We start from the raw sequence: 108,917 nt of genomic DNA on the forward strand, positions 1-108,917 counted from the left end.
AGGGGAGGCGTGGCCCAGCCATAGCCGCCCGGTGTCCGCGTCAGCACCTGCCCCGGCGTGCCGCCCGAAGGCAGCCCGACGCCAGAGCCGTCCCCAGTCAGGTGCGCGGTCAGCGGGTTGCTCTCCGTCCCGTCCCCGGTGATGGTGGTGCCGTCGGTGCTGACCGCGTTTTGCAGGCCGATGGTGATGTTCTTGATGGTCATGTTCAGTTCTCCTTCGTGTAGGTGATGCTCAGCTTCGGGTTGCCACCTGCCGCCACGGCCTTCAGCGTCCGCAGGTCCGGCCCGCTGACCTGCCACACGCTCCCGTCCCCCCACCGCTCGCCGTCCGCCGGGGTCGGGTCCGGTGCGGCGGTCGCAATCCGAGCCACGCCCCCTTCCACGCCGATGCGCGCGCCCGTCGCCTCGGCAGGGATGTTGGGGAGGGCCTGGGCCTGGCCGGTCAGGACGAGGGTGGTGCGGGAGAGGGAGGTGGTCTGGGTGGGGGCGCCGGTGCCGCCTCCGCCCAGTTGCCCGCTTTTCACTGGGACCATCTTCCCCGCCGCCTGGTCGAACACGTACAGCGCGACGGGCGCTACCTTCTCGTAGTCCACGCTGTCGGGGTCGCGGTTCTCCGGGATACCGTTGCTGCGAACGTTCGTCATCTCTCACCTCAATCAGCCAAAGCGAGCGCCCCCACGCGCGGGCTGAAGCGCGGGCGGGGGCGGGATTGGGGTCGCTACGGAATCACGCCAGCTTGAAGGCCGTGAAGGTGGTGATCTGCGCGGTCCCGCCGTAGAGCTGGCGAGAGACGTTGGTGGTTTCGAGGCGCACGTCTACCTTGTCCCCGGTGTTCAGCCGGATGATGGTGCCACCGATCAGCGTGGCGGAGACACCAGTGGCGTTGATTTTCGCCACGTGCTCACCGACTTTTCCGGCCTCCACGTTGTTGACGAAAAACGACGCATTCAGCACGTCGCCATCGGTCAGGTTGACGCACACCAGCGAGGAGCGCAGGTCGTAGATACCCGTTGAGGGTACGGTGAACACGGTCCCGTTGAAGGTGGCCGCACCATCGGTGATGGTGTCGAAGTTGACGATGGCCTTGCCCGGCGAGGTTGCCCGGTAGGCACTCGAATACGCCCGGACAAACACGACGCTCCCCCCGCCCGTGGTTGCCCCGAGCTGGTAGATGTTCCCCGCACTGTCCATCGCCCAGAACTTCCCGCTGCGGGCATACGTCACCACCCGCCCGGCTGGCGGTTTTGTCGGGTCGGCGGCGAGTTCGCGCCACTCCGCCCCGCCCGAGGCCCGGAGCAACAGATTGATGTTCCCCCGGTTCGAGCCGGATTTGCTGTCGTAGAAGGCAATATCGAGGTTGGGGAAAAACTCCTGCCGCGCGTAGCTCCAGAAGTTCCCGCCGTAGTTGCCGGTCTGGACGATCATCATGCCCTGAAGCGGTTTGCTCTGGTCACGGACATTCGTGCGGTCGATGAACCGGCTGGCCTCCCAGTAGGCCATGTCGTCCCACAGTGCCGTGCCGCCTGCCGTGGGGTTCTGGTAGCCGATAGCGGCGCGTTCCAACCCGTTTTTATCCAGAAACCGGACGGCACTGGGGGCATCGTCGGCCAGGTTCTGCACGCTCACCACGTTGTTCAGCGGGAAGTTCGCCACGAAATGGTGTTCTGTGGCTTCCCCCTTCACCACGATGCCGCCCTTCACGCTCAGGGCCGCCGCTTCCCCCTGGCCGGGGGCATCGTAGCCCGCGCGGTATGCCCCGCTGCCACCCACCTGAAGGCTGTTCACGGCGGGGTCGAGGCCACCGGTCCCGGCTGCGCCCTGCTGCGCGATCACCTCCCAATTGGTGCTGTCCCCGCTGGGGGCGGTGGCGGTCTTCCCGGCCACCTTGCGGCGGTAACTGGAGCCGCTGTAGGTCACGGCATCGTTGACCGCGTAGGTGGTCGCGGCGGCCCACGCTCCCCGCCACGTGAGGCCAGCCGGACCAGCGGGCAGGGTCAGATTCAGCGTCTGGTTCGGGGCCGCGCCTGTCAGGCTGGCGCTGGCCGCGCTACCCGCCGCGCCCGTCGTCACGGTTCCGATGCTCAGCGTGCTGGCTGGCCCCGGTTCCCCTTTCGCCGTGTTGGCAAGGCTCTCCGCACGCTGCGCCTGCGCCTTGGCGTAGTCCCCCTGGGCCTGCGCGTAGTCTCCCTGCGTGCCCGCATAGCTCGCCGCGTCATTGGCGGCCCCCATCGCCGCATACGCGTCCTGAGCACCCGCATATGCATCCTGCGCGGCAGCGTAGGCGTCCTGCGCGTTGGTTTGCGCCTGAGCCGTCGCCGTCAGCAGGTTCGTGATCTGCGCCTCGGTCGCCAGGACCGCGCCGCTGGCCCCGAGGGCGGACCCGTCCCACTTCCCGCCTCCAGTGTCGCGGGGGTGGCCGACCGCTGCATCCCAGGGAACACCCCGCACCCCTGGCCCGCGTGGCACTATTCGGACCCTCACCAGCGGCGGCACGGGGTCGCCTATCTCGCCGCCGTAGACCATCAGGGGGCCGTTTCCGGCCTTGTTGAGCAGGGAGGCAAACCCGCCCGTGACCGCTCCCACCTGCCCCTCGAACTGCCCGCCCGCCGCCTGCGCGGCCACCATGTAGGACCGCTCATACTCCACAACGACCGGACTGCCCGTCATGCCCGGCTGCGCCTGCACTTTCAAACTGACTTCGAGTAACTTTGCCATGTCTCTCCTACCAGAAAAATGAATCCGTGCTGTCGGGGTCCGGCACGCTCGCCAGAATCAGCGTCACCGTCAGCGCCGCCCGCCCACTGTGGCTGCCCGCAGGCACCGCCAGCAGGGAACTGGAGGCCAGCGCCACCTCGCCCCGCCCGTCCCGGTCTATGGCCGTGGCCGCCCGGAGCGCCTGTTGCAACTCGCGCAGGGAGAGGCTGAGTTCCGCCTCCGTTTTGAACCGCACCTCACCCGTCAGGGTCAGCGGCACGGGGTCCGGGAGGCCGTCGCTGAGGTCCGTCACGTCCCGGTAGCCCCGTCCCCGCACGAGGTTGTGACTGACCGCCGTGAGGGAGAGCGCGGAAGGCGTCAGCGTGCCGGGCAGGGGAATGCGCCCATTGGGGGTCGTGAGCCAGTAGCGTTCCCTCATGTCCGCCCCCGCGTCTGACCCCGATAGGGCAGCGCCGCCGTGAGAATGCGGGTACTCGCTTCACTCCGGTTCCACGTCACGACCGCACCCGCCGCGTACTGCGAGACGCCGCCGGGCAGGCCGTCCACCCGGAACGGCGGCACATGCACGCCGGGCAGGTTGAACTCATAGGTCGGCCCCACCGCGTAGGGCATGTTCCAGCCGCGCGGCATGGTGAGCGTGCGGGCGCGTTCATACTCGCGGGTGATGACGCTGCGGGCCGAAATCAGCTTGAACGTGTTGCGGTCGCTCTCTGGGCCACTGCTGGGCACGTCCCCGCTGACCGTGATGTACACGTCGGTCAGCGCCGTATTTGCCAGGATGGCGGCGTAGCCCCAGAGTTCGGCAGGCACCTCGAAATCCTGCGTGAACACGCCGCTGAGCCGTATTGACATGGCCCCCAGGACGGCAGGCTGCAAGCCTCCCCGGTTCATCCGCACCGTCAGCGTGATGGGGTAGGGCGAGTTGATCGCCACCTCGTACTGGAGGCGGAGAATCAACTTCCGCACGATGCCGAGGTCCACCGGGCGCTGCCCTGCCGCGCGGTAGGCCTGTGCGTCCATCACCCAGAGCGTGGTGTTCCCCGCCCCGGTCATCTGGTAGGCCTGCCCCACCCCGCTGTTGCTGATATTGCCCGTCGCCAGCTCGTCCACCGTCTCCGTCATCGGGTCCGGCGTAATGGTGGCGAAGCGGCGCGGCGCGAACGGCGGCACGTCCGGGCGGCTGTAGGTCCGCACCGGGAAGTCCGGCCCCGCCTGATAGGTCGCGTCGGTCAGATAGTCCGTGACCGTCCAGCCGAGGGAGCGCAGGCCATAGGCGCGGCTGTCGAGGGTATAGACGCCGGGCGTGGCGCTCTCGGGCCGCCCGATCACCCCCGTCAGGTCCGCCGTCACCCCCGCCTCGCTGTTCGGGTACGGCTCCAGGGCGTCGTCCACGGCCTGCTGGCGCGTTTTGCTGCTGTCCGGCGCGGGCATGGTCACGCCGTAGGCTTTGGCCCCCCCCGGCGTGAGGCCCGCCCCGTTCAGCGCGGCGCTGCTGTCCCCCGGACGGCCCAGATACGTGGTTTCCAGACCGACCAGGGGAATGCCGCTCAGCTCGCCCCGTTGCACGATGGCGGCCTCCGCGATGCCCGCCGCGATGAAGCCGGTGCCTAGCTCGCTTTCCAGCCGCACGCGAATCATGCGCGGCCATGCGCGGCCTTCCCAGGCGCTCGGCACGCTGGACAGGCCGATATTGCCCGAACGCAACGTGCCCAGGGGGCCATAGCTGAGCTGCACAGTGATGGCCGCCGCGCTGAACGTCTCATCCGGCGTGCCGAATGGCGGCGCGTCGTGCGCCTCGAATGACATGCGGGTCGGCTTCCATGCCGACCCGCCTTTGCCTGCGGTGATGTTGATGTTCCACCTCCTAGCGGAGTGCGCCCCAATCGAGTTCTTTGCGTCCCAGCAGCCGGTCCAGACGGTCAGCCACCGCCGCAAAGACGCCGACTCCGCCCACAAATGCCTGCGTCCCCGCCGTAAATTGCGGGAGGGCCTGCGCGAGCGTCAGGACGTTGCTGCTGAGCGTGCTGAGCACGTCGAAGTTGATAGAGCTGGTGATGCTCGCGGGCATCTCCACCTTGATGGCTTTGGTGTCCACCAGACCGGGCACCGTTTCCGGCTGCCCCTGCATGACGGCGATGCGCCCCTGAAGCGCCTCGATCTGTCCCTTGAGCCGGTCGCGTTCCGCCTGCGTGGTCGCGTTGTTGTAGCGGTCCTGCAACGTGCCGAGCTGCTGCTGCAACTCGGTGATGCTGCCCTGGGCCGCCGCTTTCTCCCCGTTCAGGCGAGTCAGTTCCTTCTCTCTGGCCTCAATCTCGGCCCGGATACGGTCCCGTTCGGCGTCGGTGGTGGCGAGGCTGAGTTTCTGTTGCAGGTCGCTGATTTCGGCCTGAAGAGCGGCGATGGAGCCGGACGGGGGGGCTTTTGGCTGCCCCTGCCCGAAGCCCGGCAGGGTCGGGGCCACCTGCTGCCAGGTGTCGGTGATGCCCTGATACCCGGCCCGGATGCCCCCCATCAGGCGGTCGAGTTCGGCCTGTTCCTCAGCGGAGATGCCGTCCTTTTCCAGCGCCTTTGCGCGGGCATCGGTGTACGCCTTGATCTGTTCTTCCAGGCCGCTGCTCATGACGATGGCCTTCAGCGCCATTTTCGCCACGAGCGAATTCATGGACTTCTCGAAGGCTTCCTGGGTGCCCGTGAAGTCCCCCATCTCGAAGGCGTTCATGAGGCTGGAATCCAGCAGGCTGCTGAGGGTCTGCCCCAGTTCTCCGAAAATCTCAGCCGCCGTGATTTGGAGCTTGGCGGCGGCGTCGCTCATGACCTGGGGGCCAGTGCCCGTCAGGCCCCACCACAGGCGGGTGAAAAAGTTGCTGTTTGCCAGTTTCTCGCGTGCGGCGGCGTCGGCCTTCAGGGCATCGGCGTAGAGGTTTTTGAACATGCCCACGCCGTCCTGCGCCACTTTCTTTTCCGCTTCCGCCACTTCCAGCAGGCTCTTCTTCCACGCCCGGATGCCGGGGTCGAGGTTGTCGATGGCCTGCCCGAGGTTCATCACGGCGTCCAGGGTCGCCATGATGCCGCCCACAATGTCACCGCTGCTGAACTTGGCGAACGCCTCCACCCCGCTCACGGCGGCGCTGGTCAGTTGCCCGATGCCCTGCACGACCTCGTTGTCAGCCCCGAACAGGGCGAAGGTCTTCTGAACCACCGCCCCGACCTGCTGGATTTGGGTTTTGAGCTTGTCAAATTTATCGGTGGCCGTCACCGTGACCGGCAGCATGTTCCGCAGATTCGCGGCCAGATCGCGGTAAGAGGCGGACAGCTTTGCGCCCTCCTCGCCATTGCCCTGCACGGCGACGGCCATGCGCTCCATCTGCTCCGAGAGCGGCCCGGCCTGATTGGCGAAGGCTTCCAGGCTGATCTTGCCCGTCTCGTAGCTCTTGACCAGCTCATCGCCCTGCTTCACCACGTCTTCAAACTGCTTTTCGGCGTCAGACTGGAACGGCTCAAGCGGCTCAGCGTTGATGCTGCTGATGATGGATTTCAGGATGCCCAGTTCTGTACTCGTGAGCTTCCCGGCGGTGTAGGCGGCGTCCAGGTCCTTGACGATGCCGTCCAGCCGCAGGGGGTCTTTCAGCTTGTCCCCCATATCCCAGAGCTGCTTGCTCCACTCGGTGAAGTAGTTCGCCGCCTGCCCGCCCGGCATCATCATGTTCTGCGAATCCGGCGCATTCAGGCCATTGCCGCCCGGCAGCTTAAGATTCTCAAAGTTGCCCGGCTTGAGGCCCTGATAGAAATCCCGCTGAATCTGGGTCAGGCGGCCTATCAGCAGCGCTTTGAGCGGTGCCCACTCCTCATCGTCCCCGATGGCGGCGATGAACCCCCGGATGGCCTCTTCCCCGAGGGGGGCAAAATCGGCGGAATCCAACTTGCCCAGCTCTGCCCGGAAGCGGTCACGGCCTTCCGCGCCCAGTTCGGTCCAGAACCGCTCCCCGAAGAAGCTGTTCGCCTCGCCCCCCAGGAAGCCCAGCAGGGACGCCGCGCCCGCCTTGCCCATGCCGCGCACGGTGTCCCGGTCGGCAAAATCCTTGTCGTCGGCGGCCTGATCGGCCATGACGGCCAGCGCATCGGCGGCCTGATCGGCGCGGCCCCGGATGACCTCCAGAAACCGCGCCGCCTGCTCCAGTGCCCCCCGGTCCAGAGCGGCATTCAGACGGTCGATCTCACCCGTGAGGAGGCTGACCGCTTCGCCCACGACTGCCCCGCGCCCTGCCGCCTCCATCACGGCGTCCAGAGCGGCATTCAGGACGCCCATAGCCCCTTCCCGGTCCCCGAGGTCGTCCAGATCACCCGCGAGGGCAATGGCCTGCCCGGCGGCGGCCTGCTGGGCCTGGGCGCTGGCCTCCAACTGGTCATCAAGGTCTGAGAGGCCCTGACGGTAGTGCTCGGCGGCGTCCCCGGCCTGGACGGTCGCCCAGGCGGATTTCCGCGCCCCTTCGATGTAGGTGTTTTGCGAGAGGCCCGCCTCCTCGGCTTTGCGGCCCAGCGCGTTGAAGCTCTTCAGAGCCGCCTGCTGGGCTTCCTCATCGAAGGTCCCCGCCTTGACCTTCTCGCGGATGCCTTCGGCCAGCTTGCTGTATTCCTCCCGCAGCGTGCGGATGCTGCTGGTCGTGGCCTTCGCCGCGCCGTCGATGGCCTGATTCCGCGTGGCGAGGGCGGCGGCGGCGGCAGTGTCATAGGCGGCGTTCGCAGCGTCGATTTCCGCCTGCTTGTTCGGCCCTTTGGCGGCGGCCACACGGCGGTCCCGCTTCATGTCGGCCAGCTTCAGGGCCGTCTGGTATTCCTCTTCCGCGTATTTCTCGATCAGGGCCTGCTGCTTGACGAGGTTGCCCTCATTGGCCCGGATTTCCGCATCGTGGATGGTTTTCAGGCGGGCGGCGGTCGCTTCCGCCTTCTCCACCTTCAGGCCGGAAAGTTCCTGCTGAAGCTGTTTTTCCTCCTGCTGGCGCTGGGCGCTGACCTGCTGCACGGCCTGGAGCTGCTCGCGCTGCGCCCGGAGGTTCGCTTGCCGTTCGTTCTCGCGGTTCACCCCGAGGCGGCGGGCGGCCTCAGCATCGGCGGCGACCGTGCCGAGCGCCTTCGCTTCCGCGCTCTTGCGCCACACGGCCACCTGCTCATCGGCCTGACGCTTGATTTCCGCGTTCAGCGCGTAGGTAGCCGACAGAATGCGGGGGTTCGTCTCTTTGGCGATGCGCTCGCGGTCAGCGGCGGTCTTGCCTTCCAGCGTGAGGCGGGCCGCCTGCTGGTCCTTGAGGTCGGCCAGGGCGTCCTGGGCGCGTTTCACGTCCTGCTGACGGACAGCCTGCTGGACGGCGGTGTAGGCGGCGGCGGCGCGTTGGGTGTGCTGCTCACGCTCGCGGGCAGCCTTGTCCTGGTCCTGTTCGGCCTGCTTCGCGTTCTGCTGGCGGACACGGTAGGCGGCTCCTTCCGCGTCGAATACGGCTTTCTTGGCCTTGCTCTCCCCTATCCAGGCGTCCACATTGGCCTGCGCGGCGCGTTTGGCCTCGCTGCTGCCCGTCGCCTGCGCGGCCTCAAGCGCCTTGAACAGCTTCAGCGCGTCGGAACCGTAATTTTTCAGGTCGGAAGCGGTCGCCTGATACGTGCCGCTGGTCTTGGCCCCTTCCTTCTGAATGGCCTTCAGGGCTTCCGCGTTGCCACTGCTGGCCTTCTGGAACTTCTCCAGCTCGCGCGTGGCAGTGATGACCGCTTGCGTGAGAGGGACACTCTTGGGGTCTTTCTTGAGGGCCGCCTGTGCCGCTTCCAGCGCGGCGGTGAGCTGCTGGGCACGGACGATCTGGGCGGCGGTAACGGGGGATTCCTTGGCGCTGGCGGGGTTGGGGGTGTTGTCCCTGGCAAAGGGTGAGGTGGGGGCGCGGTAAAAGGTAGCTTGCCCCAGATCACTTCCGATGCCGCGCACGCGGGTGATGCCGTCACGCCCGTTCTTCTGTGTGCCGGGATTGTCAACGACCTGAATCTGGCCGTCCTTGACCCCTGCCACGACGCCCGCGTGCATCCCGCTCCCTGCACCATAAGAGACGCCATTGCCCGTCTTAAAGATGATGAGGTCGCCGGGTCGCGCCTGATCGGCTTTGACCTGCACGAACCCCGATGCCTGAGCGTTCTTCTCTAACGAGGGAACCCAGGCATTCTGAACCGCTGTCCCCTTCACCTTCACGCCCAGCTTGTTCAAGATTTCGTAGGCGATGATGGCGCAATCAGAGGCAACACGGGAATCGTTTTTGAAGGTGTCCTTGAGCGACGAAATGAAGTCATAGGAGAACTTGGCCGCGCCCTCTGTGGTGTTCGGCGTGTCTTGCCACCAATTCTTAGACGATTCCCGAATGCGGGTGCTAGCAGCATTAGCGGCGGCGGCGGCGTCAGTTGTGGCGCTTCCGAAGGCGACAATATCCGCCCACCCTGCCTTCACCGATTCCACGCCCCAGGCCGACCCCTGCTGAACGCCATTCACGATGTTGCCGGGGGCGCTCCGCATGGCCTCAAGGTTGTTCCCTACTGCCTTGCCTACTGTTTCCCACGCGCCGCTAAAGTCACCTGACTTGAACTGCCCCCAAGCTTTCTGGAGGGCAAGCAAGCTATCCATAGATGTGCTGAACAGCCGCTTGATTTCTGTCAGGGCGGCGTCAATCCCGCCCACCAAACCTCCGCCCACGGCCAGACCGAACCCAACAAGGACGGTGGCGATACCGCCCGCTGCCTTGCCCACATCGGTCATGAGGCCCAGCATCACGCGCAGAGCGCCCGTGGCGTCCACAACAGCAACCGCGACGGCAGTAATAGCAGGCTTGAGGGTGTCCTTATTCGTTTGTGCCCAATCCAACGCAGACTTCAGCGCCCGCGTCTGTTCATCCATCAGGGCAGAGACGGCGGGGAGGAGTTGTGCGCCTATCTCGTTTCGGAGTTCCTGCTTTGCTCTGAGATTGTCATTTTCACTTTTGGTCAGGCCGCGTAGATAAATATCCTGATCTGCAACCTCAGACTTTGTTTCCTTCAGGATGGCATTCAGGCCAGCCGTGATACGTTCTTGGTCGGTTAGTTCACGGCTCGTTGCCTTGATTTCTTTTTTGTACTTGTCATAAACAGGCCCGAAATTAGTAATCAGTCCATAATTTTCTACCAATTCCGAACGCCCTGTAACTAGAGCAGTCGAGACGGCATCCCACGCTTCTCCAATGTTCTTACCTTCACGGGCGGCACTTGCGCCCACAGCAATAAATGCTTGCTGTACCTGCTGAAGGCTTGCGCCATTGCGAAGAAGTGTTTCGGCAGATTTCATGGCCGTGGCGTCTGCAACGCCGTATTTGTCGGCCAGCCCCTGAATGATGCCGCTTGCGGCTGCCACGCTCTGCCCGCTGCGCTGCACACTGCGCTCAAAAGCTGTCTGTGCATTCTCGGCAGCCTGGCTCTCTTTGGCGAGCGTCACAAGCTGCTGAATCATCTGATTGCCCGTCCAGGCAGCGGCGGCGGCAGTGGCAGCGCCTATGGCCCCTCGCAGGGCCACAAACTGCGCTCCCAGCCCCGCCGTGCCTGCTGTAGCCTGCTGGGCGTTTGTCTGGAAGTTGCGGTCAAAAGCGCGGGCGGCCTCCCGGCCAGCTTCTGCACCGGCTTGCTGCCCCTGTTTGCCAAACTCGCCATTCTCGAACAGTTTTCCTTGATTCTGCCGCTTGAAGGCGTCCCCAAACGCTTTAGAAGCTTCCTGGCCCGCCCGCTCAGTCTCTTGTGTGGCCGTGCGCAGGTCGCGGCGTAGAGCGTCTAGCTCACCAGTCAGCTTTACGACCAGAGTATCCAAGATTTCCGACATATCGCCTCCTTTCAGGGGCATGAAAAAAACCGCCCGGAGGCGGTCTGTTAGCCCCGTGCGGGGCGCTAAGGGTTGTGATTCTGGTTCAGGATGGCTTGCCCTGCTGGAGTGCTCAGCGGAACCGTCTGTGGGTTCCCGCAGGCCGCGCACACCTCACGGCGGGCGCTCAAGCGCCACAGGCTGTAAATCACGCCGGGGATGATGAAGAACAGCCATAGGACAAGCTCAATCAGAAAAGAGCCGGGAGTGACGCGGCGGGGCGGGCCGACATAGCGGCAGACGGGGCAGGCGACAGCTTGTTGCATGGGGCACAGCTTAAACCGCCCCGAAGGGCGGCGTTGGCTAGTCTACGGCTTGTTGCTCAGTGAAAGGCGTGGGGGTGCCCGCAATGTTCGCAGGGGCCAGTCAGCGCGGGAACTTCTGGGGACTTGCCGTCATAATGGTGCATGAACGCACCTCCTAAGGGTGAGTCCTGAATAGCCCCCACGGTCCCCGCAAGAGATGGCGGGGGCTTTTCAGGTGTTCTCACCCTATCCCCGTTAACAAGTGTTGTCAAGAGTTTACGGGGAGGGTATGATGCCTCCATGACCGCTTACCCTTTGCCTATGCCACCAAAGCCCACCAAAAGCCCTATGACAACTGAGCGCCCCCACGTGGTAGGGGTCAGGCTCAGCAAGGAGGAGTATCGAGCCGTTGCCGCTCGTGCTGAGGCGGAGGGGCTGAGGCCCGGAACCTATGTCCGCCGCCTTGTCCTGCTCAGTCTCAAGGATGATTTGCCTGAGAAGGAATAGGGCACGCTGAGCGTGCTCAATTCCACTAGACCCGCTCCCAGCGGGCTTTTTTTGTTGCCGCCATTCAGGGCATGGAACGTGGCAACGTGAACCGCCTGCTACAAGGCAAGAGCGGGAAGGTGCCGGAAGCATGGAACGAAATCTTCAGTGCTCTCGGACTCAAACTTGTTGCTATCTCTGAACCAGAGCCACATAAGCCCCAGCCCTAGCCCGCCCCCCCAAATCTTCGCCCCGGCCAGCGTGCCGGGGCTTACCTTTGGCGGGAAGGGAGGTGAACTATGGATATACCGAATGGGATGTTCTCCCTGCTGATTCACGTCGCCCGGCTGACCGCGCAGGTCGCCGTGCTGGAAGGCAAGGAGAAAGAAGTGGCCGTCCAGCGTGCAATGACGGAGTTTGATGGGCTGGCACAGGACATGCAGCTTTCAATACCTGATGCAAGACGCGCCCAACTGGAGAGGATGATTCGGGACTTCGTGGCCTAGCGGGAGAGGGGCCAAACTTGCTCTTTGTCGTCTAGCAGTTTTCCCATCCGCTCAGCCGACGACGTAAGTGATGTTCCCCATTCATCCTGGCCGATGATTTCGCGGAACTGAACTGAGCTTACCGCGCCCTGCACCACCTGTAACAAGGTGGTCAGGGCGTTTGCGTCATCGGCTCCGGGGATTTCCAAAGCAAGCCGCACGGCCATGCCGTCCTTGGTGCTGAGGTTCATTTCTGCTTTCATGCTCCATCTCCTCTCAAACTTGAAAACTCAGGCGCTGAACAGATTCAGCAGGCGTTGACTCACCACGCCCAGCCGGAGGCCCAGCCTCATAGCCTCGGCCTGTTTCCCGGCCAGCGTGAGGCGCACTTCCCCGCCCTTGCCTGTCTCGGTCAGGCGTGCGAAGCCCAGCAGGTAATCCCCCAGCTCTGTATTCTTCGCCCCACCCATCGTTGCGCCGATCACCTGCGCCAGCAGCGCCGTATGGGCGTGTCTGCGAAACTCAATCATGCTGAGGCGGTTCAGCAGGCCGGACACAATCGGCCAGGGCATGTAGGGGATGCGCTCAGGGTCCACGGCGGGATAATTGGCGCACAGCAGGGCCGTGACGGTGGTCAGGTCTAGCTCTTGCTCTTCCTGCCCGGTTTTCCCTCTGCCCCGCCTTCCGCCTCATTCTCACGGGTAGCGGCAAAGAGGCGGGAAACGGCGGTGGCAATCGCACTGATTTCGTCCTGTTCAAGCGGGGCATTCGCCAGTTGCTCGAACGCCACATGATCCACAGGCTCGCAGCGCCACTGGGTGAACACGCTGAAGGCCCGCAGGATGAACAGGGGCGAGGCAGGGTCGCCCTCCAGGCTGGCGAAGGTCAGCTTCTCAGCCGTGGTGAGGTAGGGATACACAGGGATGGTGATGCCTACAGCCTCCACGGTTTCAGAGGTCTTAGGCGCGAGGGCAACAGCATTTTTAAGGATTAGAGGCATTCACGATCTCCAGTTCCACGGCTTCATACATGGCGTCCTGAAGCTCAGGCAGCCGCACCGTCAAAAGGGTTTCTTTGTTGTCGGCATCAAAAAAGCGGGCGGGGGCGTCCTGCGCGGGGATTGCCCCATCACACAGGAGCAACCCCACACGGAGAACGCCGCCCGCCCGCACGCAGTCCAGGCCGATCACGCGGCAAGACCCGCGCTCAGTAGGGAGGGCGGCCAGCAACATCAGGGCGTGACGGTGGGCGTGGTGAAGGTGGCGACACCCTGAATCACGAACGTCACGGCCACCTGCGCCACGTTGTCCATGTTCAGCGTCACATTGAACTGCGAGAGCTGCACCGCGTACTTCAGCGTGTGGCCGGTGGGGGTCGCCAGCTCGTCCAGTGCCTCGATGAACAGGTAGCCGTAGCTGTTCGCCTCGTAGGCGTCATGCAGAGCGTCATAGCCGGGGTCACTGGGGACCATGTTGATGGTCAGGGACACCGTACCACTGCGGCCCTCGGCCCAGGTCATGTCGAAATCGCCATAATCCGTTCCGAACTCACGGAGGGTCTGCGTCTGCCGGGTGTCGTTAATGCTGACGTTGCCGCTGATGTGGTCCTTGATAGTGGTGAAGGTGCCGGGTGCGCCCGCAGCCTCGGGGGCATACAGGACGCGAACGCCTTTGCGGCGCACATAAGCGGTAGGACGGCGGTTAGCCATGTGAATCTCCTTTGCCCTCTCAGGGCATGAAAAAGCCCCCCGTGCTGGGGGGTTGAATGGGGCTTGGTTGCTGCTACGTCAGGCGGCGAAAATCCATGCTGGCGCGGTGCCACACACGGCCCTGGGCGTCCCGCTCTCCCTCGAACGAAAGGGGCGGGGCACCCGAAGGCACGCGCTGCCACCCGGCCCCCTCAAGGGCGAGGCGGGCGGTGTCCGCAGGCAGCGCCGCAGCCGAGGCGACGGCGGACAGCGCCCACACGTCGAGCTGCACCCGCGTATCGGCGGCCCACTCCCCGCCCCAGTCAGCCTCGGGCGGTGCGCTGATGACCGTGACGACCCCGTAAGGGCCAGCCCCGGAGGGCGCGGCCTCATCAGGAAAGACGGTCGGAAGGCCAGCAGCTTTGAGGGTCGCCTTCACGTCAGCGCGGGCTTGCAGGACGGCTTTCATGGCCTGCCTTTGTGCCGCTTCTTAAACGCGTCCAGCGTCGGCCTCACGAATGGGCGGGCGGCCACCCGCCTGGAGCCGAACTCCAGATAGGTGGCGATTTTACCCACCTCCTCCCCAGACGCGGGGTGCTTGATTTTGCCCGCCACGCCGACCGCCCAGGTGAGTGGGTCGAGTTGCACGGCCTGAATACTATTTCTCAGCGTGCCACTCTGTACGGCGGGCGGGTCGCCCGGCGCGGAGGCGCGGTGCTTGCCATACTGCCTGCCCTGACCGGGAGCGGAAAGCGTCTCGCGCAGGTCGCCGTGGTATTCCAGCGCCAGCGCCGCCACCCGCTGAGACGCCTTCTTCTCTATCCGAGCAAGGGCACTCTCTACGCTCATCCCGACCTCCGGCACAGCGCGTCTATCCGGTCCACGCCGCTCACCTGCGTGACCGTCAGGGCCAGGGCGTCCCCGGTGGGAAGCGTGACCGTGAGGGTGGACTCAGGCGTAATCGGCGCGGGCTGGTCAACCACGACCCGCCATGTATCGGAGGAGGAGCCTAGCCCCGCCTTCACCGCGTCTTCCGCGCTGATGCGGGCGGCGTAGCAGGGATAGACCGGGCCGGGCGTGGGCGTTCCCGGCAACGTCTGACCCCACTCATCCTCCACCGGCTCCCCAGGCGTGCCCGGAAGCTGGCAGAGCGCGTCATGGGGCATGAGCCGCTTGAGCTGGTGCCCGGCGCGGCGGATGTTCTCGCGGATGGACATCGTTCACCCCTCGACCACGATCTTCACGCTCCCACTCCCGCGCACCGCCCCTCTGGGCGTGTCAGGCGTGGTCAGGCGCGCGAACTCGGCACGGGCGGCATCGCGGTCTGCGGTCACGCGGGCGAGGCGGGCAGACACGTCCGAGTAGCTGAAGCTGCCCTCAGCGCCGCTTCCCCCCGAAAGCTGCCGCGAGATGAAGGCAGCCTCCAACCCGTACAGCTCCCCCAGCGCCCACGCCCGCCGCGCCGCCGCGTTCTCTGTCACAGAAACGGCCTCGTCCAGCAGGCTATCCAGCAGCGCCGCGTGTTGCGCCGCGCTCAGGCCCAGGGCATCGGCGGGGACGCGCAGGGCCAGATACTCAGCGGGTTCCACTGGCCCTCACCCGCCTTATTCCTTCTCGGTCGGCTTGCGGGTGCGCGGCTTGGCGGTGCCTTCGCCTTCCTGCTCAGGCTCGGGGTTTTCCTGCTCAACGGGACCGAGGTCTTTGCCGAGGGCATCAACGTAACGGCCATCCACGATGTACTTAATCTCTTTAGCCATAGGGAATACTCCTTTTCCGCGTCTGGGACGTGGTAAAATCCAATAGTTAAGCCCCCGCGCTGCTTGCGACAGCCGAGGGCGTGACACCAGAACATTGGAGGTTCTGATGCAACCCAATACTACATGCCAGCACTGCGGCACGTCCTTCTACGTCAAGCCCTTCAGGTTGCGCGAGGGGAACGGTAAATACTGCGGACGCGCCTGCTATAACGCGGCCCGTAACGCCGATAACCCGGTCCTGACATGCGGATGGTGCGAGCGGGGATACCGTTTGCCGCCTTGCCGCAAAGCCACAAGCACGAATACGCGCTTTTGCTCAAGTGCCTGCTATCAGGCCCATAAGCAGGAGAACGTGCGCCCGGTTGAGGAACGTTTCTGGGAGAAGGTGAATCAGCCTGCCCCAGACGCCTGCTGGGAATGGCAAGGGTCAAAGGACGCGAAGGGATATGGGCGCTTTGGATACCGAGGCGGGGGGATTGCCGCTCATCGCTATTCCATGCGTCTGCACTTGCATCAGAACACCCGGCATATGGTGGTCTGCCACCGTTGCGATAACCCCGCCTGTGTCAATCCTGCCCACCTGTACGTCGGCTCTCAAGCTGAGAACATGCGGGACATGCACCGCAAGGGGCGCGGGGGGCGGGCGAAACTTACCTTTGAGCAGGCAGAGGAAATCAGGCAGCGCTATAGCACTGGAGAAAGTTCTATCGCCCTTGCCGCCGCATACGGGGTGGGACGCAATTACATCACTCGCATTGCGCGACGGGAAGTTTGGATTTAACCAAGGGTGGGGGCAGAGTAGACTGTGCTGCCCTTGCCGAACTGCAACACTGCCGCCGCCGTGCGGTTATATGCCCCCAGCCCGTAAGCCGCGTGCATGTATTGGGCCTGCAGGGGGAACGTGGTGATCGCGCCCTTCAGGTACAGACCGACAGGCCCAACGACCGCCGTGGGGTTACGCATCATCAGCGGCTTGTCCGCCGCATTCACGTTCACGGCCAGCGCGTAGCCCTGAGGCACCCACGGCTTCGTCCACAGTTCCGCGTCCCCAAGCATCCCCACGGCCCGGTTGTCGGTGCGGGTAATGTCGCGTGTGGTCTGCGGGATGCCGTCCGCGCCGGGGTAGAACACCAGGCCGGGGCGCTGGTATTCCTTGAAGCTGCCCACCCCTTCAAAGGTGGTGAGGTCGCCCCGGTTGATGTAGATGCGAATCACGTTGTTGTTCTGGTGTTCCGCGATCTCGCTGATGAGGTAGTTGTCTACCTCCACGGCGGTGGGCACACCGGCCACGGCGTTGTAGTGCGTGTGGGCGGCGGGGTCGAAGCTCTCCCCGTTCGGGCCAGTGATGATGGGCTGGCCGTCGCCGTTCGCCAGGGCGCGGATGGTGAGTTCCTTGCGGTCCACCAGTCGGTCCCGGAAAACGTAGTCGGCAGGGCTGAAAATGGCGTTACGGATGCCGCGCGTCAGGCCGTTGATGTGGGCCTTCTGCGCCTGCTGGGCACGGACAGCGATCTGGGCGGGCGTGGCGCGGCGCAGGAAGTCCGCCTCAAAGCCCACCGCGAACTGATGGTCGCGCAGGGGGAAGGCCACGCTTCCCGGCTCGCCCATGCCCTGCGTGGCGCTGCGGGCGCGGCTGTCCACTTCCACCATTTCACCGTCGACCGCGCCGCCGCTCGCCATTTCGCGCTCGGTGGTGACGCCCGCGAAATCGGCCACGATGTCCTGAAGCACGGCGTTGTGGGCGTCAAGGTCGGCCTGAACAGCGGAGGCCACATCCTCAATGCCAAAGTTCATGGCCGTGGTGTCGGTCACGCGCAGCAGGTCTTCCAGCGTGTGCGTATGGGTGTACTTCTGAGTCATGTCAATTCACCTCTAGGCGAGCTTCCCGACGCGAATCACGATGGCGTCGTACTTGGTGACGGCGAGGAGTGCGCCCTGGGCGTCAGCGGCAGTCGCGGCGTCCGCATAACCGCCCGTGGCATTCAGGAAGTAGTTCGCGCCGGGCGTCAGCTCGCCCTCGCTGAGCTTGAAGCGCACGCTCAGGCCGTACACGGTCAGGGGCTCGCCCGCCTTGACGCTCTCCGGGGCAAGGCCGACGAAGGGGCGGGAACCGTCATAGAGGCGGTAGCCGCCAGCGGCGCTAATCATGAGCGCCTGCCCGGCTTTCGTGTCCACCTCGGTCTTGAGGCCACTAATCTGGCCTGCGAACAGGGCCGTGCTGGTGTCGTAGCCCGCACGCGGGCTGAGGGTCTTGTCTGCCATATCAGGTCATCTCCTTAGATGGTGTACTCGGGGCGGCTGCGCTTCTCCGAGGCGATGTCTTCCGCCGTCTTGGGCTTGGGCGTTCCCCCCCGTTGCCCCGTAGGCAGCGGCGCGGGCGCGGGCTTGTCCGGCTGCACACTGGCGATGGCTTGCAGGCCGGGCACGGCGGTCAGCGGCTTGAACTTCTCACCCTCCCCGATGCCCCATTCCTCGCGCTCAGAGCCGTCTTCCGCCTTCACGGTGCGGCGGCCCCAGGTCTTGCCTTCGAGGTAATCCGCCAGGGCCTCTACGGGCTTGCCAGCGAACGCGGCAGCGTCCTGAAGGTCAGCACGGGTCGCGCGGTCCTGAAGCGCGGTCAGCGGCGCGAACGCCTCGTCGATGCGGGCGGTCACGTCGTCGTCAGTCGCACTCTCGGGCAGGCCGTCCAGCAGGGCGGGCAGGTCAATGCCGGTGGCGTCGGCGTAGGTTTCGATGATGGCTTGCAGGGCGTCAATGACGGCCTCCGTCTCCTCATCGGCGGCGGGCTGTCCCAGGCTGTCCAGGGCGCGGGCGGCGAGCGTCTGCGCTTCCTGCTCGCTGTCGGTGTCCACGTCTTGAGGGAGCTTCAGGGACTCGATCAGGGGCGAGTAGGCGCGTTTGAAGGCGCGGGCGGCGGTGTTCTGCGATTCGCGTTGCGCCACGTCGCGCACGGCGGCCTTCAGGGCCTCTTCAGCGTTGCCTTCGTGGGTGTCCAGGTACTGCTGGTAATTGCGAGCCATTGGCTCCTCCTCTCGCTCTCACTGGAGCGGCAGAAACGAAAAAACCCGCCTCAGTGGGCGGGGATGGGCTTGGCATGGGACTTATATCGCGCTCCAGTGGAGGGACCGCCCACGCCTGCTACTCTAGTTTAGGTTAGGTGTTGACAATACCTAACCGGGGGAGTACTCTCTAGCCATCGGGGAACTCCACAACTCCCAGCCCCCGACAGGAGAACGAACATGACGAACATCACCGATCTCGCCCGCAACTTCGCCGCCCAGACCGTCCGTGACGCCAGCATCACCCGCCAGATGGCGGCCCTCGCCCGCAGCGAGTACGGTGCAGACGCCGCCAGCGCCCTGGAGGGCCTGCGCGACGAGGCCACCCGCCGCGCGGACGGCTACCAGCGGGCCAGCGAGTATGTCGGGCGGGTCGAAGCCGATGCCGCGCAGGGACGACCCGAAACCGGGTGGGCACCCCGGCAGGACGAGCCGGAAACCGAGTGGGCCGAGGAGGGCACCCCGGACGCCGCCGCGCAGTGGACGGACGAGCGTTACCTGACCGCCGCCTGCGAGCTGGCCCGCGACTTCTACCGCCTTCAGGCCGTCGCCTACGCGGAAGCGCTCAGCCTCCTGCTGGCCGTGCCCGCCGCGCTCTAACCCAAACGAGTTGAGGCCGGGGACTCCACGCCCCGGCCTCACTGTTCATCCCCGAGAGGACAACGAACATGACACAGGATAGCGGCTGGAACGATCTGCCCACCCTCCCCGAGGACCGCCCCGCCCCGCTGAACCTGGGCAACGCCCGCGCCAGCCGCCAGCAGCGGTTTCGGCGCTACCGCGACCACGTCTATGCCGAGGCGATGGCGGACGTGGAAGAGCGGCAGAAATGGCAGGAACGCAACCTGCGGCACGGCGGGCCGGATGGCGTGCAGTGGACCGGGGAGGAGCTGGGCGCGGTGTCCCGGCGCGTTGACGAGCGCCTGGGGTCCGGGCTGGCCTTCTATGAGGGGCACATCCTCCCTGCGTGGTCGGCCCTGCGGCGGGCGCGTGAGGCGGGAGACGCGCCCGCATGGGACGCGGCCATGCTGCACGCCGAATCCCTGCTGCCCGAGGGCTGGGACGCCCGCACCGTGGCGAGCCGGGAGAACGGAAAACAGGGTGGGAAACCGCGTGGTGAACGCGCCCTCAGCGAGCGGTTCAACATCCGGCTCTATGACGATCAGCGGGAACGGCTGGAGGCGCTGGGCGTGAACGTCTCGGAATGGATACGGGACGCGGTGGACGAACGGCTCAAGAGGTGACGGAAGGCCCAGGGTTCAACCTGGGCTTTTCGCTTTCCCCTTGCCCGTCAGCCCCAGCCGTTTCAGCTCTTTTTTGAACGATGCGGTCAGAGCACTGGAGGTCAGACCGTTCCGCCCCGCCCTGCGCCCCCTGATTCTGTCGGCAATGCCGATTTGAGGGGTGCGGGACTCGCCCCGCACGTTGAATTGAATACGCGCCGCCTCTGCTGCTGCCCGCCGGACTTCGCCCGTTCGTGTCGGGGCGGGCTTTGTCCAGTTGATCGAGCGGCGCAAGGAAAGCGAGCCGGGCCGTGAGTACGCGGTTCTGTCGGCGTAGTAGATGCGTTCACCAGCCCCGAACGGCTTACCCGTGTCGGCGTACTTGCCGGGGAACTTCGCGCTCATCTCCTTCCGCCCCGCGTTGTTTTTCTGGCGAATGATGCTCCCCTGTTGACCGATGAACGTCTCTAGCCTGCGGTTGCCGAGCGTGATGCGCTCCCCCCGCGTCAACTCACCCACCCGGCCATTGAGGGAGCCGCGAAAGCGCCCCGCCCTGCCAGGGAGGGTGCCCTGACGGATGTTCCGGCTGCTGCCCGTGCTTTTGCTAAAGCCGCGCGCGGGGGAGTAGACGCGCTGGCCCGCATTCCCCGCATAGCTCACGGGTGAGCCGCCGTATCCTGACGGCTTGTCCCCATGCCCGACATACAGGGCATTCCTGTGCTGGGCAGTGAGGGCACGGGCCTTCTTCGTTGCCCCTTGTGGGGGACGCCCACCTGCTCCACTCCGCAGGTGGGCCGCTTTCTCCCCGAACACATGCCTGCCGCTGGCATTCGTGCGGCTGGCTCCCCGGCGACTGTTGACCTTGACGCCACGCCTTCCGAGGCGATGAACCGCAGCGGCGCGGTCCCGGTCATAGGTGGTCTTGCGGTTCTTCCCTTTGCCCGAAGAGCGCAGAATCTTTTTCGCATGAAGAAACCGGAGTTGTCTTGCTGTCAGATGCCTTTTTGCCATGCTTCAACCTCCCTTCTCGTCATCCAGCACGCGAAGCGGCATGTGGGCACGAAAAAGCCCCGCACAATGGCGGGGGTACGGACATTCGCGGGGCTTAAACTCGCACTCAGTGAGGGGCGGCCCACGAATCAGGGGTTAGAACAACGAGCCGCTGTAGAGGCTGTTGCGGCGTTTCTTGAACGCCTCATATGTGGCGCGGCCAGCAGCGATGCGCTGACTGCGGTTTTTGAGGGCCTTCAGCGCCCCGTCGCGGCCTAGCGTTTCTTCCATCGCCCGGAACTTTTGCACCTTCGGATTGCGGCCTGCTGCCTGACGAGCGGCACGGATGCGGTTGCCCCGCGCTTCCTGCTTAGCCTGCTTCTTTTCCGCCTGCACCATCCGGGCGGCGGCCTTAGTGGACTTCATGCCGTCCGCACGGCGGCGAGCACTGCTCTGAACAGAAAGCGTGTAGCCCTGATCTGCAAGGGCACGGGCCTGGGCGCTCCGATTCTGCCGGAAGGCGGCCTTCCGAACGCCGTAGGCGGCCATTGCTCGACCCGCTTCAATCCGCGCCGCCCGCGTCTTATCCCGCTCCGCCTTGCTGGGCACCTTGCGGCCATTCCCGTCCTTGCTGTAGCTCACCTTGCGGTCCTTGCCCTTGCCAGAGGCCCGGAGGCGTCCAGTTGCAAACAGCCACCGAATCTGGCGGGCCGTCAGCTTTCTCTTTCCTGCCATTAGTCACCTCCTTTCACTCGAACGGCCAAACTGCACCGGCACCTGACCACCTCAGCCGCAGGTGCTCCCGGCATGTGGGGCCGCGTGAGTCCGTTGCTGAACTTCTTGCCGTAGGGCACCCGCTCCCGGTCCACCCGACGATGTGACGGGCGTGTACGCGAGTCGCGGGCGGCCAGCCATTCCGCCTCTAGCTCTAGGCCGAGGTCATCCCGTGCCCGGTCGAACACCTGAGCCTGACCATCGGAGAGCGCGGCCTGTGTCTCTGTGACGGCGATCATCTGCGCTCTGGCCCGGCTGACCTGTAGAGCCTTCTGAAGCTCTGCCCTAACCGGATATCTGCCCCCCGCGCTCAGCGCCTGTGTCATCACCCGGCCCACCCGCGCGGCGTGGTCTGCCCGTGCGTCCCCCCAGATAGCCGTGAGCCGGGCAGGAATGGCCCCCACAGCCGCCTCCACAGCCGGGGCCGCGATGGTCAGCGCAGCCGGGGCACCGCTCGCGGCCAGCATCCCGGCCCCCACGTCCCCGCCGAGGCGTACAGCATCCTGTACGGCCAGCAGGAGAGGCGGGGGGAGGTCGGGCCAGAGCGCCGCCGCCATGCGGGTCAGGCGCTCTTTGGCGGCAAAGCGGTCTGCCGGGTTCTGGAGGAGCATCAGGCTTACCAACTCTCGCAGCAGGGCCGCCGCTTCCCGGTCAGTCGCCTTGAATGCCCTCAGCAGCGTCCGCACGGCTTGCGTTTCAAGCTTGCGCGAGTCCTGTTCCAGCAGCTTGAGGAGCTGGACGAGGGTGGGCGTCTGCTTCATAGCTCACCCCCTCTGGCTTGCTCATCGCACTTGAGGCTCAGAGGTCGCCGTCGCCTTCTCAGCCGCTAGACGAATCGCATTCGCCGCCTCAAAACTCGGAATCTCACAGATCGTGACCGTGTACTTGGGGGATTCCTCGGCTTCTTCCTCTTCCGTCGCCTCTTCTTCCACCTCGCTTACCTCCAGAAAGAGGATGTTCCGCCCCGGCACAGTCACCGTTCCGCCGTGCATCTCGGTCGTGTAGAGGGAAAGTGGATTCGTCATCACCTCACCTAGCTGCGTGAGGGCGGCATCGAGGTCATCATCTGAAACGGCAAGGTCAATGGTGCTGTTGTTGGTAAGTCTCAATTTGACGGTGTTCATGGCATATCTCCTTAACCCAGCACCTGCACAACGGCTTCCCCGATCAGTACGCCGATCAGTACGCCCCGCGTGAAGCGCAGCGCCTCCACCGCGCTCACGACAGCACCCGCACATGCCCCATCTCCATCTCCTCACACGGCGCGAACGCCTCGGCAATCTCGTCGGCGTCGGTGAGAGCGAGTTGGAGGTCTGCGGTGTCAGAATCTGTCAGCTTGATGCCCATTCCCGCCCGTTGTTCCAGGCGCATGGCCCGGAGTTCAGAGCGGATGCCTTGCAGGCTGGCGGCAATGGCGGTCAGCACGTCGGTCAGGTCTACAGTGTCATCCATGCGGCATCACTCGCTTTCCTGAACACGTCTTCGAGGAGGGGCTTGCAACTCGGCCAGCGTGAGCACAGCGGCAGCAAGAGACTGAAGCACGCCAAAGTCAATCGGCGTGGAAGGCAAGCCAAGCGGTAGCAATACCTTTTGTCCGGTCATTCGCGGGCCTGCCAGAGGGTGCAGCCGAAATCGGGGCAGGTGGATAGATAGGCAAATTGCTCATTGCCCTCTACATTGGTAGAGGTGATGTGCGTGGCATCTAACTCAAAGGTTGAGTCAATCCGGTTGCAAGACCCGAGTTGAGGAAGCGTGCCATCCCCGTATACGTGCCGCTCCCACCATCGGCATCCCTCACACCGGGGCATTCCCGCCGTCCCCTGCCTGCTGTCCGTCATCCTGTCCCCCCATGTCCACCGCGCCCACCGCGTCCAGCTCCTCAGCGGCGGCAATGGCCTGTGCGTCGATCTGATACCCGGCGGCCTGCGCGATTCGCAGCACCGTGGCTTTGGGCAGCGTGCCGAGGCCGAACAGGGCGGCGGCCTGCTGGATGTTGCTGGCGCGTTCGTTCTGGAGCTTCTTCAACTCGGCTTGCACGTCCTGAACCCCAGGCGTCGCCTCCAGCAGCGTCTCCAGGCTCAGCTTGCCCGCCGTGTGCATGAGGTCGAGCTGTTGGAGCGTGGTGAGTTCGACCTTGTCGGTGTCGAGAAAGAGGCGGGGCGTCACGTTCAGCCATTCCAGCGTGTCGCTGCCCTGTACCCACTGGGCGTAAGCGTCTGCCGTCTCTACCGCCCACCGGAGGGCGGCCTGAGCGGGCTGCGCTTCGTCGGGCAGGCTCTTCAGGAAGGCCGCGCGGCTCTGGCGCTTGCTTTCCCCACTGACCTGCCCTTCCCCGTCCCGCGTCCAGAGCTGGTTGAAGCGGCTCAGCAGCTTGCTTTCCAGCCAGTCCGCATCCTCGCGCATGAACTGGCTGTTCACGGGGTCGAACGTGCCCACGCTCGCCCTGAGCATCACCGGCAGATTGTCCAGGCCGGGGACGGGGTTGCCCTCCGCGTCCCGCAGGTAGTCAGACTGCACGTCCACGACGCGGGCGGGACCGAACGTGTAGGCGGTTTTCTCGCCCGTCACGCTGTCGCGGGGCTGCGCAGCGTCCAGGGTGTAGTACTGCCGCCAGCCGCCCAGGTTGTTGTTGCGGATGACGTTGCCCGCCGTGGTGTTCACGCCGTTCTGAAGATCGAGGTCCGATTGCTGCACCTGCGGCCCCGCCTCGCGCTTCATCTCATGGATCAGGGCGCGGAAACGCAGGGGCCGTTCAGGGTCATACAGGGGATTGGGACGCGGGTTCAGGCCGACGCCCGGGGCGGGGGCCAGCTTGCCGCTCTGATCGGCGTAGACGGTGATCTCGGTGCGGGTGTGGACCTCCACCCGGTTCTGGGGTTTCCCATCCTCCCCCGTGACGCTGTAGGCCCGCCAGTAGGCGAGCTTCACGCCGTCCTGCTCCACCGCCCCGGCTTGCGTGGCGTCCAGCGCGTCCAGTTGGATGAGTTCCAGCGCGTCCGCCTGCGTCTGCGCGTCCCGGCTCAGCTCGTCCTTGCCGAGGATGACGCGGTACACGTCGGGGACGTACATGTGCAGGTAGGCCACGCCCGCCCAGCGCATGTACTCGTCACCCCGTTTCAGTTCCGCATGGACCCTGCCGCTGCCCGTATGCCATGTGGCGAGGCTGCTCACCCGCTCATCCTCCGGCTCCAGGGCCACCGTGTCTGCGCTGGCCGTCCATTCGGGGTCACGTCCGAGGATGTGGGAGGTAAAGCGGTTCAGGATGGGGCCGATCAGGGCGATGACGATCAGACGCTTTTTCAGGGCCTCTTTCTCTGCCGGGTCATCGGGCACCAGGCCGGGGTAATACTCCAGGTTGGGGCCGATCTGCTCACCCTGGGCGAAGTCGCGCAGCTTCTGGAGCGGAATGGGGGACTTGCGCGGGTCGGTGGCCGTCGCCGTCGCCGCTTTGATGGCCGCTTGAACCGCTGCCAACAGCTTCTCAGGTTCCATGTCTCACCTCGCGCGTGTGTAGTTGGTGCCGCTGCGGTCAGCGACGGGGGCGACGTACTTAGGCGGCGCAAAGGCGTACATCACCGCCTCGGCAATGTCCGGGGACACGCTGCCATTGCCCAGCTTGTTGACGCGGATTTTGTCGGCCTGCCCATACTTCTCATAGGTGGGCTGGCTCAGTTGTGCTCTCGCGGTGTTGGCAAGCGGGTGTCCCTCCAGTTCCGCGAGGCTGATGCACTCGTCATCCGGGTGGGGGATGCCTTGCGTGACACGCTCATGGGTGGCCTTGAAACGCAGGCGCAACCTCCACCACATCTCAGCGGCGAGATTCATAAAGCGTTCGTCTGCTGGGGCTTCCGCATCCGGGTACTTCGTGCGGCTGGGCGTCTCGCTGTTGGCAATGCCGCGCACCTTGAAGGGCAGCCCCTCTTGCTTGGCGAGAGTGGCCGTAATGCTGGCTCCCACGCCCAGACGGTCATAGTTCAGGACACTCACCCGATCAGCGCGGGCAGTGGCTTCCAGCTCGGAGGCGATGTGCAGCCCCTTGAACTGCCGCAGAGAGGGCAGCACCACAGCGCCAGCGCGGGCAGCGTAGGCACTCTTATCCGCGCCCTCCTCGGCCACGTCTGCCCCGGCTGCACGGGTAGAGCCGTGAGGCAAGCGCAGTTGGAAGGCCGCCTCTACCCACTTGGCAGGGATGACCACGCCCTCAGCGGAAGCGGCGTAGTCAATGTCCACTTCCTGCGCCAGCACGATAGGGTCAAGTTCGGCCCGCTGCTTTTCGTACCAGGGGTGGATACTCCGCCCCTTCCATTCCGCTGCCCAGTTCTTATCCGGGTTCTCCCGCCAGGGCATCGTGAAGACGGGGTATTTGCCGCTGAAGCGGTCATTGTAGAAGCGGTCCCCGATGCCGTTAGGCGTGCTGCCCTTGATGCGAACATTCGTGTTCTGACTGATCGCCGCGTCTACCGCTTCCTGATTCGCGTGATAGGCCCACTCGTCGAGCAGGTACATGGACGTGCGCCCGCCGCGCCCGATGTTGTCCCCGGCTTCCCCGGTCAGGCTGGCCCCATTGACGGGGTTCACCACCCGCATGAAGTTGTCATGCTCTTTGCGGCTGAAGCCTTCCGGCTGCATCCACTCGGGCAGCTTGTAGAACATGTCGCGGAACTTGTGGAAGAGCGTCTTGGGGTCGCCCTTCTTATCCACGTACTCCTCTTTGCGGCTGCCCACGCCTGCCGCGAAACCTTCCACGAACAGCCAGTGGTGCAGGAAGAAGCCGAGGATGACATAACTCATACCCTCATCCCGGCTCTTTTCGATCAGGCCGGAGGTCTGCGTGCGCTCCCGCTCTTCCAGCCAGCGGACTAGCTCAATCTGTTTGGGACGCAGCACGAACGGCAGATTGGCGGGGAGGCCCAGCGTCATCCCGCGCGGGGCATACGTCCAGACCCAGTGATTAAACCAATGCACCGGGTTACGGCGGCACTTCTCCAGTTCATGCGCCATGCGTTCTGGGGAGCGTTCAACATTGGCCCGATACCAGTAGCGCCGCCTGATCTCCTCCTCCACTTCAGGGAGGCGGACGGTGCGTGTCCAGCGGTGAATGAGCGGCGTCAGCTCCTCAACCGTGAGGGCGGTCAAGGCTTGCCCCCGAAGTACAGGCGGGCGAGGGCCTGAGCATCTAGCCCTTCCAGATCATCCGGGGATAGAGCGGCGCTTACGGTGGCGGTGCGGACGGGGCCGCCACCTTCCCCGGTGAGTTCAGTGGCCTGCCGCTCTTTGTAGAGGTCGGGGCGCAGGGCCTTGAGGCGGAACATCAGCAGCGTGTCACTGAACTGCTTCTCCTCGCCTACCTGCTCTCCCTTGTACCAGACGCCCTTCACGGTGCCCTCAAAGGCGCGGCGGTCAGCTTCTCCTTCCAGCAGGTCAGCCCATTCCTGCAAGGCATTGTCCCAGGCTTCAGAGAAGATGGGGTCTTCAGCTTTCACTTCATAGGCGTACTGGCGGCGAATGCCAATGGCGCGGGCGGCGCGGGTCACGTTGCCGTGCTGCTCCAACTCAATCAGGAAATCCTCTCTCTTTTTCTGTGTCAGCTTTGTCCGGTTCGCCATTGGCATCACCTCCTCTCTCTCGCCTCTAGCCCAGGCGCGGGCGTATGGGTGGCGGGGCGCGGCTGCTCTGCCGCTTCCTGCCATGCGGGGGCACGGTGGCCCCCTGTCGGTTGGGTGTGATCGTCTTTTCTCAGCCTCTCGGCTTCCCGGCGCGTCTCATTCCGGCTGCATCGGCCACAGCTCCCCGTCCCCATCACCCGGCAACGCCGCCGCATACCACGCCTCTCCATCCCCCGCAGGCAGCACGCCCAGGCGCACGAGTTCTGCCGCGTACCAGTCGGTCAGCATCTGCGCCTCACGGGTCGGGCGTCCGGTCCAGTTGATCGGCCTGCTCTCACACCTGGGCATGGGCGGTCCTCCGGGTTTCTGTGACAGAGAGTTCTAGGGCCTGCCCCGCCTGCTGCCCTTCTGCCGGGCTTCCATGCGCCTGCCCGTAACGCCGCCGTTGTGCCGGGTCCGGTGCAGCGCGCGCCACATGGCCTTTCTCTCCCTCAGGGAGCGTCCGTTCAAAACACTCCCAGCGCGTTCAGCAGGGCAAACTGGTCGCCTTCGTTGAGGATGGGCACAGGGTTGATCCTTGCCAATTCCCAATCCTCCGCACTGGGCGAGGGGGATTGGTCATAGGTCGCTGCCAGATATTCCTCAGCGGCCATTTCGCTGCCACAGTCCGGGCAATCATAGATGAAGGGCGTACCGTGCTGGCAGGCTGAGCGGCTCACACGTCCCGCCGCTGGATCGTGGCTTTCGTACCGCACTTACTCCGCTTGAGGCGGTACTCACTGCGGGGCAGAACTTGCGTGCTGACGTAAGAGCGGTCCTGATGGTCCTGATTGGCCTGCCACTTGCTCAGGGCGTCAGCGGCGGGCTTACTGGCGGCTTCCAGGGCGGCTTTCGCGGCGGGGAGGTCGGGCGTCTCTACCGTCTCAAGGTCAGTCCACATGAACACCTCAAAAGAAAATCCCCCGCTCCTCAGGGGAAACGGGGGGACTCTAGCGAGATTCTAGCTTGACGCACCCACTTTGACAAGGTGGTCTGGTAATTCTTCGTGCTTACACCACTTCCACAGGTCAGTCATCAGGGCGCGGTCATCGTCGGTGGCCTTCGGGCTGGGGCGATAGCGGGCGCGTTCTTTGCGGTACCAGTAGGGCAGGGCGTCCCTTCCCCCCAGCAGGTAGGCACTGAGGCGGGCGTGCAGGGCGGTGGGCAGGGTGCGGGTGTCCAACGTGTACCGCTCCGGCGCATAGGTGGCCTCCAGATACCCGGTGACGCCCAGAGCCTCCACCCGCACCGCGTACAGGTAGGGCAGGCCAGCGGGCGCAGCGCGGCGGGTGTCAATCTCTGACAGGTCACGGGCCAGCGCCCTCATGCGGGATTCGAGCCGGTCAATGTCCCGATTCGCCTGCTGAATGTCCGCCACCGTCCCGGCGCGGATGGCCTTCATCAGCCGCCAGTAACGGGTTTCAAGGGCCTGCCGGGCGTCCATGAGGCGCTGGTACTCGGTTCCGCCTGCTACGGGCGTGTGCGGCGTGGCGTGGGGGGCAGGTTGCTGGGCGCGTTCGGGCATAACGGTGTGGGAGCCGTTGAGACTGACGGCAAGGGCGTTCAGGCGGTGAGAGTGGCGCTGCTGGGCGAGGTCGGGGAGGTCGCGAACACGGAGGGGCAGGGGTTCAGGCATTCAGTCTCCTAATCGGCGGCGTCCGCCAGCATCCCGCGCTCCCGGTCCCGCATCGCCTTCAGGTAGGCGTCCTTGAGCGGTTCGGCGTCCCGGCCCACCTCGCGCAGCAGGGCGGATTCATCGGGGCAGGCGCGGTAGCGGTCGGCGCGGGTGATGCGGGAGGTGGGGCGCTTCATCCGTACCGCCAGCGCAGTTCGGAGGGCGTCATGCCACTGCGAATCAGGCAGGCCGCCACCGTCTCCACGCCGTACAGGTGCGCGTCGGCCAGCACGTTCATGTCAGTGGCGAGGGTGTGGACCTGCCAAGGGGGAAGGAGCGTGCCGGTCGAGAGGGCGACGGTCAATGCCCGGCTCAGCTCCAACAGGTTTGGCTTAGGGGGCTTGCGATTCTCGCGGGGGGCGTCAGCGGGCAAGCCCAGCTTGCGGAGGCGGGTACGGCGCTTCATGGCAGCGCCCCGTGTGAGGCGTGGTAGGTCAGCAGATACAAAAAGCATGAACCCGCGATCAGGCCGAGAAAGCTCGCAGCACTCCACCACGGCACGGGATTTTCCGCCATATCTGCGGCCATCAGGGCGGCAAATATGCCGAGCACGGCGAGCATGCCTGCAACAATCAAAAAGTCGGTCATGCCCTCCCCTCCAACGGCAGCTCAGCCACGCTCTTCACCACGTCAAGCGGGCCGTACAGGTGTTCATAGAACTTGCGCTTGATGCGGAACCTCACAGAAGCCTGCCTATCCACTCAGTTGGCAGCTTCGGTCCTTTTTGCTGATTACAATCACGGCAGGAAATGCAGATGTTCTCTGGACCGTTGGAACCGCCACGAGAGAGGGGGACGATATGATCTACGTGATAAGCGCACCCAACCGTCTTTCTGCACCACCAACAAAGCCCCTTCTGCATTTCAAATCGACGCTCTATGTCAGCCCTCGTATGTTTTCCCTCGGCGGCCCGCTCTCTCGCTCTACGGCGCGCCGCACAGACGCGACCTTGAAGCTTGACTTTTTCCGGGTTAGCTCTTGCCCATGCTCGAACACGATCACGATTAGCTTGAGGATTGGCTTGATTGCGAAGTCTATCAAGCTCACGCCCCCTGGTGACGCGATATTCACGCTTTCTTTCGCGCTCATGCTCCTCGTTTTTCGCGGCCCAATCACGCTTGTAGCTCGCCACCTTCTCCGGATTGGCATCCGAAAAAGCCTTTGAAGCTTTGACTTTACAAGACTTGCATTGCGCTGAGAGGCCATCCGCGTAAGGACTCTTATAAAAGTTCTCCAAATTGGCCTCCTTTAGAACGCCACACTTGGTACACCTTTTTTCTGCTAGAGTTTTCATGTCGGAACCTCCATTCCGGCCACGGCTCAGGGTGTTGGTAGCACCGCTGGGCCATAACTATTTGCATTTTAGCTTGACTGCCTCCCTTCAAGCGGCATCTGACTTACTTTCTTGACTACATCTATTTCATAACTGTATTTCTCTTCAAATAATTTTTGCTTTATTCGGAAAACCGCAGTGATGACTCCTTTTGTGTCAATTACACGAGGAAGCCCCGTGACGTAATGAACCAAAAAATCCCCGACATATGACACGCCCGCCCCCAGGTCGAACACGGGCTGAGGCTCCCAGTCCAGCACGAGGCCGCCTTGCTTCATGAGGTCCAGTTGGGCAGCGGCGTCCGCTTCGAGCTTGCTGTCATAGGTGACGCCTGCGTAGGTCGTGCGGCGGGCGTTGTACTTCCCGTTCCGGGCAGGCTTAGGCGCGTCCACACCAGCGCGGGCGAGGGCTTCAGGGGTGATGCCAGCAGAAAAGCGGGCCATTACCAACTCACCGTGTAGTAGGCCGCACTGCCGGTATCACGCTGATCTGGCGTGTAGTACGTGACCTTGTAGCCCTTGCGCCCTAGCGCCGCCTTGACACCCGTTTCCAGCGTATCCACCCGGATAGCGCTCTGCCCTGACTCGGTGGCACGGGCAATCTCCTGGGCAAGCCGCTCAATTTGCATGCGGGCGGCGGTGGTGCTGGCCGCCTGCAACTTGGCCCTCATGCTGCTGGCCTCGGGAAGAACGGCATCCAACTTGAGTGTTCCAATCAGGTCAAACTCCATATATTCCTCCAATGGAATAAGCAAGCGCCCCCACCGCTCAGGCAGGGGCGCGTCTCTGTGACAGAGAGATTCAGGCGAGCGGACAGCCCTCATGGTGCCCGCCCCCGCACCCGCACAGGCGGCAGGGTTCGGTAGGAGCAAACTCAAAGCCGCGCATGAGGTCGCCCAGCAGCGCGGCGAAGGGCGCAATAGCCCGCTCCATGTCGCGGAAGGCTTGCGTCAGCGGGTGGGGTGGGCGCGGGTATAGCTCAGCCAGCACGCGGCGGGTCATCTGATCGGGCGTCTCGTCGGGCATGGGAAACCTCAGCGGCCCCAGTGAGGGGCGAGAGCGGGTCAGGCGGCTTTTTGTTGCGACAGAACCTGTTGAGAGAGCCAGCGCCCCGTGCGGCGCTTCCGGGGGTCGCGGCAGGCCAGGAGCCACGCGGCCACTTCCTCCACGCGGTAGCAGTACCCGCCGCTGCGAGTGCGGATATGGGGACAGCCGAGCTTGGCCCACTGGCACAGCGCCTCCGTGGTCCGGCCAGTCATCCCGGCAAGCTCCCCCGCCCCGACATAGCCACGGGGCGGGGACTTTGGACCAATCGGGGGGGCGACCCTGGCCGCGTCCCGCTCGTCATACAGATAGAGCAGGCCGCCCGCGCTGCTGTCTCTCAGGCGGCGAAACGGCAGACCCTTCAGCCGTTCCTGCACCCGGCTCTGGGCCATGTTCCAGCGGCGCATCAGTTCATGCTGAGTGACCATGCCGGGGGGTCGCTCCCTGAGGACCGGATTGGCCTCCTGTTCAGCCAGGAGCGCCCGCGCTGCGGCGCGTGTGATGCACGGGCAACGGGTGCCCACAGGTTTGATTGGGATACCCCGGTGCGTGAGATGCGCCTTGAGTGCAGCGAAGTCCGCAAAGGCCAGCGGTGCCCACAGTTCCGCGACAGGCACCAGATGGGCCGGTATCTCATTCAGGTTGTGCGTCTCGATGCCGTAAAGCAGTTCCGAACGGCTCATCCCGAGCGCCCGGTAAATCATTTCATGGCTCTCACCTTTCAGGAGGCGGATGCGTACACGGCGGCACGTTTCAGGTGTCCACTGCACCCGCCCGCCAGAACTGCGGGGGACCGGTTCAATGTGGGACTGGCGTCTTACCTTTCCCATCCCTGCCTCCCTCCCCGGCAGTGGCTCACGTACCGGTAGGCGCGTTCCAGGCGGTCCAGTGCCCAGGTCAGCGGGGCATCCCGGCGCAGGGGCACGGGGACCGTGGAGAGCGAGGCCGCGCCGCGCAGCCGCCACCGGTGGGCGAGGGCGGCGCGCTGTTCGGAGACAGTCGCCTCACGCCACAGCAGGGTCACGTCCACGGCCTCCTCCCGGTGGGGGTAGAGCCTCCAGTCCTCTGAGGTGGGGCGCAGGGTGTTGGCATCGGTATAGGCGGGGCGGCTCATCCGCGCCTCGTGGGGAAGCCAGCGGTTTCCAGAAGAGTTCGCAGGGTGTAGGTGCGCTCGGGATAGGGCCGGGGCGGGGGGGCGGTATCGGCGCTCAGGCGGGCGAGGAAGGCGCGGCGCTGGCGTTCCAGCTCTACGGCCCGCAGTTCGTCCCGCTCCCGCCTCAGCGTGGCTGTGGTGAGGCGCAGGCGGGCATTCTCGCGGCGGGCGGCGTGGAGTTGGCAGGCGGCGTAGGCGGCGAGAGCAGCGGTCAGCAGGATGAGGGTCCGGTTCATTCGCACCTCAAAGGCGAGCGCCCCGGCCTGGGGAGGCGGGGCGCTGGGGCGGGTTTTTGTGACAGATAGGGGGCTAAAGGCCGATGACGATGCGCTTTCCTGCAGGGATGAGATTCATAATCTCTTCAAAGGTGGGGGCGGGGCGCTCTCCCCACAGCTCACTGTGGATGCCCTCCCAGTTCAGGCCAAGCTCATGCGTCCAGACGGAGCGCCCCAGGGTCTTTTCAAGCGCCTCATGGAACACGTCAAACGGCATACTCAGCTCTTTCACCGTCATCTGAAACTCTGCCCGCTCCCGGCAGGTCATGCTCTCCCAATAGTGAGACCCGGCCAGCGCGATAGCTCTCTCTTTGCCAATGCTGATCTGTTGGGGCTTCATGTGCTCTCCTTTTCAACCAAAGTACAGCGTCCATCCCAGCGCACGCCTGCCGTGAAGCGCAGGCCGCAGCGGGCGCAGGTGAAGGTGACCTGGGGGCGGAAGGCGTAGGCGGTGACGGGTCGCCAGTCATGGCGGGTCATCTGCACACCTCAATCAGCGCATCCGGGTATTCCCGGCAGGCGGTCAAGTACCGCTGAAGCCAGGGCAGGAGGTGGATATAGAGGCCCCATCCATTCGGGCTGTCAAACGCCTTGAACCGCTCCGGGTCGGCCTCCATCTCCGCTATGCCGCGCTCCAGAACCGGGATGATCTGATGGGCGTGGGTATAGCCGTGCTCATCAGGCCGCCACACGGCTTCATAGAGGCCCGCTTCAGAGGCCATGCGGTTGAGGTTGTGAGTGATGTTCGCGTCAAATACCGTCTCTGTCTCTTGTCCGCGTCCACAGCAGGGGCAGCGGTTCCCAACGGTGCGAATCAGGGTTACGTCAAGGCTCATGCTCTCTCCCCTTTCGGGCGGGCCGCACCAATCGCCTGCTGGTAGAGGTTCAGGCAGCGGACGGTGTAGTAGATGACCCGTTCCAACTTCTCCGGGTCACTGCGGACGGCCCCGAGGCGGCTGTGAACGGTCAGCGGGCCTCCCGGCTCGGGGCGGTGGCAGCGGGGGCAGATGAAGGCCCACACGGGCGGCGTGCCGTCATTCGGGCGGGCTTCATGATCGCCAATAGGCAGGTGATGCGCCTCGTGGGGGAATCCGCTCTCAGCGGGCGTGCGTCCGCACCAGTAGCAGGGCGCGTTCAGCTTGCCGAACGTCACGTAATCCACCGGCGCGGCGGCGGGCTTCACGGGTGCGTTAGGCCGGGCCTCCTCCGCTTCCACGATGTAGGTGCGGGTCGGGTCAATGTCGCCGTTGCCCAGCCTCAGCAGGAAGTCTTTCACCTGCTCACTGCTGTTCGCCCAGGCTTTCGGGAGGATGGCCCGCACCTCCAGGTCACTCAGGCCCTCCGTGTTCAGGGTGGTGCGGGCACGCTGGGCAGCATCGTCCAGCACGTCCTTCGTCTCTGCTGTCACCCGCACGGTGGTCGTGGGGGCGCGGTGGCCCGCTACCACTTCCGCGAGGTTCCCGGCTTCGATGTGGGCGCGTACCACGTCAGGGGAGAGGTTCAGGCGGTCCAGCGCCTTGCCGATCAGCTCCCCTTCGGTGAGGCTGGCAGGGGTAAAACCGCCCTCCAGAGCGCAGCCCGTGAAGAGGTAGGGCCAGAACCCCTGAACGGTGCGGCCTTTCGTGCTGCCCCGGCGCTGCATCTCCCCTAGGACACGGGAGAGAAAGGCGTGCATGGTGATGTTCTCGCGCTTCTTCACTTCCTCCCAGCCCAGCCACAGATTCCGGCTGAGAGCCTGTTGCATGGGCCAGGTGGCGAGGTCGTAGGCGAGGAACTGCTCAGCCAGGGATGTTTCTGTGACAGAGAGAATCGGGGGTGCGGTCACGCCTCCCCTTTCAGGGAAGTGAGCGTCCACCAGTCCCCATACCGCGCAGGCTCCTCCGGGCGGCGGGCAATGGCCTCGGCCAGCGCGTCCCGGCACACGTCAGACAGGCCGTGATCGGTCAGCAGGGCCAGACACAGCCGCACGTTCTCCGGGGTGCAGGCGAACACGTGCTCAGGGCCGCCGAACTCGTGGGTGAGGATGTACCACGTGAGCGGGGGAAGCGGGGCGGGGATGGGCTGCGGGCGGGGACGGACGAAGAAGCCGCGCAAGCGGGAAGCGAGCGCGGCGAGGGGGAGCGGGGTGGTCATGTTCTCTCCAGTTGCACCCGTTCCCACCCCGCCCACCCCCGCAGCAGCGTTTCGGTGGCGAGGAGGCGGGCGGCGCGGCGGCTCAGGCCGTGGCTCTCCAGCCACAGCGTCAGGTGGTGGGGGCAGGCGGTGGTCAGGGTGTGGGTGCCGCAGCCGGTGAGGCGGTAGTGGGCGGGGGTCAACTCACCCACAGCCAACCGTCACGGGTTTCCAGGGGGCCGTCCGGGCCGCCGATGTTCTGTTCGGCGGCCCGGAGAATGCCCAGCACCAGGCCGGGGACCAGGTTCAACTCCCGCGCGATCTGCTCAATGGGCCGGGGTTCGGCGGTCAGCGCCGCCAGCACGCGGTCCCGGACAGGGTGGAGGCGGGCCGTCACCGCGCCGCCTTCTGCCGGGCCTTCGCGCAGCAGGTAAACGGCGGCGTCCAAATCTGGAGAACGTAGCCCTTGCGCGGCGTCACCGCCTCAATCAGCTTCGCCTCCCCCCCGCAGTGGGGGCAGCGCAGCTTCTCCGGGTTGCCGATCACCGCACCGCCGTTGCGGGTCAGCAGCTCCCCGAGGGTGGCGGGGCGGTTCAGGCGGCCATCAGGACGCATCGGGGAGCGCCTGCCTTCTGGGGCCAGCGGTCAGGACGGGCGTGGCAGCCTGCGCCTGCTGGGTGAGGTGTTCGGCGTAGCGTTCCAGAAACTCGCGCTTGAGCCAGGGGAGGCGGTCGGCGTCCACTTCCCCGAGCGGCTTGCCGTTCGTGACACGGTTCATCAGGGTGCGCGTGTAGGTGCCGGGCAGGGTGGCCGCCTCGCCCCGCGTGGCGCGGTCTACGGCGGCGTCCCACTCGCTGAGCGCCTGCGCCTTGAAACTGGGGCGGGCGTAGTCAATCAGCTTTTGCACGCTGGGGAAGAAGTCATCAAAGCGCACCGAGGCGGCGATGGCCTGCGCCCACTCATCAGCGGTCAGGCCCGCGCCCCGGATGGTCAGGGCATAGAGGCGCGTCAGGGGCGCGGAAGGCGTCTGTTTGTGCCGCTCGCACAGCAGCTCCCAGTAGGCGGTGAACTCCAGTTCAGTCATCGAATACCCCCGTGACGGCCTGCCGGGTGTCTTCCATGCGGGCCGCGAAGCGCTCGTTTGCCTGGGTTTGGGTTTGCGGGCGGGTCGCCGCCGCACCCTTGAGCGGGAACAGGCCCGCCCAGCCGTTCGTGATGCTCTGCTCCATCACGGCCAGCGGGTCGGGCTGCGCGGCCAACATCTTGAGCTGACGGCCCAGCGTCTCAGGCAGGCAGGAAAGCCGCCGCTTGCGCCGGTAGGCCAGCCAGTCCGCCCACGCCTCCGCAAAGCCTTGTAGGGCCGTTAGCGGGGCGGGAAGGGGCACGTCCTCGGGCCGGGCCGCCGCATCGCCGCCCGGAACTTTTTCAAGGGCTGTGGGTGGGTGGGTGATTCCCGCCTTCTGCCTTGCCTGACCCGGATTCCCGACAGGGGGAAGGGAGGTGTCAGATTCTGCCGGGATAGGGGTGGGCTGCTCCGCGCGGCGGGGTTCCGCGCCATCTTTTTTCTTTGTCCTGTCAGTCTTCGTAGAGTCAGTATTTGTAGTTACGGGTTTCCCGTCAGACGGTTTTCCCGTCTGACGGTTTTCCCGTTCATCGGTGACTTCGTAGGCCCAACCCGAGAGCCTGCCGTTTTCATCCTGCGCGGCCTTCCGGGAGATATACCCGGCGGCGATCAGTTCTTTCATCGCGTTCTGATGGGCTTCTCTGCCGTCGCTGCTTAGTGTTTCGAGCTGGCGCATGTAGTAGCGCCAGTCATCGGGAAAGCTGAGCATCACGCCCAGCAGCCCCTTTGCCTTGAGACTCAGCGCCGGGTCGCGCAGCATGGCGTTTGCCAGCATCGTGAAGGGCGCGGTGCGCCGGTTGCGGAACCCCGCGCCCCGTTCCTGCGTATCATGTTGGGAAGTCATAGAACCTCAAGCCGCCCGCGTCTCGTCCACGCGGGCGGCTCCGTTTTGAGAAGGGATTAGGTCAGCAGCGGCTCGGCTTCCAGCGTGATGACGTGGCCGCCTCTGGCGTTGGTCGGCTCAACTTCCAGCCAGTCATTCAGCAGGTCGCGCAGCTCGCGGGCAAGGCGGTAAATCCCCATCTGCTGCGCGTAGGACGTGGCGAGGATGGCCGGGGCCTCCCGCTCGAACTCCAGAACGCGGCTCAGGGCGCGGCTCAGGGCGTCAGCCTGCTCTGAATGGCCTGCCTGCTGTAGCGCGTCCTGTAGCACCGTGTAAGGGGTGTCGCTCGGCAACGTGCGGCGACCCGCGTCATAGACCTCATTGGGGATGCGCTCGGGGAGGTCGAACGGCGGTGCAGCGGCCAGCACCTCGCCCGTTTCTGGGTCGTGGGGCGGCGGCCAGGGCGCAGGTTCGGTAGGCGGCGCGACTGGGACGGGTTGGAAGCTGGGCGGGTTGGCGGGTGTGGGGCGCTTGCCGATGTTGGCGGTGTTCTGCGTGTAGGTGGTGCCGTTGCGCTCAACGGTGCGGCTATCATTAAACGGTTTAAAGATGTCCAACTCACGCCGCATGTTGCCGACGAACATGCTGCTTACGCCGCACTGCCGCGCAATCTTGGTGTCCACCCAGCCCTGCCACTCCGCATCTCGCAACAGCGTCTCCACCGCCCGCCGCTTGTCCGCATTCGTGCGCCGGAGGCCGTGGGTGCTGTTCGCCCCCACGCTGTAGAGAATCGCGTCCCGGCGCGTGCCCTGCCGTACATCGGCGTCAATCTCGCGCCACTCGATCTGCTCATGCGCCCGGTAGCGGTGGAAACCGTCGGCCAGCCAATACTCGGAGCCGTCATAGAACACGGTGACGGGGGGCAGGACCACGTCGCTCAGCAGCGCGTCGGCGTATTCCTGAATGGCCGGAAGGCTGACTTCAGCGCGGGTCTGCGTGCCGCCGTCCGTGCGAATCTGCGCGAGTTTAAGCCTTTGCATCGCCGTCCCCGTCCTTCAGGTCTTTGGGAATGTCAAAGAGGGGCAGCATCAGCGGGTCTTTCTGCTCACCGTACACGCGGGCCTGCTCGGCGTACATGCTCGCCCGCTTCGCCCATTTCACGACCGCCCGCATGGCCTCGCCATACTTCCGGGCCACGTCCTTATCCGTCCCCAGTCGCCACGTGCCGTCATTGTCAAAGAAGCCGACGTGAATGCCGTAGATATCGTAGATTTCCTGCTCTGCCCGCAGACAGGCGGCCTTCGCGGTGTCGGGCGTCACGCCCAGCGCAGCGGCAATCTCCCGGTAGTGCATCCCCTGGTAAAGTCCCTTCGATTCCAGCAGTTCCAGCGCCTTAATCCATGAGGTCTTTTCGGTGAGCTTCGCCAGCTTGTGTTCGCGGATGGTGGCGGCCAGCTTGCCTGAGTACATCAGGGTCAGGGTGTTCATGAGGCTGACGCGGGCGCGGGGGTTGTCCGGGCTGAGCTTCTTGTACAGGCTCAGCGGGACCTTGCTGGCCCGTTCGGGCGCGTCGAACAGTCGAATCATCTGCTACACTCCTTCTTGACTTGGTGAGGCCCCCGCGCATCTGCGGGGGCTTTGTCTTGCTTCCGAACCGCCGCGCTGCGGCCACCGTCCCGACTCGCACGGGCTGGGGGCTGTCCCCCGGTGACGTGAAAACCCCCGCGCTGGGCGGGGGCTGCGGTGGTGTTCGGGTGCTGTTCAGGCGGCTTCGAGCTTCGGTTCCCGCTCTGCCGCGTCCTGAAGTTTTTTCGCCTCAGCCACTGTGAGGTCCGTGAAGCTGCCGACCCTGAACCCCAGCACCTCGGCGGCAAAGTCCTTGTCTGCGCCGTCCCACTTCGTCCCCGCGAGGATGGCCCCGAGGCGGGCATGTAGCTGCTGCGCCTGCCCGGAGGTCAGAACGGGGCCGGTAGGCGGCTGCGCGGGCCGGGTGGGTGTCTGGGTGCGGGGCGGGGCCTGCTGCGCCTTCTGGGGGCCTCTGGGGGCGCTGGCGGCGTGTCCGTCGTCGTCGTCATCGGCCACGATGCCGAGAGCCGCGCTCAGGGAGTACCGACGCAAATACGTCAGGCCCGACCCCGCGCCCTGCGGATCGTCTTTTTGCAGCTTTACGCGGGCACGGCTGCTGATGTATTCCCCGGAGGCGTGCAGCAGCATCGTTTCCAGGGCGATGTACCCCGGCTCATCGGTCACGGGCATTTGAACCACACTCAGCCCGTTCTCTGCCAGGGCATCCCGGCAGGCGTCAAATACGCTGCCCAGATCGGCATATTTCGACTTGAGATGCCCGTTCTCAGAGGTCTTGAGCGCGGGACGAATAAGGCCCTGCACTTTAGACAGGGCCTTGGCGAGTTCAGACAGTGTGTTGCTTTTTTCCACGTCGTTCTCCGAAAAACACGCCGCGCTTTATTGCGCTGACGGTAGGTTGCGAAACTCCAAACCTCGCTGCTATGTCTACCTGCCGCCCCTCGGCAAGTCGTATCTGCTCTGCTGTATCCAGGGAGACCTTTCGCAGGGTTTCAACAACTTCGCCTCCAAGCTCTACATGCGTGACACCGCGCTTTACTGCGCTGATTGTGGCTCCACTGACCCCGAAATGGCGGGCAAGCGCTGTAGTCGATTCCTGACTGTTCCGAATCTCAACCACATCAAGCGGCGAAAGCTTTGCAGTGTTGACGCGTCCCTTGGCGGCGCAGTCGCGCATATTCGCCGCGTTGTCTCCCAAAAACAAATGCTCTGGGTTCACGCAAGAGGGGTTATCGCATCTGTGGCATACGGTTGAATTTTCAGGCAGCTCCCCTTTGAAGAGCATGTACGCGGCTCTATGAGCGGTCATTGATTGCGCGTCTTTAGATCGAAAAGCCTTTGGCACGAAGAACACGCCGTACCCTTTGGGGAGCTTGCTACCCTGCCAAATCCAACAGTCCCCAACTACGACGGTTTTCGACATGAAACGCGCTTTTACGTCCTCAAGGCTCGGCTTCTTAGGCATGCCTTATTGTATCACGATTTTAAGCGTAATACGCTATAAGCCTTTATCTTTCACGGCGACCTTGACGGCGGCCTGCGCTTTGCTGAGGGCGGCTCCGATGTTGGCGAGCGATTCACTGTGATTCATGCAGTAACCTCGACTTTCTCTGCGGTAGAAACTTCGGCCTCAACCTCTCCCCCGATGTGGCTCAGCGCCAGCGCGTGCCGGTGCTGGGCCGCGAGGTACGCCGCGTCATATGCGCCCGACGCGGCCAGCAGAGCGGCGCAGGCGGCGCGGTAGCGGTCCAGGCGGGTGAGGTGGTCGTGGCCGGGGGTGGGCAGGGCGTGGGGGGTCATATGGTCCTCCAGATATGGCGGGGAAGCACAATCTGCGGGGGAAGCTCCCCGGTTATGTCGCGCCACGCTTCCGCTTCCCGGATCGCCCGCCCGATGACCGCCGCCTGCTGAGGTACGACGCTAAGCATTCCGCGCCACGAACAAGTCATAGGCTTCTTTGGCGTCTTCTACGGTTTTAAAACGTCCTATCAAATAATCTTTGCCGTCAATCCGCGTGGCCGCCTGCCACTTGCCCTTCTCTGTGTTGAAGGAAACCCCGGTGTAACCTGAGCGATTGCGCGAAGACATGCCCGTATTGCGGCGGTTGACGCTGGGCGTGACACAGCGCAGATTTGAACGTTGATTGTTTAATTTGTTCCTGTCAATGTGGTCAACTTGCAGCCCCTCGCTCGGCTTTGCAAGTTCCCGATGCATAAGGATTTTTTTCTTCCAGCCGGTGCGGGCGGCATACCCACTGTTCAGGCGATGCCACTTCCACTGGCTCAGATATTCAAAGTCGGCGTCATCCACGAGCGCAACGCCACCATTGCTCAACACGATTTCTTTCATTTTCCTCTCCGCAGCAGGCCGCCATCACGAACGAACTCAAAGTGTTCCCTTTTGATGATTCGATCAGGCATATGACCGAACTTTTTCAGGTGCGCCTCCGCTTCCTTGATTGCGAGGCCGACAACCGCCGCCTGCTGAGGTACAACTCCGTTGCCCAGTCGGGTAAGGCGGTCCACCCGCAGGGGAACCCCATCAGCCATTCCACGAACTCCGGGTTTAAGGGTGGGGGTCGGCTGTCCCCACTCTCCGCCTGCCCAAGAGGGGACTCTTCCCAGCGCATCACCGCGCCCGGCACCGTGTTCCGCCCTCGCTGCGAGGGCGGGAGCGTGCTGTTCTTCCCGTCCTGGGCGGTGGGGGTGGGCCACATCTGCACCGCTGTCCTGAGGTTGGGCGAGCCTCTCTTGCTGGCAGGATGCCCCGCCCCAGTCCCCTCTCGGCTGGTCGGTGTGGGCCACAGATGCGGCGGTTTCGCGGCCACTGTCGCCGGCCCGTCCCCGCTCGTGGGGCTGGCCCCCTTGCGGGTGTGGTTGCCGCTGACTGTGGGCGTGGGCCACCAAGAAGATCCGTTCTCGCCTGTGGTGGGCACCAAGGGCGGAAGCCGGGAAACAGTGCCACTCCGCATCAAACCCCATTTCGGCCAGGTCCCGCAGAACTCGTCCGAAAAACCCTCCGGGGTGATCTCGGAAAAAAGCGGGGTCGGCGCTGCTGAGGACGCCGGGGACGTTCTCTCCCACCACCCAGCGCGGCCTAAGCTCGCCAATAACACGGGCGAACTCTCCCCAGAGGTCGCGTTCATCTGCGCTCGCCAGTCGTTTTCCGGCGACGGAGTGCGGCTGACAGGGCCATCCTCCGCAAATAAGGTCAACAGGAGCAAGGTTGTGTTTTCCGACATGCCGCACGTCCTGGTGTCTCTCCGCCTCCGGCCAGTGCTGGTCCAAGATCAAGCGGGCGTGTTCCTCGCATTCGACCTGCCAAAGCGTTTGGGCGCTGCCCAGGCCCATCTCAAGGCCGAGTTCTAGGCCCCCCATGCCGGAGAACAGGCCGCCCACGCTCAGCTTCACCACAGCCACCCCACGATCAGCAACGGCAGCCCGAAAAACACGGCCAGAAACGCGAGAGCCTGGAGGAAGGCCCCCAGGCTCAGGTCCGGTGCCCCGTCATGCTCATTCATCGTCTCCCCCCACGGCGCAGCACGCCCAGATCAGCAGGAACACCGGCACGGCCAGCAGCAGCCACACGAACAGGACGGTTTTCATTTGCCCCCCCTCATCCGGTAGTGCCGCGTTCCCAGCCGGTTCAGCTCCTGCGTCCGCAACCGCGCCCGCACGTCCTCGCGGTGCCTGCGGTTCTGACGGTCCTCCCAGGCGTTCCACGCGGCGGTCCCGGCCAGCGCGATCAGCACGGCGGCGACCATCACGCAGACGGCGACCAGCACGACCAGCCCATCTCTGCTACTCTCCATACATCCTCCTGGCCCCCGCGTTTGCCCGTCCCGGCTGCGGGGGCTGGCCTTTTCAGGCCGAAAGCGGCGTTTCCCGGCAGAGTCGCGTGAGGCCCGGAGCTACAGGCAAAACATGCTCCGGGCCTCCTCTGCATCGTTTGTGCGCGTGTAGGGCCGCGCGTACCCGCAAGAAGACGCCCCGGCCAGCAACGGAACGGGGCGTCAGGTCGCCCGTGACGTGGGCGAGGCGCGAGAATGTCTCTGTGACAGAAAGAACGCCGCCTCACGGGGAAGCGGTGTCGGGGGCGTTAGCTGAGTGCGCCTGCGGCGATGGCAGCGGCGAGAGAGGGGTAGGCGTAGGTGTCCATCTCGTCGAGGTTGCCGACCTCCCCAGGCGTGCCCGTGAGATAGCAGCTCAGCCGGTCGCCGTCCTCGTCGGTGCTATCCGTCACCAGAAACAGGTCGCCGTCCTCATCCCGCCACACCTCGCCCGGCTTCGGCTCCTGCTTTTCTGCTGCCTCCTGCGCGGACGTCAGGGTCATGCTGCCGTCCGGGTGGACGACGGCGGTATAGGTGCCGGGCTGGATGGTGACGGGCGTGGTGGAGGTGATGAGTTGCAGGTCCGCACTCCCGTAGTAGCCGCCTTCCCCATTGGGGTATCTGACCCATAAGTTGAGATCGTCGTCGTCCAGGGTTCCGATGATTTCCCCCACCCAGCCGCCTTCTTTTGCCCTTTCATGGCCCCTAGACCGGTTGCTGATGCTCCGCACCCTGTCCCCCACTTTGAACGCGGCGGGCGTGAGGTCACGGGCGGGGACGTACCACCAATGCCTGACGCGGGGGGAAAAGCACGCATACTCATTGGCCGAGTCAGGCCCGAAACGCACCTCCAGTTCCTCGCCCAGCTCAAAGCCCTTGGTATATGGCCTCCCTGCCTCCGACTTCCCCACCAGCTTGACCCTCTGCCCCTTGCTAAACTGCTCCATGTACCACCTCACCGCCTCCGCCCAGACGGAGGCTTTTTGCTGCCCGACCTTCCCGGTTTGACCGACGCGCGGCACCGTGCCCGCGAGGTGGGGTACTGAGACACGGCGCTGCTCTTAAAGCAGCGCCGTGTCTGGAGGGGGTTAGATGATGGTTCTCAGCAAGCCGTCTCTTGGATGGGGCAGCGGCCCGGTGTACTTCCGCCGCAGGGTACTCACGTCCGACGTGACGCCCTGAACGGTGCCCACGATGCCGTCATGCCCGAACACCTCGCCCTGTTGAAGGGCGGCAATCTCCAACTCCTCGGCAACCGCCATGAGGGACAATTCCAGGTTGCTGAAGCTCTCCCGCGTTTCCTTGACCTTCCGCATGGCTTTCAGGTCGGAGGCGACGTGCCCAGTGACGGCCAGGTTATTCATGTTCGCCACCTGCGCCGCCGTCTGCTGGCTTCCGCCCCGGCTGAAAATCTGTGCGTTTACACCCTTGTTCGTGCGCTTGGTGCGGGCGCGAAGCTCAACCCGTTTGAGGGCTTCCGGGTCTTCGATGCGTTCCAGCGTGCGCGTGTTCAGCGCCTCCGGATCATCGAAGAACTGGTCAACCATCTCATTGACGGCTGCGCGGTACTGCTTGCCCAGCACGCCGGGGAGAACGGTGAGGATGCGCCGCCAGCCCCCTACATCCGTCACGGGAGTGGCAAGGTTCCCCTTTTTGCCGTCCCGGCGCGGCATTTTCACACTGTCCACGGCATGGACAGTTTCGGGGTACTTCTCCCGCAGGTATTCCCAAGTGCGGCGGGGCGACTTGCTGCCCGCCGCCTTGAGGAGGTCGAAGACGGATGCACGTCCGTCCTGCGTGCGACGGATACCCGCCGCGTCCTGTAACATGAGGTCGTTCAAGCGACCCCCCTTTGCCCCCCGTTCCAGCGGGGGTCTTTTCGTGTCCCGACCCTTCCGGTTCGACCGGACGCTCAGCGACGCGCTAGCGGGGTGGGGTAAAGATGTGAGGTTTTCCACATCTGACTCACCCAATTGAGAAACGTTCTGCTACTCCGAGACGTACAAGGGTGGTGAGTCTGGCAACTCGCACCACCCTGTGCGCTCGTCCTGCTACTCCCGGCAGGGCGGCGTGCTTTTTTGCGTGTGCAATGCGCGGGGCGGCACTTCGCCCCCGCCCACGCCCAGCGCCGTATCCGGTCGCCAGAGCGGGCCTGCGTATGGGGTTGTCATGCAGCACGCCTCGGGAGGCAATGGGGCCGTGTTTCACGCCAGCGGCCATCGGCGCGGAGAGGCGTTACTTGCTGGGCTTGACGTTCCGGGCGAACCAGGCGCGGGCGCGGTCTGCGCGGGTCTGCGCGGGCTGGGGCGTGCTGCTGCGGGGAGTCGGGGTCATGCGGCACCTACCTTGAGCGGCTTGTTTAGAGTTGAATCAGGTATCAACTCAGCGACAGATGTATTGAGGAATGGGGCAATTTTGCGAAGGCTCTCAAGTGAAGGTATCACCTTCCCCTTCTCCCAGCAGGTGATTTGCCGGGCATTGCTTTCCCCGCCCAGAGCGAGTTTTGCGAGTCTCCGAACGGACAGGTCAGCCCTTTCTCGGGCCTCTTTGATCCGCTGTCCTACGGTATCGGTGGGCATGGAGTGATGATACAGGTATCAACAAAGGGAAATCAAGCACCCCTTGATACCAGATTCAAGTCTACTTCCCCCTGTTGAAACTTATATCTACAGTGGCGCGTATCGGGGTGCATGTTGATACCAGTCTCCACACTCCGACAGGTGCCCCTCATGCCCCAGACGCCACTGCCGGACAAAAAAACACTTGGAGATCGCCTGCGCGAGTTCATCCAGGCCTCCACGAAAACCCAGGCCAAAGTTGCCGAGGAGGCCAGGATGGACCCGACCTATCTTTCCCAGATGGTCAACGGAAAGGTGAACTGGGTCAACAGCAGCTATTTTCCCGCCCTCGTCACGGCCTTAGGGCTGAAGGCTGAGCAGGTGAGAGAGCTTAAACCCGGAGTATTCATCGAGATACCCGCCCCCACTTCCACCCGCCCCGGCTCCCCCGCCTCCACGGCCCACCCTCTCTCTGCCGGTGCCCAGGGCTACCGCGCGCCCCCCGCTGAGCCGCCCATTCCGGACGCGCTGCGGGAGGCGGTTGAGACGTTCGGCCAGCAACCGGAATTCGCCCCACTGCGTGAACCTCGCTGGGTGAGGTATCTGGCAAACATCCCCTTCCGCCGCACTCCGGCCACGCCGGGTGAGTGGCTGGCGGTGTATGTGAGCCGCCGGGATGAGGTGGACCCGCCGGAGTCGGAGCGTGATTGACGACGTTATCCACAGCCTGCTGCGCTATACGGAGGCCCGTTGCGCTGAGGCCGCCCCCAGCACCGATATGGCCGCACTTGCAGACGGACTGGGTTATGAGCTGGCCCCCCATGAGCGCAGCTTTTTCGACCCCCTGACCAGCACGGCCTATATCCGTCGCACCCGCGACTCCTGGCAGGCCAACAGCGATGCCGGGCATGAACTCGCGCATGCCCTGGCCCTGGAAGCGGCCCCCGGCCACCCGAGCTACCGAGATGTCATGCGCCATTACCACGCACAGGCCCCCGATCTCCTCGCGCACGAGGAGCGTCTAACTGATCACGCAGGCGACCTGCTGACCATGCCGTCTGAGCTGGTGCAGGTCACCCTCAACATCTGTGGTCGAAATGCAATGGCCGTCTGGGTGTTGCACCAAGCGGCCCAGGTTCCGCTGCATGAGGCGCTGAGGCGCGTGGTGCATTTTGACTTCGATGGACGGGCCGGGGGATTCATCGGGCAGGGCGGGAGAATCATCCACGCCAACTCGTACCGCTATCGTCTGCCCCCCTGGGTGGGCGACCCTGTGCCAGACGAGGATGAGTTTCAGGGGCCGGGCGTTTCGCTGTTTCAGGTTCCCGGACGCCGGAACACTGTCATCGGACTGGTCGTGATCGAGGAGTGATGCTGTGACCGCCCGCCTCTACAGCCGCGTTTCCTCCCGGACTCAGGTCACGGACGGCTTTTCCCTCCCGGCGCAGCGGGCCAAGCTGCAAGCCTGGGCGGACTATCAGGGGCTAACGCCCGTGCAGCACTACGAGGATGCCGGGCTGAGTGGCAAACGGGATGACCGCCCCGGTCTGGCCGCCTTGCTGCTGGACCTGCAACCCGGCGATGTGGTCGCCACCTATTCCCTCTCCCGCCTCGCCCGGGGCGGCGCGGTGCAGCTCCTGGGCATCGTGCGGGACATCCGGGACCGGGGGGCGCGGCTGGTGTTCCTCGCAGAGAGCATAGACACGGATACGCCCACCGGACGCCTGATGCTGACCATTCTGGCGGCGCTGGCTGAGCTGGAAATTGAGCAGACCCGCGAGCGGACCGAGATGGGGCGCACCGAGGCCGCCAGTCAGGGCATCTACCCGCATGGCCGCGTTGGTCTGCCGACAGGCTGGACAAAGGACGAGGCGGGGCGGCTCGTGGAAGAACCGGCTGAGAGTGCCGTGGTTCGGCTGGCCCTCGCCCAGGGACAGCAGGCGTACCACCTGACGGCCACGCAGTTCAACGACCAGGGGATTAAGACCCGCTGGGGTGGCAAATGGAGCGCCACCCAGATTCGGCGCATCGTGCAATTCGAGGGCTACTGGACGGGGGAACTGGTCTACCGCGCGGCCAGCCGGCCCGATGAACCTGAGCAGCACGTCACCATCCCCGCCCCGGCCCTGGTGTCCCGCGAGGTGTGGGAGGCGGCGCAGCGGGACCGCACGCACAACCATCCCCACCGCCAGCCCGACCAGTTCCCCCTGACCGGGCATCTGCGCTGTGGCTGCGGGGCGCGGCTGACCGGCAAGAGCAATCAGGCGGCGGGCTATCAGCGCCGCCCCATCTACCTCTGCCATCCCACCCTGCGGAAGACGCCCAAGTGCGGCACGAACAGCAAGGCCAGTCGGCATTACGGTCCCGCCGAGGAACTGAACCACAACGCCCGCGCCGCCCTGGCCGCCCACCTGTGCAGCCCGAACGACCCGGCCCGGATTGCCGACCTCTACCGTGCCGCGCCCGCTGCTGACCCCCACGCGGCAGAACGTCAGGACATCACGCGGAAGCTGGAAGCGTTGGTTGACCTCTACCTCGAACAGATGATCGACCGCGCCACCTACGAGGCCCGCCGCGCCACCCTGACGGCCCGCCTCGCCCAACTTCAGCCGGTTCCGCCCGCCCCGCCTGCCGAGATGCCCGATCTGGCGGCGGTGGCCGAGGCTATCCTGACCGTCCCCAACGCGGAGCTGGCTGAGCTGCTCGACATCTATCAGGTGGAGTTTCTGGCGCTGGGCGGGACTGAAGTGCGCGTGGTGGGGCTGACGCCACCCTGAAGCACTGGAATGACAGTGACTAAACATGCGGTCAAGGGCTTTACGGACGGCCTGCGGATGGAGCTGGAGCATGACGGCGCGCCGATCTCGGTCACGCTGATCAAACCCGGTCCTATCGACACGCCCTTTCCCCTGAACGCCCGCAACTATCTGGACGCCGAGCCGCAGCACGTGCCCCCCGTCTACGCCCCGGAAACCGTCGCGCGGGCCGTGCTGCACGCTGCCGCCACCCCCACCCGCGAGCTGTACGTGGGCGGGGGGGCCAAGGGCATCGCGGCCTCGGGCGACTTCGCGCCGCAGGCCACCGAACAGACGCTGGCAGCGGTGGCGATCCCGCGTACCCTGAGCGACAAGCCGCCGTTGCCGCGTGAACGCCACATCCTCTATCACCCCACCGAGCGGCTGGAGGAGCGCGGCGACTATCCCGGCGTGGTGCAGCCCGTGAGCCTCTACACCGAGGCCGCCACCCACCGCAAACTGCTGGGTGTGGGGCTGATCGGGGCTGGCCTGGCCGCCGCACTCTGGCGCAGCTCCCGGCGGGGCTGACACAGGCAGGGCCGAATGCGCGCCGAGGGGTCAGCTTTCCGGGCTGGCCCCTTCCCTTAATTTTCTATTTAACGATGAGAGCTGACCTGCTGTTCAGTTCTTTGGGGACGTAGCATCCTGGGAAGGCCCAGCGTGAACCCAGATTCTTTCCTGCCCACCCGCCCCGATCCCCTGGCCCTCCTCGACGGTCTTCTGGACCCGTTTTTCGCGGTGGACGGCCAGTGGCGGCTGACCTATCTCAATCGGCACGCCGCCGCCAGCGTGGGGATGACGCCGGAAGAGCTGCTCGGGCGGGAATTCTGGTCCTGCTTCCCGGAGGCGCTCGAAACGGCCCTGAACACCGAGTACCGCTTCGTCATGGAGGCTCGGCAGGGGCGGCAATTCGACCTGTTCTCCCCGTCACTCGGCGTCTGGGTGGAGGTGCGCGCCTTTCCCCACGAGGACGGGATCGCCGTGCATTTCCGGGACATCACCGAACGCCGGCATACGGAGGACTGCCGCGAGGCGCTGCTGGCCGTCACGCGGGCGCTCGTCTCGGCCAGCAGCACCGAGACGGCGATCCGCACGGCCCTGGCGCTGGGCCGGGAGGCGTTGGGGGCTGCGGGTGGCGCGCTCTGGCGACTCTCCAGGGACCAGACGCGGCTGGACCTCTGGCAGCGCGTCGGTACGGGAACAGGGCCAGAGACATCGCTGCCGGTAGAGGGGCCGTCGCCAGTCACGGCCGCCCTGCATCAGCCGGACGGGGTGTTCGTGGGGGCGCGGGGGGGCCACACGTCTTCGGGCGTCCTGGCCGCGTGCCGCCTGGGGGACTCCGGGGTGCTGGCCCTGCACTTCGGCCGCGAGCGGCGCCTGAGCGAGTCGGAGCGGGACTTTGTCCGGTCGCTGGCGGCCCAGCTCCGGCAGACGCTGGAGCGGCTTCAGGCCGCCGAGGTCCATGAGCAGGCGCTGGCCGCGCTGCACCAGGAGCGCACGCGCCTCGCGGCGATCCTCGACCAGTTGCCCGCCGCCGTGTGGATCGCGGAGATGCCGGGGGGCCGCATCACGGCCGGTAACCGGGCCATTGAGCGCATCCTGCGTCACCCCTACCGCCCCAGCGCCGATATCGGCCAGTACTCCGAGTACGTGGGGTTTCACCCGGATGGCCGGCGTTACCAGGGCCACGAGTGGCCGCTGGCCCGGACCGTCCTGACCGGAGAGCGCGTCGAGAACGAGGAGATCGAGATGGAACGCGGGGACGGGTCGCGCGGCTTCGTGCAGTATTCCTCGGCGCTGATCCAGGAAGGGCTGAACCCTGCCGGGCCGGGCCTGGCGGTGGTGACCGGGGTCGACGTGTCGGAGCTGCGGGAGCTGAGCGCCACCCTGGAGCAGCGGGTTGAGACGCGCACCCACGAGCTGCGGCGGCGCAACGAGGAGCTGGCGGCGGAAACGGCGGCCCTCCAGACCTTTGCCCGCTTTACCGAGCTGGTCAGCCGCGAGACGGACCTGAACGTGCTCACGCAGGCTGCCGCCGGGGTGCTTCACCGCGCGCTGGGTGAGGGCAGCACCGGGTATTACGAACGGCACGGCGACCTCTGGAAACAGGGTCCCTGGGACGGCGACATGGACCCCGGCACGCTGACGGCGGCCCAGGCGGGCTTTCCGGCGGACCTGCCCCTGTTCGCCGGGCCGGCCACGTCACGCGAACCCCTGTTCGTGGATGAGTGGCGGGCCTCCGACCACCTGCTGGCCCCACACACGCCGGAATATGGGGCCATCGCGGTGTATCCGGTCACGGTGCAGGGGCGGACCGCCGGCCTGCTGGCGGCGGGCCTGCGCGAGAAGACCGGCTGGAACGAACGCGACCGGGCCGTGTTCCGCGCGGTGGGCCGTGCCCTGAGCCTCGCCGCCGAGCGGGCGGACCTCACGCGGGCGCTGAGCGTGCAGAAAGAAGAACTCGCGGCGCGCAACCGGGCGCTGGAGACGTTCGCGGAACTCGGGCGCGACCCCGGCCTCTGCGCCGACCCGCTGGAGCTGGTGCGCCGGGCACTGGCCCTCCTGCTGACCCAGTTGCCGGCCGGCTACGCACTCTACGGTGAACCTGAGGACGGCCTCTGGCGCTGCAAGGCGCAGGCAGGCGTCCTCCCGAGCGCGGAAAGCCAGGCCGCCATGGATGCCGGACTGCCCTTCGAGGCCACACCCCTTCTCTTTCTCCCCTGGCAGACGCGGCAGCCGCTCTACCCGGAGGGGCCGGATTCCGGGGTTCCGGAGGGGCCGCTCACCCCGGGAACCCGGGCGGCCACGCTGCCGGTGCTGGTGGGGGGCACGCCATGTGGGGTACTGGTCGTGGCGCTGCCCGAACCGGGCGGGGAGCAGAGGGCGTGGACGGGTACCGAGCGGGTGATTCTGGAAACGGCGGTGCAGCAACTGGGGCTGGCGCTGGAGCGGTGGAGGGGCGAGCAGGCACTGGCGGCCAAGCAGCGGCAACTGGAACAGGCCAACCACGACCTGGAAGCCTTCGCCTCCAGCGTTTCCCACGATCTGCGTGCCCCGGTGCGGCATCTGGGCAGCTTCGCGGGGCTGCTGCGCCGGGCCGTGCCGGACAATCCCCGCGCCCTGAAATATCTGGACGTGATTGAGCAGAGCGCCGCGCGCATGAACGCGCTGATCGACGGCCTGCTGACCTTCGCGCGCCTGGGGTCGGGCGAGGTGCGGAAATCGGACGTGGCGCTCGGTGAGCTGATGGACGCCGTCCGGGCCGAACTCGCCCCCCAGGTCGGAGAGCGGCAGATCGACTGGCGGGTGGGCGAACTGCCCGTGGTCCGGGGAGACGTGACCCTGCTGCGGCAGGTTATCCAGAATCTGCTGGGCAATGCCGTGAAGTACACGGGCACCCGCGACCGGGCCGTGATCGAGATCTGGGCCGAGACCGCCGGACACGAACAGGTCATTCACGTGCGGGACAACGGCGTGGGCTTCGATCCGGCCTACCGCGACAGACTGTTCGAGGTCTTCAAGCGCCTGCACAGCGCCCAGGAGTTCGAGGGTGAGGGGGTGGGCCTCGCCAGTGTGGAGCGGATCGTGACCCGGCACGGCGGGCGGGTCCGGGCCGAGGGCCAGGTGGAGGGGGGCGCGACCTTCACCTTCACGCTGCCGGTTCAGGGCTGAAGCTCTCCGGCCAAGAGCACCGCATACGAACTCGGCTTGAATCGTTGATGGAGTGATTCAAGCCGAGCGGACGCGAGAAGGAGAAACGACGGGTTCCGGGACAGCGCCGGAAGTCCAGCCATCTCCCGGAACCCGTATCAGCCGCCCAGCGCGGACCGCGCCAGATTCCGGAACCGGAGGAGTTCCTTGCTGGCCGGGTCCGTCTTCAGTGCGCGCTGGGTCAGGTCGAGCGTCTTGCGGTGCTGCCCGGCCTGCGTCCAGGCCTCGAACGCCTCCTGGCGGTACAGGAAGTACAGCGTCGGCACCCCCAGCGCCACCGCCCGGTCGAAATTGGCCGCCGCCGCTTTGACGTTGCCCAGCCGCAGGTTCGCCTTACCCAGCCCCCACCAGTTGTAGGGATCGTTCGGCCTGGCCCGGACGTTGCTTTCCCCGATGCGCCTGAGCCGTTGCCAGTTGGCGGCGGCCCGGAAGTCCTCGCCCAGCACGGCCCGCACGTCTCCCTCACGGGCGGGCGGATAGGCCACCAGATACTCACCGTTGTAAAAGTGCCACAGGTCCATCAGCTCGGCCTCGCTCAGCCACAGGCGGGCACCTCGCAGCGGGTCGCTCACCAGAAACGCCCGGCCCCGGTAGCCGTACACCGTGCGGAAGTGGGCCACGTTGCTGCCCGCCCGCAACCGCTGCTGCAAGACGACGGGCACGCCATGGGCCAGCAGCTCACGCAAAAGTCCGGGCGTCCCCGCATAACGGATCACGCTCCGCAGCCCGAAGCGGCCCAGATAGCCCGCGAGTTCCAAGCTGGTCACCTGCGGGTCGCCTGGTGAGTCCTTCAGGGCGCGGGCCGCCTGCGCCTGGGTGACCTGTGTTCCGTAGTACCCCAGAACGGTCAGGGCCGTGACCGGCGCGCAGTTGTCCGGCCCCTGAAGTTCGTGGCGGATCTTGCCGAGAGTCACGCTGGACGGCAGGGCAGTGGCGGGACCTGTCAGGAACAGGGCGAGCGGCAAAACCGCCCGGACGAAAGCACGCGGAACCATAAACCATCATGCCCCCCACCCCAGCACTTGAGAAGAGAGGCAGCGGCCATTCATCAGGGCCGCCTCTCCCCAGGGCAGCATCATGGGGACAAACGTTCTAGGCCAGTTCCGCCTTCAGCCACGCCGCCGCCTGGTCGAGCAGGGCCGCGGCGGCGGGCGAGAGGGCCGTCACGTTGGCGAAGCCGTGAATCATGCCGGGGCCGGGCTGATGCGTGGCCCGCCCTCCTGCGGCATTCAGGGCCTCGGCATAGGCGACGCCCTCGTCGCGCAGCGGGTCGAACTCGGCGGTCAGGACCAGGGCGGGCGGCAGGCCCGTGAGGTCGGCGGCGTGCAGCGGCGAGACGTGCGGGTGCGCGGCGTGGGCCGGGTCCGAGAGGTACATCTGACCGAAGAACTGCATGCGCTCCTCGGTCAGGAAGTACCCGGAAGCGTTCTCGCGGCGGCTGGGGTAGCGGTCCAGATTCACGAAGTCGGTGGCGGGGTAGACCAGCAGTTGTGCCCGGATAGCCGGGCCACCCTCGTCGCGGGCGCGCAGGGTGCAGGCGATACTCAGGCTGGCCCCCGCGCTGTCCCCGGCCACGGCCAGGCGGGAGGCGTCCGCGCCCAGATCCTCACCGTGGGCAGAGGCCCAGACCAGGGCGGCGTAGGCATCGTCCACGCCCGCCGGGAAGCGGTGTTCGGGAGCCAGGCGGTAGTCCACGCTCAGGACGGCGGCGCCCGCCCCCGCGCACAGCTCGCGGCACACGCTGTCATGCGTTTCGATGTTGTAGGCAACAAACCCGCCGCCGTGAAAGAAGACCGTCAGCGGGAAGGGTCCCTCTCCTTCCGGCGTGTAGAGGCGGGCGGGCAGGTCAGAGGCCGGGCCGGGAATCGTCAGGTCGCGCGTCCCGGCAATGGTCACGGGGCGCTGGGGCAGCCGCGCCGAGTTGGCAATGACGGCGGCGCGCATCTCCTCCAGGCTGCCGGGTTCGGGGGCGGCGGCCATCTGGAGCAGGACTTCTTTCAGGTGGGGATCGAGGGGCATGCTGTCTCCTTTAGCGCCAGGACGAGAGTTCTTCTGGCAGGTGGGCCGTTTCGTTGAAGCTGTCGAGGCTGGCGCGCCCGCCGCCGTAGGTGAGGCGGGTCAGGCTGGCGTTTTTCACGCGCCAGTTCAGCGTGAGGGCGGAAGCGTCGGGAGCGCGCAGCACGGCGGCCACCGTCACCCCGATCACGCCGCCCGAGGTAAAGGCCAGCACGATCCGCCCGGACGGCCCGGCCAGCAGCTCGCGCAGGAAGCCGTGGATGCGGGCGCGGAAGTCGGCCCAGGGTTCCACCTCGGCGTGGGTCAGCTCGCCGCGCAGGTAGGCGGCGGTCAGAGGTTCGAGCATCCGCTGGAGGTGCCGGTTGCGCTGCGGCCCCTGCCGCTCCTGTTCGGAGGCGCGCAGCAGGACGCCGAAATCGGGGTCACGGGCGGCCAGCAGCGGCGCGAGGATGCGCGTCAGGCCGTCGCCGTCGTACTCGGCCAGACGGGGGTCGATGCGGGGGTCGGGCCAGCCGCCGCACGCCGCCTCCGCCGCCAGACGGGCACTCTCGCGCTGGCGGACGAGTGAGCCGCTGATCACGTCGGTCGGCTCCAGTCCGGTCTCCGCCAGATACGCGCCCACCGCGCGGGCCTGCGCCTCCCCCAGAGGCGAGAGGCGGTCGGTGTCGGACTCGAAGGGGGTGGCCTGCCCGTGCCGGACGAGAATCAGCTCGCTCATGCGCCCTCGGCCTGAATCCGCCGCCACGCCTCCCCGATCAGCCATGCCGCCTGCTGGCCCAGCGGGGCGAAACGGGGGTCACGGGTCTGCCCCGCGCGGTAGCGGGCGTAGATCTGCTGCACGATCACCGCCAGCTTGAAGTGGCCCAGCACCTCGTACCAGGCCACGCCCCGCACGTCCCGACCACTGCGGGCGGCGTAGCGTTCGAGGAAGTCCCCGCGCGACAGGAAGCCCGGCGCGTTGGCCCCCACCCGGTTCGCCGCGCCGCCCGGCTGTTCCGGCATCGTCCAGTAGGTCAGCGTCAGGCCCAGGTCTGCCAGCGGGTCCCCGACGGTAGTCATCTCCCAGTCGAGCAACGCGACCACCCGCGAGGGGTCCTGCGGGTCCAGCATCAGGTTGTCGAGCTTGAAGTCGTTGTGGACCAGGGTATGGGCGGATTCGGCGGGCGTGTGGGCCAGCAGCCAGGCGATCACGTCCTCGTCGTGCAGGTCCCCCGGCGGGGGCAGGTCATCGGTGCGGGCGCGCCGCCACCGCCCCGCCCAGCCCTCCACCTGCCGGGCGTTGAAGCCCTCGGGTTTGCCGAGGTCGCGCAGGCCCGCCGCGTCAATATCGACGGCGTGCAGGTCCGCCAGGGTGTCCGCCAGCGCCTCCGAGAGCTGGCGGGGGGCGCCAGGCAACTCGGCGTATTCCGGCGGGAGCTTCGTGCGGACCACCGTGCCCCGCCGCCGTTCCATCAGGTAGAAGGGCGCACCGATCACCGAGGCGTCCTCGACGAGCAGCACCGGTTCGGGCGCGACGGGCAGCACCGGATGCACCTTTTCCAGCAGCCGGTACTCACGCGGCATGTCGTGCGCCTTGGCCGCCACCGGGCCGAGCGGCGCGCGGCGCAGGACGTACTCACGCCTCTCCTCCCCCTCGCCCAGCCGCACGAGGTAGGTCAGGTTGGAAAAGCCGCCGGGGAACTGCTCGACAGTGAGCTGGTCCACGTCGCCCGCCACCTTTCCGCGGAGTGCCTCGCGCAGCGCGTCCAGCGGCAGTTCCTCGCCGGGACGGACGGGGGCGGTGTCGGGACGGGTCACGGATGACCCTCGGTGCGGGGGGCCTCGCCCTCCGGGAAGACTTTCTGCTGCCCCTCCAGCAGCGCCATTGCCCTGCCGCGCAGTTTTGTCATCTTGCCGATCCAGGTGCCGTAGTCCTGCCCCTTGAGCTGAAAGCCCGCCAGCGTGGTGGGGTGCGTGGTGATGAGAAAACGCTCCTCGCGCAGTGCCTGCAAGGTCACGTCCACCAGTTCGTCCGTGCTGATGGCGGTCTGCTGGAGGATGGGCGCGTTCTGGATCATCGGCGTCTGGACGCCCTCGGGGCAGAGGGCCGAAACCTTGATGCCCCGGTCGGCGTAGGTGATCGCCAGCCACTCCGCGAAGGCGAGTGCCCCATGCTTGGTGACGGCGTAGGGGGCCGAGTGAAGCTCGGTGAGCAGACCCGCCGCCGACGCCGTGTTGAGAAAGTACCCCTCGCCGCGCTCCAGGTAATGCGGGAGCAGGTGCCGCGCCGCCCAGACGTGGCTCAGCACGTTCACGCGGTAGATCAGGTCCCAGACGCGGTTCTCGGTGTCCGGCCCCGCGCCCACGGCAATCCCGGCGTTCGAGCAGAAGAGGTCGATGCGGCCCTCGCGGCCCAGCACGTCCGCGATCAGGTTCACCACGCCTTCTTCCTGCGACACGTCCGCCGGAACGAAGCGCGCGCCGATCTGCGCCGCCTGCGCCTCGCCCCCCTCCACATTGCGGTCGGAGGCGATCACAGTCGCGCCCTCCTGCACGAAGCGCGTGGCAAGGGCGAGGCCGATGCCGGAAGCGGCGCCGGTAACGACGATGACTTTGTTCTGGAAGTCCATCAGGTTTCTCCTTCAGGTGCCATCAAGTGAAAGACTGTACGTTTCGCAGTTCCGGCATCGGAACAGGTGCAGGGTCATGGTGCCCCGCACAGCACAGTCCAGAAGGTCCTCTGCTGTCCACGTCGCAGAGATCGAGCGGGCCAGATCGCGGGCTTCCCACTGAATGCTTTCCTGTGCGGCCAGCTGCGGCTGGGCTGACGGGTCAAGCGTTCCCAGATAGGTGCAGCATTCTCCGCAGTGGTCCGGCCAATGAACGGGATTCCACAGCACGACGCGGGGCGTACGCTCCAGAACGGCGCTTCTGCTCTCCGTACTCGCCGTCTCAGAGAAATAGACATCCTGAAAAGTGCCTTCGAACCTTGCTGCCGCGCTGCCGTCTGCCACACACCAGGGACAAAGGCTGTCAGGCTCGTTCGCGGCATACAGACCACCTGTATAAGCCCATTCACGTCGTTGTTCGCAGACCTCGCAGGTGATGGCTTCCTGCTTAAAGCAGCCGTCTGCCAACGGATCAGCGTAGTAAGGGAAATCAAGCAAGCCCTGAGCAGACATTTCTAGTTCTCCTGGGGCAGATAGACGCTGACGATTTGAAGGACTGTTACGCCTCGCTGAGCCGTTGCAGAAGCTCGCGCTTCTCGTTAAAGAGCCTGGCTTTCGCCTGTGTGAAAGTCATCTGGCGGCAGGCCGGGGGGAGAAGCAGAACGCGGCACCTGCCCAGGACAGTCAGACGCTCAGGCATGGTGGCTGCCTCCTGACCCCCGCCTCACGCCCGCTTCACCCGCACGTCCACGCCCCGGCGCCGCAATTCCTCCTTTGCCACCGTTTCGACATGCACGATGTCGGGGCCGTCGGCGAGGCGCAGGGTGCGGGCCTGAGCGTACATCATGGCGAGCGGCGTGTCCTGGCTGACGCCCGCACCGCCAAAGACCTGAATGGCACGGTCGATGACCCGCAGGGCGACGTTCGGCGCGACCACCTTGATGGCGGCGATCTGCCCGCGCGCGGCCTTGTTGCCCACCGTGTCCATCATGTGCGCGGCTTGCAGGGTCAGGAGGCGGGCCTGGTCGATTTCCATGCGACTCTGCGCGATCAGTTCGCGGATGTGCTGGTGCCCGGCGAGCGGTTTACCGAAGGCGACCCGCTGGCCGCTGCGCTCCACCATCAGTTCCAGCGCGCGCTCGGCCTGCCCGATCAGGCGCATGCAGTGGTGGATGCGGCCCGGTCCCAGACGGCCCTGCGCGATCTCGAAGCCCCGGCCCTCGCCCAGCAGCATGTTGGCGGCGGGCACGCGGACATTCTCGAAGGTCATCTCGGCGTGGCCGTGCGGCGCGTCGTCGTAGCCGAAAACGGTCAACATGCGGTCAATGGTCGCGCCCGGCGTGTCCATCGGAATCAGGATCATGGACTGCTGGAGGTGACGCGGCGCATCCGGGTCGGTCTTGCCCATGAAGATGCTGATCTTGCAGCGGGGGTCGCCCGCCCCGCTGGTCCACCACTTGCGCCCGTTGATGACGTACTCGTCGCCGTCACGGACAATGCTGGACTCGATATTGGTGGCGTCGCTGCTCGCCACCTCCGGCTCGGTCATGGAGAAGGCGGAACGGATCTCGCCGTTCAGGAGGGGCACGAGCCACTGCTCCTGCTGTTCGGGGGTGCCGTAGCGGGCCAGCACCTCCATGTTGCCGGTGTCCGGCGCGTTGCAGTTGAAGATTTCGGGTGCCCACCACACCCGGCCCATCACCTCGCACAGCGGGGCGTATTCCAGATTGGTGAGGCCAGGGCCGAAGTTGCCCTGGGGATCGCTGGCCGGCGGCAGGAAGAGATTCCAGAGGCCCTGCTCCCGCGCCCTGGGCTTGAGGTCCTCGATCAACTGGACGTGTTCCCAGCGGTTCCCCTCGTTCACCTGGCGGTGAAACTCGGCCTCGTTGGGGGAGATGTACTCGGCCATGAATGCCGTCAGGCGGGCGTGCAGGTCGCGGGTGCGCGGCGAAACGTCGAACAGGGTCATAGAAAGTCCTCCTCGGGACTCAGCGGGCGAAAAGAGGCCACGTCGCCCTCGATGCCCAGCAGCACGCGCACGGGTGGGCCGCCCTGCTCCGGGCGCACGGTGAGGCCCAGCGCCAGGATGCGCTCCAGCAGCGCCTCGGCGCGGGTCAGCAGGGCCGGGTCGAGGTCGTGGACAAGCTGCTCGGTCAGGGTGGCCTCCTCGTCAAAGAGGGCGCGGTAGGGGGTGAAGGCTCCCGTCGGCTGAAAGTCGCAGTGAATGGCGAAAGGTTCAGCGCTCCGCAGTGGCAGCCGCGCCAGCAGCACGTCGCCGCGTTCCAGCAGGTAGACGGTGGCCTCACTCACGCCGGATCCCACACCTGCGCCACGGGCACGCGGGCGAGGGTCTGCCCGTGCAGTGAACTCAGAATCAGGGCGTCACCGACCGGCAGCACCTGGGTGATGTACCCGTAGCTGTCCGGGCCACTGCCCTGCGCGAAGGCGGTCGGGCGGCCATTCAGGTCGAGGGCGACGAGCATGGACTCCTCCGGCAGCGGCAGGTGGGCACGCTCGGCTATCCGGGCCACCACACGCCGCAGCCAGGGCTGACGGGCGCCAGCGTCCAGCAGCGGCGAGCGGCGGCTCGGCAGCGCCACCCAGAAGGTACCGGTGCCGTCGAAGCGCACGTTGTCGGGATAGCCGGGGAGGTTGGCCGCGAAGACCTCCAGTGTCCCCACCCGCTCGCCCGCCAGCCAGAGGCGGTGAACCCGTGCCGCTCCCGTCTCGGTGACGAGCAAAAAGGCGTCCTCCGGGCCGAGCGTCACGCCGTTGGGAAAGTTCAGGTCCCGTGCCAGCACGACCGTCTCGCCGGTCTGGAGGTCATGGCGCAGCACCCGCCCATGCCCGCCGTGTTCGAGCAGGTCGAGCAGTTCGTGCGGCCAGCCATACTTGCTCGACGCATCGGTGAAGTAGACGAAGCGGCCCGCCCGGTCCACGTCCAGGTCATCGGTGAAGCGGAAGGGGATACCCTCCGCCCCCGTGGCAAGCACCTGCACGGAGCCTTCCGGCCCCACGCGGAGCAGGCCGCGCAGCGCGTCGGCGATCAGCAGGCTGCCGTCCGGATGAAAGCGCAGGCCCAGCGGACGGCCACCCGTGTTGGCGAAGACTTCCGGCGCGGTGCCGTCCGGCCCGAAGCGCACCACCGCGCCGCCCTCAAAGCCGCTGTAGAGGCGGCCCTGGGCGTCTGCGGCGACGGATTCGGGAGCATTCAGACCGAGCACCGGGGCGAGAAGCTGAGCCGTATTCAGCCGCCCGTTGTCGGCGTAGGGGCCGCCCGTGCGTGAGGGGGTCAGCCCCGGCCCTTCCCAGGCCACCGGGCGCACCCGCGTGGGCGCGAACAGCAGCCAGCCCAGGCCCGCGCCGAGGGACAGGCCGAGCAGGCGGCGGGGCCTCACGCGCCGCCGCCCGCCGGGGGCACATCCGCCGTGACGATGGTGCCCAGGGCGGTCGCCACCAGCTTTTCCTCGCCCGCCTGCACGGCGTAGATGTCGCAGCGGGTCACGGCCTGCCGCCGCCCGGCGCTGATGACGCTGCCGCGCGCGACCAGCGCCTCGCCCAGGCCGGGCCGCACGAAGTTGATCTTGAACTCGCTGGTCAGCACGCTCGGCCCCAGCGCCGCCGCCCCCATGAAGGTGAGGGCGATGTCGGCCAGCGCCGCCTGCACGCCTCCATGTGCGAAGCCGTGGTGCTGCGTGAGGTCCCGGCGGAAAGGCACGCGGACCACCACGCCTGCCGGCGACATCGCCTCCACTTTCGCGCCGACGAGGACGCTGAAGGGCTGCGAATCCAGCACGCTCTGCGCGAAGGCCACCGCCTCGGCCCCGTCCAGCGCGGTCACAGGTACACCCGCATCACCGTTTCGGCGGTCGCGGCGGGCTTCTGTGCCCCCTCCAGTTCGATGGTGTTGCCCACGGTCAGTTGCGCGTGGCCGGGGCCATCCTCGACGCCCAGCAGCACGGCACGGTTTCGCAGGCGACTTCCGACCGGCACGGGGGCGATGAAGCGCACGCGGTTCAGGCCGTAGTTCACCACCATGCGCGCACCTTCGAGCCGGGGAGCGCCGCCCGCCGTCAGGAAGTGTCCCGCCAGCAGCGAAAGTGTCAGGAAGCCGTGCGCGATGGGGCCGCCGAAGGGCGTCTGGGCAGCCCGCTCCGGGTCCACGTGGATGAACTGCCAGTCGCCGGTGGCGTCCGCGAACTGCTGCACCATCTCCTGCGTGACCGTCACCCAGCCGGACAGGGCGATTTCTTCGCCCACGCGGGCGCGGAGGTCAGGGAGGGAAGTCAGGGTCATGCTGCTCCTTTCGGGGAGTGAGCTTCGAGCCGTCGGGGAAGGCGGACGGCTCAAAGCTGACCGCTCTCAAATCGCCGTGATGCCGCCGTCCACCGCGATGTTCTGCCCGGTCATGTAGGCGCTGGCGTCGCTGGCGAGCAGCAGCGCGAGGCCCTTGAGGTCTTCGGGGCCGCCCAGACGGCCCAGCGGCGTGGCGGCCACGATCAGTTCCTCACCGTAGGCCAGGGTCCCCTTCGTCATCTTGGTGGGAAAGTAGCCGGGGCAGATGGAGTTGACGGTGATGCCGTACTTGGCCCACTCGGAGGCGAGCGCGCGGGTAAAGTTCACGTCCGCGCCCTTGGAGGTGTTGTAGGCCAGGGTTCCCGCCATACGGGGATTGTTGCCCTTGAGACCCGCGACGGAGGCGACGTTGATGATGCGGCCCGACCCGGCGGGAATCATGCAGCGCTTGCCGACCGCCTGCGTCAGCAGGAACATGCCGTTCACATTGAGGTTCATCACCTTCAGCCAGGCCTCCAGGGGGTAGTCCTCGGCGGGCGCGCCCCAGGTGGCCCCGGCATTGTTCACCAGGACATGAATCGGGCCGACCTCCTCATGGATACGCTCCACCAGCGGCTCAATCGTCTCGAACTGCGAGAGGTCGTGCGCGTAGACGTGCGCGGTGATGCCCAGGCTCTCCAGGTGTGCTCTGGCCTCGTCCAGCTCGTTCTGTTTGCGGGCGGTCAGGACGACGGTCGCGCCGTACTCGCCCAGGCCCTCCGCGATTTGCAGGCCGAGGCCGCGCGAGCCTCCGGTGATGAGGGCGACTTTGCCGGTCAGGTCGAAGAGTTCCTTGAGTGCCATCAGTAAGCCTCCAGTTGGGTTGTACTTTCGACACCACCATAAGGAGAAATGTACGTGCGCGTCAATTCTGAACGTTTGGGGACACTCGGGACGACGCGGGCATCAGGCCTGCGCGTCCAGAAAGCCGCGCAGGTCGCGCAGAAACTCGGCCGGACGTTCGAGGTGCGGCATATGCCCGGTGCCGGGGTAGACCCGCAGCGCGGCCCCCGGAATGCCCGCCGAGAGCCGCCCGGCGTTCGGCAGGGGAATCAGGTCGTCCCCCTCGCCGTGCAGCACCAGGGTCGGCGCGGTGATGCGGGCGAGGTCGGCCGCCACGTCATGCGCCCGGATGGCCCGGAACTGCCGCTTGAAACTCTCGGCGCTCATGGGGTGACGGGCGGCGTTCGCGGCAGCCCGGGCCAGAGCTTCGGGATGGGCCTGGGTGAACCCCTCGTGCGTCATCAGCGTGAGGGCCTGCCGCGCCCGTTCCTGCGCCTCCATGTCGGCGGGCAGGAAGAGCGCCGCGCGGCCCCGCTCGGTGGCGGGAGTGGACTCCGCCCCGCCCGGCGTGGTGGACACCAGCACCAGCCCCCGCACCAACTCGGGGTGCCGCAGCGCGAGGTGCTGCGCGACCATTCCGCCCATGCTCAGGCCGACGATGAAGGCGGGCGCGGCATCCACCGCCCGCAGAAACTCGGCGGCGTCGTCCGCGAGGTCGGCCAGCACATAGGGGGCTGCGAACGCTTCCGAATCCCCGGTGTCGCGGTGGTCGGGGGCGAGGGCGCGGTATTCGTCCCCCACCGCCTCCACCACCGGCTGCCACCCCAGCCGCGAGCCACCCAGCCAGGCGAGAAACAGCACGTTCGCGCGGGGACGCGCCGGAGAAACTTCGGTGTAAGCAAGTTTGCAAGAGGAGAGGCAGACTGTTTCCATCCTATACACCCCCAGTCAACCGGCGCTGCCCGACCCAGATACGCCCCTGCTCCACCCATGTGACGGGGCGTCCACCTTCAGGAATCAGGGTGCTGTGAGGGCGTTTGGCGAGCCACCGGGGAGAGACGTCTTCCGCGTCGACCTCGTATTCGTTCAGGCATTCCTGCCACTGGTACGCCCGCAGCCTTTCGAGAAGCAGAGCACCGAACTGCGGCGGAAAACCCCGCGTGCTGGCCCAACCGAGTTCAGAAACAGACCTGAACATGCCCCCATACCGGCCAGCCTGTGACTCTCCCGCCATCACCACCTGTGAATCCATGAGAAACGGCCACGCCAGCCAGATTCGCAAGTAAGGCGCGTCAGGAGCGGCCTCGGCCCAGGCATCGTAAATATTCAGCAATCCGTGAATCATCTGTCGCCCCAGCCAGAGTGGGGGCTGACGGCGGACCAGGCGGTTCCAGGGGTCGATCTGAATCTTGACGTAGTCGAAGTCGAACCGGCCGAAGTGCGTCCAGTCCGGTGTCAGATGACGTTCTCGCCAGCGTTCCACCCGCCGAATCTGCGTTTTCCAGCCCCTCACTTTCTTCCGGTTCGTCAAGGCCACGGGTCTACCCCCTTCAGAACCACGTGTCCTGCATCTCGAACGTCGTCCGGTCCGCGCTCGCCAGCAGGTCCGCATAGGCCTTCACCTTCGGCAGTTCGTGGGCAGCGAAGAAGCGGGCGGCCTGGAGCTTGCCCCGATAGAAGTCGGCGTCGTCGCCGCGCGCCGTGGGGAGCTGGTGGGCCGCTGCCGCCGCCTGCCGCAGCCACATCCAGCCGATGACCGTATGCCCCAGCATCTCCAGCGCGCTGTTCGCGTTGGCGAGGAAGAGATCGGGGCCGAGGTCGGGGGCCTGACCGAGGATGGTTTGCAGGGCGGCGCTGCTCTGGGCGACGGCGGTTTGCAGGGCCGCGCGAATCTCGTCCAGACCTTCCAGCCCCTGCGATGCCTTCAGGTCGGCCTGGATACGCCCGAGCAGCACGTTCAGGCCGCGCCCGCCCGCCTGAGTCACCTTGCGGCCCAGCAGGTCGTTGCCCTGGATGCCCTCGGTGCCCTCGTGGATGGGGTTCAGGCGGTTGTCGCGGTAGTACATCTCGACGGGGGCGTCGCGGGTGTATCCGGCCCCGCCCATGACCTGAATCGCGTCGCTCAGCGCCTCCTGGCTGTACTTGCTGGGCCAGCTCTTCACGATGGGCGTGAGCAGGTCCAGCAGCAGCGCCGTGTCCTCGCGGGCCTCCTCCGGGCCGGTGTCCAGTTCGTCTTCGAGGTGGGCGGCGTACAGGCCCAGCGCGAGGCCGCCTTCGACGATACTTTTCTGCCGCAGGAGCAGGCGGCGCACGTCGGCGTGCTCGATGATGCGGACGGGTTCGCTCTGCGGGTCCTTGTTGCCCGCGTGCCGTCCCTGCCGCCGCTCGCGGGCATACTCCAGGCTGGCGAGGTAGCCCGCATAGCCCAGCATCACCGCGCCCATGCCGACGCCGATGCGCGCCCCGTTCATCATGTGGAACATGTACTGGAGGCCGCGCCCCGGCTCGCCAATCAGCTCACCGACCGTCTCACCGCCCTCGCCGAAGTTGAGCAGCGTGTTGGTGGTGCCCCGGTAGCCCATCTTGTGGTTGAGGCCCGCCAGAACGACGTTATTCGACTGTTTTTCAGCGCCCTGGCCGATGCTGCCGTCCTCATTGACGCGGTATCTGGGCACGATGAAGAGGGAAATGCCCTTCACGCCCGCGGGAGCGCCCTTGATGCGCGCCAGGACGAGGTGAATGATGTTTTCCGACAGCTCGTGTTCGCCCGCCGAAATCCACATCTTGGTGCCGGTGATGGCATAGGTGCCGTCTTCGCGCGGCGTGGCGGTCGTCGTGATGTCGGCCAGACCCGACCCCGCGTGCGGCTCCGAGAGGGCCATCGTGCCGAACCAGCGGCCTTCCAGCAGGGGGAGCATGTACTTCTGCTGCTGCTCGGGCGAGGCGAAAGCCCGTTGCAGGTTCGCATTTCCAATGGTCAGGAAAGGGTAACTGCTGGTCCCGATGTTCGCGGCCTTGAAGTGGGCGTGCATCGCCTGCGCCACCACGTTGGGCAGTTGCAGGCCGCCCAGCTCCTCGTCGGCGTGGGCGCTGAAAAAGCCCGCCTCGCGGAAGGCCTTCATGGCCTCGGCGGCGGCGGGCACCAGCTTCACTTTGCCGCCCTCCACGTGCGGCTCGTTCAGGTCGGCCTCGCGCGCGTGGTTGGCGAAATACCGGTCGGCCACGTTGTAGGCGAGGTTCAGCACGTCGTCGTAGACCTCGCGCGAATGCTCGGCAAAACGGGGGCGCGAGGGCAGGGAGGCGGTGTCCAGCACCTCGTAGAGCTGGAATTGCAGGTCACGGCGGGACAGGAAGGGGGCCATACAGGGAGTCTCCTCAACAGAAAGAAGGGCGGGGGAAATCAGTCGCGCCCTTGCAGGGCCAAGCGCAGGCCGAGGGCGACATAGACCCCGGCCACGACTTTGCCCTGCCAGCGCAACACGGCGGGACGCGAGCGCAGCCAGCCGGAAAGTCGGCCCGACAGCAGCGCCAGCGCCGCGCAATAGACCAGGCTCAGCAGCACGAACACGCCCCCCAGGATCAGCATCTGGGGCAGCACCGCGCTCCTCTCCGGGCGGACGAACTGCGGCAGAAACGACAGGAAAAAGAGGGCGGTCTTGGGGTTCAGAATTTCGGTCAGGGCCGCCCTGCTCACCTGCCGGGCAGGGTGGCGACTGCCCTGCGGTGTGGCTGAACCGTCAGGCAGCACCAACGGTGTCCGGTCCCGCCACGCCTGCACCGCGAGAAACAGCAGGTACAGCACGCCCAGCCACTTGACGGCCCCGAACAAAGTGGCCGAGGACGCCAGCAGCGCGGTCAGGCCAAGGGCCGCCGCAGCGGCGTGAACGGCGTCCCCCAGCGCCAGCCCCGCCGCCGTGGCCACGCCCGCCGCCCGCCCCCGGCCGAGGCTCTGCGTGAGAATCAGCAGCACGGCGGGGCCGGGAATGACGAACAGGGCAAGGACGGCCAGGATGAACGGGAGCAACTCGTGGGCGTGAACCATTCTTCCTCCGGTGGGACAGGGCGTGGGCGGGGCTGTCCCGTGAGCCTATCCAGAGTGTCCGCGCACGTCAACTTTGAACGTGGGCGTTAAGATGAGGGCCTCAGTCCACCTTCCTCTCCCCTGCCCCCTGGAGGTTTTTCCATGCGCGCCCTGATCTGCACCGCCTTTGCCGAACCCGAAGCCCTCACCGTCCAGACCGTCCCCGACCCCACACCCGGTCCCGGCGAGGTGGTGCTGGACGTGCAGGCGGCGGGCGTGAACTACCCCGACGCGCTGATGGTGATGGGCCAGTATCAGGTCAGGCCACCCCTGCCCTTCACGCCCGGGGCGGAGGCGGCCGGGGTCGTCTCGGCGGTGGGCGAGGGCGTCACGCATCTGCGGCCCGGCCAGCGCGCGGTGGCCTTTACCGGAACCGGGGCCTTTGCCGAAAAGCTCCTCGCCCCCGCCGCCGTGGTGATGCCGCTGCCGGACGGCCTGGATCTGGACGTGGCGGCGGGCCTGCCGCTGGCCTACGGCACCTCGATGCACGCGCTGGTGGACCGGGCGCAGCTCCGGGAGGGCGAGACGCTGCTGGTGCTGGGCGCGGCGGGCGGCGTGGGCCTGGCGGCGGTGATGATCGGCAAGGCGCTGGGCGCGCGGGTGATCGCGGCGGCGAGTACGGGGGAGAAGCTGGACCTCTGCCGCGAACACGGGGCGGACGAGACGCTGAACTACGGGGCGGAGGACCTGCGGGAACGGCTGAAGGCCCTCACGGGCGGCCAGGGGCCGGATGTGATTTTTGACCCGGTGGGCGGCGCGCTGGCCGAACCCGCTTTCCGCTCCATCGGCTGGGGCGGGCGGTATCTGGTGGTGGGCTTCACGGGCGGGGAGATTCCGAGGCTGCCGCTGAATCTGCCGCTGCTGAAGGGGGCCTCGCTGGTGGGCGTGTTCTGGGGCGAGTTCGCCCGGCGTGACCCGCGCGGCAACGCCCGCAACATGGCGCGGCTGCTCGGCTGGGTGGCGGACGGCACCCTCAGGCCGCTGGTCAGCGAACGCTATCCGCTGGAGCGTACGCCGGAAGCCCTGCGCGCGCTGCTGGAGCGCCGCGTGACGGGGAAGGTGGTGGTCACGCCTTGACCGCCCCGTCCACCCCGGGGCAGGCCGTCACCTTCTACACGACCGCCGAACTGGCGCGGGAGGCGGGTGTGACGCGGCGCACCGTGATGCACTATGCCGACCTCGGCCTGCTGACGCCGGATCAGGTCACGGCGTCGGGCCGCGCGCTGTACGGTCCCTATGCGCTGCGGCTGCTGCGGGACGTGATGGACCTGCGTGCCCTGGGCGTGCCGCTGGACGAGGCGCGCGACATGGTCACGCTACGCCGCGCCACCCATACGCTCGACGGCACCTACCGCCGCGACTGGACGCGCGCCGACATTCCCCTCTCGGACGAGCGGTTGCGCGTCATCCACGCCCGGCTGCGGCTGCTCCAGGACGCCTACGCGCGGCAGGCGGAGGGTCTGGCCCGCTTCGACCGCTGGCTGACCAAGCGCTTTACCGGGGGCGACGTGGAACCGCTGGACCTGGACGCGCTGGCGGAGGGGGAAGCGGCAGGCTGAGTGCAGGCAGACATCTGCGTGCCTCCTCCGGACCTGCCCAGCTTACACTTGGGGCGTGACCACCGACCCCGCGCCCTCTCTTGCCCACGCCCCGCCACGTGGAGAGCTGGCCGCCCTCGTCCGGCTGGCGGGGCCGGTGATCGTGTCCCAGTTCGCCTCGAACGCGCTGACCCTGATCGGGACGGCGGTGATCGGGCGGCTGGGCGCGGCGGAGCTGGCAGCGGCGGCCTACGCGAACGCGGCCTATTCCCTGCTGTTCATGGTGCTGCTGGGCATGATGCTCTCGGTCGCGCCCCGCGCCGCACAGGCCCACGGCGCGGGGGACGCGGCGGGGGTGGCACGGGCACTGCGCGGCGGGCTGTGGCTGGCCCTGGGGCTGTCGGCCCTGGCCCTGCCGCTGATGTGGGGGGTGGCGGCGCGGCTACCGACCCTGGCCCCGGAAGGCATTCGTGCCGACCTGGCCGCGACTTACCTGCGTATCTACGCCCTGAGCCTGCCGCCGATGCTGGCCTTCACGGCGCTGCGCGGCTCGCTGGAAGGAACCGGGCGGCCCCGCACCGTCACGGCGGTGGCGCTGGCTGGGGTGGCGCTGGTGTCGCTGCTCAGCCCGGCGCTGGCCTTCGGGTGGGGGCCGCTACCCGCGCTGGGGCTGGCGGGAGCGGCGGCGGCGAGCGCCCTGACCGCCTGGGGCACGGCCCTCACGCTGCTGCCGGTGGCGCTGCGCCGCGCACCCCGCGTTCCGCAGCTCGGCCCCGTCCGGGCCGAGGTCGGTGCCCTGCTGCGCCTGGGCTGGCCCATCGGCCTGACCCTGGGGGCAGAAGGCGGCATGTTCAGCGTGACGGCCCTGCTGATGGCCCGCTTCGGCACGGAAGCCCTCGCCGCGCACAACGTCGCGCTTCAGGTCATCACGGCGGTGTTCATGATTCCGCTGGGCCTGGCGACCGCCACCGGCATCCGGGTGGCCCACGCGGCCGGGGCCGGGGACCGGGCCGGCGCACGCCGCGCGGGCCTGACCGGAATAGCCGTCGCGGCGGGCGTGATGCTGGCCTTCGCGGGCCTGGAACTGCTCGCGCCGCGCACGGTGCTGGGCATCTTCGTGAACGTGCAGAACCCGGAGAATCTCGCCCTGGTCGGCACGGCGACCTCGCTGCTGGCGATCGCCGCCCTGTTCCAGACCGTGGACGGCGTGCAGGTCACGGCGAATGCGGCGCTGCGCGGCCTGCACGACACCCGCTGGCCGCTGCTGATCTCGCTGACGGCGTACTGGGGCGTGGGCCTGGGCGTCGGGACGCTGCTGGCCTTCGGGCTGGGCGTGGGGCCGCGTGGGCTGTGGTTCGGGCTGACGGCGGGGCTGGTCACGGCGGCGGCGCTGCTCCTCACGCGGTTTTTGCGGCGGACACGGGCCGCCTGAACCTCACTCCGGCGCGCGCAGGTCCGTGACCCGCTTCAGCTTGCCGCCCTCGCTGCGGGGCAGGCTGCCGGGCACGCACAGGTCACAGGTGATGGTCACGCCGACCTGCACCTTCACCAGCCGCTCGATCTCGGCGCGCAGGGCCGCGCTTTCCGTCTGGGTCTCCACCCGCAGCGTGAGGTCGTCGCGGGTGCCGGTGCGGGTCAGGACCACGTGGTAATGCGGGCTGACCTGCCCCATCCCCACCAGCACGGCCTCCAGCTGCGTCGGGTATACGTTCACGCCGCGCAGGATGATCAGGTCGTCGGCGCGCCCGCGCAGCTGGTCCATCCGCCGGAAGGTCCGCCCGGTGCTGTTCTGTTCGGGAATCAGCCGGGTGATGTCGCCCGTCCAGTAGCGCAGCACGGGCAGGGCGGTGCGGGTCATGGAACTCAGGACCAGCACGCCGTACTCGCCGTCAGGCAGCACCTCGCCCGTCTCGGGATGCACGATCGCGGGGTAGAAGTGGTCTTCCCAGAGGTAACTGCCCCGCTGCTCGGCGGCGTCCTCGTTGCTGACGCCGGGGCCGATGATTTCCGACAGGCCGTAGATGTTGGTGGCGGTCACGCCCAGCCGGGCTTCCACCTCCTGCCGGGTCTTGTCGGTCCAGGGTTCGGCCCCCAGCACGGCGAAGCGCAGCGCCAGATCGTCCGGGCCGAGGCCACGCCGGGCCAGTTCGCCCGCCAGCACCAGCGCGTAGCTGGGCGTGCAGGCGATCACCTCGGGCTGAAGGTCGAGCAGGAGTTGCACCTGACGCTCGGTGCCGCCGCCCGATACCGGCACGGTGCAGAGGCCCAGGCGTTCGGCTCCGCCGTGCAGGCCCAGCCCCCCGGTAAAGAGGCCGTACCCGTAGGCATTGTGAAAGGTCATGCCGGGCCGCGCGCCCGCCGCGTACAGGCTGCGGGCGACCACCTCCGCGAACACGTTCAGGTCGTTCTCGTCGTAGGCGACGACGGTCGGTTTGCCGGTGGTGCCGCTGCTGGCGTGCAGCCGGCGAAGCTGCTCGCGGGGCACGGCGGTCAGGCCCAGCGGGTAGGCGTCGCGCAAGTCACTCTTGCGCGTCAGCGGAAAGCGGGCCAGGTCTTCCAGCGTGCGGAGGTCATCCGGCGTGACGCCCGCTGCCGCGAACTTGGCACGGTAGGCGGGCACCTGTTCATATTGCCGGGCCACCATCGCCTGAAGTTGCGCGAGTTGCAGGGCGCGGAGCTGGGGGAGGGGCATCGCCTCACGGTCGGGCTGGAACATCATTCCTCCAGGGCGGCAGCGTGTCGGGGTCACCGACCACCTTGCCGGGATTGAGCAGGTCGAGGGGGTCGAATAGGGCCTTCACGTCCCGCATCACGTCCAGGGCGTCCCCGTGCTCGGCGCGCAGGTAGGCGCGCTTGCGCAGGCCCACGCCGTGTTCGCCCGTGCAGGTGCCGCCGACCGCGACAGCGTGGGCCGCGAGGTCGTGCAGCACGTGGTCGATCCGCGCCCAGGCTTCCGCGTCATCGGGCGGGGCGTGCATCAAGAGGTGCAGATTCCCGTCCCCGATGTGCCCGACCAGCGGTGCGGTCAGGCCGTGCCCGTCCAGCAGCCGCAGCGCGAGGGCCGCCGTATCCGCCAGCGCGGGCAGAGGCACGCACACGTCCCCGATACGGGTGCCGTGGCCGGGCCAGGCGGCGCGCAGCGCGTCGTAGACGGCGTGCCGGGCAGCCCACAGCGCGGACTGAGCCTCGGGGGCGCGGGCCTCGCCCACCACCTGGCCGCCGTGCAGTTCCGCCGCCTCCCGCAGCAGCGCGAGTTGCGCGGTCACGTCGGCCCCGTCCCGCCCCGCGACCTCCACCCAGAGGGTCGGGGCTTCGGGGTCATGGCGGTCACGGTGACGGTTCACGGCGCGGATCGTCGCGGCGTCCACGAACTCCAGCCGCTCGGGCAGCACGCCCAGACCGCGCACGGTCACGCTGGCGAGGACGGCGGCAGCCACCTCCGGGAAGGCGAGCTGCACGCTGGCTGTGACGGGCGGCAGTGGATGCAGCCGCAACGTCAACGAGGTGATGACGCCCAGCGTGCCCTCCGACCCCAGAAAGAGGTGCTTCAGCGCATAGCCGCTGCTGCTCTTGCGGGCGGCGCTGCCCAGCGTCAGCACCCGCCCGTCCAGCAGGGCCACGCGCAGGGCCGCCACGTTCTCGCGCATGCCGCCGTAGCGCACGGTGGTCGTGCCGCTGGCATTGGTGGCCGCCATGCCGCCGAACGAGGCATCTGCGCCCGGATCGACCGGAAAGAACAGGCCGTGCGGTCGCAACCGGCGGTTCAGCGCTGTCCGCCGCACGCCCGTTCCGACCGTCACGGTCAAGCCGACCGGGTCCACCTCTCCAACGGCGTCCAGGCCACTCAGATCGAGAGACACGGCCCCCGGCATGGGCAGGGCGGCCCCTTCCAGGCTGGTGCCCGCGCCCCAGGGGGTGACGGGCACGCCGTATTCCCGCGCCACAGCGAGCGTGGCGAGCACATCCGCTTCGGACTGGGCGAACACCACCGCCGCCGGGATGCAGGTATACGGCGTGCCCTCGTCGTGCGCGTGGGCGTTCCGGTCGCCGCTCGCCACGCTCACCCGGTCGCCCAGCCGCTCCCGCAAGGCGTCCTGCCAGCCGCTTCCCCACTCTGTCAACGCCCCGCCCTCCTTTCCATAAGCGGGGGCCAGGCCACCCTCGCCCGGCCCCTCTGCCACGGATTTCGCCGGGTTCCCGGACAGCACCCCGGTGCTGGACAGGATTCCGTCGGCATCCGTCCTGCCTGCTTACTTGATCAGTTTCCAGGTGCCGTTCACGACCTGCACCATCACGCGGCTGCGGGCATCCAGGCCCAGGTGGTCCTGGGGGCTGAAGTTGAAGATGCCGTGGGCGCCGATCACGTTCCGGGTGCCTTCCAGGGCGTCACGCAGGGCGGCGCGAAACTCGGGCGTGCCGGGTTTGGCCTTTTTCAGCGCGGCCGGAATGGCCTTCTGCATGATCAATCCCGCGTCCCACATATGGGCGCCGAAGGTGCTCACGGAGTCCTTGCCGTACCGGTCCTCGTAGCGGTTCACGTAGGCCAGGCCGACCTTCTTGCTGGGGTTGGTGTCGGGCAGCTGATCGGCCACCAGCACCGGCCCGGCGGGCAGGATCGCGCCTTCCACGTCCTTGCCGCCCACCCGCAGGAAGTCGGCGTTGGCGACCCCGTGCGTCTGGTAGATCTTGCCGGTATACCCGCGGTCGCCCAGCGTCCTCTGCGGCAGCACGGCGGGCACGCCCGACGCGCCGATCAGCACGGCGTCGGGCTTGGCCGCCATCACCTTGAGAATCTGGCCGGTCACGCTGGTATCGCTGCGGCCATACTTCTCGACGGCCACCACCTTGATGCCGCGCGCCGCCGCGTTCTTCTGGAGTTCCGCCAGCCACCCCTCGCCGTAGGCGTCGTTGAAGCCGATGTAGCCGACCGTCTTGATCTTGTTCTGCTGCATGTGCTGGGCGATGGCGGCGGCCATCAGCGCGTCGGTCTGCGGGGTCTTGAATACCCAGCTGCGGCGCGCGTCCACCGGCTTGATGATCGCCTCCGACGCCGCGAGGCTGATCATGGGCACCTTGGCTTCGGACACCACGTCGATCATGGCGAGCGAGGCCGGTGTGGTGGTGGTCCCGACGATCAGATCCACCTTATTGTCCTGAATCAGCTTGCGGGCGGCGGTCACGGCGGCGGTCGTGTCGGAGGCGTCGTCCAGAATGGTGTACACGATCTTCTGCCCGCCGATGGTCTGGGGCAGAAGCGCGACCGTGTTCTTCTCGGGAATGCCCAGGCTGGCGGCCGGACCGGTCGAGGAGACGATCACGCCCACCCGCACGTCCGCGAGCGCCAGCGAGGAGGAGGCGAGCAGGGCAGTCAGGAGCAGTCGGGTGGGCCTTTTCATGGGTGAACCTCCACAGGAATCGCCCCGCAAAGGGCGGGCAGCAAGGGGAATCTGGACTGTGCTTGCGCGAATGGTAGCAGAAAGCGCCGCCACACCGGCGGGCGTTCGGCAGCAGAGGACGGGGGCGTGACAGACAGAAGGCAGCAAGGAAGCGGGGCGAGGTTCTCCCCCGCCCCGCCTCCCGCCGGTCTGCTCTTTCCGGTCCAGCTCTGCCCAGCTATTCCCAGCCCAGCCGCCCGGACACTTGGGCCGCCGCACGGTTCATGCGCTCCGCCACTTCCGGAATCTGATCGCTGCTGAAGCGGGAAGTGGGCGCGGAGATGCTCAGCGAGGCCACGACCTGCCCGGTCTGGTCGCGCACGGGCACGGCCACGCAGCGCACGCCCAGTTCACGTTCCTCGTCGTCGAGGCTGTAGCCCTGCTCGCGCACGCGCCCCAGCTCGGCCATCAGCGCGGGCAGGGTGGTGATGGAGTGCGGCGTATAGGCCGGATAGGGGCCGTCGCCCAGCTTCTGGCGGGTGTCCTGCTCGGGCCGCCAGGCCAGCAGCACCTTGCCGACGCCCGAGCAGTGCAGCGGCGCGCTGGCCCCCAGATGTGTGAACATCCGCACCAGTTGCCGGCCCTCCACCTGATGCACGTAGACCGCTTCGGTGTCGTACAGGACCGCCAGATTCACCGTCTCGTTCAGCTCGGCCACCAGGGCTTCCATCTCGGGATGGGCCGCCCCGATCAGGTTGCTGCGCTCGGCGAAGGCCAGCCCCACCTGATAGGCCCGCAGGCCCACGCTGAACATCCCAGTCTGCTCCTCCCACTCGACAAAGCCCTGTTGCCGCAGGGTTTCGAGCAGGCGGTAGGTGGTGCTGACCGACAGGCCCACCTGCCGGGCAATCTGGCTCAGCGGCGCGCGGCGCAGTTCCTTGAGGGCGAGCAGGACCAGCAGCCCGCGTTCCAGGGTGCGGACGCTGCCGGTTTCGCCGCTGCGGGAGCGGCCTGGTTTTTGCCGTGTGGTCGTGGTCATAGGGTTCCCCGGACAAGGTAGAGCGTCTGCGCGCCGGGTATTGTTCCCGCCGGAACCGACTTCAAGCGAGCTGCCGGTAGGCGGGCAGCGTCAGGAACTCGGCCAGCGGCGAGCGGGTGGAGACTTCTTTGAACAGCTGGCCCGCCTCGGCGTAGTCGGGACCGAGCTTGTCCAGTTCCTCCTGAAAGAGGCTGTCCAGCAGCTCGGGCGTGAGCGTGCGGCCGTCCTCCAGTTTCACGCCCTGGTGCAGCCACTGCCACAGCTGGGCGCGGCTGATCTCGGCGGTGGCGGCGTCCTCCATCAGGTTGTGGATCGGCACCGCGCCCCGGCCCTGGAGCCAGGCGGCGAGGTACTGGATGCCCACACTGATGTTCATGCGCACGCCGCCTTCGGTGATGGTGCCCTCGGGCGGAGTCAGCAGGTCCTGCGCCGTCACCTTCAGGTCCGCCTGCTTGTCCGAATCGATCTGGTTGGGCGCAGGCATCAGCCGGTCGAAGACCTCGGTCGCCAGCTGCACCATGCCGGGGTGCGCGACCCAGGTGCCGTCGTGGCCGTTGGTCGCCTCGCGCTCCTTGTCGGCGCGGACCTGCTCGAAGGCGCGTTCGTTGGCCGCCGGGTCGTTCTTGACGGGGATAAAGGCGCTCATGCCGCCGATGGCGGGGGCGCCGCGCCTGTGGCAGGTCTTGACGGCCAGCTTGGAGTAGTTCGCCATCATCGGTGTCGCCATCGTGACCTGGGCGCGGTCGGGCAGAACCCTGTCACCCCGGTTCCTGAACTTCTTGATGTAGGAAAAGATGTAGTCCCAGCGCCCGCTGTTCAGGCCCGCCGAGTGTTCGCGCAGCTCGTAGAGAATCTCGTCCATCTCGAAGGCGGCCAGAATCGTCTCGATCAGGACCGTGGCGCGGATGGTGCCGCGCGCCGCGCCCAGCGTGTCTTCAGTGTACGTGAAGACATCGTTCCACCAGCGGGCTTCGAGGTGGCTTTCGAGCTTGGGAATGTAGAAGTAGGTCCCGGTACCGCGCCTGAGCCTCTCCTGCATGTTGTGGAAGGCGTACAGGCCGAAGTCGAACAGGGGACCACTCATCGTCTCGCCGTCCACCGTCACGTGCTTTTCCGGCAGATGCAGGCCGCGCGGCCGCACCAGCAGCATGGCGGGCTTGTCTTGCAGGCGGTAGATCTTGCCTCCCTGGTCCAGCGAGATGGTGCCGCGCACCGCGTCGCACAGGTTGAGTTGCCCGTCCACCACGTTTTCCCAGGTGGGGCTGCTGGCGTCCTCGAAGTCGGCCATGAACATGCGCGCGCCGCTGTTCAGGGCGTTGATGATCATCTTGCGGTCCACCGGCCCGGTGATCTCCACCCGGCGGTCCTGAAGGTCGGCGGGCAACGGGCTGATCTTCCAGTCGCCCGCGCGGATATCCGCCGTCCCGGGCAGGAAGTCGGGCAGCTCGCCCGCGTCCAGCCTGGATTGCCGCTCCTCGCGGGCTGCCAGCAGTTCGCGGCGGCGGCCATCGAAGCGCCGGTGCAGGTCCGCCACGAAGGCCAGCGCCTCGGGCGTCAGAATCTCGGCGTACTCCGTCTGAACGGGAGCGTTGATGGTCATACCGGCGGGCAGTTGCAGGGTGGTGGTCACGGAAATCTCCTGGGGAAGGGGAACGGGGGGACGCGAACGGGAATTTCACTCTATGAAGCTGATTTCCATTTTAATGGAGAGGACAGCCTGTGGAAGCCTGCCAGGCGTCCCTTTGTGAGTAACGCCGCCGTCCGCCTTCAGGCCAGAACGGCTGACCCCCCGCAGGTGCCGGGCCAGCCGCCTTTCCTCTCCCCGGGGGCCACCTAGAGCATTTGTCAAAAAGGGACCTTCTTTTTGACCGAGCGGAGCGAGTGCAATAGGGAGAGCGTTTGGGAGAATGGAACCGTTGGAGGTGTTTTCCCTCCAACGGTGTAATTCGGACAAATGCTCTACTCCACGAAAATGGCGCGGTAGTCGTTGAGGTTGTGCCCACTGGGGCCGGTAACCAGAGCGTCCCCCAGCGCCGCAAAGAAGGTGCCCGAGTCGTTGCGGGCCAGAAACTCGCGCGGGTCCAGGCCGAGGGCGTGGGCACGGGCCAGCGAATCGGGCGTCAGAAAGGCCCCCGCCGCGTCACTGTTGCCGTCGATGCCGTCCGAACCGGCGGAGAGGGCATACACGCCGCGTTCGCCCAGGTCTTCAAGCAGCCAGAGCGCGAATTCCTGATTGCGCCCGCCGCGCCCCTCGCCGCGCACGGTCACGGTGGCTTCCCCACCCGAGAGCAGCACCAGCGGCCCCCGAAAGGGCGTGCCGTGGTCGCGGATCCCCTGCACCAGCGAGGCGTGGAACCCGGCCAGATCGCGCGCCTCGCCCTCGAAGGTGTCCGAGAGGATCACCGCTTCCACCCCCTGTCCCGTCAGGTACGCCTGCGCCGCCTCCAGCAAGACGCGGTTCGAGCCGATGATGGTGTTCTCGACGTGGGGCAGTTCGCCGGGCTTGGGTGTCTCGTCCAGCTCACCCCGCGCGCCTGCCGAGAGATGGGCGCGGGCCTCGGGCGCCTCGATGCCGTAGCGGTCCAGCACCGCCAGCGCCTCCGCGAAGGTGGTGTCGTCCGGCACGGTGGGACCGCTGGCGATCACCGAGGGGTCGTCGCCGATCACGTCCGAGATCAGCAGGGCGCGGACCTGTGCCCGGGTCGCCTGCGCCAGCCGCCCGCCCTTCACCTGCGAGAGGTGCTTGCGGACGGCGTTGATCTCCTCGATGGCCGCACCCGCCCGCAACAGCTCACGGGTGAGCGCCTGCTTCTGCGCCAGCGTCACGCCCCAGGGGGCGCTGAGCAGGGCGCTGCCCCCACCGGAGACGAGCACGAGGAGCTGCGCCCCTTCCGGCAACTCCCGCACCCGCGCCAGCGCCTGCTCGGCGGCCCCGGTGCTGTTCTCGTCGGGGACCGGGTGGCTGCCGGGCAAGACTTCTGCCCCCTCCGGCGCGCTGAGGTCCAGCGTTCCGCGCGGCGGCACCGCCAGGCCGGGCACACCGGGGTAAGCCTCCAGCGCGGCGCGCAGCATCGGCAGCGCGGCTTTTCCGAACGCCAGCACGAAGTCGGGGTGCGGCCCGGTCAAATAGGGGGCCAGCAGGCGGGCGGGGGCGACCGCCTCCAGCGCCGAACGGTAGCTGTCTTCCAGCAGCACCCGCATGTGGGCGGCCTTGCCCGGCGCGGTCATCTCAGTCCAGCCCGGACAGCTTCGCGTACAGCGCCGCGAGGCCCGAGTGGTCGAGGTCGCCCATGCCCTGCGCGATCATGCTGTTCATCAGCTCGGCGGCATTCGCGGTGGCGAAGAGGGGCACGGCCTGCTCGCGGCCCGCCTCCAGCGCGAGACGCAGGTCCTTGCGGTGCAGGTGGATGCGGAAGCCCGGCTTGAAGTTGCCGTCCAGAATGCGCTGCCCGTGCAGGTCCAGAATGCGGCTCTGCGCGAACCCACCCAGCAGCGCCTCGCGCACCTTCGCCGCGTCCACGCCACTCTTGCGCGCCAGGGTGAGCGCCTCAGCCACCGCCTGGATGGTCAGCGCCACGACAATCTGGTTACAGATCTTGGTCACCTGCCCGGCACCGGGACCGCCGATGTAGACGATGTTCTTGCCGACCGCCTCGAACACCGGGCGGGCACGCTCGAAGGCGTCCTCGCTGCCGCCCACCATGATGCTGAGGGTGGCCTGCTGCGCACCGACTTCCCCGCCGGACACGGGCGCGTCGAGGGCATCGGCTCCCTTCGCCTTCAGCGCCTCCGCGACCTTCTGCGCGGTACTGGGCGCGATGCTGCTCATGTCGATGTAGAGGCCACCGGGCTTCAGGCCCTCCGCCACGCCGTTCTCGCCCAGCACGACCTCTTCCACCTGCGGGCTGTCGGGCAGCATGGTGATCACGATGTCGCTCTGCTCCGCGACCTCGCGGGCAGTGCGGGCCACCTGCGCGCCCTCGGCGGCGAGCGCCTGCTCCGCCTCGGGGCCACGGTTGTTCACAGTGAGGCTGTAGCCCGCCTTCATCAGGTTGCGGGCCATCGGGAGGCCCATGATGCCCAGACCGATAAAGCCGATACGTTCCTTTTGCGTGCCCGTCGTCATGCCTGCACTCCTTCCTTGAGGGCCTGCATCCAGGCCAGCGAAGCCACCGTGTCCCCCTCGGGGATGTATTCCAGGCCCACGTACCCGTCGTACCCGTCCCGGTCCAGCGCGGCCAGCACGAAGGGATAGTTGATCTCCCCGGTGCCCGGCTGGTGACGGCCCGGCACGTCCGCGAGCTGCACGTGCCCGATCCGGTCCTGAAGACGGCGGAAGGTGTCGAGCAGTTGCCCCTCGGTGCGCTGCTGGTGGTACAGATCGTACTGAATCTTCAGGTTGTCCGCGCCCACCTCATCGATCAGGGCGGCGGCCTGGTCGGGCGTGCGGAGGAAGAAGCCGGGGATGTCGTGCGGGTTGATCGGCTCAATGAGGAGAGTGACGCTCACTTTCTTCAGTTCGGCAGCGGCATAGCGCAGGTTCTCCACCAGCACGTGGCGGGCCTTGCCCTCGTCCGCCCCAGCGGGCAGTTTGCCGACCAAGCAGTTCACCAGGGGCGGCGCGCCGTCATTCCGCAGCGCCTCCACGTAGGTCAGCGCGCGCGTCACGCCCTGGCGGAACTCCTCCTGGCGGTCCGGCAGCACGGCGATCCCGCGCTCCCCGGCCTCCCAGTTCCCAGCGGGCAGGTTGAAGAGCACCTGCTTCAGCCCATGCCCCTGAAGCTGCGCGCGCAGTTCCTCCGGCGAGAAGGGGTAGGGAAACATGTACTCGACGGCATCGAAGCCCGCCTGTCGGGCGGCAGCGAACCGCTCCAGGAACGGCACTTCCTGAAACAGCATGGTGAGATTGGCAGCAAATTTGGTCATAAGTCCCTCGGGAGTGAGGACTAAGGGGTAGGGATTAGGTTTCTTCCTGATCCCCGCCCCCTCAGCTCTTCAGTCCAGCAACGCGATGGCCGTCGGCGCGTCCTCTTTGGCATTCTCGGCCAGGTCCTCGAACTCGGTGATGTTGTTGATCTCGGTGCCCATGCTGATGTTGGTCACACGCTCCAGGATCACTTCCACCACCACCGGCACGCGGTGCTCGCGCATCAGGTCGCGGGCCTTCTCGAAGGCGGGCAGGATGTCGTCGGGCTTGAACACGCGCAGCGCCTTGCAGCCCAGGCCCTCCACCACCTTGAGGTGGTCCACGCCGTAGCCGTTCACCTCGGGCGAGTTGATGTTCTCGAAGGCGAGCTGCACCTGATAGTCCATGTCGAAGCCGCGCTGCGACTGGCGGATCAATCCCAGGTAGGAGTTGTTCACGAGCACCTGGAGGAAGGGCAGGTTGAACTGTGCGCCCACCGCCAGTTCCTCGATCATGAACTGGAAGTCGTAGTCGCCGGAGAGGGCCACGACTTCCGCGTCGGGGCAGGCGGCGGCCACACCCAGGGCGGCGGGCACGGTCCAGCCCAGCGGCCCGGCCTGACCGGCGTTGATCCAGTGACGCGGCTTGTAGACGTGCAGGAACTGTCCGCCCGCAATCTGCGACAGGCCGATGGTGGTGACGTAAGTCACGTCGCGGCCGAACGCCTTGTTCATCTCCTCGTAGACGCGCTGGGGCTTGATCGGCACGTTGTCATAGTGCGTCTTGCGCAGCATGGTGGCCTTGCGCTCGCGGCACTGTTCGGCCCACTCGCCCCGGTCCTTGAGCTTCCCGGCGGCGCGCCACTCGCGGGCCACCTCGACGAAGAGTTCCAGCGCGGCCTTCGCGTCGGAGACGATGCCGTAGTCGGGGCCGAACACGCGCCCGATCTGGGTGGGTTCGATGTCCACGTGGACGAACTTGCGCCCCTCGGTGTACACGTCCAGCCCGCCGGTGTGGCGGTTGGCCCAGCGGTTGCCGATTCCCAGCACGAAATCGGAGGCCAGCATCGTCGCGTTGCCGTAGCGCTGCGAGGTCTGGAGGCCCACCATGCCCGCCATCAGCGGGTGGTCGTCGGGAATGGTGCCCCAGCCCATCAGGGTGGGGATCACGGGCACGCCGGTGAGTTCCGCGAAGGTCTGGAGCAGGTCCGAGGCGTCCGCATTGACCACGCCGCCGCCCGACACGATCAGCGGGCGCTCGGCCTCGTTGAGCATCGTCATCGCCTTTTCGATCTGGGCGCGGGTCGCGGCGGGCTTGTAGACGGGCAGGGGCGAGTAGGTCTCGGGGTCGAACTCGATCTCGGCCATCTGCACGTCGAAGGGCAGGTCGATCAGGACCGGGCCGGGGCGACCCGAGCGCATCAGGTGGAAGGCCTGCTGGAAGACGCGCGGAACGAGGGCGGGTTCGCGCACCGTCACGGCCATCTTGGTGACCGGCTTGGCGATGCTCTCGATGTCCACCGCCTGAAAGTCTTCCTTGTACAGGCGGGCGCGGGGGGCCTGACCGGTGATGCACAGGATCGGCACGCTGTCGGCAATGGCCGCGTACAGGCCGGTGATCATATCCGTCCCGGCGGGGCCGCTGGTGCCGATGCACACGCCGATGTTTCCGGCCTTGGCGCGGGTGTACCCGTCGGCCATGTGCGAGGCCCCCTCGACGTGGCGGGCCAGGATGTGATTCACCCCACCGATCTTCCGCAGCGCGGCATACAGCGGGTTGATGGCGGCTCCCGGCACCCCGAAGGCGGTATCCACACCCTCCAGGCGCATCACGTGTACGGCGGCCTCGACCGCAGTCATCTTCGGCATCTTCTTTTCCTCCTTGCAGGAAGCGTAAGTGCCCCCGCTGCTTTTGTCAATCCGTAGAACTGTTTTTCATCTTATGAAGAAATCCATCCTTGCCGCAGCCGTCAGGAAAGCGGGCGAAAGACGAGCGGCGGTCGGGGCGGGGTGCTACACTAGCTGAAACTACTTCGTCGTCTATGTTTTATAGAGTAAAAAATATGTCCGCTCTTTGACAAATATGGCGGACGCGTGTTACACCCTAGGCACAGCCGCTCAGCCCTCTTTCCCCGTGCCGTTCCTGCTGGAGATGTGGAGACCCAGCGTACCCCGCCCCAGGCGCGGCCCCCCGGAGATACCTGTGACCACACCCGGCACCGACCTGCACCGCACACTCCAGGGCCTTTTCGCGGAGCGCCGGCGCACCCTGCTCTCCCGCCCCCGGGGCGACTGGACACCCGGCTTTGACCCCCGGACCACGGCCATCCGCGCGGGCGACTGGCAGGTGGCGCCCCCGCCCGCCGAGCTGCAAGTCCGCCAGGTAGAGCAACTGGTGGAACCCAACGACGCGGCGGCGCTTCAGGCCGCCCTGCAAGCTGGCCCCGACGCGCTGATCTTCGACTTCGACGACACCTTCTCGCCCACCCCGGAGAACCTCCGCAGCGGGCACGCGAACCTGCGGAGCGCGCCCGCGACGGGTGGCCCCCTCCCGATGACCCGCCCCCGTCCGCTTTACATGGAAGATGAAAACGGGGACAGCGCCAGCCTTCAGGACCTAGCCGCCTACGTGGAGGCGTTCGGAGAGCGGGAGACGCTCTACGTGTACATCCCCAAGCTGGAGTTTCCCGAAGAGGCCGAGTTCTGGCAGGACCTGCTGACGGAAGCCGAGCGGCTCACGGGGCGCGCGCCGAACAGCATCCGGGTCTGCATCCAGATCGAGACGCTGCCCGGGGCCTTCTACGCCGATGAACTGCTGTACGCGCTGCGGGAGCGGGCTTTCGGGCTGAACGCGGGGAGATGGGATTATGTGTTCAGCACGCTTAAATGGCTGGGCACAGACCCGCGCTTCTGCCTGCCCGAACGGGGTGAGCTGCATATGGGGCAACCCTCGATGCGGGCCTACGAGGAGAATCTGGCGCGGGTCTGTGCCCGCCGGGGCGCGCAGGCGATTGGGGGGACTGCTGCGCTGGCCCCCGACCCCGCCGACCCCGAACCTGCTCTGGCCACGGTCCGAGCCGACAAGGAACGCGAGGCGTCACAGGGCTACGTGGCGGCCTGGGCCGGGCTGCCGGGCCTGATTCCGACCGTCCGGGAAGTGTTCCAGTCCGCCCCGCCCGCCTCCCCGCCCTCTCCCAAGCCCGAGGAGGAAGTCGCGGCGGAACTGCTGGCCTTTCCCCGCGCGGAACAGGTCCCACTTTCCGCCGTGCGCGAGGCCATCGGCGTGACCGTGACGTACTTCCGGGCCTGGCTGGCCGGGCAGGGCGTGAACGTGCGAAACAATCGGGTGGAGGACACCGCCACCGCCGAACTGGCCCGCGCGCAACTGTGGCAGTGGGTGCATCACCGCATTCGGCTGGACAATGGAGAGGTGCTGACGCCCGAGCGGTTCACCGCGTGGCTGGCCGAGCAGGCCGACCCGCAGGAACCCGCCGCGCGGCTGCTGCGCGCCCTGGTTCTGCCCGAACGCTGCCCGCCCTTCTTTCCCGCCGCCGCCCGCACCCTCGACGAGGTTCATCCCGCATGACCACTTCCCGACCCTCCAACGCACTGACCGATCTGGCCGAACGCACCCTCACCTGCTGCGCCGATATCGCCTCCTACACCGAGGAACCCGGCCAGATTACCCGCACCTTCCTCTGCGCGCCGATGCATGACACGCATGCCCGGCTGGACGCCTGGGCCGCCGCGCTGGGCCTCCAGACCCGCGAGGACGCCGCCGGCAACTGGCGCGCATCCCGCCGCAGCCAGCAACCGAATGCCCGCACCCTGGTCATCGGCTCGCACCTCGACAGCGTGCCCAACGCGGGCGCGTATGACGGCGTGCTGGGCGTGGTGCTGGGGCTGGCGCTGCTGGACGCGCTGAAGGACACGGAGCTGCCCTACCATGTCGAACTCGTGGGCTTCAGCGAGGAGGAAGGCGTGCGCTTCAGTGTGCCCTTCATCGGCAGCCGGGCGCTGCTGGGGACCGCCGAGGAACTGCTGACCGTGACCGACGCGCAGGGCAAAACGGTCGCGCAGGCCATCACCGAGTATGGGCTGGACGTGGGGCAGCTCGCGGCGGCGCAGCTCAGGGAAGACGTGCTGGGCTACCTGGAAATGCACATCGAGCAGGGGCCGGTGCTGGAGGCCGAGGACCGTTCGCTGGCCGCCGTGAATGCCATCGCCGGGCAATCGCGCCTGAACTTCACCTTCACCGGTAAGGCCAACCACGCGGGCACCACGCCCATGCACCTGCGCCGCGATGCGCTGGCCGGCGCGAGTGCCTTTGTGCTGGCCGCCGAGAACCTGGCGCGCAACACGCCCGGCCTGGTCGCCACCGTCGGCGCACTCAGGCCGCTGCCCGGCGCCAGCAACGTGATTCCCGGCGAGGTGCAGTTCACGTTGGACCTCCGCCACGCGCAGGACGAGGTGCGGGAGGCGGCGCTGGCGCAGCTCCTCGCGGAAGCGCAGCAGCTCGCGGAGGCACGCGACCTCACCTTCACCCACGAGGTGCGGCTGGAGGAAGAGGCCACGCCGATGGACCCCGCCCTCACCGAACTGCTGGGCGAGGCGCTGAGCCAGGAGGGCCACGTTTCTACCCCAATGGTCAGCGGCGCAGGGCACGACGCGATGCTGCTGGGCCACACCTGGCCCGCCGTCATGCTCTTCCTCCGCAGCCCCGGCGGGCTGAGCCACCACCCCGAAGAGGCCGTGCGTGAGGAGGACGTGGAGGCAGCGTTGCGCGTCGGCACCCGCTTCCTGCAACTGCTCGCTGAGCGGGAGGAGGCGCGCTGATGTACGACCTGCTGGTGCGCGGCGGGCAAGTGGTGCGGGAAGGGGGTGTGGAGACGGCCGACCTGGGCGTGGTGGAAGGCCGCATCGTGGAGATCGCCCCTGAACTGACGGGGGGCGCCCGCGAGGAGATCGACGCGCGTGGCCTGCACGTCTTTCCCGGCGCGGTGGATATCCACGTCCACTTCAACGAGCCGGGCCGCACCGAATGGGAAGGGATCGACACCGGCAGCCGGGCTCTGGCGGCGGGGGGCGGCACCGTCTTCGCGGACATGCCGCTGAACAGCGCGCCGCCGGTCATTGACGCCGCGACCCTGGACGCCAAGCGGCAGGTGGCGGAGGGGCAATCCTACACGGACTTCGCGCTGTGGGGCGGCCTGACCTCCGGCAACCTGGCCTGGCTGCCCGACCTGGCCGAGGCGGGCGCGGTGGGCTTCAAAGCGTTCATGAGCAACAGCGGCCTGGCCGAGTTCACGTCTCCCGACGACCTGACGCTCTACGAGGGGATGAAGGTGGCGCGCGAACTGGACCGGATCGTGGCGCTGCACGCGGAGAACGATTCCATCACCGGGGGCCTCGCCGTGCGGATTCGTGCGGAGGGTGGCAGCAGTTGCGCGGACTACCTGCGCAGCCGCCCCGCCATCGCGGAGGTGGAGGCGGTGGGCCGTGCCCTGCTGCTGGCCGAGGAGACGGGCGCGAAAATCCACCTCGTCCACCTCAGCACCGGGCGGGCGGTGGCGCTGGCCGCCGAGGCCCGCGCGCGCGGCGTGGACGTGAGCATCGAAACCTGCCCGCATTACCTCTCCTTCACCGGTGAGGACATGGAGCGGCTGGGCGCGGTGCTGAAGTGCGCGCCGCCCCTGCGCCCGCAGCGGGAGGTGGACGCGTTGTGGTCGGCCATCTGCGAGGGCCTCATCGACACCATCGGCTCGGACCACTCGCCCAGCAGCCTGGACCTCAAGACCGGGGAGGACTTCTTCAGCATCTGGGGCGGCATCGCGGGCGTGCAGTCCACGCTCTCAGTCCTGCTGACCGAGGGCCGGGAGCGCGGCCTGTCCCTGCCCGACATCGCCCGCCTGTGCGCCCGCACGCCCGCTGAGCGCTTCGGCCTCGCCGGGAAGGGCCGCCTGGACCCCGGCGCGGACGCCGACCTGGCGCTGGTGGCCCTCGACACCGAGTGGGTCCACACCCAGGACGACCTGCACACCCGCTGGAAGTTCAGCCCTTACGTGGGCCGGACTTTCCGGGGTCAGGTGCGCCGCACGCTGCTGCGCGGCCAGACCGTGTACCAGGACGGCCACTTTCCCCATCCGCCCCAGGGCCGCTTCCTGCGTCCCGCCCCCATTCCCCAGGAGGAAACCGCTTGAACTGCCAACCCAGCCTGCAACAGCTCGGCCAGACCCGCAGCGTCGTGAATCAGGAATACGCGCTGCTGACGCCCGAAACCTTTATCCGGACCACTGCCCTCGAATGGAAGAACACGGCCTGTATCGTCCACATCGCCCCGGTGATCGGGCAGGGCGCACGCTTCACCCAGTTCACCGCCGAGATGGCCCCCGGCGCGGAAGCGAGCGCGCCTCCCCGTGACATCCAGCGGTTCGTCTTCGTGCTGGACGGCGAGGTGGAACTTTCCGTGAACGGCGAGACGCACCGCCTCGGTGAATACGACTACGCCTACCTGCCCGCCGGGACAGACCACACGCTGCGCAGCGAACAGGCCGCCCGCGTCTCGGTGTTCGAGAAGCGTTTTCACCCGCAGCTGGAGGGCCTGCCGGCGCCGGAAGTCTTCCTCGGCAATGAGCGCCAACTGGAGGGCTACGAGTTCGAGGGCGACCCCGGCCTGATCGCCCGCAAGCTGCTGCCCGACGCGGCGCAGTTCGACTTCATCGTAACCACCATGAGCTACGCGCCGGGCGCCACGCTGCCCTACGTGGAGATTCATTACATGGAACACGGCCTGCTGATGCTGGAGGGCGAAGGCATCTACCGCCTGGGTGAACGCCTGCTGCCGGTCACGCAGGGCGACGTGATCTGGATGGGCGCGCACTGCCCGCAGTGGTACGGCGCGCTGGGCAAGACGTGGAGCAAGTACCTGCTCTACAAGGACATGAACCGCCACCCGCTGGAACTCCGCTAACCCCGCCCCTTCCCCGCCCGCCCCGCAGATCTGGGGGCTTCCTGGAACAGTTCTGAAATTCTTTTTCATTGCGTAAAAGCCAGCGCACCTGCCCCGAGAGGAGACAGCATGACCACCACCGAGGACCGCCTTCCCGTCACCACCCATTACGACGTGCGACGCGACGCCCAGGGCCGCCGTTACCTCGAACCCTTCGTGAAGGGCTTCGACCTCACCCGCATCCCCCTGCTGAACAAGGGCACCGCCTTTACCCACGAGGAGCGCGAGACGCTGGGCCTCGACGGATTGATCGCGCCGCAGGTGGACACGCTGGAGACGCTGGTGGACCGCCTCTACCGCGACTACGTGCAGATTCAGGAGCCGCTCGACCGGCACGTGTTCCTACGCAACCTGCAAGACCGCAACGAGGTGCTGTTCTACGCGCTGCTGGCCGCGCACGTGGGGGAGATGCTGCCCATCGTGTACACGCCCACCGTGGGCCAGGCGGTGCAGGAGTTCAGCAAGATCTACCGCGTGCCGCGCGGCCTGATGCTCTCGACCGACAACATCGGGCGGGCAGAGCAGGCGCTGGAGAACGTGCCGCTGAACGACGTGCGCATCATCGTGGCGACCGATTCCAGCGCGATTCTGGGCATCGGGGACCAGGGCTTCGGCGGGATGGGCATTTCTATAGGCAAGCTCAGCCTCTATGTGGTGGCGGGCGGCGTGGGGCCGGACAAAACGTTGCCGGTCGAGCTGGGCGTGGGCACCAACCGGCAGGACCTGCTGGACGATCCCGACTATCTGGGCGTGCGCCACCGGCGCCTGACCGGGGACGAGTACCTGGCGTTCGTGGACCGCTTCGTGGAGGCGACCCGGAAACGGTATCCCAAGGCGATCATCCAGTGGGAGGACTTTTCCAAGGACGCGGCTTTCCAGGTTCTGGAGCGCTACCGCAAGGTGGTACCGAGCTTCAACGACGACATTCAGGGCACCGGCGCGGTCACGCTGGCGGGCGTGCTGCGGGCCTGCGCCGTGAAGGGTGAGCGGCTGGCCGAACAGGTGATCGTGATTCACGGGGCGGGAGCCGGCGGCGCTGGTGTCGCCACCGCCATCCGCGAGGGCCTGAAGCGCGAGGGCCTCGGCGCGGACGAGATTGCCCAGCGTGTCTTCGTCCTCGACTCGCGCGGCCTGCTCACCGACGACCGCCAGATGGAGGACTACAAGCAGTCCCTTGCCACGCCGAAGGCCGTGACGGACGGCTGGGCGGGCACCGACCTCCTGAACGTGGTGCGTGAGGCGAAGGCCACCGTGCTGCTGGGCCTCAGCGGGCAGGGCGGTATCTTCAGCGAGGACGTGGTGAAGGCCGTTCACGCCAATGCCGCGCGGCCCATCGTCTTCCCGCTGTCCAACCCCACCGCCAACACCGAAGCGCTCCCCGAGGACGTGCTGCGCTGGACGGACGGCGCGGCGCTCGTCGCCACCGGCAGCCCCTTCGCCCCGGTGGAGCTGAACGGGCAGACGTACGCCATCGGGCAGGGCAACAACGCCTTCATTTTCCCCGGCCTGGGCTTCGGCGCGATCCTGGCGGGCGCGAGCGAGATCACCGACGAGATGGTGCTGGAGGCCGCCTACGCGCTGGCCGACTACACCGCCCGGACGCACCCGGGCCGCCTCTACCCGCCCGTCAGCGAGCTGCCCGAGGCCAGCGTGGAGGTCGCCGTGCGCGTGATCGGGCAGACGCTGCGCGACGGCGTGGCGCAGGAGAAGGGGCTGGACGGCCTGGACGAGGCGGCGCTGACCGACCTGGTGCGCGCCAGGTTCTGGACGCCGAAGTACCTGCCGTTCCGCGCGCCTGCTCAGGAGGGCCAGCAGGCATGATCCTCGGCAAGATGCTGGCCGAGTTGATCGGCACCTTTACCCTGGTGTTCGTCGGCATGTTCGCCATCGCCAACGGCGCGGACCTGCTGGGCGTGGCCTTCGCGCACGGCCTCGCCATCGCCGTGATGGCGACCGCGCTGGGCACCGTCAGCGGCGGGCAGTTCAACCCCGCCGTGAGCCTGGGCCTCAGCCTGATCGGCAAGCAGACCTGGGGGGACACGCTGCGCTTTGCGCTGGCGCAGCTCGTGGGCGGGGCGCTGGGGGCCTTCGCCGTGCTGGGCCTGAAGGGTCAGGCGGCGCTCGCGCAGGCGGGCTTCGGGCAGCCCAACCCCGGCCTGGGCGTCAGCGCCATGACCGCGCTGGGGATGGAAACCCTCCTGACCTTCTTCCTGGTGCTGGTGATCCTGAAGGTCGCCGTGCGGCAGGGGCACGCGCTGGGCGGCCTGATCGTGGGCCTCACCATCGTGATGGATATCCTGGCGGGCGGCCCCATTTCCGGCGCGGCGATGAACCCCGCCCGCGTGTTCGGCCCGGCGCTGGTATCCGGCGACTGGACCTCCCAGTGGGTGTACTGGGTCGGCCCGCTGCTGGGCGCGGGACTGGCGGCGGCCACGGCCCGGACACTGTGGCGCCTGCCCACCCAGCCGGTGGCCCCGGCGGCGGAGGGACAGCCCGCCTGAACCTGAAAGCGTGAGAGGGAGAGGCCCAGATGCGGCCTCTCCCTCTCTTTTGGCGTGAAAAGTCTCAGCCCTCGATCATCGCCCGGCTCAGGCGCTCGTGACGCTCCAGCAGGGGCGGCAGGTCCAGCGTCGCCAGTTCGCCACCTTCCACGACCACACGCCCGCCGACCATGTTCAGGGCCACACGCGGCGGGCTGCACAGCGTCAGGGCGGCGAGGGGGTTGTGCCTGGAACCGGCGAACGTCAGCGACCGCAGGTCCACCGCGACTAGATCGGCGGCAAAGCCGGGGGCAAGCTGGCCGATATCGTCCCGGCCCAGCACCTCGGCCCCGCCGCGCGTGGCGAGCCAGAGGGCTTCCAGCGCAGTCAGGGCGTCCGCCGTGCGGGGGGCCTCACCGGGAGCGCCGCGCACACGCGAGGAGAGCAATGCCTGCCGCGCCTCCCCGATCAGGTGGGCGCCGTCGTTGCTGGCGCTGCCGTCCACGCCGAGGGCCACCTTCACCCCGGCTTCCAGCAGTGTTCTGACGGGCGCGATGCCGCTCGCCAGACGCATGTTGCTGCTGGGGCAGTGGGCGACGCCGCAGCCGCACTGGCCCAGGCGCACGGCGTCCGCCGGGCTGAAATGCACCCCGTGCGCGAACCACACGTCCGGCCCCAGCCACTCCACCGACTCGGCGTAGTCCAGCGGGCGTAGGCCGAACTTTGCCAGGCAGAAGGCGTCCTCGTCGGCGGTTTCGGCCAGGTGGGTGTGGAGCATCACGCCGCGCGACCGGGCCAGCCGGGCACTCTCGCGCATCAGGTCGCCCGTCACCGAGAAGGGCGAGCAGGGGGCCAGGGCCACCCGCGTCCGGGCCAGCGGCGCGGAATCGTGGAAGGCCGCGATCACGCGCTCGCTGTCGCGCAGGATGTGGTCCTCACGTTCCACGGCGCGGTCGGGCGGCAGCCCCCCCTGTGACTCGCCCAGGCTCATGCTGCCGCGTGTGGCGTGGAAGCGCAGGCCCGTTTCCAGGGCCGCGTGGATGGTGTCGTCCAGCCGCACCCCGTTGGGGTAGAGATACAGGTGGTCGCTGCTGGTGGTGCAGCCGGAGAGCGCCAGCTCGGCCAGCCCCACCTGGGCGCTCACGAAGGCCGCTTCCGGCGTCAGGCGCAGCCAGATCGGGTACAGGGTCCGCAGCCAGTCGAACAGCCCCGCGTCGGGCGCCAGGCAGCGGGTGAGGTTCTGGTAGAGGTGATGGTGGGTGTTGATCAGACCGGGCAGGACCACGTGCCCGCCGAGGTCGCGGACCTGGTGGTCGGGGGCCAGCAGTTCGGCGGGCAGGTCGCGTTCGGGGCCGACCCAGCGCACGCGCTCGCCCTCGATCAGCACGGCGGCGTCGGGAATCGGGGGGGCGGGGGCCGCACGTTCGCCCTGCATGGTCAGCAGGGTGTGGATGCCGCGCAGCAAGGTCTGGGGAGCAGGGGCCGGGTGGGTCATGACAGAACCTCCTGAAGAAAAACGGTCCCGACCACACGGGTCAGGACCTGGAGTTGAGAAATGCCCTGGAAGGGGGCGGGCAGATCAGGCGGGCAGGCTATTCGCCCATCAGCCAGATGTAGCGGATCAGCAGCAGCGCCGCCACCACGTACAGGATCGGGCTGACCTTGCGGGCCTCACCGCTGAACAGCTTGATGGCGCAGTAGCTGATGACGCCCAGGCTGACGCCGTTGGCGATGGAGAAGGTCAGCGGCATGGCGATGATGGTCAGGAAGGCGGGCAGGCCCTCGCTGATGTCGTCCCAGTCCACGTGGCGCACGCCTTCCATCATCAGCGCGCCGACCAGGATCAGGGCGGGGGCGGTGGCGGCCCCGGGAATCGCGGCGGCCAGCGGCCACAGGAACATGCTCAGCAGGAACAGCACGCCGACGGTCACGGCGGTGAGGCCGGTGCGCCCCCCCTCCCCGATGCCCGAGGCACTCTCGACATAGGCGGTGGTGGTCGAGGTGCCCATGAACGCGCCGAACATCGCGGCCAGGCCGTCCATCGCAAACAGGCGGCGGGCGCGCGGCATGTTGCCCTGCTCGTCGAGGAAGCCCGCCCGCTGCGAGAGGCCGGTCAGGGTGCCGGTCGCGTCGAAGAAGTCCACGAAGAAGAAGGTGAAGACCACGCTCAGCAGGCCCAGGCCCAGCGCCCCGGCGAGGTCCATCTGGCCGACCAGCGCCCCCGGCCAGACGGGCGTGTCGAAGACGCCCAGGAAGCGCCCGTCGAAGCCGGGAAAGGCCTGGAGGGCACCGTTTGCCCCGCCCGCGTACACGGCGGCGCGCGTCAGGATGGCGATCACGGTGGTCGCCAGAATGCCCCACAGAATCGCCCCGGTCACGCGGCGGGTCATCAGCACGGCGGTGATGATCAGGCCCAGCAGCGCCAGCCACACCGGCGGGGCGGTCAGCGAGCCGAGGCCCACCAGCGTCGCGGGGTTGCTGACGACGATCCCGGCGTTCTTCAGGCCCAGGAAGGCCAGAAAGGCACCGATGCCGCCCGTGATGGCGAACTTCAGCGCGTGCGGAATGGCCTGCACGATGGCCTGCCGCGCCCCGATCACACTCAGCAGCACGAACAGCACGCCGCTGATGAACACCGCGCCCAGTGCGGTCTGCCACGGAATACCCATCCCTTGCACGACCGTGAAGGCAAAGAAGGCGTTCAGGCCCATGCCGGGCGCCTGGGCAAAGGGATACCTGGCGATCAAGCCCATGACCAGGCATCCGAAAGCCGCGGCGATGGCGGTGGTCATCAGCAGCTGCACAAAGGCGTTCGGCACGTGGATGGCCGTCGAGAGCACCTGCGGATTCACGAAGAGGATGTAGCTCATCGTGAGGAAGGTGGTGATGCCCGCCCGGATTTCGCGCGGAACAGTCGAGCCGGAGGCACTCAAGCCGAAGTAGCGGTCGAGGCTGGAAGTGGGAACGGCACGGGACTGGGAAACGTCAGACATGCGGGACTCCTGAGAGGGAGGGCGGGGGAGGCGGCGGTGCCGGGCACCGGGGCAGGACTCGATCCTGAATTGTTGGCAAGGTCACTCTTTTATTCAGCTGGCTGTCTAGGGTGCAGCCACGTTCCGGTCGGGATCACTCAAACGCTCACCTCCTGCCCGGCAGCGGCCCGCCGGTACACCGCGTCACCACCCACCCAGACCTGCGCCACGTCCTGCTGTGTGCCCAGCGTGAAGAGGTCCGCCAGGACACGCCCGGGGCTGTCCGCGTGCCGCAGCACGGTATCGAGCGTACTTCCCTCCGGCGGGCGCAGATACACCGCGTCGAAGGCCTTGCCCACGCTGAAGTCGCCCGTCAGGTCCTCCAGCCCCAGCGCCTCGGCCCCGGCGCGGGTCGCCAGATACAGCAGCTTGGCGGGGTCGAGGGCTTCTCCCGCCGCGCCCAGGAGCTGCTGCATAAAATAGGCCTGCAACCCCTCCTTGAGCATCGAGAAGCCGGTGCCGCCGCCCACGTCGGTCCCGAGCGAGACGTGGACGCCCGCCTGGAGGTGACGGCGCAGTGGAAACAGCCCGCTCCCCAGCGCCGAATTGCTGCACGGGCAATGCGCGGCGGTGCAGCGGTGCGCCGCCATCACGCCCAGTTCGCGGTCGGTGGGATGGACGTTGTGCGCCAGCACGCTGCGGCGCGTGACCAGCCCCGCCCGCTCGTAGGTGTCGAGGTAGTCGCGCGCGCCGGGAAACAGCTCGCGGACGGTCTGGACCTCGCGCGGGTTCTCGTTGATGTGGCTGGTAAAGCGCACGTCCGGGAACTCCTGCATCAGCGCGGCGCAGGCGTCGAGAATGCCCTCGCTGGCCGACAGCGAGAAGCGCGGGGTGACGGCGTACAGGGTGCGGCCCACGCCGTGCCAGCGTTCGATCAGGGCTTTGCCCTCGGCATAGGCCCGCTCGGGCGTGGTGTGCAGTTCGGGGCGCAGCATCCGGTCGGAGACGACCTGTCCGGCGACCACCCGCAATCCGGTCTGTGCCGCCTCGCTGAAGAATTCGTCCATCGCGGAGGCGTAGTGGCTGCCGAACACCAGCGCAGTCGTGGTGCCGTTCGAGGCCAGGGCGGACAGGAATTCGCGGGCGACGGCGCGGGCGTAGCCAGGGTCCGAGAGCCGCGCCTCCTCCGGTAAGGTGTTCCGGTCGAGCCATTCCAGCAGTTGCATCCCCAGGCCGCCCAGCACCCGCACCTGCGGGTAATGCACGTGGGTGTCGATAAAACCGGGCAGCAGCACGCCGCCGCGCAGGTCGACGGCCTCGGCACGGGGATGGGCCGCACGCACCTGGGCGTAGGGGCCGCTGGCGAGAATCTGTCCGTCCTCCACCAGCAGGCCGCCGTCTTCCTGAACCTGCAAGGCACCGGGGGCGGAGAAGGGGTTGTCGGGCGTGTGCATCAGGGCAGCGCGGTAGAGCTTCATGGGGTCCTCTGAGGGGCGGGGGGCGTGGGGGAGAAGGAGGTTTCGGAGGTCCGGGCCGCTTCCAGCACCTGCACGAGCTGCGCCGCCACACTGAGGGCGATCACCGCCGGGCTTTTGCCATGAATCCCGGGAATCCCGATGGGCGTGGTGATGCGGGCAAGGTCGGCCTCGGTGTGGCCCACCGCCCCAAGCTGCTCGCGGAAGCGCACCCACTTCACCTGCGACCCGATCAAACCGACAAAACCCAGGTCGGGGCGGCGCAGGGCCGCGTCACACAGGGCGGCGTCCTCGGCGTGGTCGTGGGTCAGGATCACGAGGTGGGTTCCGGCGGGCAACTCGGCCAGGACCATCTCGGGAATCGGGGCGTGGTGGACGTGCAGGCGGGCTGCGCCGCCTTCCAGTCCGGCCAGCCGTTCGGGGGCAAGTTGCGCGGCACGTGAGTCGATCAGGTGGAGGTTCACCGGCAGGGTGCCCAGGATGTTCGCCAGCGCCAGCCCCACGTGGCCGACGCCGAAAATCGCCAGCGTGGGCCGCACGGTCTGGAGAGGTTCGAGCAGCAGCGTCACCTCACCGCCGCAGCACTGCCGCCCGTACTCGTTCGCGGCGCGGTCGGTCAGGCGCAGGGTGAGCAGTTCGGGAGTGGTCGCGCCGCAGGCCAGCAGGGCGCGCGCGCGTTCCACGGCGGTCGCCTCCAGATTGCCGCCGCCCACGCTGTCCCAGGTTTCGGCGCGGCCCACGACCATCTTCGCGCCCGCCTCACGCGGGGCATGGCCGCGCACCGCCGCGACGGTCACGAGGACGCCCGGCTCTCCCCGTTCAGAGAGGGCCTGTACAGCCTCCAGCCAGGTCATGTCAGTCGGCCGCCACGTGAGGCGGCGTGGTGGGCCGGGTCGCCGCCTGCCGGGCCGCGTCCAGCGTCCAGAACACCGCTTCCGGGGTGGCGGGGCTGGGGAGTTCGGTGGCGTACCCCTCCGGCCCGAAGGCGGCCGCCGCCTGCCGCAAGGCTTCGCGCACGCTCATCGCCAGCATCAGCGGCGGCTCGCCCACGGCCTTGGAGCCGTACACCACGCCACTCTCGGCGGCGCGTTCCAGCAACGACACGTTAAACACTTCCGGCATCTCGGAAAAGCTGGGCAGCTTGTAGGTGCTGGCGGCCTGGGTGGCGAGGCGGCCCCGGTTCGGCCCGTTGCTGGTGTCCCAGCGCAGCTCCTCCAGCGTCAGCCAGCCCGCGCCCTGCACGAAGCCGCCCTCCACCTGCCCGAGGTCCACCAGCGGCGAGAGGCTGTCGCCCACGTCGTGCAGGATGTCCACCCGGCGCAGGCGGTAGGCCCCGGTGAAGCCGTCCACCTCCACCTCGCTGACTGAAGCCCCGTACGCGAAGTACTTGAACGGCTCGCCCTGCATCGCGACACGGTCCCAGTGCAGACCCGGCGTGCGGTAGTAGCCCGCCGCCCACAGTTGCGTCCGCAGGTGGTAGGCGTCGTGGACGACCTGCCGGAAGTCCATCCCCAGTTCGGGATGCCCAACCGGGAAGACACGGCCATTCTCAAAGCGCACGTCGTTCGGGTGGACACCCAGTGCGCCGACCTTGACTGAAAGGGTGCTCAGCGACCCCGCCGCCACCGCCGCCAGCCGCGCCTTGATCTGCTCGCAGGCATCCTTGACCGCGCCGCCGTTGAGGTCGGCCCCGGTGGAAGCCGCCGTCGCGGAGGTGTTCGGCACCTTGTCGGTCCGGGTCGGCGCCAGCCGCACGCAGGAGAGCGGCACACCCAGCGCCGTCGCCGCCACCTGGAGCATCTTGGTATGAAGACCCTGGCCCATCTCGGTGCCGCCGTGGTTGATCAGCACTGAGCCGTCCTTGTAGACGTGGACCAGCGCGCCCGCCTGGTTATAGGACACGAAGTTGAAGGAGATGCCGAATTTGACCGGCGTGATGGCGAGGCCGCGTTTGACGTGCGGGTTCGCGGCGTTGAAGGCCCGCACCTCCGCCTGCCTTGAGGCGAACTCCGAGCGGGCCAGCAGGCCGGTCCAGACCTCCTCCATCCGCTCGGCGTGGCGCACCGGCTGGCCATAGGGGGTGCTTTCGCCGGGGCGGTAGAAGTTGCGGCGGCGCAGCTCGTGGGCCTGGAGACCCAGCAGCGGCGCGCAGCGGCCCAGGATGTCCTCGATCACCAGCATCCCCTGCGGCCCGCCGAAGCCCCGGAAGGCCGTCTGAGAGGTCTTGTTCGTCTTGGCGATCCGGCCATGCACCTCGACATGCGGGATGTAATAGGCGTTGTCGATGTGGCACAGCGCGCGCGCCAGCACCGGCTCCGAAAGGTCCAGGCTCCAGCCGCCGTCGGAGGTGAGGGTGGCCTGGAGCGCCAGCAGGTGCCCGCCTTCGTCAAAGCCCACCCGCCAGCGGGCGTGGAAGGGGTGGCGCTTGCCGGTCAGGGTGAGGTCCTGGGTGCGGTTCAGCCGGACGCGGACGGGGCGACCCGTCAGCACCGACCCCAGCGCGGCAATGGCGGCGTAGCCGTGCGGCTGCATCTCCTTGCCGCCGAAGCCGCCGCCCATCCGCAGGCACTGCACCGTCACCTGACTGCTGGTCCGGCCCAGCACGTGCGCCACGATCTCCTGCGTCTCGGTGGGGTGCTGGGTGCTGCTCTGCACGAAGATCTGCCCGTATTCATCCACGTGGGCCAGCGAGGCGTTCGTTTCCAGATAGAAGTGTTCCTGGCCGCCGAACTCGAACTCGCCCTCGAAGACGTGGGCGGCCCCCTCCAGCCCGAAGGCGGCGTCGCCCCGGCGCAGGGTGGACTGGGTGCCCTGGAACGACTCGGCGGCGATGGCCTCGTGGATGGTCACCAGGGCGGGGAGCGGTTCGTATTCGACCTCGATGGCCTCGGCTCCCAGCCGCGCCGCTTCCGTGCTGTCCGCCAGCACCCAGCAGACCGCGTGGCCGTAATACATCACCTCGGTGGGAAAGAGCGGCTCGTCGTGCTTCACGCCCGCGTCGTTCTCGCCGGGCACATCGTCGGCGGTCAGCACCCGGACCACGCCGGGCACCGCGAGGGCGGGCGCCACGTTCAGGCGGGTCACGCGGGCGTGGGCGTGCGGAGCCTGGAGCGGCCAGGCGTGCAGCAGCCCGCTGAGGCGCACCCCCAGGTCGTCGGTGTAGAGCGCGTGCCCGGTGACGTGCAGTTCGGCACTCTCGTGCGGCAACGCCTCGCCCACCGCACCCACGGCGGGCCTTTCAAACAGGCTGGTCATACGGTCACCTCCTGAGCGGTCTTCTCGAAGTAGAACTTCAGCAGCGTCTGTTCCAGCATCGCCGCGCGGTAGGCGGCGCTGGCGCGGTGGTCGTCCAGGGGCGTGCCCTCGCCGCGCAGGATGCGGGCGGCCTCACGCACGGTCCGCTCGTTCCAGGGCTGGCCGGTCAGGGCCTCCTCGGTGGCCAGGGCACGCAACGGGGTTGCCGCCACACCACCCAGCCCGATGCGCACCGAGCGCACCACGCCGCCGCCCAGGTCCAGCGCGATGCCGACCGCCACGCTGGAGATGTCGTCAAAGCGGCGCTTGGCGATCTTGTAGAAGCCGCTGACGGGCGCGAGGGGCAGCGGAATCCGCACGGCGCGGATCAGTTCACCCTGACGGCGCAGCGTCTGGCGGTAGCCGGTGAAGTAGCCTGCGAGGGGCACCTCGCGTTCACCCCCAGTGGACGCCAGCACCACCCGCGCGTCCAGCGCCAGCAGCACGGGCGGGCTGTCCCCGATGGGGCTGGCGGTGCCCAGATTGCCGCCCAGCGTGGCGCTGTTGCGGATCAGGCGCGAGGCGAAGAGGGGAAACCACTCCTCCAGCAACGGCACCTGCCCCGCGAGCCGCCGCTCGATCTCGGAGAGGTTCAGCCCCGCGCCGATCTCCACCGAGTCGGGGTTCCAGGTCAGCGTGCGCAGCTCGGGCAGCCCGTCCACGGCGATGGTCACCCCGGCGCGGGCGTGGCGGATGTTGACCTCGACGCCCCAGTCGGTGCCGCCCGCCAGCAACCGGGCGGCGGGGTTGGCGGCCAGCAGGTCCAGCGCCTCCGCGAGCGTGGTCGGGCGGTAGAACTCGCCATCGGGGGTGTGCAGACGGGTGGCCTGCGGGATGGGCGCAGCCTGCTCGCGGCGGGCGGCGAAAGCGTCCTCCTCCGCCGGGCCGCCCAGCGCCAGCGCTGCGTCCTGAATCGGGCGGTAGCCGGTGCAGCGGCAGAGGTTGCCGCTGAGGGCGTGAATGTCGAACTCCTCAGCGGGCCGGTCTTCGCGGTAGTACTCGGCGGCCATACTGACCACGAAGCCGGGCGTGCAGTAGCCGCACTGCGAGCCGCCCCGGTAGGCCAGTTCGCGCTGGACGGGGTGCAGGGCACCGGGCGCGCCCAGACCCTCGGCGGTCACCACCTCCTGCCCCTCCAACGCGGGCAGCAGCACCAGGCAGGCGTTCACGGAGTCCAGGCGGGTGCCGCCGTCCTCGGTCGGTCGGGCCAGCAGGACGGCACACGCGCCGCACTCACCTTCCGCGCAGCCTTCCTTGCAGCCGGTCAGGCCCTGGTCGCGCAGCCAGTTCAGCAGGGTGGTGTGGGGGCGGACATCCTGGGCTTCACGCGGGACGCCGTTCACGGTGAGGGAAATACTGTCCATCTGTTCTCCTTCCGGGTGGAGGTCGGGAAACCTCCAGAGCAAGCTGCGACAGAAAAGCGCCCGCCTCGTGCAAAGCATGCGCCCCCCTGTCGGGATCGGGGCGCATGGTTGACGCACGAGGCGGACCGCTGGTTATCCATGCAGAACAGTGGTCTGGGTTGTGGCTGGATGAATGGTACTGCGGAAATTGTCCCTTGACAAGGGGGAGCAGGATGGTTTATACGAGCTGCCTAGCTCCCCCGGTAGGTGCTGTAGGACCAGGGCGTCATGACCAGCGGCACGTGGTAGTGCGCAGAGGTGTCGCTGACCGTGAAGCGCAGCGTGACCAGGTCCAGAAACGGGACTTTCGGCGCGGCCTCGAAGCCCTCGAAGTAGGGGGCGACGTGGAAGGTCAGCTCATAGGTGCCGGGGTGCAGGTTCCCGCGTTCGATCAGGGGCGCGTCGGTGCGCCCGTCACGGTTGGTCACCGCTTCCGTGACCCGGCGGCGCTCCCCGCCTTCCACCCGGAAGAGTTCCACCTGAACCCCGGCGGCGGGGCGACCTCTGGCCGTATCCAGCACATGCGTCGTCAGCCCGGAATGAGCCTGCCCCGACTGTGCCTGCCCCGTCTGGCCCGCCATTAAGCTCGCTCCACCCAGCCTTCCATCAGGCCGTAGGGTTCGGGGTCCACGTGGAAGATCTCGTTGTTGTTCTCCAGGCCGAAGCGCTCCAGGTTGTACTTCAGGTGGTGCTTGTTGGGCATCCGGAACCAGATGCGCGAGATGTCCGGGCAGCGGGTCAGCACGGCCTGGCCCATCAGGTACAGGGTGTTTTGCAGGCTGGGCGAGTAGTGGTCGGTGAAGGTCTCCTGAATCTGGGTGTAGACCTGCTGCCACACGGCGTCATAGTCCACGTCTTCGCGGCCATATTCCCACTTCGCGGTCACGAAGGTCGCCATGACGCGGTCGTTCGTCTCGGGGAGGGTGGTGAAGCGCTCCTCCAGCAGGTAGCCTTCCCAGCCGCTGTTGGTGGTCTTGAGGACGTAGAGTTCCTCGATGCCGGACGTGACCTTGAAGGTCTGGCCGTCGCCCTCCACCCGGGCGGTGCGTTTCGGCATCTGGCGCGCGAAGGAGTGCTGGTGGCCCTCGCCGCCGACCTGAACGCGCTCCCAGAGGTGTTCGGTGAACTCGGCAAAGGCGCCCGTCACCCGGGGGCCGGTCTTCACGAAGTGGGCGATCAGCTCCTTGCCGAACTCCTCGGGGCTGCTCTTAAAGCCTTCCTTCGCCAGCCCGTAGATGGTGTTGCGGACGGTGTCGGTGGCGATCAGGTCGGTGTTGTCGCCCTGGGCGTGCGCGGCGTCGAAGTCGCCGACCATACCCACCCGCACCTGGAGTTCCCGGATCTCGTGACGCGGCGAATCGCGGAACACCTTCATCAGGTTCACTTCGGCCTTGCCGTAGTTGTTCTCACCGAGGCGGACATTGGCGGGGACTGCGCCGCTCTGGGTCTGGTTGTTCTGGGCCTGATCGTTCTGGGTCTGGGTCATGCGGGTGTTCCTCCTGCGTCCTGGCGTACCAGGTCGAGAACTCTGAGCCGTGCAATCTTGCCGATTTCCCTCAGGGCGGTTTCCCGCTCTGCTTCGGGCGTGTTGTCCAGGCGCGTGCGGGCACCGCTCAGGATGCTGCCTTTGGTGTTCTCCCGCACACAGACGATGTAGGGCATGTCGAATTTGGCGTGGTAGGCCCCGTTGACGCGGTGAAACTCGGCGTACTCCTCAGGCGTCAGGCGATCGAGTCCGGCGGACGCCTGCTCGGAAGCGGATTCGGCAGTCACTTCACCGGCCAGCGCGGCCTTTCCGGCGAGGTCGGGGTGGGCGCGGATCAGGGCGAGCTGCTGCTCGGGCGTGTCGGACAGGACAGCGGCGGTAAAGGCGGCGGCCAGCTCCTCCACCCGGGTGAAGGGGCGCTCCCGTCCCACCCGCTCGGCGTAGCGCGGGCTGTGTTCCAGCACGCCGCCGAAGCGCTGCACGAACTCGGGCAGGGGGAGGGCGTTCACGTCGGCCAGGGTCAGGGAGGCGTTCAATGGACGTCTCCCATCTCGGGGGCGTGTTCGGTGACGTCGGCGGTGTACGAGCGGCGCTCGGCCCCGGTGCTGAAGATGTTGAAGAGGATGTTCAGCAGGATGGCGGCCAGGGCGGCGGCGGTGATACCGCTTTCCAGAAAGAGGCCCGCCCAGCTCGGCAGCTTCTCGTAGAGGGTGGGCACGGTGGCCGGGATCACGCCCAGGGCGATGCTGACGGCTACGATGGTGAGGTTGCGGGTGTCGGCCATGTTGACGCGGGTCAGCGTCTGGATGCCCGCCGCCGCCACGGTCCCGAACAGCACCAGCCCGGCCCCGCCCAGCACGGGCAGCGGGATGGAGGCGACCAGCGCGCCCAGCTTGGGAAAGAAGCCCAGCAGCATCAGGATGACGCCTGCCGCCGCGACCACGAAGCGGCTCTTGATGCCGGTGAAGCGCACCAGACCGACATTCTGCGCGAAGGCCGTGAAGGGGAACACGTTGAAGAGGCCGCCCAGCGCCGTCGAGAGGCCGTCGGCCCGCAGCCCGCGTGCCACGTCGTCGGCATTGACGGGACGCTCGGTGATCTCACCGATGGCGAGCAGGTCGGCGGTGGTCTCGACCATCACGACCAGCATCACCAGCAGCATGGACAGGATCGGCACCAGCGCAAAGGTGGGCGTCCCGAAGAAGAAGGGCGGCGTGAAGCCGACGGCGGCGGCGGTGCCCACGGTGGCAAAGGACGCCTTGCCGAGCAGGGCCGCCACGACCGTGCCGAACACCAGGCCCAGCAGCACGGCGATGCGGCTCCAGAGACCCTTGGAAAAGCGCGTGACCAGCAACACGAACAGCAGGGTCAGCACGGCCAGCCCGAGGTTGCTCAGCGAGCCGAAGTCGGGCGCGGCAGGGTTGCCCCCCCCCGCCCAGCGAATGGCGACCGGCATCAGCGAGACGCCGATGATGGTGATGACCGTGCCCGTCACCACCGGCGGAAAGAAGCGCAGCAGGCGCGAGAAATAGGGGGCGGCCAGCACGGTGAAGATGCCCGCCACGATCACCGCACCGTAGATGCCCGGCAACCCGGACTGCTTGCCGATCAGGATCATGGTGGCCACCGACGCGAAGGTGGTGCCCTGCACCAGCGGCAGCCGCGCGCCGAAGCCCGGAAAGCCCAGGGTCTGGATCAGGGTGGCGATCCCGCACATGAAGAAGCTGGCGTTGACGATCCGCACGATGTGGTCCTGATCCAGGCCCAGGGCCGAGGCCAGCACCAGCGGCACGGCAACGATCCCGGCGTACATGCTCAGGACGTGCTGAAGCCCGAAGGCGACCATCCGCCCGACAGGCGGAATCTCGTCGACGGGGTGGGTGGACCGAACAGGAACAGTTCCTTGGGTCATGAGACCTCCCTACTGGGGACGTGGCCTGGGCACACGTCTGAGAAACGACACGGCCTGCGCCGCCAAACTACTTAGACATCTATGTATTGAGCTGAGCTATCGTAAGCTTCGCATCATCTCTCTGTCAAGCCGTGAAGTGCTTGTTCATTCTATGAAAAATACTCCCTGAAAAGTCCCCCTGTCGGCCCTGGGCCACCCCGACCCGGAAAGCTCCCCCCGCTGCCACGTGCCCTCCTTTCCCATCCCGAGGTCCCCGCTGATGACTCCCCCCGAGACGCCCACCCTGCTCGAACGCATCCGCCAGGACTGGTCACAGGTCCAGCCCGGCCTCGATCCCGGCCCGATGTTGCCTTTCTTGCTGCTGGACCGCCTGCACACGGCCCTTGTCCGGCAGATCGAAACCACCTACCAGGCGGCGGGCATCAATCCGGCCAGCTGGGACCTGCTGCTGACGCTGTACCGCTCGGCGCCGGCAGCAGGTCTGACGCCCACCGAACTCAGCGACCTGACCGCCATCACGGGTCCCTCCATCACCAATCGGGTGGACCGGCTGGTGCAAAAGGGCCTGGCCGAACGGCAGGCCAGCCCATCGGACCGCCGCTCGGTGCGGGTCCGGCTCACGCCGCCTGGCCGGGCACTCGTGGAGGAGCTGTTGCCCCATCACCTTGCCAACGAGACGAAGATTCTGGCAGCCCTGACGCCCACCGAGGCGCAGACCCTGGAACGGCTCGCCCTCAAGCTGCTGTCCCGGCTGGAAGCCCCCCAACCGGCCGAAGCCCCCGCGCACTGAACCGGTGTTCGCCGGTCCGGTGCGGGGCAGCCTCTCACCCTCCACGCGTGCGGGGGCAACCTCCGGCCCCGGACTTAATTCGACGTCAATGTATGTGCGACTTCAGGACATCTCCGCCGATGTATGGCAACCTTGCAGGCACGCTGGGAAAGCCCAGCGCCCCCGGCCACTTCGGGGCCGCAGGAGGAAATGCATATGAGCGATCAGAACACCCGCAACCAGGACACCCAGGGCACCGCCGGAACCGCCGTTCAGGGCGTGGGCAGCACGGCAGATACTCGCCTTGCCGGGGGCGAAACCGCCCAGACCCTGACCACCCGCCAGGGCCATCCCGTCAGCAATAACCAGAACCTCCGCACCGTGGGCAGCCGTGGCCCCGCCACGCTGGAGAACTACCACTTTCTGGAAAAGCTCAGCCACTTCGACCGCGAGCGCATCCCCGAGCGCGTGGTGCATGCGCGGGGGGCAGGCGCGCACGGCGTGTTCGAGGCCTACGGCAAGGTGGGGGACGAGCCGGTGGGCAAGTACACCCGCGCGAAGCTGTTTCAGGAACCCGGCAAGCAAACGCCGGTGTTCGTGCGCTTCTCGACGGTGGGCCACGGCGGCCACTCGCCGGAAACGCTGCGCGACCCGCGCGGCTTTGCCACCAAGTTCTACACCGAGGACGGCAACTGGGACCTGGTGGGCAACAACCTCAAGGTGTTCTTTATTCGTGACGCCCTGAAGTTCCCGGACCTGATCCACTCGCAGAAGCCCGACCCCGTCACCAACCGCCAGAGCGGCGAACGCATCTTCGACTTCATCTGCAACTCGCCCGAGGCGATGCACATGGTCACGCTGCTGTTCTCGCCCTGGGGCATCCCGGCCAACTACCGCCAGATGCAGGGGTCGGGCGTGAACACCTACAAGTGGGTCAACGACCAGGGCGAGGCCGTGCTGGTCAAGTACCACTGGGAACCCGTGCAGGGCATCCGCAACCTGACGCAGCCCGAGGCCGAGGCCATCCAGGCCAAGAACTTCAACCACGCCACCCAGGACCTGTACGAGGCCATCGAGCGCGGCGACTTCCCGCAGTGGGAACTCTGCGTGCAGATCATGAGCGACGGCGAACACCCCGAACTCGACTTCGATCCACTCGACGACACCAAGATCTGGCCCCTGGAGCAGTTCCCGTGGCTGCCCGTCGGCAAGATGACCCTCAACCGCAACCCCGAGAACTACTTCGCGGAGGTGGAGCAGGCGGCCTTCGGGACCGGCGTGCTGGTGGACGGGCTGGACTTCAGCGACGACAAGATGCTTCAGGGCCGGACCTTCTCGTACTCCGACACCCAGCGCTACCGCGTCGGCCCCAACTACCTGCAACTGCCGATCAACGCGCCCAAAAAGCACGTGGCGACCAACCAGCGCGACGGTCAGATGGCCTACCGCGTGGACACCGTGCCCGGCCAGAACCCGCACGTGAACTACGAGCCGTCCAGCCTGAACGGTCTGACCGAAGCGCCGCGCACCTCCCCGGACCATACACCGCGCGTGGAAGGCAACCTGGTGCGCCAGAGCATCGAGCGCACCAACAACTTCGGCCAGGCGGGCGAGCAGTACCGCAACTTCGAGGACTGGGAGCGCGAGGACCTGATCAACAACCTGGTGGCGAACCTGAAGGACGCTGCCCAGGTGATCCAGGACCGCATGATTGACCTCTTCACCCAGTGTGACCCCGACTATGGCCGCCGCGTCGCCGAGGGCCTGGCGCGCGCGGGGCAGAGCATGGAAGAGAAGAAGGAAGAGGCCGTGCAGCAGGCCGAAGAACGCAGCCACGAGGCTCAGCCCTACTAAAGCGGGTAAGGGGCAGGCTCTCCCCTACCCCAGAGCTATTCAAAGCGGCCTGAGAGGAAAGGGCAAAGGGGTCAGCCTCCACTTGCCCTTTCCTCCCAGGCCCTTTTGTTTGAGGACAGTGACCCCAACCCACGGGGGTGAAAGCTCAGTCCTCGGACAGGGCACGGGCCGTTTCCGGCAAGGGCAAGACCTGCAAAGCGGCCTCCACCACTTCTGGATCGAAGAACGTGCCGGAGAGCTGCTGGAGTTCACGCAACGCCTCCCCCACGGACCAGGCCACTTTGTAGGGCCGGTTGTGGGTGAGGGCGTCGAACACGTCCGCGACCGCCACGATGCGGGCCGTGAGGGGAATGGCTTCCCCGCTGAGGCCGGCGGGATAGCCGCCGCCACCCCAACGCTCGTGATGGGCGCAGGCAATTTCTTCGGCCATCTGGAGGAGACGCGTCCGGCCACCCGACAGGATGCGGCTTCCGATCACGGTGTGCTGCTGCATATGCCGGAATTCCTCGTCGGTCAGCCTGCCGGTCTTCAGAAGGATGCGGTCCGGAATCCCGATCTTGCCCACGTCATGAAGCCGGGCCGCGATCCGCAGCAGCTCCACCGTCTCACCCGGCAGGCCGAGCCGGGCGGCAATCTCGGCGGCCATCTGCCCGACCCGCCAGGTGTGTTCCCCGGTCGTGTCGTCCCGGTATTCGGCGGCGACCGCCAGCCGGGTGACGACCTCCAGCTGCGCCTGCTCCAGGCTGCGCGTGCGCTCGCGGACTTCCTCTTCGGCCACTTCACGGGCCTCTTCTGCCGCGACCAGCCGCAGCCGGGTCAGTTCTGCCTGATGCTGCGCGCGTTCCAGCTCGAAGTGACTGGTCAGCTCCTGCACCCGCTGCTCGACCTCGGCATTCAGGATTTCGCGCTCCTGCTGATACAGCTGCTCCAGATGCTCCAGCGCCCGGGGATGATCCCCGCTGCGGGCATACATCGGATAGAGGGTGCGGTGGACATCACAAACGGCCTTGGGGCGGCCCACCTGCCGCGCCAGGGTCAAGGCCAGCTCCAGCGTGCCCAGGGCTTCCGGGAGGGCCTGAAGCTGTTCCTGTACCTCGCCCAGATGCAGGAGCGCATACAGCTGCCCCTCCAGATCACCCGTCTCCCAGGCAATTTCCCCAGCGCGGCGGTAGGCGGCCTCGGCCTCTACCCACTGGCCCCCGGCCAGCGCCAGTTGCCCCAGCCCCATCAGCGCCGACGCTTCCACCTGCCGGTACTGGCCCTCCTGCGCAAGCTGCAAAGCCTGTTCATAGGAGGACCGCGCGGCCTGCGTCTCTCCCACTTCCTGCTGCACCTCGGCAAGGTTCAGCATGGCATTGGCGGCGATCACCTGATCACCGGTCTGCCGGGAGAAGGCCAGAGCTTCTTGAAAATGGCGTTGTGCTTCTTCTGGATCGCGCATATCGAGATGGAGTGCCCCCAGACTCAGGAGAATGGCCCCCCGACTGCGGTGGGCGGCCAGGAGGGTCTGAGCTGAACCCGCACTGAGGTTATAGGCCGCCGTCAGATGTTCGAGGGCCTCAGGATAACGGCCCAGACTGGTGAGAAGATTACCCAGATTTCCAAGGACTTTCACTTCACCGGCCACATCGTCAGCTTGGCGAAAGGCAATACGGGCGGCCTGAAGACTGTTCAGGCTCTCCTCGTAGCGTCCCGTAGCGTGGTAAAGCCCAGCAAGGCTGTTGAGGGTATTCCCCCGCGTCTCCCCTCCTGTCCGTCCGAGGGCCTGCATCAGATGCTCCTCGGCCTCTCGAAAGCGGCCCTGATCAAGCAGAGCCGCCCCGAGATCGCGGCGCACCCGCACCTCGGCATCACCGTCCCCCAGAGCCAAGAAAACTTCCAGAGCCGTTTCCAGAAAGCGGGCGGCCTGCTCCCCATCCCCCCGCCTGACCTGAATCTGCCCGATAAGGTGGTGCGCCTGCGCGAAAGCCCGCGTGCTGACTTCCTCACGGGCAGCCAGAAGCGCCAACTCGGCCATCTGAAGGGCCTGAGCCTCATCCACCGTCAGCAGTTGCTCGGCGGCCTCCAACAGGGCCAGGGCACGCACCTCCAGAGCCTGCAACTGCGGGTCAAGATGTGACAAGGCGACTGACTTCTGGCTGGACACGGCTCTCTTTCAAACCCACACTCACTGTGCGCTGAAGCGTGCCAGATCAAGGCGGCCCTTGCCGAGCTTGTCCTTGTACGCTTTGTTCATCTCGTTTCTGTAGATGTCGGTGGTCTTCTCGACCAGCCCTTTGGCCATGTCCCGGGAAGAAACGCCCAGGTTCTCGCCCAGGGCCAGCGCCAGGCTTCCCGTGACCATCGGGGCGGCCATCGAGGTGCCGCTCCAGGACACCAGCAGGTTGTCCGGGCCGGGCGTGTACACATTCTCGGCGGGGGCGACGATTTCCAGAGCCTTGCCGTAGTTCGAGAAGCTGGACTTGAGGTCGCCGCCGTCCACGCTTCCCACGCTGAGGCTGTAGTCGCCCGCCGGGCCAGCAGAGGTCGCATCGTTCGCCGGATAGGTGAGAGAACCGAGGTTATCGTTCCCCGCCGAGGAAATCACCAGCACCCCGCGTGCAGCGGCGCGGGCAACGGCGTCCTGGACCACGTTGGAGCGGCTGTCCGTGCCCAGCGACAGGTTGATGATCCGCGCCCCAGACTTGACCGCCCAGTCGATGGCCTGGGCAACGTGCAGGACGTCGCCGCTGCCGTCCGGCCCCAGGACCCGCAGGGGCAGGATGGTCGCCCGGGGAGCCACCTGCAACACGATGCCGGCTACCGCCGTCCCGTGTCCGTAGCCGCCTTCCCCCAGCACGCCCTCCTCATCCGGATTGGTGTCGTTGTCGCGGAAGTCGCGCCACTCGTTCTGGGGAGCCAGCGCGCCAGCAAACGCCGGATGTTCGATATCAACGCCGGTATCGATCACGGCCACCTTGATCCCCGCGCCGAGGTTGCTGGCCCTGGCCTGGGCGGCTTCCAGCCCAATCTGCTGGAAAGTGCCCGTGTTCTGAGGAAGAAAATCAAAGACGCCGTTGATCCAGACCGTGCGCCGCGCACTTGCCCACGTGGTGAATTCGCCGTTAATCCACACGGTCCGCCGCGCACTCATGGTGGCGGTCAGGCCCCCACCCTGGAACACGTCACGGTTGCGCTCCACGCGCACCGCCTGCGTCCCCTGGGCACTCAGGCCACTGCGGACCTCTCCCTGCGAAAAGCCCATCAGGGCATATCCCTCGCCCCGCGCCTCACTGAGAACCCGACCGCCGTAGGTGGCTTCCAGACTGGCCGTGCTCAGGCCGGCGGACAGCGGCACCTGGGCGACGAACTCGGGGCGATAGGCCGCTTCCGTGCCCCCCCCAACCGCCTTCATCTGCCCACAGGCAGACAGCAGGAGAGGAACCAGCAGTGCCAGAACAGCAGGAGAGGAGGCGGGAAAGGGCTTCATAACCCAATCTTGGGAGCTGAATGAGAAAGTTGGTGTTAGAAAGTTCACATCAGCCCAATGCCCCCGTTGGGGGAGGACACACCCTGTCTCTCATAATCCCGCGCTAGTTTCCCGTTCCCCCCACGAGGAAATGGGCTTCTCAAGGCTGTCCCAGACGAGACGCAGCAGGAACAGCAGATGCAAGAATCCGGGAGAAGAAGTTCAGCAGCCCATCGGCATGGGTGTCGAAGGCGAAGAGACGCCGCGCAGCGCGGGCATGGGCGGTCAGGTCCTCCAGTCGGGAACGGTCGCGGAGTTGTGCGCCCAGGTCGGCAAAGTCGCGGTAGAAGATACCGAAGTCGTGCTGCTGGGCCAGGGTCTGCATCGCCACCAGCGAGGTGCGGTTGTCGCGCATGATCCAGGGCAGCCCCGCCGCCGCATAGGTCCCCAGCCGGGCGGGCAGATTCAGGTCGTCCCAGTGTGCCCGGCGCAGGTCGCCGCCGTTGTCGCTGCTGAACTGCTGCACCCAGGCGGCGTCGTAGCGCGAGAGTTCGCGCACCCAGTCCTGCGGCTCGACGGTGGGATGCAGGTGCAGCAGGCCGCTTTCCAGGCCCTGGCGGGTCCAGTTGGGAAACCATTCCTGAAAGTGGGTGCCGTAGAAATGGACGTGGATGCCCTGCCGGGCGAGTTCGGACAGGGGTTCCAGCCCCAGGGGCCGCCCCGCGCAGACGGTGTGAATCTGGCCGTCGGCCCGCGAGTGCTTCGGCGACCAGTCCTCAGTGAACCAGTCGAGCTTGGGCAGGTCGCCGTCGAGGATGAAGGTGCGGGCCTCGTCCAGCCCGCCGCCCAGCGCGAGCCGGAACCACTCGCGGTTCTCGGGGCTGATGAAGATCTGGCCGTCACTCTCCTTCAGGACGCGAACCAGGGTGGGCCACAGCCCCTGCTCGTGGCAGATGAAGGGGCCTTCCTTGAAATGAAAGACGAGCGGAATCCCCAGCCGGGCGTCCAGCACCCGCCCGATCAGCGGGAGCGCCTGCCAGTTGAGCAGGGCGTAGATCAGGTCGGGTTGCAGGGCGCGGACCCGGTCGGCCCAGTCTCCGTCCAGCGGCAGCGTCCCGATGTGGCCGTAGGGAAAAGGGCCGGTGGCGTCCCAGGTTTCGGGGTCGGGGGACCACAGGCCGTAGAGCCGGTGGCCGCGCTCCTCCAGCGCCAGCAGCCGCTCCGGATTGAAGCCGAGCGAGCCGACGAGCAGAATCTTCAGACCCCCGGGGCGGGGGGAGAGGTCACGTCCGGCAAAGCGCCCGTACCGCTCCGCCTCGTTCACACGCATTCCCCGGCTGGGCTGAAAGTTCAGGTACTCCCCCTGGCCGATGCCGTAATGCGCCCGGTAGCGCGAAAGCCCACCCGGCACCCCCGCGATGATGCGGTGGCGCTGGTCCGGATGGCTCATCCACTCGCAGGTGACGGCCCCCGCGTAGGCAAAGCGTGCTCCCCCGTCCAGCAGTTCGCGCCAGAAGTCGGCCTCCAGAGTGTCGGAGACGCGCTCGGTGCGCTCGGTCCAGCGGGGCAGCCGGGCCGTGCGGCGGTGCATCACCTGCACCAGCGCGAGCAGGTTGCCGCTGGTGGGCTGCGCCTGGTGTTCCGGCGGCAGGCCGAGAGAGGCCGCCTCCCGCCCGACAGCCCCGGGGCCGCGCAGGGTGGGGCCGGCGTGCTGATAGGCCCAGCGCACACCGCCGTAGGCCAGTTCCGCACCCGGGTCCACCTCCAGCGCGCCCACCAGCCGTTCCAGGTGGTCCGGGTAATACAGGTCGTCCGAGGGCAGGTAGGCCAGGTATTGCCCTCCTGCCAGCGCCGTGGCGTGATTGAGGGCGGCTCCCAGGCCGACATTCCGGTCGAGCTGGTGGTAGTGGATGCGGGGATCGGCGAGGTAAGGCCGCACGGCCGCCGCAGTGTCGTCGGGCGAGCCGTCATCTACCACGATCAGTTCCCAGTCCTCCCACGACTGGGCGAGGAGACTTTCGAGGGCGCGGGGCAGGAACGTGGCCTGCCTGAAGGTGGGCATCAGCACCGAGACCAGCGGGGAGGAGGACACCCGCCCATGCTGGCCGGAGGAGTCGTCCGGCTGGATGTGGGAAAGGCCAAGCTTTCGGATAGCTTGAGCCGAAGGGGGCATGAAAGGTATCACCTGGGCAGGGAACGCCAACCTCTGCGGCAGGCTCTGATCCTCCTTCCTTTTCGGATGGACGGACCTTCAGGCCGCCCCACACGTCGGCCCGACACGCCGACGGCCGACACCGTCAGGAGGACCTCATGCCACCCAGACAACGTACAGGACGTCCTGCCTCCCAGCCGCCGCTGGAACGGTCCCGATGACGGCCCGGCCTGGCCCGCGCGTCTCGGTCTTGATGCCGACCTTCAGACAGGCGAGTTTCCTGCCCCGCGCCCTCGAAAGTCTCCTCGCCCAGTCCCTTCCCGACTGGGAACTGATCGTGGTGGATGACGGCTCCCCCGATAACACTGCGGCGGCCGTGCGGCCTTACCTCTCCGACCCCCGCATCACGTATCACCGTCTAGAGCGCAATCGTGGTCTGGGAGCGGCCCTCAATCACGCGCTCTCGCGGGCGCAGGCCCCGCTGGTCGCCTACCTGCCGTCGGATGACGTGTATTACCGGGAGCATCTGGAGGGGCTGGTGGGCGCGCTGGCGGCCCATCCCGGAGCCTCGCTCGCCTATTCGGGTGTGCGGCACCACTACAACAAGGCGGCGGCGGGACAGATCGACGGTTCTCCGCTGCAACTCGTGCAGGTGATGCACCGCCGCACCGGGGACCGCTGGCTGGAGCGGGACGAACTGACGACCGACGACCTGAACCGGATGTACTGGCACCACCTGACCCGGCGCGGCCCGGCGGTGGGCACCGGGGCCGTGACGTGCGAGTGGGTGGACCACCCGGACCAGCGGCACAAGATCGTGCGCGAGCCGGAAGGCGGGATCAATCCCTACCGGGTGTACTACGGCGTACAGGAGCCGCTGCGCTTCCACACGACGGTCGGGCACCACATCGACGAGGGTGAACGCTACCGCAAGGACCGCGAGCGCCCGCCCACG

The 108,917-nt window shown here is 67.1% G+C and carries 124 protein-coding genes and 1 pseudogene (1 of these 125 running past the window's edge); 23 read left to right on the forward strand and 102 right to left on the reverse strand.

The genetic code is table 11. From position 1 onward, the window contains the following. The 6 genes from DEIPH_RS03165 to DEIPH_RS03190 form a co-directional block, all read right to left on the reverse strand. The coding region (locus tag DEIPH_RS03165) for a hypothetical protein (RefSeq protein WP_034353745.1) at window positions 1-203 on the reverse strand (203 nt) is incomplete at its 3' end. Between the two features lie 2 nt (window positions 204-205). Beyond that, the gene (locus DEIPH_RS03170; RefSeq protein WP_034353747.1) at window positions 206-643 is read right to left on the reverse strand and encodes a hypothetical protein; all 438 of its coding nucleotides are present in this window, start codon (window positions 641-643) and stop codon (window positions 206-208) included. An 82-nt stretch (window positions 644-725) separates the two neighbouring features. Then, window positions 726-2,714, reverse strand: a complete 1,989-nt coding sequence (locus DEIPH_RS03175; RefSeq protein WP_152544762.1) for a hypothetical protein — start codon at window positions 2,712-2,714, stop codon at window positions 726-728. Window positions 2,715-2,721: 7 nt separating this feature from the next. Beyond that, window positions 2,722-3,132, reverse strand: a complete 411-nt coding sequence (locus DEIPH_RS03180) for a hypothetical protein (protein WP_034353751.1) — start codon at window positions 3,130-3,132, stop codon at window positions 2,722-2,724. Next, on the reverse strand, window positions 3,129-4,520 hold the full coding sequence (locus DEIPH_RS03185; RefSeq protein WP_034353754.1) for a hypothetical protein: 1,392 nt from the start codon (window positions 4,518-4,520) through the stop codon (window positions 3,129-3,131). The genes DEIPH_RS03180 and DEIPH_RS03185 overlap by 4 nt, the downstream gene beginning before the upstream one ends. Before the next feature lie 58 nt (window positions 4,521-4,578). After that, window positions 4,579-9,258 carry a CHAP domain-containing protein gene (locus DEIPH_RS03190; protein ID WP_034353757.1) on the reverse strand — a complete coding sequence of 1,560 codons (4,680 nt, stop codon included), beginning with the start codon at window positions 9,256-9,258 and terminating at the stop codon, window positions 4,579-4,581. Window positions 9,259-10,002: 744 nt separating this feature from the next. Here DEIPH_RS03190 and DEIPH_RS20085 point away from each other — a divergent pair. Beyond that, complete coding sequence (locus DEIPH_RS20085) at window positions 10,003-10,530, forward strand: hypothetical protein (protein WP_034353760.1); 528 nt, start codon at window positions 10,003-10,005, stop codon at window positions 10,528-10,530. Window positions 10,531-10,649: 119 nt separating this feature from the next. Here the strand turns inward: DEIPH_RS20085 and DEIPH_RS20915 are convergent, their stop codons facing one another. Further along, window positions 10,650-10,889, reverse strand: coding sequence for a YqaE/Pmp3 family membrane protein (locus tag DEIPH_RS20915; protein WP_152544764.1), 240 nt, complete (start codon window positions 10,887-10,889; stop codon window positions 10,650-10,652). Between the two features lie 327 nt (window positions 10,890-11,216). Here DEIPH_RS20915 and DEIPH_RS20920 point away from each other — a divergent pair, with 327 nt between their 5' ends. Further along, window positions 11,217-11,375: a plasmid mobilization protein gene (locus DEIPH_RS20920; RefSeq protein WP_407636493.1), complete on the forward strand. Its 159-nt coding sequence runs from the start codon at window positions 11,217-11,219 to the stop codon at window positions 11,373-11,375. A 296-nt stretch (window positions 11,376-11,671) separates the two neighbouring features. Then, window positions 11,672-11,860 carry a hypothetical protein gene (locus DEIPH_RS03200; RefSeq protein WP_034353762.1) on the forward strand — a complete coding sequence of 63 codons (189 nt, stop codon included), beginning with the start codon at window positions 11,672-11,674 and terminating at the stop codon, window positions 11,858-11,860. Here the strand turns inward: DEIPH_RS03200 and DEIPH_RS03205 are convergent. The 10 genes from DEIPH_RS03205 to DEIPH_RS20090 all read right to left on the reverse strand — a co-directional run bounded on the left by DEIPH_RS03205 (window position 11,857) and on the right by DEIPH_RS20090 (window position 15,283). Next, a complete protein-coding gene (locus DEIPH_RS03205) occupies window positions 11,857-12,102 on the reverse strand; it encodes a hypothetical protein (RefSeq protein WP_152544765.1) in 246 nt (81 codons plus the stop codon). The two genes, DEIPH_RS03200 and DEIPH_RS03205, sit on opposite strands and share 4 nt — an antisense overlap. A 27-nt stretch (window positions 12,103-12,129) precedes the next feature. Next, on the reverse strand, window positions 12,130-12,435 hold the full coding sequence (locus tag DEIPH_RS03210) for a hypothetical protein (RefSeq protein WP_034353768.1): 306 nt from the start codon (window positions 12,433-12,435) through the stop codon (window positions 12,130-12,132). Window positions 12,436-12,479: 44 nt separating this feature from the next. Beyond that, entirely contained in the window at window positions 12,480-12,839 is a 360-nt protein-coding gene (locus DEIPH_RS03215) for a hypothetical protein (protein ID WP_152544766.1), read from the reverse strand. Beyond that, window positions 12,823-13,029, reverse strand: a complete 207-nt coding sequence (locus DEIPH_RS03220) for a hypothetical protein (RefSeq protein WP_152544767.1) — start codon at window positions 13,027-13,029, stop codon at window positions 12,823-12,825. Before DEIPH_RS03220 ends, DEIPH_RS03215 begins: the two co-directional genes overlap by 17 nt. A 41-nt stretch (window positions 13,030-13,070) precedes the next feature. Further along, on the reverse strand, window positions 13,071-13,547 hold the full coding sequence (locus tag DEIPH_RS03225) for a hypothetical protein (RefSeq protein WP_152544768.1): 477 nt from the start codon (window positions 13,545-13,547) through the stop codon (window positions 13,071-13,073). A gap of 73 nt (window positions 13,548-13,620) precedes the next feature. Beyond that, window positions 13,621-13,995, reverse strand: a complete 375-nt coding sequence (gp17, locus tag DEIPH_RS03230; protein WP_034353779.1) for a tail completion protein gp17 — start codon at window positions 13,993-13,995, stop codon at window positions 13,621-13,623. Beyond that, a complete protein-coding gene (locus DEIPH_RS03235) occupies window positions 13,992-14,375 on the reverse strand; it encodes a hypothetical protein (protein WP_152544769.1) in 384 nt (127 codons plus the stop codon). The genes gp17 and DEIPH_RS03235 overlap by 4 nt, the downstream gene beginning before the upstream one ends. Next, window positions 14,372-14,743 carry a hypothetical protein gene (locus DEIPH_RS03240; RefSeq protein WP_034353786.1) on the reverse strand — a complete coding sequence of 124 codons (372 nt, stop codon included), beginning with the start codon at window positions 14,741-14,743 and terminating at the stop codon, window positions 14,372-14,374. The genes DEIPH_RS03235 and DEIPH_RS03240 overlap by 4 nt, the downstream gene beginning before the upstream one ends. Window positions 14,744-14,746: 3 nt before the next feature. Further along, window positions 14,747-15,115: a hypothetical protein gene (locus tag DEIPH_RS03245; RefSeq protein WP_034353788.1), complete on the reverse strand. Its 369-nt coding sequence runs from the start codon at window positions 15,113-15,115 to the stop codon at window positions 14,747-14,749. 15 nt (window positions 15,116-15,130) lie between these two features. After that, window positions 15,131-15,283, reverse strand: coding sequence for a hypothetical protein (locus tag DEIPH_RS20090; RefSeq protein WP_161636026.1), 153 nt, complete (start codon window positions 15,281-15,283; stop codon window positions 15,131-15,133). 496 nt (window positions 15,284-15,779) lie between these two features. Between DEIPH_RS20090 and DEIPH_RS20925 the strand changes: the two genes are divergently transcribed. After that, window positions 15,780-16,064: a hypothetical protein gene (locus DEIPH_RS20925; protein ID WP_407636494.1), complete on the forward strand. Its 285-nt coding sequence runs from the start codon at window positions 15,780-15,782 to the stop codon at window positions 16,062-16,064. On the opposite strand, the gene DEIPH_RS03255 is transcribed toward DEIPH_RS20925, so the two are convergent. The 3 genes from DEIPH_RS03255 to DEIPH_RS03265 are packed head-to-tail and all read right to left on the reverse strand — an operon-like array spanning window position 16,061 to window position 18,303. Beyond that, the gene (locus DEIPH_RS03255; protein ID WP_034353792.1) at window positions 16,061-17,143 is read right to left on the reverse strand and encodes a hypothetical protein; all 1,083 of its coding nucleotides are present in this window, start codon (window positions 17,141-17,143) and stop codon (window positions 16,061-16,063) included. The genes DEIPH_RS20925 and DEIPH_RS03255 overlap by 4 nt on opposite strands. Before the next feature lie 12 nt (window positions 17,144-17,155). After that, window positions 17,156-17,545, reverse strand: coding sequence for a hypothetical protein (locus DEIPH_RS03260; RefSeq protein ID WP_034353794.1), 390 nt, complete (start codon window positions 17,543-17,545; stop codon window positions 17,156-17,158). A 14-nt stretch (window positions 17,546-17,559) separates the two neighbouring features. Beyond that, a complete protein-coding gene (locus tag DEIPH_RS03265) occupies window positions 17,560-18,303 on the reverse strand; it encodes a hypothetical protein (protein WP_034353797.1) in 744 nt (247 codons plus the stop codon). Between the two features lie 219 nt (window positions 18,304-18,522). On the opposite strand from DEIPH_RS03265, the gene DEIPH_RS03270 reads away from it, so the two are divergent. Continuing rightward, the gene (locus DEIPH_RS03270; protein WP_034353800.1) at window positions 18,523-18,942 is read left to right on the forward strand and encodes a hypothetical protein; all 420 of its coding nucleotides are present in this window, start codon (window positions 18,523-18,525) and stop codon (window positions 18,940-18,942) included. A gap of 68 nt (window positions 18,943-19,010) precedes the next feature. Then, the gene (locus DEIPH_RS03275) at window positions 19,011-19,586 is read left to right on the forward strand and encodes a hypothetical protein (protein ID WP_034353804.1); all 576 of its coding nucleotides are present in this window, start codon (window positions 19,011-19,013) and stop codon (window positions 19,584-19,586) included. A gap of 15 nt (window positions 19,587-19,601) precedes the next feature. Here DEIPH_RS03275 and DEIPH_RS19590 read toward each other — a convergent pair whose 3' ends face one another. The 44 genes and pseudogenes from DEIPH_RS19590 to DEIPH_RS19110 all read right to left on the reverse strand — a co-directional run bounded on the left by DEIPH_RS19590 (window position 19,602) and on the right by DEIPH_RS19110 (window position 44,503). Further along, window positions 19,602-20,576 (reverse strand): hypothetical protein, encoded by a 975-nt coding sequence (locus DEIPH_RS19590; RefSeq protein ID WP_152544770.1) that lies wholly within the window; start codon window positions 20,574-20,576, stop codon window positions 19,602-19,604. A gap of 135 nt (window positions 20,577-20,711) precedes the next feature. Then, window positions 20,712-21,290 carry a hypothetical protein gene (locus tag DEIPH_RS03280; protein WP_034353807.1) on the reverse strand — a complete coding sequence of 193 codons (579 nt, stop codon included), beginning with the start codon at window positions 21,288-21,290 and terminating at the stop codon, window positions 20,712-20,714. Then, window positions 21,290-22,090, reverse strand: coding sequence for a phage minor head protein (locus tag DEIPH_RS03285; protein WP_034353810.1), 801 nt, complete (start codon window positions 22,088-22,090; stop codon window positions 21,290-21,292). Before DEIPH_RS03285 ends, DEIPH_RS03280 begins: the two co-directional genes overlap by 1 nt. 21 nt (window positions 22,091-22,111) lie before the next feature. Then, the gene (locus DEIPH_RS03290; RefSeq protein ID WP_034353814.1) at window positions 22,112-22,453 is read right to left on the reverse strand and encodes a hypothetical protein; all 342 of its coding nucleotides are present in this window, start codon (window positions 22,451-22,453) and stop codon (window positions 22,112-22,114) included. A gap of 94 nt (window positions 22,454-22,547) precedes the next feature. Next, window positions 22,548-22,781: a hypothetical protein gene (locus tag DEIPH_RS03295; RefSeq protein ID WP_034353816.1), complete on the reverse strand. Its 234-nt coding sequence runs from the start codon at window positions 22,779-22,781 to the stop codon at window positions 22,548-22,550. A gap of 342 nt (window positions 22,782-23,123) precedes the next feature. Then, entirely contained in the window at window positions 23,124-24,821 is a 1,698-nt protein-coding gene (locus DEIPH_RS03300) for a hypothetical protein (RefSeq protein ID WP_034353819.1), read from the reverse strand. A 3-nt stretch (window positions 24,822-24,824) separates the two neighbouring features. Then, window positions 24,825-26,465 (reverse strand): hypothetical protein, encoded by a 1,641-nt coding sequence (locus DEIPH_RS03305; protein ID WP_051517110.1) that lies wholly within the window; start codon window positions 26,463-26,465, stop codon window positions 24,825-24,827. Beyond that, complete coding sequence (locus DEIPH_RS03310) at window positions 26,462-26,935, reverse strand: hypothetical protein (protein ID WP_200868148.1); 474 nt, start codon at window positions 26,933-26,935, stop codon at window positions 26,462-26,464. Before DEIPH_RS03310 ends, DEIPH_RS03305 begins: the two co-directional genes overlap by 4 nt. A gap of 156 nt (window positions 26,936-27,091) precedes the next feature. Then, window positions 27,092-27,283, reverse strand: a complete 192-nt coding sequence (locus DEIPH_RS03315) for a hypothetical protein (RefSeq protein WP_034353823.1) — start codon at window positions 27,281-27,283, stop codon at window positions 27,092-27,094. A gap of 158 nt (window positions 27,284-27,441) precedes the next feature. After that, window positions 27,442-27,654 carry a hypothetical protein gene (locus DEIPH_RS19595; protein ID WP_152544771.1) on the reverse strand — a complete coding sequence of 71 codons (213 nt, stop codon included), beginning with the start codon at window positions 27,652-27,654 and terminating at the stop codon, window positions 27,442-27,444. After that, a complete protein-coding gene (locus tag DEIPH_RS03320) occupies window positions 27,651-27,875 on the reverse strand; it encodes a hypothetical protein (RefSeq protein WP_034353826.1) in 225 nt (74 codons plus the stop codon). Before DEIPH_RS03320 ends, DEIPH_RS19595 begins: the two co-directional genes overlap by 4 nt. Window positions 27,876-27,935: 60 nt before the next feature. Then, window positions 27,936-28,610, reverse strand: coding sequence for a DUF4349 domain-containing protein (locus tag DEIPH_RS03325; RefSeq protein ID WP_152544772.1), 675 nt, complete (start codon window positions 28,608-28,610; stop codon window positions 27,936-27,938). A gap of 8 nt (window positions 28,611-28,618) precedes the next feature. Then, window positions 28,619-28,786 (reverse strand): hypothetical protein, encoded by a 168-nt coding sequence (locus DEIPH_RS20095; protein ID WP_161636027.1) that lies wholly within the window; start codon window positions 28,784-28,786, stop codon window positions 28,619-28,621. Further along, complete coding sequence (locus tag DEIPH_RS19600) at window positions 28,783-29,055, reverse strand: hypothetical protein (protein WP_152544773.1); 273 nt, start codon at window positions 29,053-29,055, stop codon at window positions 28,783-28,785. Before DEIPH_RS19600 ends, DEIPH_RS20095 begins: the two co-directional genes overlap by 4 nt. Further along, on the reverse strand, window positions 29,052-29,237 hold the full coding sequence (locus DEIPH_RS03330) for a hypothetical protein (RefSeq protein ID WP_034353831.1): 186 nt from the start codon (window positions 29,235-29,237) through the stop codon (window positions 29,052-29,054). The genes DEIPH_RS19600 and DEIPH_RS03330 overlap by 4 nt, the downstream gene beginning before the upstream one ends. Window positions 29,238-29,328: 91 nt before the next feature. Then, on the reverse strand, window positions 29,329-29,943 hold the full coding sequence (locus DEIPH_RS19085; protein WP_081790749.1) for an HNH endonuclease: 615 nt from the start codon (window positions 29,941-29,943) through the stop codon (window positions 29,329-29,331). Between the two features lie 68 nt (window positions 29,944-30,011). Next, window positions 30,012-30,425, reverse strand: a complete 414-nt coding sequence (locus tag DEIPH_RS03340) for a DUF1064 domain-containing protein (RefSeq protein WP_051517111.1) — start codon at window positions 30,423-30,425, stop codon at window positions 30,012-30,014. After that, a complete protein-coding gene (locus DEIPH_RS03345; protein WP_034353836.1) occupies window positions 30,425-30,712 on the reverse strand; it encodes a hypothetical protein in 288 nt (95 codons plus the stop codon). Before DEIPH_RS03345 ends, DEIPH_RS03340 begins: the two co-directional genes overlap by 1 nt. 70 nt (window positions 30,713-30,782) lie before the next feature. Then, window positions 30,783-31,007 (reverse strand): hypothetical protein, encoded by a 225-nt coding sequence (locus tag DEIPH_RS03350; RefSeq protein ID WP_034353839.1) that lies wholly within the window; start codon window positions 31,005-31,007, stop codon window positions 30,783-30,785. A gap of 38 nt (window positions 31,008-31,045) precedes the next feature. Beyond that, window positions 31,046-31,729, reverse strand: coding sequence for a hypothetical protein (locus DEIPH_RS03355; protein WP_034353841.1), 684 nt, complete (start codon window positions 31,727-31,729; stop codon window positions 31,046-31,048). A 113-nt stretch (window positions 31,730-31,842) separates the two neighbouring features. After that, window positions 31,843-32,139: a hypothetical protein gene (locus tag DEIPH_RS19605; protein ID WP_034353844.1), complete on the reverse strand. Its 297-nt coding sequence runs from the start codon at window positions 32,137-32,139 to the stop codon at window positions 31,843-31,845. Beyond that, the gene (locus tag DEIPH_RS19610) at window positions 32,136-32,414 is read right to left on the reverse strand and encodes a hypothetical protein (protein ID WP_034353846.1); all 279 of its coding nucleotides are present in this window, start codon (window positions 32,412-32,414) and stop codon (window positions 32,136-32,138) included. The genes DEIPH_RS19605 and DEIPH_RS19610 overlap by 4 nt, the downstream gene beginning before the upstream one ends. Window positions 32,415-32,487: 73 nt before the next feature. Then, window positions 32,488-32,793 (reverse strand): DUF7736 domain-containing protein, encoded by a 306-nt coding sequence (locus tag DEIPH_RS03370; protein ID WP_034353849.1) that lies wholly within the window; start codon window positions 32,791-32,793, stop codon window positions 32,488-32,490. Beyond that, on the reverse strand, window positions 32,790-32,933 hold the full coding sequence (locus tag DEIPH_RS20100; RefSeq protein WP_161636028.1) for a hypothetical protein: 144 nt from the start codon (window positions 32,931-32,933) through the stop codon (window positions 32,790-32,792). The genes DEIPH_RS03370 and DEIPH_RS20100 overlap by 4 nt, the downstream gene beginning before the upstream one ends. Continuing rightward, window positions 32,930-33,289: a hypothetical protein gene (locus tag DEIPH_RS19615; RefSeq protein ID WP_152544775.1), complete on the reverse strand. Its 360-nt coding sequence runs from the start codon at window positions 33,287-33,289 to the stop codon at window positions 32,930-32,932. Before DEIPH_RS19615 ends, DEIPH_RS20100 begins: the two co-directional genes overlap by 4 nt. Then, a complete protein-coding gene (locus DEIPH_RS03380) occupies window positions 33,286-34,278 on the reverse strand; it encodes a hypothetical protein (RefSeq protein WP_034353853.1) in 993 nt (330 codons plus the stop codon). Before DEIPH_RS03380 ends, DEIPH_RS19615 begins: the two co-directional genes overlap by 4 nt. Continuing rightward, window positions 34,275-34,586 (reverse strand): hypothetical protein, encoded by a 312-nt coding sequence (locus DEIPH_RS03385; RefSeq protein ID WP_034353856.1) that lies wholly within the window; start codon window positions 34,584-34,586, stop codon window positions 34,275-34,277. Before DEIPH_RS03385 ends, DEIPH_RS03380 begins: the two co-directional genes overlap by 4 nt. Beyond that, window positions 34,583-34,768, reverse strand: coding sequence for a hypothetical protein (locus DEIPH_RS03390; RefSeq protein WP_034353860.1), 186 nt, complete (start codon window positions 34,766-34,768; stop codon window positions 34,583-34,585). The genes DEIPH_RS03385 and DEIPH_RS03390 overlap by 4 nt, the downstream gene beginning before the upstream one ends. Further along, window positions 34,765-35,013 carry a DprA-like winged helix domain-containing protein gene (locus DEIPH_RS03395; protein ID WP_161636029.1) on the reverse strand — a complete coding sequence of 83 codons (249 nt, stop codon included), beginning with the start codon at window positions 35,011-35,013 and terminating at the stop codon, window positions 34,765-34,767. The genes DEIPH_RS03390 and DEIPH_RS03395 overlap by 4 nt, the downstream gene beginning before the upstream one ends. Next, window positions 34,959-35,180 carry a hypothetical protein gene (locus tag DEIPH_RS03400; RefSeq protein ID WP_034353866.1) on the reverse strand — a complete coding sequence of 74 codons (222 nt, stop codon included), beginning with the start codon at window positions 35,178-35,180 and terminating at the stop codon, window positions 34,959-34,961. Before DEIPH_RS03400 ends, DEIPH_RS03395 begins: the two co-directional genes overlap by 55 nt. Continuing rightward, on the reverse strand, window positions 35,170-35,649 hold the full coding sequence (locus tag DEIPH_RS03405; protein ID WP_034353869.1) for a hypothetical protein: 480 nt from the start codon (window positions 35,647-35,649) through the stop codon (window positions 35,170-35,172). Before DEIPH_RS03405 ends, DEIPH_RS03400 begins: the two co-directional genes overlap by 11 nt. Beyond that, window positions 35,642-36,532, reverse strand: coding sequence for a helix-turn-helix domain-containing protein (locus DEIPH_RS18575; RefSeq protein WP_051517113.1), 891 nt, complete (start codon window positions 36,530-36,532; stop codon window positions 35,642-35,644). Before DEIPH_RS18575 ends, DEIPH_RS03405 begins: the two co-directional genes overlap by 8 nt. A 56-nt stretch (window positions 36,533-36,588) precedes the next feature. Continuing rightward, entirely contained in the window at window positions 36,589-37,551 is a 963-nt protein-coding gene (locus tag DEIPH_RS18580) for a ParB/RepB/Spo0J family partition protein (protein ID WP_051517114.1), read from the reverse strand. Beyond that, a complete protein-coding gene (locus tag DEIPH_RS03420) occupies window positions 37,538-38,098 on the reverse strand; it encodes a hypothetical protein (RefSeq protein WP_034353871.1) in 561 nt (186 codons plus the stop codon). The genes DEIPH_RS18580 and DEIPH_RS03420 overlap by 14 nt, the downstream gene beginning before the upstream one ends. Window positions 38,099-38,272: 174 nt before the next feature. Beyond that, window positions 38,273-38,947, reverse strand: a complete 675-nt coding sequence (locus DEIPH_RS18585) for an ERF family protein (protein WP_051517115.1) — start codon at window positions 38,945-38,947, stop codon at window positions 38,273-38,275. Next, on the reverse strand, window positions 38,922-39,560 hold the full coding sequence (locus DEIPH_RS19095) for an HNH endonuclease signature motif containing protein (protein ID WP_081790751.1): 639 nt from the start codon (window positions 39,558-39,560) through the stop codon (window positions 38,922-38,924). The genes DEIPH_RS18585 and DEIPH_RS19095 overlap by 26 nt, the downstream gene beginning before the upstream one ends. A gap of 122 nt (window positions 39,561-39,682) precedes the next feature. Further along, complete coding sequence (locus tag DEIPH_RS03435) at window positions 39,683-39,895, reverse strand: hypothetical protein (RefSeq protein WP_034353874.1); 213 nt, start codon at window positions 39,893-39,895, stop codon at window positions 39,683-39,685. A 120-nt stretch (window positions 39,896-40,015) separates the two neighbouring features. Further along, complete coding sequence (locus DEIPH_RS19100; RefSeq protein ID WP_081790752.1) at window positions 40,016-40,444, reverse strand: HNH endonuclease; 429 nt, start codon at window positions 40,442-40,444, stop codon at window positions 40,016-40,018. Continuing rightward, window positions 40,441-40,644, reverse strand: a complete 204-nt coding sequence (locus DEIPH_RS20550) for a hypothetical protein (protein ID WP_235183157.1) — start codon at window positions 40,642-40,644, stop codon at window positions 40,441-40,443. Before DEIPH_RS20550 ends, DEIPH_RS19100 begins: the two co-directional genes overlap by 4 nt. A gap of 375 nt (window positions 40,645-41,019) precedes the next feature. Beyond that, a pseudogene (locus tag DEIPH_RS20930) lies at window positions 41,020-41,472 on the reverse strand (DNA cytosine methyltransferase); the annotation flags it as partial. 224 nt (window positions 41,473-41,696) lie between these two features. Next, window positions 41,697-41,906: a hypothetical protein gene (locus tag DEIPH_RS03450; RefSeq protein ID WP_034353876.1), complete on the reverse strand. Its 210-nt coding sequence runs from the start codon at window positions 41,904-41,906 to the stop codon at window positions 41,697-41,699. Window positions 41,907-42,193: 287 nt separating this feature from the next. Then, window positions 42,194-42,598, reverse strand: coding sequence for a hypothetical protein (locus DEIPH_RS19620; protein WP_152544777.1), 405 nt, complete (start codon window positions 42,596-42,598; stop codon window positions 42,194-42,196). Between the two features lie 414 nt (window positions 42,599-43,012). Further along, window positions 43,013-43,765: a hypothetical protein gene (locus DEIPH_RS03460; protein ID WP_152544778.1), complete on the reverse strand. Its 753-nt coding sequence runs from the start codon at window positions 43,763-43,765 to the stop codon at window positions 43,013-43,015. Between the two features lie 489 nt (window positions 43,766-44,254). Continuing rightward, window positions 44,255-44,503 (reverse strand): helix-turn-helix domain-containing protein, encoded by a 249-nt coding sequence (locus DEIPH_RS19110; RefSeq protein WP_081790754.1) that lies wholly within the window; start codon window positions 44,501-44,503, stop codon window positions 44,255-44,257. A gap of 150 nt (window positions 44,504-44,653) precedes the next feature. On the opposite strand from DEIPH_RS19110, the gene DEIPH_RS03465 reads away from it, so the two are divergent. From DEIPH_RS03465 to DEIPH_RS20760, 5 genes are all read left to right on the forward strand, one after another. Beyond that, complete coding sequence (locus tag DEIPH_RS03465) at window positions 44,654-45,193, forward strand: helix-turn-helix domain-containing protein (RefSeq protein ID WP_034353884.1); 540 nt, start codon at window positions 44,654-44,656, stop codon at window positions 45,191-45,193. Next, a complete protein-coding gene (locus DEIPH_RS03470) occupies window positions 45,186-45,854 on the forward strand; it encodes a hypothetical protein (RefSeq protein WP_034353887.1) in 669 nt (222 codons plus the stop codon). The genes DEIPH_RS03465 and DEIPH_RS03470 overlap by 8 nt, the downstream gene beginning before the upstream one ends. 4 nt (window positions 45,855-45,858) lie before the next feature. After that, window positions 45,859-47,259: a recombinase family protein gene (locus DEIPH_RS18595; protein ID WP_051517117.1), complete on the forward strand. Its 1,401-nt coding sequence runs from the start codon at window positions 45,859-45,861 to the stop codon at window positions 47,257-47,259. Window positions 47,260-47,268: 9 nt separating this feature from the next. Then, the gene (locus DEIPH_RS03480) at window positions 47,269-47,805 is read left to right on the forward strand and encodes a hypothetical protein (RefSeq protein WP_235183159.1); all 537 of its coding nucleotides are present in this window, start codon (window positions 47,269-47,271) and stop codon (window positions 47,803-47,805) included. A 132-nt stretch (window positions 47,806-47,937) separates the two neighbouring features. Next, window positions 47,938-50,949, forward strand: coding sequence for an ATP-binding protein (locus tag DEIPH_RS20760; RefSeq protein ID WP_051517118.1), 3,012 nt, complete (start codon window positions 47,938-47,940; stop codon window positions 50,947-50,949). Window positions 50,950-51,086: 137 nt separating this feature from the next. Here the strand turns inward: DEIPH_RS20760 and DEIPH_RS03490 are convergent, their stop codons facing one another. From DEIPH_RS03490 to DEIPH_RS03560, 16 genes are all read right to left on the reverse strand, one after another. Continuing rightward, window positions 51,087-51,983: a C39 family peptidase gene (locus DEIPH_RS03490; RefSeq protein WP_034353890.1), complete on the reverse strand. Its 897-nt coding sequence runs from the start codon at window positions 51,981-51,983 to the stop codon at window positions 51,087-51,089. 97 nt (window positions 51,984-52,080) lie between these two features. Further along, on the reverse strand, window positions 52,081-53,007 hold the full coding sequence (locus tag DEIPH_RS03495; protein ID WP_034353893.1) for an alpha/beta hydrolase: 927 nt from the start codon (window positions 53,005-53,007) through the stop codon (window positions 52,081-52,083). 10 nt (window positions 53,008-53,017) lie between these two features. Continuing rightward, window positions 53,018-53,722, reverse strand: coding sequence for a histidine phosphatase family protein (locus DEIPH_RS03500; protein WP_034353896.1), 705 nt, complete (start codon window positions 53,720-53,722; stop codon window positions 53,018-53,020). Beyond that, on the reverse strand, window positions 53,719-54,801 hold the full coding sequence (locus DEIPH_RS03505; RefSeq protein WP_034353898.1) for a phosphotransferase family protein: 1,083 nt from the start codon (window positions 54,799-54,801) through the stop codon (window positions 53,719-53,721). The genes DEIPH_RS03500 and DEIPH_RS03505 overlap by 4 nt, the downstream gene beginning before the upstream one ends. After that, on the reverse strand, window positions 54,798-55,613 hold the full coding sequence (locus DEIPH_RS03510; protein ID WP_034353901.1) for an SDR family NAD(P)-dependent oxidoreductase: 816 nt from the start codon (window positions 55,611-55,613) through the stop codon (window positions 54,798-54,800). The genes DEIPH_RS03505 and DEIPH_RS03510 overlap by 4 nt, the downstream gene beginning before the upstream one ends. A 12-nt stretch (window positions 55,614-55,625) precedes the next feature. After that, on the reverse strand, window positions 55,626-56,165 hold the full coding sequence (locus tag DEIPH_RS19115) for a CbrC family protein (protein WP_081790755.1): 540 nt from the start codon (window positions 56,163-56,165) through the stop codon (window positions 55,626-55,628). A gap of 211 nt (window positions 56,166-56,376) precedes the next feature. Then, window positions 56,377-57,621, reverse strand: coding sequence for an acyl-CoA dehydrogenase family protein (locus DEIPH_RS03515; protein ID WP_034353904.1), 1,245 nt, complete (start codon window positions 57,619-57,621; stop codon window positions 56,377-56,379). Further along, window positions 57,618-57,962 carry a hypothetical protein gene (locus DEIPH_RS03520; protein WP_162833989.1) on the reverse strand — a complete coding sequence of 115 codons (345 nt, stop codon included), beginning with the start codon at window positions 57,960-57,962 and terminating at the stop codon, window positions 57,618-57,620. Before DEIPH_RS03520 ends, DEIPH_RS03515 begins: the two co-directional genes overlap by 4 nt. Beyond that, window positions 57,959-59,050, reverse strand: a complete 1,092-nt coding sequence (locus DEIPH_RS03525; RefSeq protein WP_034353906.1) for an SMP-30/gluconolactonase/LRE family protein — start codon at window positions 59,048-59,050, stop codon at window positions 57,959-57,961. Before DEIPH_RS03525 ends, DEIPH_RS03520 begins: the two co-directional genes overlap by 4 nt. After that, window positions 59,047-59,493, reverse strand: a complete 447-nt coding sequence (locus DEIPH_RS03530; RefSeq protein WP_034353909.1) for a PaaI family thioesterase — start codon at window positions 59,491-59,493, stop codon at window positions 59,047-59,049. Before DEIPH_RS03530 ends, DEIPH_RS03525 begins: the two co-directional genes overlap by 4 nt. After that, on the reverse strand, window positions 59,490-59,948 hold the full coding sequence (locus DEIPH_RS03535; RefSeq protein ID WP_034353913.1) for a MaoC family dehydratase: 459 nt from the start codon (window positions 59,946-59,948) through the stop codon (window positions 59,490-59,492). Before DEIPH_RS03535 ends, DEIPH_RS03530 begins: the two co-directional genes overlap by 4 nt. Before the next feature lie 66 nt (window positions 59,949-60,014). Then, a complete protein-coding gene (locus tag DEIPH_RS03540) occupies window positions 60,015-60,791 on the reverse strand; it encodes an SDR family oxidoreductase (RefSeq protein WP_034353918.1) in 777 nt (258 codons plus the stop codon). Between the two features lie 102 nt (window positions 60,792-60,893). Continuing rightward, on the reverse strand, window positions 60,894-61,631 hold the full coding sequence (locus tag DEIPH_RS03545) for an alpha/beta fold hydrolase (RefSeq protein WP_235183160.1): 738 nt from the start codon (window positions 61,629-61,631) through the stop codon (window positions 60,894-60,896). 73 nt (window positions 61,632-61,704) lie between these two features. Beyond that, entirely contained in the window at window positions 61,705-62,301 is a 597-nt protein-coding gene (locus tag DEIPH_RS03550) for a hypothetical protein (protein ID WP_152544780.1), read from the reverse strand. Window positions 62,302-62,320: 19 nt separating this feature from the next. Then, on the reverse strand, window positions 62,321-64,132 hold the full coding sequence (locus DEIPH_RS03555) for an acyl-CoA dehydrogenase (RefSeq protein ID WP_034353927.1): 1,812 nt from the start codon (window positions 64,130-64,132) through the stop codon (window positions 62,321-62,323). Between the two features lie 38 nt (window positions 64,133-64,170). Next, entirely contained in the window at window positions 64,171-64,812 is a 642-nt protein-coding gene (locus DEIPH_RS03560) for a LysE family translocator (protein WP_034353931.1), read from the reverse strand. Between the two features lie 141 nt (window positions 64,813-64,953). On the opposite strand from DEIPH_RS03560, the gene DEIPH_RS03565 reads away from it, so the two are divergent. From DEIPH_RS03565 to DEIPH_RS03575, 3 genes are read left to right on the forward strand one after another with little or no spacing between them, the layout of a single operon-like run. Next, a complete protein-coding gene (locus tag DEIPH_RS03565; RefSeq protein ID WP_034353933.1) occupies window positions 64,954-65,928 on the forward strand; it encodes an NADPH:quinone oxidoreductase family protein in 975 nt (324 codons plus the stop codon). Then, on the forward strand, window positions 65,925-66,410 hold the full coding sequence (locus DEIPH_RS03570) for a MerR family transcriptional regulator (protein ID WP_034353936.1): 486 nt from the start codon (window positions 65,925-65,927) through the stop codon (window positions 66,408-66,410). The genes DEIPH_RS03565 and DEIPH_RS03570 overlap by 4 nt, the downstream gene beginning before the upstream one ends. A gap of 55 nt (window positions 66,411-66,465) precedes the next feature. After that, window positions 66,466-67,821, forward strand: a complete 1,356-nt coding sequence (locus DEIPH_RS03575) for an MATE family efflux transporter (protein ID WP_034353940.1) — start codon at window positions 66,466-66,468, stop codon at window positions 67,819-67,821. Between the two features lie 3 nt (window positions 67,822-67,824). Here the strand turns inward: DEIPH_RS03575 and paaK are convergent, their stop codons facing one another. From paaK to gcl, 9 genes are all read right to left on the reverse strand, one after another. Further along, on the reverse strand, window positions 67,825-69,105 hold the full coding sequence (gene paaK, locus DEIPH_RS03580; RefSeq protein WP_034353944.1) for a phenylacetate--CoA ligase PaaK: 1,281 nt from the start codon (window positions 69,103-69,105) through the stop codon (window positions 67,825-67,827). Continuing rightward, window positions 69,086-70,510: an FAD-binding oxidoreductase gene (locus DEIPH_RS03585; protein WP_034353946.1), complete on the reverse strand. Its 1,425-nt coding sequence runs from the start codon at window positions 70,508-70,510 to the stop codon at window positions 69,086-69,088. The genes paaK and DEIPH_RS03585 overlap by 20 nt, the downstream gene beginning before the upstream one ends. 129 nt (window positions 70,511-70,639) lie before the next feature. Continuing rightward, window positions 70,640-71,785 (reverse strand): ABC transporter substrate-binding protein, encoded by a 1,146-nt coding sequence (locus DEIPH_RS03590; RefSeq protein WP_034353949.1) that lies wholly within the window; start codon window positions 71,783-71,785, stop codon window positions 70,640-70,642. Window positions 71,786-72,002: 217 nt separating this feature from the next. Beyond that, window positions 72,003-72,803 carry an IclR family transcriptional regulator gene (locus DEIPH_RS03595; RefSeq protein ID WP_034353953.1) on the reverse strand — a complete coding sequence of 267 codons (801 nt, stop codon included), beginning with the start codon at window positions 72,801-72,803 and terminating at the stop codon, window positions 72,003-72,005. 61 nt (window positions 72,804-72,864) lie between these two features. Then, a complete protein-coding gene (aceB, locus tag DEIPH_RS03600; protein WP_034354233.1) occupies window positions 72,865-74,403 on the reverse strand; it encodes a malate synthase A in 1,539 nt (512 codons plus the stop codon). A 359-nt stretch (window positions 74,404-74,762) separates the two neighbouring features. Continuing rightward, window positions 74,763-76,031: a glycerate kinase type-2 family protein gene (locus tag DEIPH_RS03605; RefSeq protein WP_200868149.1), complete on the reverse strand. Its 1,269-nt coding sequence runs from the start codon at window positions 76,029-76,031 to the stop codon at window positions 74,763-74,765. Between the two features lies 1 nt (window position 76,032). Continuing rightward, window positions 76,033-76,929, reverse strand: a complete 897-nt coding sequence (locus tag DEIPH_RS03610) for a 2-hydroxy-3-oxopropionate reductase (protein ID WP_034353956.1) — start codon at window positions 76,927-76,929, stop codon at window positions 76,033-76,035. Next, window positions 76,926-77,729 carry a hydroxypyruvate isomerase gene (gene hyi / locus DEIPH_RS03615; protein WP_034353958.1) on the reverse strand — a complete coding sequence of 268 codons (804 nt, stop codon included), beginning with the start codon at window positions 77,727-77,729 and terminating at the stop codon, window positions 76,926-76,928. Before hyi ends, DEIPH_RS03610 begins: the two co-directional genes overlap by 4 nt. Before the next feature lie 69 nt (window positions 77,730-77,798). Continuing rightward, the gene (gene gcl / locus DEIPH_RS03620) at window positions 77,799-79,577 is read right to left on the reverse strand and encodes a glyoxylate carboligase (protein WP_034353961.1); all 1,779 of its coding nucleotides are present in this window, start codon (window positions 79,575-79,577) and stop codon (window positions 77,799-77,801) included. A 334-nt stretch (window positions 79,578-79,911) separates the two neighbouring features. On the opposite strand from gcl, the gene DEIPH_RS03625 reads away from it, so the two are divergent. The 6 genes from DEIPH_RS03625 to DEIPH_RS03650 all read left to right on the forward strand — a co-directional run bounded on the left by DEIPH_RS03625 (window position 79,912) and on the right by DEIPH_RS03650 (window position 87,218). Next, entirely contained in the window at window positions 79,912-81,294 is a 1,383-nt protein-coding gene (locus DEIPH_RS03625) for an aldolase/citrate lyase/malate synthase family protein (protein ID WP_034353964.1), read from the forward strand. After that, entirely contained in the window at window positions 81,291-82,544 is a 1,254-nt protein-coding gene (locus DEIPH_RS03630) for an allantoate amidohydrolase (RefSeq protein WP_034353969.1), read from the forward strand. Before DEIPH_RS03625 ends, DEIPH_RS03630 begins: the two co-directional genes overlap by 4 nt. After that, complete coding sequence (locus DEIPH_RS03635; RefSeq protein WP_034353972.1) at window positions 82,544-83,908, forward strand: allantoinase; 1,365 nt, start codon at window positions 82,544-82,546, stop codon at window positions 83,906-83,908. Before DEIPH_RS03630 ends, DEIPH_RS03635 begins: the two co-directional genes overlap by 1 nt. Next, on the forward strand, window positions 83,905-84,678 hold the full coding sequence (gene allE, locus DEIPH_RS03640; protein ID WP_081790756.1) for a (S)-ureidoglycine aminohydrolase: 774 nt from the start codon (window positions 83,905-83,907) through the stop codon (window positions 84,676-84,678). The genes DEIPH_RS03635 and allE overlap by 4 nt, the downstream gene beginning before the upstream one ends. A gap of 108 nt (window positions 84,679-84,786) precedes the next feature. Continuing rightward, entirely contained in the window at window positions 84,787-86,538 is a 1,752-nt protein-coding gene (locus DEIPH_RS03645) for an NAD-dependent malic enzyme (protein ID WP_034353975.1), read from the forward strand. Next, window positions 86,535-87,218, forward strand: a complete 684-nt coding sequence (locus DEIPH_RS03650; RefSeq protein WP_034353978.1) for an MIP/aquaporin family protein — start codon at window positions 86,535-86,537, stop codon at window positions 87,216-87,218. The genes DEIPH_RS03645 and DEIPH_RS03650 overlap by 4 nt, the downstream gene beginning before the upstream one ends. Before the next feature lie 64 nt (window positions 87,219-87,282). Here the strand turns inward: DEIPH_RS03650 and DEIPH_RS03655 are convergent, their stop codons facing one another. From DEIPH_RS03655 to DEIPH_RS03700, 10 genes are all read right to left on the reverse strand, one after another. Continuing rightward, complete coding sequence (locus DEIPH_RS03655) at window positions 87,283-88,692, reverse strand: 8-oxoguanine deaminase (protein ID WP_051517119.1); 1,410 nt, start codon at window positions 88,690-88,692, stop codon at window positions 87,283-87,285. 97 nt (window positions 88,693-88,789) lie between these two features. Continuing rightward, window positions 88,790-90,190, reverse strand: coding sequence for an NCS2 family permease (locus DEIPH_RS03660; RefSeq protein WP_034353980.1), 1,401 nt, complete (start codon window positions 90,188-90,190; stop codon window positions 88,790-88,792). Between the two features lie 137 nt (window positions 90,191-90,327). Beyond that, window positions 90,328-91,647 (reverse strand): guanine deaminase, encoded by a 1,320-nt coding sequence (gene guaD / locus DEIPH_RS03665; RefSeq protein WP_034353984.1) that lies wholly within the window; start codon window positions 91,645-91,647, stop codon window positions 90,328-90,330. After that, window positions 91,644-92,498, reverse strand: coding sequence for a xanthine dehydrogenase accessory protein XdhC (gene xdhC, locus DEIPH_RS03670; RefSeq protein WP_034353988.1), 855 nt, complete (start codon window positions 92,496-92,498; stop codon window positions 91,644-91,646). The genes guaD and xdhC overlap by 4 nt, the downstream gene beginning before the upstream one ends. 1 nt (window position 92,499) lies before the next feature. Continuing rightward, window positions 92,500-94,899 (reverse strand): xanthine dehydrogenase molybdopterin binding subunit, encoded by a 2,400-nt coding sequence (gene xdhB, locus DEIPH_RS03675; protein ID WP_034353989.1) that lies wholly within the window; start codon window positions 94,897-94,899, stop codon window positions 92,500-92,502. Next, on the reverse strand, window positions 94,896-96,302 hold the full coding sequence (locus tag DEIPH_RS03680) for a xanthine dehydrogenase small subunit (protein WP_034353991.1): 1,407 nt from the start codon (window positions 96,300-96,302) through the stop codon (window positions 94,896-94,898). The genes xdhB and DEIPH_RS03680 overlap by 4 nt, the downstream gene beginning before the upstream one ends. Before the next feature lie 230 nt (window positions 96,303-96,532). Further along, on the reverse strand, window positions 96,533-96,922 hold the full coding sequence (gene uraH, locus DEIPH_RS03685; protein WP_051517120.1) for a hydroxyisourate hydrolase: 390 nt from the start codon (window positions 96,920-96,922) through the stop codon (window positions 96,533-96,535). After that, a complete protein-coding gene (gene pucL, locus DEIPH_RS20380) occupies window positions 96,922-97,827 on the reverse strand; it encodes a factor-independent urate hydroxylase (RefSeq protein WP_034353993.1) in 906 nt (301 codons plus the stop codon). The genes uraH and pucL overlap by 1 nt, the downstream gene beginning before the upstream one ends. After that, window positions 97,824-98,363 (reverse strand): 2-oxo-4-hydroxy-4-carboxy-5-ureidoimidazoline decarboxylase, encoded by a 540-nt coding sequence (gene uraD, locus DEIPH_RS20385; RefSeq protein ID WP_152544781.1) that lies wholly within the window; start codon window positions 98,361-98,363, stop codon window positions 97,824-97,826. The genes pucL and uraD overlap by 4 nt, the downstream gene beginning before the upstream one ends. Further along, window positions 98,360-99,739: a nucleobase:cation symporter-2 family protein gene (locus DEIPH_RS03700; RefSeq protein ID WP_034353995.1), complete on the reverse strand. Its 1,380-nt coding sequence runs from the start codon at window positions 99,737-99,739 to the stop codon at window positions 98,360-98,362. Before DEIPH_RS03700 ends, uraD begins: the two co-directional genes overlap by 4 nt. Before the next feature lie 259 nt (window positions 99,740-99,998). Between DEIPH_RS03700 and DEIPH_RS03705 the strand changes: the two genes are divergently transcribed. Both DEIPH_RS03705 and DEIPH_RS03710 read left to right on the forward strand, forming a co-directional pair. Then, a complete protein-coding gene (locus tag DEIPH_RS03705; RefSeq protein ID WP_034354254.1) occupies window positions 99,999-100,529 on the forward strand; it encodes a MarR family winged helix-turn-helix transcriptional regulator in 531 nt (176 codons plus the stop codon). A gap of 195 nt (window positions 100,530-100,724) precedes the next feature. Next, window positions 100,725-102,362, forward strand: a complete 1,638-nt coding sequence (locus tag DEIPH_RS03710) for a catalase (RefSeq protein WP_034353998.1) — start codon at window positions 100,725-100,727, stop codon at window positions 102,360-102,362. Window positions 102,363-102,507: 145 nt separating this feature from the next. On the opposite strand, the gene DEIPH_RS19125 is transcribed toward DEIPH_RS03710, so the two are convergent. From DEIPH_RS19125 to DEIPH_RS03725, 3 genes are all read right to left on the reverse strand, one after another. Continuing rightward, entirely contained in the window at window positions 102,508-104,484 is a 1,977-nt protein-coding gene (locus DEIPH_RS19125; RefSeq protein WP_152544782.1) for a tetratricopeptide repeat protein, read from the reverse strand. A gap of 45 nt (window positions 104,485-104,529) precedes the next feature. Beyond that, entirely contained in the window at window positions 104,530-105,756 is a 1,227-nt protein-coding gene (locus DEIPH_RS03720) for a S8 family serine peptidase (RefSeq protein ID WP_235183161.1), read from the reverse strand. 214 nt (window positions 105,757-105,970) lie between these two features. After that, entirely contained in the window at window positions 105,971-107,902 is a 1,932-nt protein-coding gene (locus DEIPH_RS03725; RefSeq protein WP_051517123.1) for a glycosyltransferase, read from the reverse strand. A gap of 277 nt (window positions 107,903-108,179) precedes the next feature. On the opposite strand from DEIPH_RS03725, the gene DEIPH_RS03730 reads away from it, so the two are divergent. Next, on the forward strand, window positions 108,180-108,917 hold the start of the coding sequence (locus DEIPH_RS03730) for a glycosyltransferase (protein WP_081790759.1). It continues 1,152 nt past the right edge of the window; 738 of the gene's 1,890 nt are visible here — the first part of the coding sequence; its start codon is at window positions 108,180-108,182; its stop codon lies off the right edge, out of view.

Origin of the sequence: Deinococcus phoenicis (genome assembly GCF_000599865.1) — a bacterium.
Lineage (GTDB): Bacteria > Deinococcota > Deinococci > Deinococcales > Deinococcaceae > Deinococcus > Deinococcus phoenicis.

Excerpts from the sequence above, each read along its gene's own strand:
- DEIPH_RS03170 (WP_034353747.1), bottom strand. The coding sequence starts at position 643 with ATGACGAACGTTCGCAGCAACGGTATCCCGGAGAACCGCGACCCCGAC.
- DEIPH_RS03175 (WP_152544762.1), bottom strand. The coding sequence starts at position 2,714 with ATGGCAAAGTTACTCGAAGTCAGTTTGAAAGTGCAGGCGCAGCCGGGC.
- DEIPH_RS03180 (WP_034353751.1), bottom strand. The coding sequence starts at position 3,132 with ATGAGGGAACGCTACTGGCTCACGACCCCCAATGGGCGCATTCCCCTG.
- DEIPH_RS03185 (WP_034353754.1), bottom strand. The coding sequence starts at position 4,520 with ATGTCATTCGAGGCGCACGACGCGCCGCCATTCGGCACGCCGGATGAG.
- DEIPH_RS03190 (WP_034353757.1), bottom strand. The coding sequence starts at position 9,258 with ATGCGGAGCGCCCCCGGCAACATCGTGAATGGCGTTCAGCAGGGGTCG.
- DEIPH_RS20915 (WP_152544764.1), bottom strand. The coding sequence starts at position 10,889 with ATGCAACAAGCTGTCGCCTGCCCCGTCTGCCGCTATGTCGGCCCGCCC.
- DEIPH_RS20920 (WP_407636493.1), top strand. The coding sequence starts at position 11,217 with ATGACAACTGAGCGCCCCCACGTGGTAGGGGTCAGGCTCAGCAAGGAG.
- DEIPH_RS03200 (WP_034353762.1), top strand. The coding sequence starts at position 11,672 with ATGTTCTCCCTGCTGATTCACGTCGCCCGGCTGACCGCGCAGGTCGCC.
- DEIPH_RS03205 (WP_152544765.1), bottom strand. The coding sequence starts at position 12,102 with ATGAAAGCAGAAATGAACCTCAGCACCAAGGACGGCATGGCCGTGCGG.
- DEIPH_RS03215 (WP_152544766.1), bottom strand. The coding sequence starts at position 12,839 with ATGCCTCTAATCCTTAAAAATGCTGTTGCCCTCGCGCCTAAGACCTCT.
- DEIPH_RS03225 (WP_152544768.1), bottom strand. The coding sequence starts at position 13,547 with ATGGCTAACCGCCGTCCTACCGCTTATGTGCGCCGCAAAGGCGTTCGC.
- gp17 (WP_034353779.1), bottom strand. The coding sequence starts at position 13,995 with ATGAAAGCCGTCCTGCAAGCCCGCGCTGACGTGAAGGCGACCCTCAAA.
- DEIPH_RS03235 (WP_152544769.1), bottom strand. The coding sequence starts at position 14,375 with ATGAGCGTAGAGAGTGCCCTTGCTCGGATAGAGAAGAAGGCGTCTCAG.
- DEIPH_RS03240 (WP_034353786.1), bottom strand. The coding sequence starts at position 14,743 with ATGTCCATCCGCGAGAACATCCGCCGCGCCGGGCACCAGCTCAAGCGG.
- DEIPH_RS20090 (WP_161636026.1), bottom strand. The coding sequence starts at position 15,283 with ATGGCTAAAGAGATTAAGTACATCGTGGATGGCCGTTACGTTGATGCC.
- DEIPH_RS20925 (WP_407636494.1), top strand. The coding sequence starts at position 15,780 with ATGCGTCTGCACTTGCATCAGAACACCCGGCATATGGTGGTCTGCCAC.
- DEIPH_RS03255 (WP_034353792.1), bottom strand. The coding sequence starts at position 17,143 with ATGACTCAGAAGTACACCCATACGCACACGCTGGAAGACCTGCTGCGC.
- DEIPH_RS03260 (WP_034353794.1), bottom strand. The coding sequence starts at position 17,545 with ATGGCAGACAAGACCCTCAGCCCGCGTGCGGGCTACGACACCAGCACG.
- DEIPH_RS03265 (WP_034353797.1), bottom strand. The coding sequence starts at position 18,303 with ATGGCTCGCAATTACCAGCAGTACCTGGACACCCACGAAGGCAACGCT.
- DEIPH_RS03270 (WP_034353800.1), top strand. The coding sequence starts at position 18,523 with ATGACGAACATCACCGATCTCGCCCGCAACTTCGCCGCCCAGACCGTC.
- DEIPH_RS03275 (WP_034353804.1), top strand. The coding sequence starts at position 19,011 with ATGACACAGGATAGCGGCTGGAACGATCTGCCCACCCTCCCCGAGGAC.
- DEIPH_RS19590 (WP_152544770.1), bottom strand. The coding sequence starts at position 20,576 with ATGGCAAAAAGGCATCTGACAGCAAGACAACTCCGGTTTCTTCATGCG.
- DEIPH_RS03280 (WP_034353807.1), bottom strand. The coding sequence starts at position 21,290 with ATGGCAGGAAAGAGAAAGCTGACGGCCCGCCAGATTCGGTGGCTGTTT.
- DEIPH_RS03285 (WP_034353810.1), bottom strand. The coding sequence starts at position 22,090 with ATGAAGCAGACGCCCACCCTCGTCCAGCTCCTCAAGCTGCTGGAACAG.
- DEIPH_RS03290 (WP_034353814.1), bottom strand. The coding sequence starts at position 22,453 with ATGAACACCGTCAAATTGAGACTTACCAACAACAGCACCATTGACCTT.
- DEIPH_RS03295 (WP_034353816.1), bottom strand. The coding sequence starts at position 22,781 with ATGGATGACACTGTAGACCTGACCGACGTGCTGACCGCCATTGCCGCC.
- DEIPH_RS03300 (WP_034353819.1), bottom strand. The coding sequence starts at position 24,821 with ATGGAACCTGAGAAGCTGTTGGCAGCGGTTCAAGCGGCCATCAAAGCG.
- DEIPH_RS03310 (WP_200868148.1), bottom strand. The coding sequence starts at position 26,935 with ATGGCGAACCGGACAAAGCTGACACAGAAAAAGAGAGAGGATTTCCTG.
- DEIPH_RS03315 (WP_034353823.1), bottom strand. The coding sequence starts at position 27,283 with ATGCCCAGGTGTGAGAGCAGGCCGATCAACTGGACCGGACGCCCGACC.
- DEIPH_RS03320 (WP_034353826.1), bottom strand. The coding sequence starts at position 27,875 with ATGTGGACTGACCTTGAGACGGTAGAGACGCCCGACCTCCCCGCCGCG.
- DEIPH_RS03325 (WP_152544772.1), bottom strand. The coding sequence starts at position 28,610 with ATGCCTGAACCCCTGCCCCTCCGTGTTCGCGACCTCCCCGACCTCGCC.
- DEIPH_RS20095 (WP_161636027.1), bottom strand. The coding sequence starts at position 28,786 with ATGAAGCGCCCCACCTCCCGCATCACCCGCGCCGACCGCTACCGCGCC.
- DEIPH_RS19600 (WP_152544773.1), bottom strand. The coding sequence starts at position 29,055 with ATGAAGCGCCGTACCCGCCTCCGCAAGCTGGGCTTGCCCGCTGACGCC.
- DEIPH_RS03330 (WP_034353831.1), bottom strand. The coding sequence starts at position 29,237 with ATGACCGACTTTTTGATTGTTGCAGGCATGCTCGCCGTGCTCGGCATA.
- DEIPH_RS19085 (WP_081790749.1), bottom strand. The coding sequence starts at position 29,943 with ATGAAAACTCTAGCAGAAAAAAGGTGTACCAAGTGTGGCGTTCTAAAG.
- DEIPH_RS03340 (WP_051517111.1), bottom strand. The coding sequence starts at position 30,425 with ATGGCCCGCTTTTCTGCTGGCATCACCCCTGAAGCCCTCGCCCGCGCT.
- DEIPH_RS03345 (WP_034353836.1), bottom strand. The coding sequence starts at position 30,712 with ATGGAGTTTGACCTGATTGGAACACTCAAGTTGGATGCCGTTCTTCCC.
- DEIPH_RS03350 (WP_034353839.1), bottom strand. The coding sequence starts at position 31,007 with ATGCCCGACGAGACGCCCGATCAGATGACCCGCCGCGTGCTGGCTGAG.
- DEIPH_RS03355 (WP_034353841.1), bottom strand. The coding sequence starts at position 31,729 with ATGATTTACCGGGCGCTCGGGATGAGCCGTTCGGAACTGCTTTACGGC.
- DEIPH_RS19605 (WP_034353844.1), bottom strand. The coding sequence starts at position 32,139 with ATGAGCCGCCCCGCCTATACCGATGCCAACACCCTGCGCCCCACCTCA.
- DEIPH_RS19610 (WP_034353846.1), bottom strand. The coding sequence starts at position 32,414 with ATGAACCGGACCCTCATCCTGCTGACCGCTGCTCTCGCCGCCTACGCC.
- DEIPH_RS03370 (WP_034353849.1), bottom strand. The coding sequence starts at position 32,793 with ATGAAGCCCCAACAGATCAGCATTGGCAAAGAGAGAGCTATCGCGCTG.
- DEIPH_RS20100 (WP_161636028.1), bottom strand. The coding sequence starts at position 32,933 with ATGACCCGCCATGACTGGCGACCCGTCACCGCCTACGCCTTCCGCCCC.
- DEIPH_RS19615 (WP_152544775.1), bottom strand. The coding sequence starts at position 33,289 with ATGAGCCTTGACGTAACCCTGATTCGCACCGTTGGGAACCGCTGCCCC.
- DEIPH_RS03385 (WP_034353856.1), bottom strand. The coding sequence starts at position 34,586 with ATGACCACCCCGCTCCCCCTCGCCGCGCTCGCTTCCCGCTTGCGCGGC.
- DEIPH_RS03400 (WP_034353866.1), bottom strand. The coding sequence starts at position 35,180 with ATGCGTCCTGATGGCCGCCTGAACCGCCCCGCCACCCTCGGGGAGCTG.
- DEIPH_RS03405 (WP_034353869.1), bottom strand. The coding sequence starts at position 35,649 with ATGACTGAACTGGAGTTCACCGCCTACTGGGAGCTGCTGTGCGAGCGG.
- DEIPH_RS18575 (WP_051517113.1), bottom strand. The coding sequence starts at position 36,532 with ATGACTTCCCAACATGATACGCAGGAACGGGGCGCGGGGTTCCGCAAC.
- DEIPH_RS18580 (WP_051517114.1), bottom strand. The coding sequence starts at position 37,551 with ATGCAAAGGCTTAAACTCGCGCAGATTCGCACGGACGGCGGCACGCAG.
- DEIPH_RS03420 (WP_034353871.1), bottom strand. The coding sequence starts at position 38,098 with ATGATTCGACTGTTCGACGCGCCCGAACGGGCCAGCAAGGTCCCGCTG.
- DEIPH_RS19095 (WP_081790751.1), bottom strand. The coding sequence starts at position 39,560 with ATGCCTAAGAAGCCGAGCCTTGAGGACGTAAAAGCGCGTTTCATGTCG.
- DEIPH_RS03435 (WP_034353874.1), bottom strand. The coding sequence starts at position 39,895 with ATGACCCCCCACGCCCTGCCCACCCCCGGCCACGACCACCTCACCCGC.
- DEIPH_RS19100 (WP_081790752.1), bottom strand. The coding sequence starts at position 40,444 with ATGAAAGAAATCGTGTTGAGCAATGGTGGCGTTGCGCTCGTGGATGAC.
- DEIPH_RS20550 (WP_235183157.1), bottom strand. The coding sequence starts at position 40,644 with ATGGCTGATGGGGTTCCCCTGCGGGTGGACCGCCTTACCCGACTGGGC.
- DEIPH_RS03450 (WP_034353876.1), bottom strand. The coding sequence starts at position 41,906 with ATGGAGAGTAGCAGAGATGGGCTGGTCGTGCTGGTCGCCGTCTGCGTG.
- DEIPH_RS19110 (WP_081790754.1), bottom strand. The coding sequence starts at position 44,503 with ATGCCCACCGATACCGTAGGACAGCGGATCAAAGAGGCCCGAGAAAGG.
- DEIPH_RS03465 (WP_034353884.1), top strand. The coding sequence starts at position 44,654 with ATGCCCCAGACGCCACTGCCGGACAAAAAAACACTTGGAGATCGCCTG.
- DEIPH_RS03480 (WP_235183159.1), top strand. The coding sequence starts at position 47,269 with ATGACAGTGACTAAACATGCGGTCAAGGGCTTTACGGACGGCCTGCGG.
- DEIPH_RS03490 (WP_034353890.1), bottom strand. The coding sequence starts at position 51,983 with ATGGTTCCGCGTGCTTTCGTCCGGGCGGTTTTGCCGCTCGCCCTGTTC.
- DEIPH_RS03495 (WP_034353893.1), bottom strand. The coding sequence starts at position 53,007 with ATGCCCCTCGATCCCCACCTGAAAGAAGTCCTGCTCCAGATGGCCGCC.
- DEIPH_RS03500 (WP_034353896.1), bottom strand. The coding sequence starts at position 53,722 with ATGAGCGAGCTGATTCTCGTCCGGCACGGGCAGGCCACCCCCTTCGAG.
- DEIPH_RS03510 (WP_034353901.1), bottom strand. The coding sequence starts at position 55,613 with ATGGACTTCCAGAACAAAGTCATCGTCGTTACCGGCGCCGCTTCCGGC.
- DEIPH_RS19115 (WP_081790755.1), bottom strand. The coding sequence starts at position 56,165 with ATGTCTGCTCAGGGCTTGCTTGATTTCCCTTACTACGCTGATCCGTTG.
- DEIPH_RS03515 (WP_034353904.1), bottom strand. The coding sequence starts at position 57,621 with ATGACCCTGTTCGACGTTTCGCCGCGCACCCGCGACCTGCACGCCCGC.
- DEIPH_RS03535 (WP_034353913.1), bottom strand. The coding sequence starts at position 59,948 with ATGACCCTGACTTCCCTCCCTGACCTCCGCGCCCGCGTGGGCGAAGAA.
- DEIPH_RS03540 (WP_034353918.1), bottom strand. The coding sequence starts at position 60,791 with ATGGCACTCAAGGAACTCTTCGACCTGACCGGCAAAGTCGCCCTCATC.
- DEIPH_RS03555 (WP_034353927.1), bottom strand. The coding sequence starts at position 64,132 with ATGGCCCCCTTCCTGTCCCGCCGTGACCTGCAATTCCAGCTCTACGAG.
- DEIPH_RS03560 (WP_034353931.1), bottom strand. The coding sequence starts at position 64,812 with ATGGTTCACGCCCACGAGTTGCTCCCGTTCATCCTGGCCGTCCTTGCC.
- DEIPH_RS03565 (WP_034353933.1), top strand. The coding sequence starts at position 64,954 with ATGCGCGCCCTGATCTGCACCGCCTTTGCCGAACCCGAAGCCCTCACC.
- paaK (WP_034353944.1), bottom strand. The coding sequence starts at position 69,105 with ATGTTCCAGCCCGACCGTGAGGCGATGCCCCTCCCCCAGCTCCGCGCC.
- DEIPH_RS03590 (WP_034353949.1), bottom strand. The coding sequence starts at position 71,785 with ATGAAAAGGCCCACCCGACTGCTCCTGACTGCCCTGCTCGCCTCCTCC.
- DEIPH_RS03595 (WP_034353953.1), bottom strand. The coding sequence starts at position 72,803 with ATGACCACGACCACACGGCAAAAACCAGGCCGCTCCCGCAGCGGCGAA.
- aceB (WP_034354233.1), bottom strand. The coding sequence starts at position 74,403 with ATGACCATCAACGCTCCCGTTCAGACGGAGTACGCCGAGATTCTGACG.
- DEIPH_RS03605 (WP_200868149.1), bottom strand. The coding sequence starts at position 76,031 with ATGACCGCGCCGGGCAAGGCCGCCCACATGCGGGTGCTGCTGGAAGAC.
- DEIPH_RS03610 (WP_034353956.1), bottom strand. The coding sequence starts at position 76,929 with ATGACGACGGGCACGCAAAAGGAACGTATCGGCTTTATCGGTCTGGGC.
- hyi (WP_034353958.1), bottom strand. The coding sequence starts at position 77,729 with ATGACCAAATTTGCTGCCAATCTCACCATGCTGTTTCAGGAAGTGCCG.
- gcl (WP_034353961.1), bottom strand. The coding sequence starts at position 79,577 with ATGCCGAAGATGACTGCGGTCGAGGCCGCCGTACACGTGATGCGCCTG.
- DEIPH_RS03630 (WP_034353969.1), top strand. The coding sequence starts at position 81,291 with ATGACCACTTCCCGACCCTCCAACGCACTGACCGATCTGGCCGAACGC.
- DEIPH_RS03635 (WP_034353972.1), top strand. The coding sequence starts at position 82,544 with ATGTACGACCTGCTGGTGCGCGGCGGGCAAGTGGTGCGGGAAGGGGGT.
- DEIPH_RS03645 (WP_034353975.1), top strand. The coding sequence starts at position 84,787 with ATGACCACCACCGAGGACCGCCTTCCCGTCACCACCCATTACGACGTG.
- DEIPH_RS03650 (WP_034353978.1), top strand. The coding sequence starts at position 86,535 with ATGATCCTCGGCAAGATGCTGGCCGAGTTGATCGGCACCTTTACCCTG.
- DEIPH_RS03655 (WP_051517119.1), bottom strand. The coding sequence starts at position 88,692 with ATGACCCACCCGGCCCCTGCTCCCCAGACCTTGCTGCGCGGCATCCAC.
- DEIPH_RS03660 (WP_034353980.1), bottom strand. The coding sequence starts at position 90,190 with ATGTCTGACGTTTCCCAGTCCCGTGCCGTTCCCACTTCCAGCCTCGAC.
- guaD (WP_034353984.1), bottom strand. The coding sequence starts at position 91,647 with ATGAAGCTCTACCGCGCTGCCCTGATGCACACGCCCGACAACCCCTTC.
- xdhC (WP_034353988.1), bottom strand. The coding sequence starts at position 92,498 with ATGACCTGGCTGGAGGCTGTACAGGCCCTCTCTGAACGGGGAGAGCCG.
- xdhB (WP_034353989.1), bottom strand. The coding sequence starts at position 94,899 with ATGACCAGCCTGTTTGAAAGGCCCGCCGTGGGTGCGGTGGGCGAGGCG.
- DEIPH_RS03680 (WP_034353991.1), bottom strand. The coding sequence starts at position 96,302 with ATGGACAGTATTTCCCTCACCGTGAACGGCGTCCCGCGTGAAGCCCAG.
- uraH (WP_051517120.1), bottom strand. The coding sequence starts at position 96,922 with ATGGCGGGCCAGACGGGGCAGGCACAGTCGGGGCAGGCTCATTCCGGG.
- pucL (WP_034353993.1), bottom strand. The coding sequence starts at position 97,827 with ATGACCCAGACCCAGAACGATCAGGCCCAGAACAACCAGACCCAGAGC.
- DEIPH_RS03700 (WP_034353995.1), bottom strand. The coding sequence starts at position 99,739 with ATGACCCAAGGAACTGTTCCTGTTCGGTCCACCCACCCCGTCGACGAG.
- DEIPH_RS03705 (WP_034354254.1), top strand. The coding sequence starts at position 99,999 with ATGACTCCCCCCGAGACGCCCACCCTGCTCGAACGCATCCGCCAGGAC.
- DEIPH_RS03710 (WP_034353998.1), top strand. The coding sequence starts at position 100,725 with ATGAGCGATCAGAACACCCGCAACCAGGACACCCAGGGCACCGCCGGA.
- DEIPH_RS03720 (WP_235183161.1), bottom strand. The coding sequence starts at position 105,756 with ATGAAGGCGGTTGGGGGGGGCACGGAAGCGGCCTATCGCCCCGAGTTC.